At 38.6% G+C, this 115,343-nt stretch carries 128 protein-coding genes, 1 tRNA gene and 1 other RNA gene (1 of these 130 running past the window's edge); 72 read left to right on the top strand and 58 right to left on the bottom strand.

Going from position 1 to position 115,343, the window contains the following annotated elements; genetic code table 11:
- Positions 1-1,108: the 3' portion of a PP2C family protein-serine/threonine phosphatase gene (locus tag HNR43_RS09735; RefSeq protein WP_183243419.1), read on the top strand. The gene continues 29 nt to the left of window position 1, outside the view; 1,108 of the gene's 1,137 nt are visible here — the last part of the coding sequence; its start codon lies off the left edge, out of view; its stop codon occupies positions 1,106-1,108.
- Positions 1,109-1,130: 22 nt separating this feature from the next.
- On the opposite strand, the gene HNR43_RS09730 is transcribed toward HNR43_RS09735, so the two are convergent.
- From HNR43_RS09730 to HNR43_RS09715, 4 genes are read right to left on the bottom strand one after another with little or no spacing between them, the layout of a single operon-like run.
- The gene (locus tag HNR43_RS09730; RefSeq protein WP_183243417.1) at positions 1,131-1,424 is read right to left on the bottom strand and encodes an STAS domain-containing protein; all 294 of its coding nucleotides are present in this window, start codon (positions 1,422-1,424) and stop codon (positions 1,131-1,133) included.
- On the bottom strand, positions 1,421-1,762 hold the full coding sequence (locus HNR43_RS09725) for an ATP-binding protein (protein WP_246346293.1): 342 nt from the start codon (positions 1,760-1,762) through the stop codon (positions 1,421-1,423). The genes HNR43_RS09730 and HNR43_RS09725 overlap by 4 nt, the downstream gene beginning before the upstream one ends.
- 28 nt (positions 1,763-1,790) lie before the next feature.
- Positions 1,791-2,120 carry a hypothetical protein gene (locus HNR43_RS09720; RefSeq protein WP_183243413.1) on the bottom strand — a complete coding sequence of 110 codons (330 nt, stop codon included), beginning with the start codon at positions 2,118-2,120 and terminating at the stop codon, positions 1,791-1,793.
- Between the two features lie 23 nt (positions 2,121-2,143).
- Positions 2,144-3,511, bottom strand: a complete 1,368-nt coding sequence (locus HNR43_RS09715; protein WP_183243411.1) for a globin-coupled sensor protein — start codon at positions 3,509-3,511, stop codon at positions 2,144-2,146.
- 372 nt (positions 3,512-3,883) lie between these two features.
- Here HNR43_RS09715 and HNR43_RS09710 point away from each other — a divergent pair, with 372 nt between their 5' ends.
- The 7 genes from HNR43_RS09710 (at position 3,884) to HNR43_RS09680 (ending at position 11,546) form a co-directional block, all read left to right on the top strand.
- Positions 3,884-4,117 (top strand): CotD family spore coat protein, encoded by a 234-nt coding sequence (locus HNR43_RS09710; protein WP_183243409.1) that lies wholly within the window; start codon positions 3,884-3,886, stop codon positions 4,115-4,117.
- A gap of 124 nt (positions 4,118-4,241) precedes the next feature.
- Complete coding sequence (gene gpsB / locus HNR43_RS09705; RefSeq protein WP_004890279.1) at positions 4,242-4,538, top strand: cell division regulator GpsB; 297 nt, start codon at positions 4,242-4,244, stop codon at positions 4,536-4,538.
- A 67-nt stretch (positions 4,539-4,605) separates the two neighbouring features.
- Positions 4,606-4,998, top strand: an RNA gene (gene rnpB, locus HNR43_RS09700) — RNase P RNA component class B.
- A 59-nt stretch (positions 4,999-5,057) separates the two neighbouring features.
- Positions 5,058-6,791 (top strand): putative bifunctional diguanylate cyclase/phosphodiesterase, encoded by a 1,734-nt coding sequence (locus HNR43_RS09695; protein WP_183243407.1) that lies wholly within the window; start codon positions 5,058-5,060, stop codon positions 6,789-6,791.
- Positions 6,792-6,797: 6 nt separating this feature from the next.
- Positions 6,798-7,949 (top strand): THUMP domain-containing class I SAM-dependent RNA methyltransferase, encoded by a 1,152-nt coding sequence (locus tag HNR43_RS09690; protein WP_183243405.1) that lies wholly within the window; start codon positions 6,798-6,800, stop codon positions 7,947-7,949.
- 99 nt (positions 7,950-8,048) lie between these two features.
- On the top strand, positions 8,049-9,977 hold the full coding sequence (locus tag HNR43_RS09685; RefSeq protein ID WP_183243403.1) for an ATP-dependent DNA helicase: 1,929 nt from the start codon (positions 8,049-8,051) through the stop codon (positions 9,975-9,977).
- Positions 9,978-10,031: 54 nt separating this feature from the next.
- Complete coding sequence (locus HNR43_RS09680) at positions 10,032-11,546, top strand: carboxypeptidase M32 (protein WP_183243401.1); 1,515 nt, start codon at positions 10,032-10,034, stop codon at positions 11,544-11,546.
- Between the two features lie 25 nt (positions 11,547-11,571).
- Here HNR43_RS09680 and HNR43_RS09675 read toward each other — a convergent pair whose 3' ends face one another.
- The 4 genes from HNR43_RS09675 to HNR43_RS09660 form a co-directional block, all read right to left on the bottom strand.
- Positions 11,572-13,221: a b(o/a)3-type cytochrome-c oxidase subunit 1 gene (locus HNR43_RS09675; protein WP_183243399.1), complete on the bottom strand. Its 1,650-nt coding sequence runs from the start codon at positions 13,219-13,221 to the stop codon at positions 11,572-11,574.
- A complete protein-coding gene (locus HNR43_RS09670) occupies positions 13,218-13,691 on the bottom strand; it encodes a cytochrome c oxidase subunit II (RefSeq protein WP_006318623.1) in 474 nt (157 codons plus the stop codon). Before HNR43_RS09670 ends, HNR43_RS09675 begins: the two co-directional genes overlap by 4 nt.
- Before the next feature lie 21 nt (positions 13,692-13,712).
- On the bottom strand, positions 13,713-13,862 hold the full coding sequence (locus HNR43_RS09665) for a cytochrome c oxidase subunit 2A (RefSeq protein WP_009361298.1): 150 nt from the start codon (positions 13,860-13,862) through the stop codon (positions 13,713-13,715).
- A gap of 265 nt (positions 13,863-14,127) precedes the next feature.
- Positions 14,128-14,583, bottom strand: coding sequence for a chemotaxis protein CheX (locus HNR43_RS09660; protein WP_183243397.1), 456 nt, complete (start codon positions 14,581-14,583; stop codon positions 14,128-14,130).
- Between the two features lie 261 nt (positions 14,584-14,844).
- Here HNR43_RS09660 and HNR43_RS09655 point away from each other — a divergent pair, with 261 nt between their 5' ends.
- The 10 genes from HNR43_RS09655 to HNR43_RS09610 all read left to right on the top strand — a co-directional run bounded on the left by HNR43_RS09655 (position 14,845) and on the right by HNR43_RS09610 (position 22,438).
- Entirely contained in the window at positions 14,845-15,909 is a 1,065-nt protein-coding gene (locus HNR43_RS09655; RefSeq protein WP_183243395.1) for a type III polyketide synthase, read from the top strand.
- Complete coding sequence (locus HNR43_RS09650) at positions 15,906-16,412, top strand: isoprenylcysteine carboxyl methyltransferase family protein (RefSeq protein ID WP_246346292.1); 507 nt, start codon at positions 15,906-15,908, stop codon at positions 16,410-16,412. The genes HNR43_RS09655 and HNR43_RS09650 overlap by 4 nt, the downstream gene beginning before the upstream one ends.
- 74 nt (positions 16,413-16,486) lie before the next feature.
- The gene (locus tag HNR43_RS09645; protein WP_183243391.1) at positions 16,487-20,113 is read left to right on the top strand and encodes a dynamin family protein; all 3,627 of its coding nucleotides are present in this window, start codon (positions 16,487-16,489) and stop codon (positions 20,111-20,113) included.
- Positions 20,106-20,378 (top strand): YpbS family protein, encoded by a 273-nt coding sequence (locus HNR43_RS09640; protein WP_183243389.1) that lies wholly within the window; start codon positions 20,106-20,108, stop codon positions 20,376-20,378. Before HNR43_RS09645 ends, HNR43_RS09640 begins: the two co-directional genes overlap by 8 nt.
- A 56-nt stretch (positions 20,379-20,434) precedes the next feature.
- Positions 20,435-20,575, top strand: a complete 141-nt coding sequence (locus tag HNR43_RS09635) for a hypothetical protein (RefSeq protein ID WP_009361292.1) — start codon at positions 20,435-20,437, stop codon at positions 20,573-20,575.
- A gap of 47 nt (positions 20,576-20,622) precedes the next feature.
- Positions 20,623-21,144: a peroxiredoxin family protein gene (locus HNR43_RS09630; RefSeq protein WP_183243387.1), complete on the top strand. Its 522-nt coding sequence runs from the start codon at positions 20,623-20,625 to the stop codon at positions 21,142-21,144.
- An 80-nt stretch (positions 21,145-21,224) separates the two neighbouring features.
- Positions 21,225-21,356, top strand: coding sequence for an FbpB family small basic protein (locus HNR43_RS09625; protein WP_183243385.1), 132 nt, complete (start codon positions 21,225-21,227; stop codon positions 21,354-21,356).
- A gap of 34 nt (positions 21,357-21,390) precedes the next feature.
- Positions 21,391-21,534, top strand: coding sequence for an acid-soluble spore protein N (locus tag HNR43_RS09620; RefSeq protein WP_003396082.1), 144 nt, complete (start codon positions 21,391-21,393; stop codon positions 21,532-21,534).
- 131 nt (positions 21,535-21,665) lie between these two features.
- Positions 21,666-21,893: a small acid-soluble spore protein Tlp gene (gene tlp / locus HNR43_RS09615; protein ID WP_183243383.1), complete on the top strand. Its 228-nt coding sequence runs from the start codon at positions 21,666-21,668 to the stop codon at positions 21,891-21,893.
- Between the two features lie 125 nt (positions 21,894-22,018).
- The gene (locus tag HNR43_RS09610; protein WP_183243381.1) at positions 22,019-22,438 is read left to right on the top strand and encodes an acyl-CoA thioesterase; all 420 of its coding nucleotides are present in this window, start codon (positions 22,019-22,021) and stop codon (positions 22,436-22,438) included.
- Between the two features lie 18 nt (positions 22,439-22,456).
- On the opposite strand, the gene HNR43_RS09605 is transcribed toward HNR43_RS09610, so the two are convergent.
- Positions 22,457-22,744, bottom strand: a complete 288-nt coding sequence (locus HNR43_RS09605) for a HesB/YadR/YfhF family protein (protein ID WP_246346294.1) — start codon at positions 22,742-22,744, stop codon at positions 22,457-22,459.
- Positions 22,745-23,065: 321 nt separating this feature from the next.
- Between HNR43_RS09605 and HNR43_RS09600 the strand changes: the two genes are divergently transcribed.
- From HNR43_RS09600 to HNR43_RS09570, 7 genes are all read left to right on the top strand, one after another.
- Positions 23,066-24,004 carry a magnesium transporter CorA family protein gene (locus HNR43_RS09600; RefSeq protein WP_183243377.1) on the top strand — a complete coding sequence of 313 codons (939 nt, stop codon included), beginning with the start codon at positions 23,066-23,068 and terminating at the stop codon, positions 24,002-24,004.
- A 145-nt stretch (positions 24,005-24,149) separates the two neighbouring features.
- Positions 24,150-25,586 (top strand): NAD(P)/FAD-dependent oxidoreductase, encoded by a 1,437-nt coding sequence (locus tag HNR43_RS09595; RefSeq protein WP_183243375.1) that lies wholly within the window; start codon positions 24,150-24,152, stop codon positions 25,584-25,586.
- A 108-nt stretch (positions 25,587-25,694) separates the two neighbouring features.
- A complete protein-coding gene (bioB, locus tag HNR43_RS09590; RefSeq protein WP_183243441.1) occupies positions 25,695-26,687 on the top strand; it encodes a biotin synthase BioB in 993 nt (330 codons plus the stop codon).
- 81 nt (positions 26,688-26,768) lie between these two features.
- Positions 26,769-26,963, top strand: coding sequence for a hypothetical protein (locus HNR43_RS09585; protein ID WP_183243373.1), 195 nt, complete (start codon positions 26,769-26,771; stop codon positions 26,961-26,963).
- A gap of 232 nt (positions 26,964-27,195) precedes the next feature.
- Positions 27,196-27,369 carry a YozD family protein gene (locus HNR43_RS09580; RefSeq protein WP_183243371.1) on the top strand — a complete coding sequence of 58 codons (174 nt, stop codon included), beginning with the start codon at positions 27,196-27,198 and terminating at the stop codon, positions 27,367-27,369.
- Positions 27,370-27,466: 97 nt separating this feature from the next.
- The gene (locus HNR43_RS09575; RefSeq protein WP_183243369.1) at positions 27,467-28,237 is read left to right on the top strand and encodes a sporulation protein; all 771 of its coding nucleotides are present in this window, start codon (positions 27,467-27,469) and stop codon (positions 28,235-28,237) included.
- 139 nt (positions 28,238-28,376) lie between these two features.
- Complete coding sequence (locus HNR43_RS09570) at positions 28,377-28,700, top strand: hypothetical protein (RefSeq protein ID WP_183243367.1); 324 nt, start codon at positions 28,377-28,379, stop codon at positions 28,698-28,700.
- A 101-nt stretch (positions 28,701-28,801) separates the two neighbouring features.
- Here HNR43_RS09570 and HNR43_RS14290 read toward each other — a convergent pair whose 3' ends face one another.
- Entirely contained in the window at positions 28,802-28,927 is a 126-nt protein-coding gene (locus tag HNR43_RS14290) for a hypothetical protein (RefSeq protein WP_281380392.1), read from the bottom strand.
- An 81-nt stretch (positions 28,928-29,008) separates the two neighbouring features.
- On the opposite strand from HNR43_RS14290, the gene HNR43_RS09565 reads away from it, so the two are divergent.
- From HNR43_RS09565 to HNR43_RS09555, 3 genes are all read left to right on the top strand, one after another.
- The gene (locus HNR43_RS09565) at positions 29,009-29,371 is read left to right on the top strand and encodes a hypothetical protein (RefSeq protein WP_183243366.1); all 363 of its coding nucleotides are present in this window, start codon (positions 29,009-29,011) and stop codon (positions 29,369-29,371) included.
- A 107-nt stretch (positions 29,372-29,478) separates the two neighbouring features.
- On the top strand, positions 29,479-30,183 hold the full coding sequence (gene deoD / locus HNR43_RS09560; RefSeq protein ID WP_183243364.1) for a purine-nucleoside phosphorylase: 705 nt from the start codon (positions 29,479-29,481) through the stop codon (positions 30,181-30,183).
- A 61-nt stretch (positions 30,184-30,244) separates the two neighbouring features.
- Entirely contained in the window at positions 30,245-31,048 is an 804-nt protein-coding gene (locus HNR43_RS09555) for a M15 family metallopeptidase (RefSeq protein WP_183243362.1), read from the top strand.
- Between the two features lie 2 nt (positions 31,049-31,050).
- On the opposite strand, the gene HNR43_RS09550 is transcribed toward HNR43_RS09555, so the two are convergent.
- The gene (locus tag HNR43_RS09550; RefSeq protein ID WP_343055750.1) at positions 31,051-31,329 is read right to left on the bottom strand and encodes a hypothetical protein; all 279 of its coding nucleotides are present in this window, start codon (positions 31,327-31,329) and stop codon (positions 31,051-31,053) included.
- 230 nt (positions 31,330-31,559) lie between these two features.
- Positions 31,560-32,870, bottom strand: a complete 1,311-nt coding sequence (locus HNR43_RS09545; RefSeq protein WP_183243358.1) for a Na+/H+ antiporter family protein — start codon at positions 32,868-32,870, stop codon at positions 31,560-31,562.
- A gap of 226 nt (positions 32,871-33,096) precedes the next feature.
- Here HNR43_RS09545 and HNR43_RS09540 point away from each other — a divergent pair, with 226 nt between their 5' ends.
- From HNR43_RS09540 to HNR43_RS09525, 4 genes are all read left to right on the top strand, one after another.
- Positions 33,097-33,975 (top strand): cation diffusion facilitator family transporter, encoded by an 879-nt coding sequence (locus HNR43_RS09540; RefSeq protein ID WP_183243356.1) that lies wholly within the window; start codon positions 33,097-33,099, stop codon positions 33,973-33,975.
- 21 nt (positions 33,976-33,996) lie between these two features.
- Positions 33,997-34,896: an EamA family transporter RarD gene (gene rarD / locus HNR43_RS09535; RefSeq protein WP_183243354.1), complete on the top strand. Its 900-nt coding sequence runs from the start codon at positions 33,997-33,999 to the stop codon at positions 34,894-34,896.
- Between the two features lie 105 nt (positions 34,897-35,001).
- Positions 35,002-35,106 (top strand): YjcZ family sporulation protein, encoded by a 105-nt coding sequence (locus HNR43_RS09530; RefSeq protein WP_021094060.1) that lies wholly within the window; start codon positions 35,002-35,004, stop codon positions 35,104-35,106.
- 30 nt (positions 35,107-35,136) lie between these two features.
- Positions 35,137-35,250, top strand: coding sequence for a YjcZ family sporulation protein (locus tag HNR43_RS09525; protein WP_006318569.1), 114 nt, complete (start codon positions 35,137-35,139; stop codon positions 35,248-35,250).
- Positions 35,251-35,276: 26 nt separating this feature from the next.
- On the opposite strand, the gene HNR43_RS09520 is transcribed toward HNR43_RS09525, so the two are convergent.
- The gene (locus tag HNR43_RS09520; RefSeq protein ID WP_183243352.1) at positions 35,277-36,617 is read right to left on the bottom strand and encodes an MATE family efflux transporter; all 1,341 of its coding nucleotides are present in this window, start codon (positions 36,615-36,617) and stop codon (positions 35,277-35,279) included.
- Between the two features lie 157 nt (positions 36,618-36,774).
- On the opposite strand from HNR43_RS09520, the gene HNR43_RS09515 reads away from it, so the two are divergent.
- On the top strand, positions 36,775-38,190 hold the full coding sequence (locus tag HNR43_RS09515) for an alanine/glycine:cation symporter family protein (RefSeq protein WP_055441304.1): 1,416 nt from the start codon (positions 36,775-36,777) through the stop codon (positions 38,188-38,190).
- A 24-nt stretch (positions 38,191-38,214) separates the two neighbouring features.
- On the opposite strand, the gene HNR43_RS09510 is transcribed toward HNR43_RS09515, so the two are convergent.
- Positions 38,215-39,468: a two-component system sensor histidine kinase NtrB gene (locus tag HNR43_RS09510; RefSeq protein WP_183243350.1), complete on the bottom strand. Its 1,254-nt coding sequence runs from the start codon at positions 39,466-39,468 to the stop codon at positions 38,215-38,217.
- A gap of 170 nt (positions 39,469-39,638) precedes the next feature.
- Here HNR43_RS09510 and HNR43_RS09505 point away from each other — a divergent pair, with 170 nt between their 5' ends.
- The 20 genes from HNR43_RS09505 to HNR43_RS09410 all read left to right on the top strand — a co-directional run bounded on the left by HNR43_RS09505 (position 39,639) and on the right by HNR43_RS09410 (position 57,135).
- On the top strand, positions 39,639-39,845 hold the full coding sequence (locus HNR43_RS09505) for a YuzF family protein (protein ID WP_055441306.1): 207 nt from the start codon (positions 39,639-39,641) through the stop codon (positions 39,843-39,845).
- A gap of 14 nt (positions 39,846-39,859) precedes the next feature.
- On the top strand, positions 39,860-40,756 hold the full coding sequence (locus tag HNR43_RS09500) for a manganese catalase family protein (RefSeq protein ID WP_183243348.1): 897 nt from the start codon (positions 39,860-39,862) through the stop codon (positions 40,754-40,756).
- Between the two features lie 167 nt (positions 40,757-40,923).
- Positions 40,924-42,132 carry a threonine ammonia-lyase gene (ilvA, locus tag HNR43_RS09495; RefSeq protein ID WP_183243346.1) on the top strand — a complete coding sequence of 403 codons (1,209 nt, stop codon included), beginning with the start codon at positions 40,924-40,926 and terminating at the stop codon, positions 42,130-42,132.
- 114 nt (positions 42,133-42,246) lie between these two features.
- Positions 42,247-42,450 (top strand): hypothetical protein, encoded by a 204-nt coding sequence (locus tag HNR43_RS09490; RefSeq protein WP_183243344.1) that lies wholly within the window; start codon positions 42,247-42,249, stop codon positions 42,448-42,450.
- 15 nt (positions 42,451-42,465) lie between these two features.
- Complete coding sequence (locus tag HNR43_RS09485) at positions 42,466-42,675, top strand: DUF6501 family protein (RefSeq protein WP_032101776.1); 210 nt, start codon at positions 42,466-42,468, stop codon at positions 42,673-42,675.
- A gap of 103 nt (positions 42,676-42,778) precedes the next feature.
- Complete coding sequence (locus HNR43_RS09480; protein ID WP_183243342.1) at positions 42,779-43,444, top strand: nitrous oxide reductase accessory protein NosL; 666 nt, start codon at positions 42,779-42,781, stop codon at positions 43,442-43,444.
- Positions 43,445-43,555: 111 nt separating this feature from the next.
- Positions 43,556-43,951, top strand: a complete 396-nt coding sequence (locus HNR43_RS09475) for a GntR family transcriptional regulator (protein ID WP_183243340.1) — start codon at positions 43,556-43,558, stop codon at positions 43,949-43,951.
- Positions 43,938-44,837, top strand: a complete 900-nt coding sequence (locus HNR43_RS09470) for an ABC transporter ATP-binding protein (RefSeq protein WP_183243338.1) — start codon at positions 43,938-43,940, stop codon at positions 44,835-44,837. Before HNR43_RS09475 ends, HNR43_RS09470 begins: the two co-directional genes overlap by 14 nt.
- Positions 44,812-46,719 (top strand): DUF6449 domain-containing protein, encoded by a 1,908-nt coding sequence (locus HNR43_RS09465; protein ID WP_183243336.1) that lies wholly within the window; start codon positions 44,812-44,814, stop codon positions 46,717-46,719. Before HNR43_RS09470 ends, HNR43_RS09465 begins: the two co-directional genes overlap by 26 nt.
- 99 nt (positions 46,720-46,818) lie before the next feature.
- The gene (locus HNR43_RS09460) at positions 46,819-49,284 is read left to right on the top strand and encodes a U32 family peptidase (RefSeq protein WP_183243334.1); all 2,466 of its coding nucleotides are present in this window, start codon (positions 46,819-46,821) and stop codon (positions 49,282-49,284) included.
- 83 nt (positions 49,285-49,367) lie between these two features.
- Positions 49,368-49,928 carry a thioredoxin family protein gene (locus tag HNR43_RS09455; RefSeq protein WP_183243332.1) on the top strand — a complete coding sequence of 187 codons (561 nt, stop codon included), beginning with the start codon at positions 49,368-49,370 and terminating at the stop codon, positions 49,926-49,928.
- A gap of 189 nt (positions 49,929-50,117) precedes the next feature.
- Positions 50,118-50,318 (top strand): cold-shock protein, encoded by a 201-nt coding sequence (locus HNR43_RS09450; protein ID WP_003398700.1) that lies wholly within the window; start codon positions 50,118-50,120, stop codon positions 50,316-50,318.
- Positions 50,319-50,589: 271 nt separating this feature from the next.
- Entirely contained in the window at positions 50,590-51,951 is a 1,362-nt protein-coding gene (gene glnA / locus HNR43_RS09445) for a type I glutamate--ammonia ligase (protein ID WP_183243330.1), read from the top strand.
- Positions 51,952-52,052: 101 nt separating this feature from the next.
- The gene (locus tag HNR43_RS09440; protein WP_183243328.1) at positions 52,053-52,844 is read left to right on the top strand and encodes a GDSL-type esterase/lipase family protein; all 792 of its coding nucleotides are present in this window, start codon (positions 52,053-52,055) and stop codon (positions 52,842-52,844) included.
- Positions 52,844-53,755 (top strand): ABC transporter ATP-binding protein, encoded by a 912-nt coding sequence (locus HNR43_RS09435; protein ID WP_183243326.1) that lies wholly within the window; start codon positions 52,844-52,846, stop codon positions 53,753-53,755. Before HNR43_RS09440 ends, HNR43_RS09435 begins: the two co-directional genes overlap by 1 nt.
- Positions 53,748-54,728: an ABC transporter permease gene (locus HNR43_RS09430; RefSeq protein ID WP_183243324.1), complete on the top strand. Its 981-nt coding sequence runs from the start codon at positions 53,748-53,750 to the stop codon at positions 54,726-54,728. Before HNR43_RS09435 ends, HNR43_RS09430 begins: the two co-directional genes overlap by 8 nt.
- The gene (locus HNR43_RS09425) at positions 54,728-55,360 is read left to right on the top strand and encodes an NUDIX hydrolase (RefSeq protein ID WP_183243322.1); all 633 of its coding nucleotides are present in this window, start codon (positions 54,728-54,730) and stop codon (positions 55,358-55,360) included. Before HNR43_RS09430 ends, HNR43_RS09425 begins: the two co-directional genes overlap by 1 nt.
- Positions 55,361-55,362: 2 nt before the next feature.
- Entirely contained in the window at positions 55,363-56,322 is a 960-nt protein-coding gene (locus tag HNR43_RS09420; RefSeq protein ID WP_183243321.1) for an MBL fold metallo-hydrolase, read from the top strand.
- A 50-nt stretch (positions 56,323-56,372) separates the two neighbouring features.
- Positions 56,373-56,465 (top strand) — tRNA-Ser (locus HNR43_RS09415).
- Positions 56,466-56,538: 73 nt separating this feature from the next.
- Positions 56,539-57,135 carry a ribonuclease H1 domain-containing protein gene (locus tag HNR43_RS09410; protein ID WP_183243318.1) on the top strand — a complete coding sequence of 199 codons (597 nt, stop codon included), beginning with the start codon at positions 56,539-56,541 and terminating at the stop codon, positions 57,133-57,135.
- A gap of 13 nt (positions 57,136-57,148) precedes the next feature.
- Here the strand turns inward: HNR43_RS09410 and HNR43_RS09405 are convergent, their stop codons facing one another.
- On the bottom strand, positions 57,149-58,069 hold the full coding sequence (locus tag HNR43_RS09405) for a CobW family GTP-binding protein (RefSeq protein WP_183243316.1): 921 nt from the start codon (positions 58,067-58,069) through the stop codon (positions 57,149-57,151).
- 447 nt (positions 58,070-58,516) lie between these two features.
- Here HNR43_RS09405 and HNR43_RS09400 point away from each other — a divergent pair, with 447 nt between their 5' ends.
- The 4 genes from HNR43_RS09400 to arsC all read left to right on the top strand — a co-directional run bounded on the left by HNR43_RS09400 (position 58,517) and on the right by arsC (position 60,950).
- Positions 58,517-58,660, top strand: coding sequence for a YrzI family small protein (locus HNR43_RS09400; protein ID WP_425486533.1), 144 nt, complete (start codon positions 58,517-58,519; stop codon positions 58,658-58,660).
- A 209-nt stretch (positions 58,661-58,869) separates the two neighbouring features.
- Complete coding sequence (locus HNR43_RS09395; RefSeq protein WP_183243314.1) at positions 58,870-59,202, top strand: ArsR/SmtB family transcription factor; 333 nt, start codon at positions 58,870-58,872, stop codon at positions 59,200-59,202.
- A gap of 17 nt (positions 59,203-59,219) precedes the next feature.
- A complete protein-coding gene (locus HNR43_RS09390) occupies positions 59,220-60,518 on the top strand; it encodes an arsenic transporter (RefSeq protein WP_221248251.1) in 1,299 nt (432 codons plus the stop codon).
- A gap of 15 nt (positions 60,519-60,533) precedes the next feature.
- On the top strand, positions 60,534-60,950 hold the full coding sequence (gene arsC, locus HNR43_RS09385; RefSeq protein WP_183243313.1) for an arsenate reductase (thioredoxin): 417 nt from the start codon (positions 60,534-60,536) through the stop codon (positions 60,948-60,950).
- 72 nt (positions 60,951-61,022) lie between these two features.
- Here arsC and HNR43_RS09380 read toward each other — a convergent pair whose 3' ends face one another.
- Positions 61,023-61,904 (bottom strand): LysR family transcriptional regulator, encoded by an 882-nt coding sequence (locus tag HNR43_RS09380; RefSeq protein ID WP_183243311.1) that lies wholly within the window; start codon positions 61,902-61,904, stop codon positions 61,023-61,025.
- A 122-nt stretch (positions 61,905-62,026) separates the two neighbouring features.
- On the opposite strand from HNR43_RS09380, the gene HNR43_RS09375 reads away from it, so the two are divergent.
- The 5 genes from HNR43_RS09375 to HNR43_RS09355 all read left to right on the top strand — a co-directional run bounded on the left by HNR43_RS09375 (position 62,027) and on the right by HNR43_RS09355 (position 66,980).
- Positions 62,027-62,959 (top strand): DMT family transporter, encoded by a 933-nt coding sequence (locus HNR43_RS09375; RefSeq protein WP_183243308.1) that lies wholly within the window; start codon positions 62,027-62,029, stop codon positions 62,957-62,959.
- Positions 62,960-62,999: 40 nt separating this feature from the next.
- Positions 63,000-63,893, top strand: a complete 894-nt coding sequence (locus HNR43_RS09370; protein WP_183243306.1) for a DMT family transporter — start codon at positions 63,000-63,002, stop codon at positions 63,891-63,893.
- An 88-nt stretch (positions 63,894-63,981) separates the two neighbouring features.
- Positions 63,982-64,839 (top strand): SDR family oxidoreductase, encoded by an 858-nt coding sequence (locus tag HNR43_RS09365; protein WP_183243304.1) that lies wholly within the window; start codon positions 63,982-63,984, stop codon positions 64,837-64,839.
- Positions 64,840-64,949: 110 nt separating this feature from the next.
- Positions 64,950-66,044, top strand: a complete 1,095-nt coding sequence (locus HNR43_RS09360; RefSeq protein ID WP_183243302.1) for an SDR family oxidoreductase — start codon at positions 64,950-64,952, stop codon at positions 66,042-66,044.
- 60 nt (positions 66,045-66,104) lie between these two features.
- On the top strand, positions 66,105-66,980 hold the full coding sequence (locus tag HNR43_RS09355) for a GNAT family N-acetyltransferase (protein ID WP_183243300.1): 876 nt from the start codon (positions 66,105-66,107) through the stop codon (positions 66,978-66,980).
- Between the two features lie 50 nt (positions 66,981-67,030).
- Here the strand turns inward: HNR43_RS09355 and HNR43_RS09350 are convergent, their stop codons facing one another.
- A complete protein-coding gene (locus HNR43_RS09350) occupies positions 67,031-69,112 on the bottom strand; it encodes a DNA topoisomerase III (protein ID WP_183243298.1) in 2,082 nt (693 codons plus the stop codon).
- 136 nt (positions 69,113-69,248) lie between these two features.
- On the opposite strand from HNR43_RS09350, the gene HNR43_RS09345 reads away from it, so the two are divergent.
- Entirely contained in the window at positions 69,249-69,662 is a 414-nt protein-coding gene (locus HNR43_RS09345; RefSeq protein ID WP_246346290.1) for a ferritin-like domain-containing protein, read from the top strand.
- Positions 69,663-69,889: 227 nt separating this feature from the next.
- Here HNR43_RS09345 and HNR43_RS09340 read toward each other — a convergent pair whose 3' ends face one another.
- The 8 genes from HNR43_RS09340 to HNR43_RS09305 all read right to left on the bottom strand — a co-directional run bounded on the left by HNR43_RS09340 (position 69,890) and on the right by HNR43_RS09305 (position 77,629).
- Positions 69,890-70,084, bottom strand: a complete 195-nt coding sequence (locus HNR43_RS09340) for a hypothetical protein (protein ID WP_183243296.1) — start codon at positions 70,082-70,084, stop codon at positions 69,890-69,892.
- Positions 70,085-70,294: 210 nt separating this feature from the next.
- Complete coding sequence (locus tag HNR43_RS09335; protein ID WP_183243294.1) at positions 70,295-71,728, bottom strand: alanine/glycine:cation symporter family protein; 1,434 nt, start codon at positions 71,726-71,728, stop codon at positions 70,295-70,297.
- A gap of 302 nt (positions 71,729-72,030) precedes the next feature.
- Positions 72,031-73,935, bottom strand: coding sequence for a vWA domain-containing protein (locus HNR43_RS09330; RefSeq protein ID WP_183243293.1), 1,905 nt, complete (start codon positions 73,933-73,935; stop codon positions 72,031-72,033).
- 10 nt (positions 73,936-73,945) lie between these two features.
- The gene (locus tag HNR43_RS09325; protein WP_425486535.1) at positions 73,946-74,767 is read right to left on the bottom strand and encodes an AAA family ATPase; all 822 of its coding nucleotides are present in this window, start codon (positions 74,765-74,767) and stop codon (positions 73,946-73,948) included.
- Between the two features lie 195 nt (positions 74,768-74,962).
- Entirely contained in the window at positions 74,963-75,226 is a 264-nt protein-coding gene (locus HNR43_RS09320) for a metal-sensitive transcriptional regulator (protein ID WP_043966402.1), read from the bottom strand.
- 61 nt (positions 75,227-75,287) lie between these two features.
- Positions 75,288-75,662: a replication termination protein gene (locus tag HNR43_RS09315; protein ID WP_003397201.1), complete on the bottom strand. Its 375-nt coding sequence runs from the start codon at positions 75,660-75,662 to the stop codon at positions 75,288-75,290.
- A 155-nt stretch (positions 75,663-75,817) separates the two neighbouring features.
- Entirely contained in the window at positions 75,818-76,717 is a 900-nt protein-coding gene (purU, locus tag HNR43_RS09310) for a formyltetrahydrofolate deformylase (RefSeq protein ID WP_183243289.1), read from the bottom strand.
- 93 nt (positions 76,718-76,810) lie between these two features.
- Positions 76,811-77,629, bottom strand: a complete 819-nt coding sequence (locus HNR43_RS09305; RefSeq protein ID WP_183243287.1) for a formate/nitrite transporter family protein — start codon at positions 77,627-77,629, stop codon at positions 76,811-76,813.
- Positions 77,630-77,871: 242 nt separating this feature from the next.
- Between HNR43_RS09305 and speE the strand changes: the two genes are divergently transcribed.
- Together speE and rpmG are read left to right on the top strand one after the other, a co-directional pair.
- On the top strand, positions 77,872-78,720 hold the full coding sequence (gene speE / locus HNR43_RS09300; RefSeq protein WP_183243285.1) for a polyamine aminopropyltransferase: 849 nt from the start codon (positions 77,872-77,874) through the stop codon (positions 78,718-78,720).
- 48 nt (positions 78,721-78,768) lie between these two features.
- Complete coding sequence (gene rpmG, locus HNR43_RS09295) at positions 78,769-78,918, top strand: 50S ribosomal protein L33 (RefSeq protein WP_183243283.1); 150 nt, start codon at positions 78,769-78,771, stop codon at positions 78,916-78,918.
- 162 nt (positions 78,919-79,080) lie between these two features.
- Here the strand turns inward: rpmG and treR are convergent, their stop codons facing one another.
- The 7 genes from treR to HNR43_RS09260 form a co-directional block, all read right to left on the bottom strand.
- Complete coding sequence (treR, locus tag HNR43_RS09290) at positions 79,081-79,803, bottom strand: trehalose operon repressor (protein ID WP_183243281.1); 723 nt, start codon at positions 79,801-79,803, stop codon at positions 79,081-79,083.
- A 27-nt stretch (positions 79,804-79,830) separates the two neighbouring features.
- On the bottom strand, positions 79,831-81,495 hold the full coding sequence (gene treC, locus HNR43_RS09285) for an alpha,alpha-phosphotrehalase (protein ID WP_183243279.1): 1,665 nt from the start codon (positions 81,493-81,495) through the stop codon (positions 79,831-79,833).
- Position 81,496: 1 nt separating this feature from the next.
- Positions 81,497-82,900: a PTS system trehalose-specific EIIBC component gene (gene treP, locus HNR43_RS09280; protein ID WP_183243277.1), complete on the bottom strand. Its 1,404-nt coding sequence runs from the start codon at positions 82,898-82,900 to the stop codon at positions 81,497-81,499.
- Positions 82,901-83,056: 156 nt separating this feature from the next.
- Entirely contained in the window at positions 83,057-83,443 is a 387-nt protein-coding gene (locus tag HNR43_RS09275) for a PilZ domain-containing protein (protein ID WP_246346289.1), read from the bottom strand.
- A gap of 68 nt (positions 83,444-83,511) precedes the next feature.
- Positions 83,512-85,908 carry a DNA topoisomerase IV subunit A gene (gene parC / locus HNR43_RS09270; protein WP_183243273.1) on the bottom strand — a complete coding sequence of 799 codons (2,397 nt, stop codon included), beginning with the start codon at positions 85,906-85,908 and terminating at the stop codon, positions 83,512-83,514.
- 4 nt (positions 85,909-85,912) lie between these two features.
- Positions 85,913-87,886 carry a DNA topoisomerase IV subunit B gene (gene parE, locus HNR43_RS09265; protein WP_183243271.1) on the bottom strand — a complete coding sequence of 658 codons (1,974 nt, stop codon included), beginning with the start codon at positions 87,884-87,886 and terminating at the stop codon, positions 85,913-85,915.
- A 122-nt stretch (positions 87,887-88,008) separates the two neighbouring features.
- Positions 88,009-88,413 carry a CoA-binding protein gene (locus HNR43_RS09260; protein WP_183243269.1) on the bottom strand — a complete coding sequence of 135 codons (405 nt, stop codon included), beginning with the start codon at positions 88,411-88,413 and terminating at the stop codon, positions 88,009-88,011.
- 137 nt (positions 88,414-88,550) lie between these two features.
- On the opposite strand from HNR43_RS09260, the gene plsY reads away from it, so the two are divergent.
- Together plsY and HNR43_RS09250 are read left to right on the top strand one after the other, a co-directional pair.
- A complete protein-coding gene (gene plsY / locus HNR43_RS09255) occupies positions 88,551-89,132 on the top strand; it encodes a glycerol-3-phosphate 1-O-acyltransferase PlsY (protein ID WP_183243267.1) in 582 nt (193 codons plus the stop codon).
- Complete coding sequence (locus tag HNR43_RS09250) at positions 89,132-90,496, top strand: RsmF rRNA methyltransferase first C-terminal domain-containing protein (protein ID WP_183243265.1); 1,365 nt, start codon at positions 89,132-89,134, stop codon at positions 90,494-90,496. Before plsY ends, HNR43_RS09250 begins: the two co-directional genes overlap by 1 nt.
- A 30-nt stretch (positions 90,497-90,526) precedes the next feature.
- On the opposite strand, the gene HNR43_RS09245 is transcribed toward HNR43_RS09250, so the two are convergent.
- From HNR43_RS09245 to HNR43_RS09145, 21 genes are all read right to left on the bottom strand, one after another.
- A complete protein-coding gene (locus HNR43_RS09245; RefSeq protein ID WP_183243263.1) occupies positions 90,527-91,087 on the bottom strand; it encodes a DUF2140 family protein in 561 nt (186 codons plus the stop codon).
- Positions 91,088-91,090: 3 nt separating this feature from the next.
- On the bottom strand, positions 91,091-91,840 hold the full coding sequence (locus HNR43_RS09240) for an SGNH/GDSL hydrolase family protein (RefSeq protein ID WP_183243261.1): 750 nt from the start codon (positions 91,838-91,840) through the stop codon (positions 91,091-91,093).
- Positions 91,841-91,905: 65 nt separating this feature from the next.
- Positions 91,906-92,478 carry an SCO family protein gene (locus HNR43_RS09235; protein ID WP_183243259.1) on the bottom strand — a complete coding sequence of 191 codons (573 nt, stop codon included), beginning with the start codon at positions 92,476-92,478 and terminating at the stop codon, positions 91,906-91,908.
- Between the two features lie 13 nt (positions 92,479-92,491).
- Entirely contained in the window at positions 92,492-93,334 is an 843-nt protein-coding gene (locus HNR43_RS09230) for a DegV family protein (RefSeq protein ID WP_183243257.1), read from the bottom strand.
- A 142-nt stretch (positions 93,335-93,476) separates the two neighbouring features.
- Entirely contained in the window at positions 93,477-93,728 is a 252-nt protein-coding gene (locus HNR43_RS09225) for a YpmP family protein (protein ID WP_055441550.1), read from the bottom strand.
- A 97-nt stretch (positions 93,729-93,825) separates the two neighbouring features.
- Positions 93,826-95,094 (bottom strand): threonine ammonia-lyase IlvA, encoded by a 1,269-nt coding sequence (gene ilvA / locus HNR43_RS09220; RefSeq protein ID WP_183243255.1) that lies wholly within the window; start codon positions 95,092-95,094, stop codon positions 93,826-93,828.
- Between the two features lie 118 nt (positions 95,095-95,212).
- The gene (locus HNR43_RS09215; RefSeq protein WP_425486534.1) at positions 95,213-95,755 is read right to left on the bottom strand and encodes a dihydrofolate reductase; all 543 of its coding nucleotides are present in this window, start codon (positions 95,753-95,755) and stop codon (positions 95,213-95,215) included.
- A complete protein-coding gene (thyA, locus tag HNR43_RS09210; protein WP_183243251.1) occupies positions 95,715-96,509 on the bottom strand; it encodes a thymidylate synthase in 795 nt (264 codons plus the stop codon). Before thyA ends, HNR43_RS09215 begins: the two co-directional genes overlap by 41 nt.
- A gap of 93 nt (positions 96,510-96,602) precedes the next feature.
- Positions 96,603-97,595: a hydrogenase expression/formation protein HypE gene (gene hypE, locus HNR43_RS09205; RefSeq protein ID WP_183243249.1), complete on the bottom strand. Its 993-nt coding sequence runs from the start codon at positions 97,593-97,595 to the stop codon at positions 96,603-96,605.
- 3 nt (positions 97,596-97,598) lie between these two features.
- Positions 97,599-98,708 carry a hydrogenase formation protein HypD gene (gene hypD, locus HNR43_RS09200; RefSeq protein ID WP_183243247.1) on the bottom strand — a complete coding sequence of 370 codons (1,110 nt, stop codon included), beginning with the start codon at positions 98,706-98,708 and terminating at the stop codon, positions 97,599-97,601.
- Positions 98,689-98,916 carry a HypC/HybG/HupF family hydrogenase formation chaperone gene (locus tag HNR43_RS09195; RefSeq protein WP_183243245.1) on the bottom strand — a complete coding sequence of 76 codons (228 nt, stop codon included), beginning with the start codon at positions 98,914-98,916 and terminating at the stop codon, positions 98,689-98,691. The genes hypD and HNR43_RS09195 overlap by 20 nt, the downstream gene beginning before the upstream one ends.
- Entirely contained in the window at positions 98,907-101,186 is a 2,280-nt protein-coding gene (hypF, locus tag HNR43_RS09190; RefSeq protein ID WP_183243243.1) for a carbamoyltransferase HypF, read from the bottom strand. The genes HNR43_RS09195 and hypF overlap by 10 nt, the downstream gene beginning before the upstream one ends.
- A complete protein-coding gene (hypB, locus tag HNR43_RS09185) occupies positions 101,159-101,830 on the bottom strand; it encodes a hydrogenase nickel incorporation protein HypB (protein ID WP_183243241.1) in 672 nt (223 codons plus the stop codon). Before hypB ends, hypF begins: the two co-directional genes overlap by 28 nt.
- Before the next feature lie 4 nt (positions 101,831-101,834).
- Positions 101,835-102,185, bottom strand: a complete 351-nt coding sequence (locus tag HNR43_RS09180) for a hydrogenase maturation nickel metallochaperone HypA/HybF (protein ID WP_183243239.1) — start codon at positions 102,183-102,185, stop codon at positions 101,835-101,837.
- Positions 102,178-102,597 (bottom strand): Rieske (2Fe-2S) protein, encoded by a 420-nt coding sequence (locus tag HNR43_RS09175; protein ID WP_183243237.1) that lies wholly within the window; start codon positions 102,595-102,597, stop codon positions 102,178-102,180. The genes HNR43_RS09180 and HNR43_RS09175 overlap by 8 nt, the downstream gene beginning before the upstream one ends.
- On the bottom strand, positions 102,594-103,070 hold the full coding sequence (locus tag HNR43_RS09170; RefSeq protein ID WP_183243235.1) for a HyaD/HybD family hydrogenase maturation endopeptidase: 477 nt from the start codon (positions 103,068-103,070) through the stop codon (positions 102,594-102,596). The genes HNR43_RS09175 and HNR43_RS09170 overlap by 4 nt, the downstream gene beginning before the upstream one ends.
- Positions 103,060-103,836, bottom strand: a complete 777-nt coding sequence (cybH, locus tag HNR43_RS09165) for a Ni/Fe-hydrogenase, b-type cytochrome subunit (protein WP_183243233.1) — start codon at positions 103,834-103,836, stop codon at positions 103,060-103,062. Before cybH ends, HNR43_RS09170 begins: the two co-directional genes overlap by 11 nt.
- Positions 103,837-103,847: 11 nt before the next feature.
- Positions 103,848-105,569, bottom strand: a complete 1,722-nt coding sequence (locus tag HNR43_RS09160; RefSeq protein ID WP_183243231.1) for a nickel-dependent hydrogenase large subunit — start codon at positions 105,567-105,569, stop codon at positions 103,848-103,850.
- Positions 105,570-105,571: 2 nt separating this feature from the next.
- A complete protein-coding gene (locus tag HNR43_RS09155) occupies positions 105,572-106,642 on the bottom strand; it encodes a hydrogenase small subunit (protein ID WP_183243229.1) in 1,071 nt (356 codons plus the stop codon).
- A gap of 166 nt (positions 106,643-106,808) precedes the next feature.
- Complete coding sequence (gene tatC, locus HNR43_RS09150) at positions 106,809-107,528, bottom strand: twin-arginine translocase subunit TatC (protein WP_183243433.1); 720 nt, start codon at positions 107,526-107,528, stop codon at positions 106,809-106,811.
- 107 nt (positions 107,529-107,635) lie between these two features.
- The gene (locus HNR43_RS09145; RefSeq protein WP_012575061.1) at positions 107,636-107,818 is read right to left on the bottom strand and encodes a twin-arginine translocase TatA/TatE family subunit; all 183 of its coding nucleotides are present in this window, start codon (positions 107,816-107,818) and stop codon (positions 107,636-107,638) included.
- A gap of 93 nt (positions 107,819-107,911) precedes the next feature.
- On the opposite strand from HNR43_RS09145, the gene HNR43_RS09140 reads away from it, so the two are divergent.
- Entirely contained in the window at positions 107,912-108,277 is a 366-nt protein-coding gene (locus tag HNR43_RS09140) for a GIY-YIG nuclease family protein (protein ID WP_183243227.1), read from the top strand.
- A gap of 21 nt (positions 108,278-108,298) precedes the next feature.
- Here HNR43_RS09140 and HNR43_RS09135 read toward each other — a convergent pair whose 3' ends face one another.
- The 4 genes from HNR43_RS09135 to HNR43_RS09120 all read right to left on the bottom strand — a co-directional run bounded on the left by HNR43_RS09135 (position 108,299) and on the right by HNR43_RS09120 (position 111,134).
- The gene (locus HNR43_RS09135) at positions 108,299-109,519 is read right to left on the bottom strand and encodes a dicarboxylate/amino acid:cation symporter (RefSeq protein ID WP_183243225.1); all 1,221 of its coding nucleotides are present in this window, start codon (positions 109,517-109,519) and stop codon (positions 108,299-108,301) included.
- A gap of 196 nt (positions 109,520-109,715) precedes the next feature.
- Positions 109,716-109,847: a YuzL family protein gene (locus HNR43_RS09130; protein ID WP_183243223.1), complete on the bottom strand. Its 132-nt coding sequence runs from the start codon at positions 109,845-109,847 to the stop codon at positions 109,716-109,718.
- 35 nt (positions 109,848-109,882) lie between these two features.
- A complete protein-coding gene (locus HNR43_RS09125; protein WP_183243221.1) occupies positions 109,883-110,659 on the bottom strand; it encodes a class I SAM-dependent methyltransferase in 777 nt (258 codons plus the stop codon).
- 40 nt (positions 110,660-110,699) lie between these two features.
- Positions 110,700-111,134 (bottom strand): BrxA/BrxB family bacilliredoxin, encoded by a 435-nt coding sequence (locus HNR43_RS09120; protein ID WP_183243219.1) that lies wholly within the window; start codon positions 111,132-111,134, stop codon positions 110,700-110,702.
- 141 nt (positions 111,135-111,275) lie between these two features.
- On the opposite strand from HNR43_RS09120, the gene metA reads away from it, so the two are divergent.
- The 3 genes from metA to HNR43_RS09105 all read left to right on the top strand — a co-directional run bounded on the left by metA (position 111,276) and on the right by HNR43_RS09105 (position 114,338).
- Positions 111,276-112,184 (top strand): homoserine O-acetyltransferase MetA, encoded by a 909-nt coding sequence (gene metA / locus HNR43_RS09115; protein ID WP_183243217.1) that lies wholly within the window; start codon positions 111,276-111,278, stop codon positions 112,182-112,184.
- A 92-nt stretch (positions 112,185-112,276) separates the two neighbouring features.
- Positions 112,277-113,782: an MDR family MFS transporter gene (locus HNR43_RS09110; RefSeq protein WP_183243215.1), complete on the top strand. Its 1,506-nt coding sequence runs from the start codon at positions 112,277-112,279 to the stop codon at positions 113,780-113,782.
- A gap of 1 nt (position 113,783) precedes the next feature.
- Positions 113,784-114,338: a helix-turn-helix transcriptional regulator gene (locus tag HNR43_RS09105; RefSeq protein WP_183243213.1), complete on the top strand. Its 555-nt coding sequence runs from the start codon at positions 113,784-113,786 to the stop codon at positions 114,336-114,338.
- 13 nt (positions 114,339-114,351) lie between these two features.
- Here the strand turns inward: HNR43_RS09105 and HNR43_RS09100 are convergent, their stop codons facing one another.
- On the bottom strand, positions 114,352-115,026 hold the full coding sequence (locus tag HNR43_RS09100; protein ID WP_183243211.1) for a class I SAM-dependent methyltransferase: 675 nt from the start codon (positions 115,024-115,026) through the stop codon (positions 114,352-114,354).
- Between the two features lie 64 nt (positions 115,027-115,090).
- Between HNR43_RS09100 and HNR43_RS14285 the strand changes: the two genes are divergently transcribed.
- The gene (locus HNR43_RS14285; RefSeq protein WP_281380391.1) at positions 115,091-115,225 is read left to right on the top strand and encodes a hypothetical protein; all 135 of its coding nucleotides are present in this window, start codon (positions 115,091-115,093) and stop codon (positions 115,223-115,225) included.
- Positions 115,226-115,343 lie beyond the last annotated feature (118 nt).

The raw sequence follows: 115,343 nt of genomic DNA, 5'->3' as shown, positions 1-115,343 counted from the left end.
GCCGACATTGGAAATGATGGAAGCGATGCTCGAACATATTCAAGGCATCTCCATTCATCCGTTTGAAGATGCGGACGAGGCATATGCATATATTTTATCCCAACATGTCGATGTCATTTTAATGGACATTTGTATGCCGAAAACAGACGGTATTGAATGGTGTCGGCGATTGAAACAACATGAGCAATTGCATCATATCCCTGTATTAATGGTTACAGGTTACGATGATGAACAAAAATTAGAGGAAGCGTTTGCAGCAGGGGCATTTGATTACATTCGCAAGCCGTTTACAATGGTCGAACTCGTTTCGCGTGTTCAATTGGCGTATCGCCAAAAAGAAACGATGGATCAACTGAAACGAACGAATGAAGCATATGTAGAAAGTTATCGGCATATGTGGACGATGCAAAAAAAGATGAATGAAGACTTACAATTAGCCCGACTCGTTCAAGAAGGTTTACTTCCTGAACCGCTGAATAATGAACATATTCATTTTGTCGGGACGTATATTCCTTCTTCACAACTGTCTGGTGATTTATATTTTTGGCAACAAGTTCGTCCACATATGTATGCTTTTATTGTGATTGATGTCATGGGGCACGGTGTTGCATCTGCACTTGTTGCGATGTCGATTCGTTCTTTGTTACATGGATTAATGACGAAAGTGACAGACCCCCTTCTTGTTGTGCATGAATTAAATCGACATGCTTTTCAATTGTTTGGAAAGGAAACGAAATATTACTTTACCGCTTTTTACGGAACAATTGATGTAAAAAAGAAAGTCATGGAGTATGTAAACGCAGGCCATCCGCCAGCCATATCGATGAATAATCGAAAAGCGATGCTTCTTAAAGAAGGGGGCATTCCAATTGGCATTGTATCCAATGCTCCATATAAAAAAGGGACGATTTCGTTTCAACATGACACCTATCTTATGATTTACACAGACGGATTGATCGAAGTGTTAGGTGAAGAATGTGCCAGACAACTTGCTGACATGATGCAAACGGCTCATACGTTTGATGAGATGGTAAAGAACATAAATGAAAAAACGCAATATGATAAAGGAAATGACGATATTACATTCGTTTCTATTCATGTAAAATAGCAAAAAGGGGTCGAGAGCCCTTTTATTTAATGTCTACAAATTGATCAAGTTGACAGATAGATAATATATGTTTAATAGGTGCTGAAACGCCTGTCATTTCAATACGCATTCGATCTTTTAATGGATACAGCCAGCTAATCAGCAATCGAACACCAGAGCTATCAATAAATCGAACAGCAGATAAATCAATTTGTAAATGAGATGTTTCCCACGGCTGTGATTGAATCGTTTCTTCCATGACGCGTGATGTTTCAAAGTTAATATCTTGCTGAAAAGAGACAACGATTTTATCATCATATGTAACAATGTTGATCATATTTCTCCCCCTTTATTCCGTGCGACAACGACAATGGCACGTTTTCCTTTTTCGTCAAATGAAAAATGGGAAGCAAGCTGTTGAACAAGGAAAAGTCCCCGTCCTCCTGGACGAGTGAAATCAGGAGGAGGAGCGCTGAGTTTTTCTTCCCATTGAAAGCCGTCTCCTTCATCAATCACTTCAATGACGATCGCTTCATCTGACCAGCTGATGTGTACAGTAGCATATTTTTTTGTAGAATGTCGAATGACATTGGAAACGAGCTCCCATAATATTAATTGAATTGTATATTTTTGTATTTCGTCTAGTTGCATATGATCGTTTATTTGCTCGAGCATCGCTGAAATCATTGTGCTATAATTTGTTTCATTTAGCTGAGCTTGAATCATTGTTTTTTAATTGAATCAAAAGTTGTTTTATATAAGGATGTTTATAATCACCTTGATGCTCGAGACGATACAATTGACTCCATAAAGAGTTATATGTTGAACGAAATGAGAGCGGGATGCTCTCTCCGAACGAACGTTGCAAATGCATGAGACGAAACTTCGCATAGTTGCGTGATGGTACATTATTCGGGAGAATTCCCATATCGATGCGAATGAGCTGCTCGTTTATTTCGTGAAGCAACGTTTCCGCCATTTCGTCGATATGAGCAAACGTCCGTTGCTCGTATTTCAGCCGTGGGTGCTTCATCGTCATCTTCCTCCGTTTAACAATTACGAATTGAACTTTTCGGTCAATTCTTGATTTAAATCGTTTAACTGTTCGGCCATTTCAGCAATTTGTGAGGCAGCGGATGAAATTTCATCAAACATTTGATGAAACTGTTTAATGAGTGAAGTAAATTGATCGATTTTTTTACTAGTTGATTTCACATCAGTAACAGACTGATCAAAAATATGAATAATACTTTCATTTGCTTGTCGGAATGCTCGCGTTTCCTCAACGATTTGTTGAAACGCCTGTTCAAATTTGCGAATCGTTTGTTGAACAATGTCAATGTGATTTTGAATGTAGTCAAGCGATTGTTCCGTCTGCGTTGCAAGTTTTCGCACTTCATTTGCGACGACTGCAAACCCTTTTCCATGTTCACCCGCACGTGCAGCTTCAATGTTCGCATTCAACGATAAAATATTTGTTTGATTTGAAATGTTGCGAATCGCATTGACGATTTCTCCGATTTTTCGCGAGCTATCGGTCAGTTCGTTCGTAAGCGATTTTGTTCCTTCAATTAATGTAGCAACACTGTCTAGTTTGGTTAACGTTTGTTTTACATCTTCTTTTCCTTTTTCAACTCGTTCGCTCATTTGAACAGATTGACGTTGAATACTTGTCACTTCATTCAACATGCTTTGGACATTTTTTTGTACTTCAAAAATAGAAGCAGTTGTTTCTTCCGCACTTGAAGCAAGTGTTGTAGACGATTCTGTTAAACGATGTTGCAACTCTGCAATTTCATTTAACTTCATCATAGACGATGTATACGATTCAATATACGTTTCAATCGCAATTTGCATATCGAATGAACAAAGTTTGGCAAACGATTGGTAAATGTTTGTTGCTTCTGTCGGAGGTAGCTCCTCCATTAATATGCGAAGCACTTCATTTTGAATGATTGTGTAAGCCCCCAAGTACCACTCCGGAAACAAACCGATCCGGTTATGAACGTTGCCGATCACTTTTCGCCGAATAATATATTGTTCACCAATTTCTCCAGAGACCATATCCATTAGATAAGCGCGCAACGTTTGTTTTAAGCGATCAATCGTGGAATGATTGTCAATAATGCGTCTCAAATGTGGCATTTGCCCAACTTGATCGTAAAACGCATTGACAATTCGTTCGACATGCTTAGCAAAGAGTGGACGAATTGAAACAAGTTGTTGCACATCTTTCTCTGTTAATCCAACGAAAGAAACTTGTTGCTTTCGATCGCTTGAAAGGAGTTGTCGATAATACGTTGTAACGTGTGAAGATGTAGAAGGACGAAGATTCATATCTTCATTTTCTTTTTGATGTTTTTTACGGAACAGCTGAATGGCTCCTTGTTCATTGAAAAGAGCGTGAAATGGACATTTTGACATCGTTTTCCCTCCAGTTTTTATAAAAAATCCCCTAAAATATTATATCATGTACTGTAAAAATAAGAAGGAAAATTTTTATGTTATTTCCGAGGGAAGCGCAAAAAATGACAAAGTTTTCCCTACTTGTCGAATGAAAAAGAATAAAGTAGAATGTTTACTTGTGAACAATAAGAACCGCGGAGAGAGAAGCAATGAGTAAAAAAATTTTATATTTATTTTTTGTTTTAATAGGAGCTACAGTTGTCATTTTCGCGAATATGAAACATAACATTTATACGTTCATGTAAAATAGGTGTTTCCATTAGTACATGTATACCCCTTTGCACATACGCTAGAAATGTAACAAACTTTAATGCGAAAGGGGTATGAAATATGCGTTGTCGTCCAAATATGATGGCGCCAATCGTTCATCCAACAAAATGTTGTACGCAACATCAAATGCAAAAAACGATTGTGCCACACATTCATCCGTCACATACGACGTATGTGAATCATCATGTGTTCCAACATCAACATTATTTTCCACATACGCAATCTGTTGTAAACGATGTATCACATCAACATGTTGTTTGTCCAGGACCTGGTCCGTTTCCACGACCATTTTAACCGAAGGCGATTCGCCTTCGGTTTTTTGTCGAAAAAAAGACGAAGTTTGTGAAAATGAAAAATTGACAAAGACTGCTTTTTTTGAAAGAATAGGTGTAGACATGGATAATTGAGGTGAGCAAACGTGCTTTCAGATCGCATCAACTTAACAGCAAAAGACATTCTCGAAAAAGAGTTTAAAATAAGCATGCGCGGATATAATCAAGATGAAGTTGATCGCTTTCTTGATTTAGTCATTAAAGACTATGAAACATTTCATCAAATGATTGAACAATTACAACAAGAAAATGCAAAATTGAAAAGCCAATTGCAGGAGGCACAAAAACGTCAGCCATCTCAAACGGGAACGACGAACTTTGATATCTTACAACGTCTTTCCAATTTAGAAAAACATGTTTTTGGAAACAAACTTTACGAATAAATGTTCCAACCTTTTCTATTGATTTGGCTTATCGTTTCGGATATACTAACATATGCTTACATGAATCATGTTCGGGTAATCGCTGCGATGTGTATGCATCGTAGAGGAAAGTCCATGCTCGCACGGTGCTGAGATGCCCGTAGTGTTCGTGCCTAGCGAATGCATAAGCTAGGGCAGTCTGGCGATAAGCTGGGCTGACGGCAGGGAAAGAGCCTACGTCCTTCAATGGATATGGCTCGACTACCTTTAAAGTGCCACAGTGACGTAGTCTTGCTGGAAACGGCAAGAGTGGAACGCGGTAAACCCCACGAGCGAGAAACCCAAATGATGGTAGGGGCACCTTCTCGAAGGAAATGAACGGAGAGAAGGACAGGCGTACAGCCTGTAGATAGATGATTACCGCCGAAGTACGAGGCGCAAGCCGTTTGCAGTACGACGGAACAGAACATGGCTTACAGAACATGGTTCATGGCAACACTCTCCTGCATAACGTCAGGGGAGTTTTTGTTTTTTGGGAATATGAGGGGAGAGTTTGTTGTGGACAAAAAGTTAGCATCTTTGTTTGGTTTAGATACATTTTTATCTGTGTCCCATGCCATTATTCAAGAAGCGGACGAAGGAATTATTGTGACGGATAGTGAAGGACATATTTTATTAGCTAACCCAGCTTTTGAAACGGTAACGGGTTATACGCAAGAAGAAGTGCTCGGAAAAAAACCAAATATTCTTCGCTCTGGTTTACATGATCGAACATTTTATGAGAATATGTGGGAAACGATACGCGATCACGGCGTTTGGAAGGGAGAAATTTGGAACAAACGAAAAAATGGCGAGTTGTTCGTCGAATGGTTAACGATCAAAGCCGTTTATGATGTCGCAGGAAACCCGACGCATTATGTAGCGATCTTTTCAGATGTGACACAACATAAGCGAACGATGGAGCAACTTGCGCGATTATCGAACTATGATTTGTTGACCAATGTTCCAAATCGACAATTATTTACGAAACGTCTTCAACATTTACTTGAAATGGCACGTCGCTACAATCAGCAATTAGCGATTTTGTTTCTTGACTTAGATCGCTTTAAATATATTAACGATGAGCTTGGACATTACAATGGAGATGTATTGTTAAAAAAGGTAGCCAATCGTTTAAAAAAGCTATTGCGCACGAAAGATACGTTAGCTCGTATTGGTGGAGATGAATTTGTTGTCATTTTACCTAAACTAAAAGATGTTCAAGAAGCTGTTAGCATAGCAGAACAAATGATTGAATCACTACAAGCTCCTTTTATATTAAATGGAAAAGATGTATATATGTCAGCAAGCATCGGCATAAGCATGTATCCAAACGACGGAGATGATGGGGAAACACTATTACGTCGAGCCGATCGCGCCATGCAAAAAGCGAAAGAAAGCGGAAGAAATCGCTTTGAATTATATACAACTAAGTTGGACTACCAAAGCGAAGTGGTCATGTTAGAAAATTATTTGCGAAAAGCACTTGAACGAAATGAATTATTCATTTGCTATCAGCCGATTGTCAATATGAAAACGAAGAAAATTGAGGCACTTGAAGCATTAATGCGTTGGAAACAGCCAAATATCGGGTTCGTTTCCCCTGCGCAATTTATTCCGCTTGCAGAAGAAACTGGATTGATTGTTCCGATAACAAAATGGCTATTCGAACAAGCATGTATACATATGAAGGCGATTCATCAATTCGCTCCGCATATAAAAATCGGAATAAACATTTCCGCTGTTCATTTTCAACAAGATGATTTTGTTGAACAGTTGTCAACAATTGTCAAAAAAAACGATGTACATCCGCGCTTTTTTAAATTAGAACTAACGGAAAGTACGATTATGCCAAATGCAGAGGAATCTGTTCAAAAACTTGTACAGTTAAAACAGTGTGGTTTTAAACTAGCTATTGATGACTTTGGGACAGGTTTTTCTTCATTAAGTTATTTACATCGTTTTCCAATTGATATTTTAAAAATCGATCAATCGTTTATTCGTCGCCTATCTTTATATAGCGATGATGCGACGATCGTCTCAACAATTATTATGATGGCGCATCATTTGCATTTATCTGTCGTGGCCGAAGGGGTCGAAACAGAGCAGCAATATGAATTTTTAAATAAACAGCAATGTGATATGGTGCAAGGATATTACATTGCTAAGCCGATGCCAATAGATGAGGTGCAGCACTTTATTCAAGAATGGGATGAATATATCAATGAAAGGTGAATGAATATGGGGCAAATAACATTAATTGCTACTGCAGCAATGGGGCTCGAGTCCATTGTTGCAGATGAAGTTCGGGCGCTCGGGTATGACTGTCAAGTGGACAATGGGAGGGTGATGTTTGTTGCAGATGAGCGAGCGATTTGTCGCACGAATTTATGGCTTCGCACAGCCGATCGGGTGAAAGTGAAGGTGGGGGAATTTCGTGCAACGACGTTTGATGAGTTATTTGAACAAACAAAAGCGCTACCGTGGGCACAGTTTTTACCTATGGACGCCCATTTTCCTGTTGTTGGGAAGTCGGTTAAATCAAAATTGTTTAGTGTATCCGATTGTCAAGCGATCGTAAAAAAAGCGATTGTTGAAAATTTAAAACAACATTATGGCGTTTCATGGTTCGAGGAGACAGGCGCACAATTCCGTATTGAAGTTGCTTTACATAAAGATATCGCCACATTAACAATCGATACGAGTGGTGCGGGGTTGCACAAAAGGGGATATCGCACCAAACAAGGAGAAGCACCATTAAAAGAAACGTTAGCGGCAGCGCTTGTTCAGTTAACGAATTGGAATCCGGATCGTCCATTTGTTGATCCATTTTGTGGATCTGGAACGATTGCGATTGAAGCAGCACTGATTGGTCAAAATATTGCACCAGGATTTAACCGCGATTTTGTATCTGAACGATGGAGTTGGATTCCATCTCGATTTTGGGACGAAGCGAGGGAAGAGGCGGAAGATTTGGCGCGCTATGATCAACCGCTACATATTGTCGGCTTTGATATTGATCATCGCATGGTAGACATCGCGAAAACAAACGCACAAGAAGCAGGATTAGCCGACTTAATTACGTTTAAACAAATGCAGGTGAAAGATTTTCGAACGAAAGATGAGTACGGCGTCATCGTCGGCAATCCTCCCTATAGTGAGCGATTAGGGGAAAAAGAAGAAGTAGAACAGTTATATCGGGAAATGGGAAAAACATTTGCTGCACTCGATACGTGGTCGATTTATATATTAACATCTCACCGCAACTTTGAGCAGTTGTATGGGAAGCAAGCAACAAAACGTCGAAAACTATTCAATGGTTTCATTGAAACGCAATATTATCAATTTTGGGGACCTCGTCCACCCCGTTCATATGAAAAGCTGTCTCATTGACAGCTTCTTTTTCTTTTCAACTTCATTGACTTCTTTCTTTTTTTGGTCGATAATTAATGTTTGTGTACTTCGTTAAAATTAATGGAGGGGCTAAAAAATATGAGCAAATATCCGTTTGTATTAAGTAAAAATGAAAATTTTTTTGATAAATTAAATGAATGGATTGGGGACGTGTTTTACGATATTTTACCTGAAGCAGGGTTTGAATTGCGTGATGAGCAAATTTTTATGGCATTTCAGCTTGAGCGAGCATTTAAAGAGAAAAAAGTGATGTTTGCAGAAGCTGGGGTAGGAACGGGAAAAACGATTGTATATTTACTTTATGCTATTTGTTATGCACGATATATCGGAAAACCTGCCATTATTGCTTGCGCAGATGAAACGCTAATTGAACAACTTGTGAAAAAAGAAGGAGATATTGCTAAAATTTCACGAGTTTTAAACATAAACATTGATGTCCGCTTAGCGAAGTCACCAGACCAATATTTATGTTTAAACAAATTGGACGATATATTAATGACCGAAGAGGAAGAATTGTACGAGCAAATTTTTGACGAATTGCCGCCATTTGTCCATGATCATGCTCCGCTCCAAACGTTTTACCATTACGGCGATCGAAAAGATTATGCTCATTTAAGCGACGAGCAATGGTCAAAAATTGCTTGGGATCCGTTTCAAGACTGTTTATCATGTGAAAAGCGTCATCGTTGTGGTCAAACGTTATCGCGCGATTATTATCGCAAAGCAACGGATTTGATTATTTGTTCTCACGATTTTTATATGGAACATATTTGGACGTATGAAGCACGAAAACGTGAAGGACAGTTACCACTTTTACCAGAAGCGAGTTGTGTCATTTTTGATGAAGGACATTTATTAGAGTTTGCTGCCCAAAAAGCGTTAACATATCGTATGAAAGAAACGACATTAGAAACGTTGCTTTCTCGGTTATTAGAAAATGATATTCGCGAACAATTAGCTTATTTAATCGAGGATACATTAGAACTCAGTGCACGATTTTTTGATGAATTGATGAATCATGCTAAAGCGGTACCGGGATCTAATCGTCAAGAAATAACATTTACTGCGTCCCTTTTACAACTGGCAAAAACGCTACGAACAAAAGTAGAACAAATTGGAGACGAACTCGTATTTGAGAGTGAAACGTATACGATTGACCATTATCAATTGAAAGTTGTTGATGAATATTTAGACCAAATTCATCATTCGTTATATTTATTCATTCATAATCGTGATGCCATTACATGGCTTGAGTCGTCACTCGATGGAAACACGCTTGTCATTATGCCAAGAACGGTACAAGAAGTGTTGCGCGAAAAAGTGTTTTCTAAACATATTCCATTTATTTTTTCATCTGCCACATTATCGAATGAAAAATCATTTGATTATATGGCAAAAAGTCTTGGCATCGACGAATATTTATCATTTCATGTTGATTCTCCATTTGATTATGACGAACAAATGACGATTTATATGCCGATATTTGAGAATAACGAACGCATATTTGAAGAGAAATATGCGTACGCCATCGAAAAAATACGTGAAACAAATGGGCGTGCACTTGTATTGTTCCCGACACGTGAACAATTAAATGAATTTAAAGCCCGTGCTCAGCAAGAAGACGGATTGACCTTTTTATTTGAAGGGGATCAAGAAATTAGCGAACTCGTTTCTCGTTTTCAAAATGAAGAGGAAACGGTTTTATGTGCCCAACATTTATGGGAAGGATTAGACATTCCAGGTCCGTCACTAAGCAACGTCATCATTTGGGCACTCCCTTATCCACCGAATGATCCCGTTTTTCAGGCAAAGCGAAAACAAACGGACAATCCGTTTTGGGAAGTGGACGTTCCGTATATGGTTTTACGATTGCGACAGGGGGTAGGGCGCCTCATTCGTCAACGAGACGATCGAGGAATCGTATGTATTTTTGTGACAGACGATGAGCCAATGCAAGTAATTGAAACGATTAAACGTGTATTACCGACAGATGTACAGCAAAAATAAAGGAATATTTGTAAATATTGTAGAATAACGATACAAAGGAATGGAGGGAAGAAGATGAAGAAAAATATTCAGGCTGTTGAAAAGCAATTTTTGCAGTACGTCAAAAAAATGATGGCGTACAAAGAAGCTATTTCGCTTATGTATTGGGATTTGCGTACAGGTGCTCCCAAAAAAGGGGTTGATCAACGCTCAGAAGTGATCGGAATGTTATCACAAGATGTATTCCATATGTCGACCTCAGAGCAAATGGCCGCATATATTGCGGAACTTTCAGCGAAGTCCGTACAGGAACAATTGTCACCGGTCACCCGTTATACGTTAGTAGAATGTCAGAAAGAGTACGAACGAAATAAAAAAATTCCTGCTGATGAGTATAAACAATATGTTATTTTACAGTCCAAAGCGGAAAGTGTATGGGAAGAAGCGAAAGCGAAATCTGACTTTTCCCTTTTTGAACCGTACTTAGAGCAGCTTGTCGATTTTACAAAACGTTTTATCACATACTGGGGGACAAATGGACACCCATATAATACGTTATTAGATTTGTACGAACCAGGTGTGACTGTTGATTTGCTAGACAGCGTGTTTTCAAAATTACGCGATCATATTGTTCCGCTCGTTCAACAAATTAGCGAGTCGCGACATAAGCCGGAGACAAGCTTTTTATTCCAGCCGTTTCCGAAAGAAAAGCAACGAGCATTTAGTTTAGCGCTTTTAAAAGAATTAGGTTACGATTTTGATGCAGGGCGGCTCGATGAAACCACACATCCTTTTGCGATAACGTTAAATGAAGGAGATGTCCGAATTACAACGAAATATGACGAAAACGATTTTCGGACGGCTATATTTGGTACGATTCACGAATGTGGTCACGCTCTTTATGAACAGAACATATCTAAAGAATGGGCAGGTACACCGCTTTACGATGGTACGTCAATGGGCATTCATGAATCCCAATCGCTATTTTATGAAAATTTTATTGCACGTCATTATTCGTTTTGGAAGCGACATTATAGCTTATTGCAACAATATGCTCCGCATTTTGCTGATGTTTCATTGGATGATTTTTATCGTGCAATTAACGAGTCAAAACCGTCTCTTATTCGCATTGAAGCGGATGAATTGACGTATCCATTACATATTATTATTCGATATGAAATGGAAAAAGCATTGTTTGATGGCGCGGTTGAAGTGAGAGATTTGCCACACATTTGGAATGAAAAATACGAGGCGTATTTAGGCATTCGTCCAGAGCGTGATGCAGAAGGAATTCTTCAAGATGTACATTGGGCCGGGGGAAGTTTTGGCTATTTTCCATCGTATGCCCTTGGATATATGTATGCAGCACAGTTTAAACACGCGATGGAGAAAGAGTTTACAAACTTTGGTGAGTTGATCGAAAACGGAGAGTTCGTGCGTATTCGTGAATGGCTGACAACGCATATTCACCAATTTGGGAAAACGAAAAAACCGCTTGACATTTTACATGAAGTAACTGGAGAAGGGTTAAATCCAGCTTACTTGATTTGCTATTTGGAAGAAAAATATAAACATATTTATCGACTATAAAAAAACCGGGCATTTGCCCGGTTTTTTACCAAAGTTTAAATCCTTTTGAGCCAGGAGGTGCATTTTGGATCATATCGATAAATGGAACAGTATATGCGATCAAAATGAGTACAACAGCAATACCGATCCATAATTTCCAGTTTTCAAATACGAGCGGCGTACGCTCAGCCTGTTCAGCAACTTCTGCGACAGGGAACTCTGTCTCACCTTTTGGAGCGAAAAATGCTAAGTTTGTAACGATAATGAGTACAAGAATAATACCGATGAACAAAATTGTTCCCCCAACTGCTTGAGCGATTTGATAAGGAATCCACTCTAGCGCTTGTGGTGCATCTCCGTATGTTGAAAACGCTGAACGACGTGGAGCGCCGAGCAACCCAGCAAAGTGCATTGCGCTAGACATAAAAATCATACCAATCGACCAAACGATCGTTTGAATAATTGCTAAACGGTTCATCGCCTTTGTCATCACACGTCCCGTTAAATGTGGGATGAGCCAATAAGCTGCGCCAAAGAATGTTAATACAACAGTTGTTGCTAATGTTAAATGGAAGTGACCCGTTACCCAAATCGTATTATGAACAACTTGGTTTAATTGGTGTGATGCGTTGACAAGACCACCGGCACCAGCAGGGATAAAGAACAACATACCGATAAACGGTGCAAAGAAACGAGCATCACCCCAAGGGAGTTTACGTAACCATCCGAATAATCCTGTTGCTCCTTTAGAACGACCGTACATCTCGAACGTTGCAAACATCGAGAACGCTGTCATTAGTGATGGAATAACAACCATAAACGTTAAGACAACTTGTAAGTACTTCCAAGCTGGATCAATTCCAGGTTCCACAAGTTGATGGTGGAAACCGACAGGAATTGAGAAAATTAAGAATAAAATGAACGACATGCGTGCAAGGGAATCAGAAAACATTTTTCCGCCAATAATTTTCGGAATAATTGCATACCAGATCATATATGCCGGTAATAACCAGAAATATACGAGCGGGTGACCGAAATACCAGAATAATGTTCGGCTTACAAGTACGTTAATACGATCAACGTAACCTAATGACCAAGGAATAAGTTGGAATAATACAGTTGCAGCTACACCAAGCGAGCAAACGAGCCATAACACCATGTTAACAACAGACATGAACGTAAGTAACGGACTTACTTGACCAGGATGAGCTTTTTTCCATTTCGCATAGTGAGCAAACATCGCAAATCCGCTTACCCAGCTCCCGACAACAACAAGTGTTAGTCCAATATAAAAACCTGCATGAGCTTGTAGTGGTGCATAAAATGTATATAGAACAGAAGCTTCACCAATTAAAATGTAAAAGGCAGTAATTGCTGTGCCGATTGTCATGAGCCAAAAACCGACCCATCCCCAAAATCGTACGCGATCAGAAAGCGTTCCGGCCGTACGACTGACAGCTGCAAATTGGAAACCAATGATAAAGAATGTAGTTAAAACAAGTCCGAGTAATACACCGTGAGTTGTTAAAATCGTATAATAGCTAATACCTGCTGGCAATTCAAATTTTCCTGAGCGCACAAGCACTTGTAATAGACCGGCAAGTCCTCCTAACGCAAGTGCAACGAAAGCGACATAAATATGGGCCATTGCTAATTTGCCATCACGTGCATCTACTTTCCAAGTTTCGTTCATCATTGTTCAACCACCTTCACTTTCGCCGTCATTAAGTGGTGACCGGCACCGCAATATTCGTTACATAAAATGACATACTCACCGACTTTATCGAATGTTTGTGTGTAACTACTTACATAACCAGGTTCAACCATCATATTTACGTTTGTTCCCGCCATTTCAAATCCGTGAATGACGTCTTTTGTTGCTACGTTAATCGTTACTTTTGCTCCTTTTGGGATTTCTACTTGATTCGGTGTATACGCAAATGCAGAAGCAACGATATTTAGTTGATATTCGTTATCTCCCGTTTTTACAAGTCCTGGTTTATCAAAAGGTGGTGTTTGATCGACTTTTTCTGGATCGATCGTTGTTAAACAGCTTGGTGGCTGTGTTCCTTGTGCGAATGCACCAACCCCTAAGACAGCTAAAAATACGAATAATGAACCGATGCCGAAAAACAGCCAAATTTTTTCATATTTATGCATGTGCATAACGCCTCGTCTCCCTTCTCTCTATAAACGATTCAAAAACAAGAAATATACGCTTACCCACGTGAAAATGAGGAAAAATCCCAAAAACAAAACAGAAGCGAGCGTTCCTTTTAATGCAGGTTCTTTCTCTACTTTTGTTTTTGGTGTGTTTGTGTTTAATTGAGTTTTCATTTGCGCTCCTCCTTTCCTTAATAAACCTTAATTAGAAATGTATACACTTACATCATACAAAACAATTTGCGAAATGAAACGTTTTCCTAGTACATTTCACAAATTGTTCATTCGTTACTTTACCATCATCATAACCGTAAAAATAAGGAGTAGCTGTGACTTTTGTCACATGAATTTTGTGAGGTTGTGAAAAAAATGTGAAATATTTAGAAAAAGATGGTTAGAAAATAAAAAGAAGCTCACAAACGCAAGCTTCTCTTCGTCCTCATTCGTTATCAATTGTTAGAATAAGCTGTAATTCCCCCTTGCTTTCAAAGTGAATGGGCACACGAAATGCTTTATCAAAACCATAAATTTTTGTTTGACCAACGAGAACAGTAGGAGGAGTAATATCGATTGTAATTCCGTTTTGAGATACGATCGTCGCTAAGTTTCCTGCAATCATATTACCAAGTTCACCAGTAAACGATTCGAGCATTTCGCCCTCTAAAGGCATACCGAACATCGTTTCTCCGATACTTCCAAACATCGTTTCATGCCCTTCAATCATAAGACGTCCGCGTAAGTCTCCGGTCATTCCAATCAATACACTAATGGACGTTTGGGTGAAAGGTTGTGTAAATAATGAAGGTTTGTCAATTGTCATCGTTAGTGGGATGACAGAACGAATCGACTCGATCGTTCCATTTAAAATCGTTGTAATTTTTTCACCTAAAGCCATAAAACGACCCCCTTTTTTTCTTCATCATAACAAATTTTTCACTTCAATTACATCACTTTTCGACGAATCCAGACAAAGAAAAAACAAAAAACATAGTGACGAAACAATAAATTGCGTTATAATGAAAGTGCACAACAACATACCTCCTTTCAAAACGTCGAAAGCTTTCCTCCTAATTCACGTGAGGAAAGCTTTTTTACTTAATATGTATAAAATTTCTTTATCAGAAAAATATTATCAATAATGAAAGGAGGGAAATGTATGCCGAGCATCGTTGCAGTGGAATTAGCTGAACTTCCTTATCGCGTTTCGCAAAAAGAAGTGATGAATGCCATAAAGCGTATGTTTCAACATCGTTACGAACATATTGACCGTCTATTATGCATTTTTGAACACGACCATATTCAGTCAAGAACGTTTGTACAACCACTAGATTGGTATATGACAGAGCATTCATTTGCTGAAAAAAACGGGCTGTATATTGAACATGCCGTTCGATATGGGAAAGAGGCAATCGAACGTTGTTTGCAGAGCGCCAATATATATTTTGAAGACATTGAAGCCATCTTTTATATTTCAACGACTGGGATTGCTACACCGAGCATTGAGGCGAGAATAATGAACGAACTTCCTTTTTCGATACATACGAAACGCATCCCTATATGGGGGCTCGGATGTGCAGGGGGAGCAGCCGGCATTGCTCGCGCGGTAGATTACTGTCGAGCATATCCAAAAGCGAAAGTACTTGTCCTTGCGGTAGAATTTTGCAGTCTCACTTTTCAACTTGAGGATGTGTCAAAAAGCAATTTTATTGGTACATCACTATTTGCTGATGGAGTAGGTTGTGTGTGTATTGTAGGAGATGATGTGCAGTTGCAAAGTATAGCTCCGCAAGTGGTCGATATGCAATCGATATTTATGCGTAACATGGAAGATATCATGGGGTGGGATATAAGAGATAAAGGGTTTTACGTTGTGTTCTCTAGGCATATTCCGACTATTATTCGTCAGTCGATCGGTGAAATCACGGAATTTTTTTTACGGAAAAACGGGCTTGATGTTTCGCAAATTGAACATTTTGTTGTACATCCAGGTGGTAAAAAAGTGCTTGATGCCTATCAAGATGGTTTACATATAGATGAAAATACGTTAACTCACGCAATTCATGTTTTACGAGAGTACGGAAACATGTCTTCAGTAACTGTGCTTGCTGTTTTACGACGTTTTTTACAACAATCTATCACTCAACAACATGGCTTAATGATGGCGATGGGGCCTGGATTTAGCTGTGAGCTTCTATTGTTAAAATGGGGAGAAAAATCATGAAATGGAACGTGTTTTTCTTTTTAATTGTTCAACGATTTGTTGAGTTGTACTGGGCAAAAAGAAATGAACGATGGATGAAGAAGAGAGGAGCAAAAGAATTCGGACAACATCATTATAAATATATCGTTTGTATGCATAGTTTATTTTTTGTTTCGCTTTTGATGGAAGGGAGGAAGAAACGCGAACCGACTTTATGGTCATTTTTGTTTAACATATTTATCATTTTACAACTGTTTCGCTTTTGGATCATCGCTTCACTAGGACGGTGTTGGAATACGAAAATTATTGTATTGCCAAATACAGAACGGATACAGAAAGGGCCGTATCGATGGTTTCGACATCCCAATTATTTTGTTGTTGTCCTTGAATTTATTATTATTCCCCTTATGTTTCAAGCATATTGGACGGCTTTCATATTTACAGTATGGAACGCGTACCTTTTATCGATCCGTATTCGTGTGGAGGAACAGGCGCTACGTTTATTAAAATCCCCTCATAAGTAGGGGAATTTTTATGTATTTTTTTTGTGAACTACAGTAAAATGAAGGTAGATTTTTTAAAAGGGGTATGGGGAAAAATGCAAAAAACACAAACAGAACCGTTGCAACAATGGATATACCGCTTAATTGCACTTCATGATCAATTTGTTGAGATAGGCGACACAGTGCAAGCTAAAAAAACAAAACAATTGATTAAAAAAGCGTATGATGGAGAGTTTACGATTGCTTTTTGTGGTCATTTTTCTGCTGGAAAGTCCAGTTTAATTAACGAATTGATTGGGGCTCCGCTTTTACCATCTAGTCCAATTCCAACGAGTGCAAATCTTGTCAAAGTAAAAGCGGGGAAACCGTATGCGCGCGTATATTATAAAGCTAGTGAGCCGATTCAATATGTTGCTCCTTACGATTACGAAGAAGTAAAAACGTTTTGTCGAGACGGTGATACTATCGATATGATTGAAATTAGCGATGAAACAGATGCGATTCCGAGTGGAATTGTACTGATGGATACACCGGGTATTGATTCGACAGATGATGCTCATCGCTTGGCGACAGAGTCTGCTCTTCATTTAGCGGATGTTGTATTTTATGTGATGGATTACAACCATGTCCAAGCGGAAATGAACTTCGAGTTTACAAAGCGATTGTCGCAGTATGGAAAAACGATATATTTAGTTGTGAATCAAATCGATAAACATCGCGAAGAAGAGCTTCCGTTTTCACTATTTGCTCGCTCGGTGGAAGAGGCGTTTCACCAATGGGGAGTTGCATTTGAACGCATTTTTTATACGTCGTTAAAGCAAAAGAACCATGTATATAACGAGTTTGAAGCATTAAAACAACTATTACAGTCGCTTTTTGGCGAAAAAAATAAGCGACTTCAACAAAGTATACATGTTGCGGTCGAGCAAATGATTGATAACCATATGCAAGTAGTGATTGCGCAACAGGAAGAAGAAGAGCAAAACATTCGTCAATTGCTTTCGTTTAATAATGAACAGGAACTTTTGAAAAAGATCGAAGAAATAGAGCAAACGATTAATGACATAAAGAAAACATGGTCAACCGCTAAGCAACAGGTTGAACAGCAGCTAGCAACAACATTAGATAACGCCTACATGATGCCTTATGAAACGAGGGAATATGCGCGTGCCTATTTAGAAGCATGTCAATCGGACTTTAAAGTCGGCTTTTTATTTACAAAGAAAAAAACCGAGGAAGAACGAGAAAAAAGATTGAGTGCTTTTTATAAAGATTTACATAAAAAAATTGAAAGTCAGTTGGAATGGCACATTCGTGACTTGTTGAAACGGTTTTACGAGCAATATGATATCCGTGATCATGAATTGTTACATCATATTCAACAATTAACAGTTCCTTTTTCTGAACAATGGCTTGCTGAACGGAAACCGAATCAACCGCTTGTCACGGGAGATTATGTTTTAACGTATACGAACGATCTAGCAACCGAAATCAAACGCTCATATCGCGACATAGCCCTTCAACTAGTCGAGCAAATGATTGAAAAAGGAAAAGCACAACAACAATTAGCGATGTATGAGCAACAATTTGCACAGCTCACCGAGGAACATTCGCGTTGGGAACGATTAAAACAACTTGCGCGTCAACGTGAACATGTGCGTCAACAGTTGCGAAAAACTGTCGAAACGGCAAAGCCACTAAGCGATGAAGCCGTTTATCCGTTTATTCATGAGACGTTTATGATGCGATCGAACAAACGAAAGACAGAAGAAGTTTCCCGTGCGAACGAAAAGATACAAGAAGAACAGCCAATTCCACCAGCACAAACGACGAGCGAGACGGTTGAACAAATGATTGAAAAATTGCGTACGGTTAGCCAAATGATTGCTTCGATTGAAGGATTGAAACAATTAGCGAAAGAAATGGGAGAAAAGGTTCGCCAGCTTCAACAACGGACGTTTACGATTGCCCTATTCGGAGCTTTTAGTGCTGGAAAATCTTCGTTTGCAAATGCGTTAATCGGCGAACACGTCTTACCTGTTTCGCCACATCCAACAACGGCGACAATTAATAAAATTGTTCCACCAACAGATGAGCATCCACATGGAACCGTTGTCGTACAAGTAAAGACGGAGCAACAGCTTTTAAACGATTTACAACACTCCTTGCGTTTTTTCGGTGTACAAGTTCATTCATTGCAAGAGGCGATCGAAGAAAGCGAAAAGGCGATTCGAAATCACCATGTTGAAGCAAAAGAACGGGTACATTGGGCATTTTTACAAGCCGTTGTGCGTGGGTATGAACAAATGAAAGAACAGCTTGGACACTTACTTACGATTTCACTGGAGCAATTTGACGAATATGTAGCGAATGAAACGAAATCGTGTTTTGTTGAATGGATTGAGTTATATTATGATTGCCCATTAACTCGTGAAAACATCATTCTTGTCGATACACCAGGGGCAGATTCTGTCAACGCTCGTCATACAGGAGTCGCATTTAACTACATTAAAAATGCTGATGCGATTTTCTTTGTCACATATTATAACCATGCGTTTTCAAAAGCGGATCGCGAATTTTTAATTCAGCTTGGTCGGGTAAAAGATACGTTTAGTTTAGATAAAATGTTTTTTATTATTAATGCAGCTGATTTAGCGCATACAACAGAGGAATTACAAGCCGTTGTTCACTATATAAAAGATCAGCTTTTACAATTTGGCATTCGTCATCCTCGTCTTTTTCCATTATCGAGTAAATGGGCGCTTGCCGAAAAGAACGGGGAAACATTTAAACATGACGTATTATCAAATTCAGGAATGAGCACGTTTGAGCAAGCCTTTTATCCATTTATTCATCGAGAGATCGGTTCGTTAGCGATAGCTTCCGCCCGTTTACAAATGAAACAAGCGCACAAACGGTTAGCAGAATATATTGCAGAAGCAAAACAAAGCGATGATATAAAACGCAAGAAGCTACAAACATTACAACAAGAGAAACGACAGCTTGAGCGGATCATCGAACAATACGAAACAAATCATGACATTCATGCAATCGAACAAGAATTGAATGAGTTAGTTTATTACATTCAACAACGCGTTTTTTTCCGTTTGTCAGATTGGTTTAAAGAGTCGTTTAATCCGTCCGTTCTTCATGATCGACAAGCAAATATAAAAAAAGTGTTACAATTATGTTTAGACGAATTGTTGTATTCCATTGGATTCGATTTGGCGCAAGAAATGCGAGCGACTAGCTTGCGCATGGAAGCGTTTATAAGCAAACGTTATGATCTTCATTTTATGGCGTTAGAGAAACAGTGGAAGGAAGTTCATGATCTCATTGTAACAAAAGTCGATCTTCCTGTTTTTCCAACATTGGAATTTCCACTTGCTTTTGAACAACTAGAGCGCAGTATATTTAAACCAGCGCTATCGTTGTACAAAAATGCGAAATCATTTTTTGAAAAAGATGAAAAGCGGTTGATGAAAGAACAATTAGAACGACAACTACACGAGCCGGTTGTAGCGTATATAAATGAACAAAAACAACGCTTGCTTGCGCATTATACAAAACAATGGAGTACCGTTATTGAGCGGCTTCATTGTCATATGTGTGAACAGATGAATGAACATTTTGCAGGTTTACTTTCGGCATTAACCGCTCAAGCATCAATAGATGAATTGCAACGCATTTACGATATGATTGGAGGAATGAATGATGAGTGAAGTTCATCAAGCAATTACAGCGCATTCACAAAAACAACACGCACTCGTTCGAGCATTTGTCGAGCTAGATGCGAAACGGGAGATGTATATTGAAGAAGCAGTTGCTTTATGTCAACGAGGAGAGTCATTTTCTGTACACAAGATTAACGAAGTGACAAAACAAATAAATGAACTAGCGAAAAATGGGATTGTACCACAACGAAAATATGTGACGGTTGACATGGTAAAGGAATATGTCCAAAAATTAAATAATCAATCATCGTAGTGTAAAACGTCCCATTCGTGCATACTATTTGTGTACGAAAAGGAGGGTATGAAACAATGGGACGAACAAAATTAGGAAACGCAAATGCACAACGAAACAATAACGCCAAGCAAAAAAATGACTTCAATAACGAATTTGCTTCATATGCTGAAGTGGAAGTAAAAAAAATGAGCAATGAACACAAAAATATTCGATAAGGCGCGCACGCGCCTTTTCTTATGAGATGACAAATAGAAGGGTAGGTATGTTGATGAAAAAGTGGTTTGCCATCATTGTTTTATTTAGTTTTTTTGCATATATGCTTTGGGAACATATGACGGAAAGACAAACAATAGCAACCGGTATTCATGTAGGAATGAAGGCTCCTGATTTTTCCCTACAAACAACTGACGGGAAAACGGTTCAACTTTCACAACTGCGCGGGAAAGCGGTTATTGTGAATTTTTGGGCGACGTGGTGTCCGCCGTGTCGCGCAGAAATGCCAGATATGCAAACATTTTATGAACAGTATCATAGACAAATAGAAATTGTAGCTGTAAATGTAATGGTGAGAGATTCACAAGAAAAGGTACGTGAGTTTATTAAAGATTACCATTTAACATTTCCAGTTGTATTAGATGTTGATGGCGATGTGATGAAACAATATGACATTCAACCAATCCCCACATCGTTTATTATTGACCACCAAGGAATTATTCGCGAAAAACAAATTGGCCCCATGTCATACGAACAAATGGTGCGATACGCAGAAAAATGGGGGAAATAGCCGAGTAGTCGGCTATTTTTTGTATATTTTTCATTATGTTTGGAAAAGATAGAAAAAAACAAAAAGTAGGTGAATACGTGATGAGGAAAATAAGAAAACGAACATTTGCAGAGCTAGTGATGGAAAATAAGCGACAGCTACTGAACGATGTCCGTGCGTTAGAAAAATTAGAAGAAAAAATGGAAACACGCTGGCTTCATAAAGCAGAGTAATGTGGTCATACTACAAGGGAGAGGGGGATGAAAAATGGGTAATCCAAAAAGTAATCAACAGCCATTTGTGCCGCAACATATTGGAACGAAGCCGAGAGCAGCCGGCGGCAATAAAGGAAAGCAAATGCAAGATCAATCTGGTCAACATCCACAAGTGATTCAAACGAAAGGGGAATAATAAGGGCGAATGTTCGCCCTTATTATAGTTTACATAATTTTTTTATGATAAACAAAATAATATGTATAACGTCAAAAAAAACGTACACGATAAAGGGTGTACATTTTTATTTTGATAAGGAGGATGATAAAATGAAGCCTAATCATGATGACCGTCGCGATAATGTAGAAAAGTTACAGGACATGGTACAAAACACGCTCGAAAATATTGAAAAGGCGGAAGAAACGATGGCATTCGCTATTCCAGAGGAACGCGAAAAAATTAGAGAGAAAAATCACCGTCGCGAAGAAGCAATTGAAGCGATGCGTGCGGAAATTAAGGATGAGGCAAAAGCGCGAGAAAACGGATATGAATTGTAAAAGCCGCATATGTGCGGCTTTTTGTATGTCTTCTTTTGTTTCGTTATAAGTGTGGATTTTCTGCTTTCCTCATGTTTATGGTAAAATGGTGATAAAGTATCGTCATTTTGGAGAGTGAGAAAAATATGATCATTTCACAAAAAGAGATTGAAGTTCGTTATGCTGAAACAGATCAAATGGGCATTGTCTATCACGCAAATTACTTAATTTGGCTAGAGATAGGACGAGCTCATTTTATTCAACAGCTTGGTTTTCAATATGCTGACATGGAGAGACGAGGAATTGTGTCACCAGTTATAGATTTACAAATTTCCTATAAAAAACCGTTGCGATACGGAGAAACAGCCACAATTAAAACATGGGTGGAATCATACGATGGTATTCGAGTTGTTTATGGGTATGAAGTGTTAACTCCAACGAATGAAATAGCAGCAACAGCAACTTCGAAACATGTTTGTGTAACGAAAGAGACGTTTCAACCTGTTTTGATTAGAAAATATTTTCCTGATTGGCACGAAGCGTATGAACGCGCAAAAAAGAGATAAAAGCGGGAAATTCCGCTTTTATCTATACATAAATATCGGTTCGTTTTGTTTTTCATCAAACTCAACATGTAAATCGTGACCATCAAAATACCACGTATCGTTCTGTTCGATAAAAAAGATAATTCCATCTTTCTCTAACATTATGGCTGCATCGATTGGCGCTTCCTTATTCACTCCTAGAGAAAAGCCTTTTTGTACATTGCTACATCCACCATATCGAGCGAAAAAACGAACATAGTCCCCACGCTGTAATTGGAGTTCTTCTTTATACCACTGAAATGCTTGATCACATATGTATATGTTCATCATATTCACCATCCTTTACAAAAGATTATAAAAGAATACGAAATCTTTTTCTATTTTACGCACTCATTTTGAGAAAAAATAAAAAAGGAACTATACAAATCGTGGCAAAACATGTATCATTAATCCGTGATGATTGTCAAAAAGAAAGGAGTGACAGTTCCGTTATGAGCAGGGCAAACACGAATGAACCAGAACCAGCAATAATAGGGGAAGTAGCTTCGTTTTTTGACGCTGGAACGTACTGCTCACAAACGAAACAGGCGCTCCAACGACAAAAAAGTGGCGCTTACCTCTTGTAGAGAAGATAGGGGGAGTTACGCCATGATGAACATTTATTTATCTAACGATCAAGGAAAATTAGAGGAAATTCAAGAGCTAAAAAACGGTTGTTGGGTAAACCTCGTTTCTCCAACAGAAAGTGAAATTCGCTACATTGCAGAGCATCTTAATATTCCGATTGACTCGATTAAAGATGCACTCGATGATGAAGAGCGGTCACGTATTGAAAAAGAAGACAACCACGTGCTCATCATCGTTGATATTCCGATTATTACGTACGATGAAGGAAACATTCCAACATATGAAACCATTCCAATTGGAATGATTATTACAAACACCTGTTTCATTACTGTTTGTCTTCAAGAAAATCCAATTTTTGAGGAGTTTACAAAAAATAAGGTGAAACATTTTTATACGTATATGAAAACGCGTTTTGCGTTACAAATGTTATATATGATTTCTACGTATTACTTAAGATATTTAAAGCAAATTAATCGAAAAACAAGCGAAATTGAAAAACAGCTACATCAATCGATGCAAAATAAAGAGTTGTTTTCTTTACTCAGTTTAGAAAAGAGTCTCGTTTATTTTACGACATCATTAAAAGCAAATAATATCGTGATGGAACGTTTACTTCGTTTAAATTATTTGCGGATGTATGAAGACGATCAAGAATTATTAGAAGATGTCATTATTGAAAATAAGCAAGCTATTGAGATGACAGAAGTATATAGTAGCATTTTAAGTGGGATGATGGATGCATTCGCTTCCGTCATTTCGAATAATTTGAACATCGTCATGAAATTTTTAGCTGCGATTACAATTGTCATCTCCTTTCCAACGATGGTGACAAGCTTTTATGGAATGAATGTTCCGATTCCATATCAAGATAAGCCGTATGCGTATTTAGTTGCTTTAGGTATTTCTTTCGTTCTTTCGAGTATTACAGCGTTTATTTTCTGGAAGAAACGTTATTTTTAAAAGGACGGTATGTACCGTTCTTTTTTTGTGTCCTAAATAAAAACGAACATTAAATAAAAAAAAATAAAAAAAGATCGTTTTTATTGACTGATTTTGTGCTATTTAGTATATTAACATTCGGGAAATAGAAGGTGAGGGATGAATAATGAGCAATCGTTACGATGTGATTGTTGTTGGAGCAGGTCCAACGGGAATTTTTACTTGTTATGAATTGACATTAAAACTACCAGGGGCACGTGTGTTACTGGTTGATAAAGGGCACGATATTTATAAACGAAATTGCCCAATCTTGCAGAAGAAAATTGAAAAATGTCCGCCACCGGTTGGAAAAAAAGATTACGCAGGTTGTTTACCTGCTTGTTCAATTACAAATGGATTTGGGGGAGCAGGGGCTTATTCAGATGGTAAGTTTAACATTACGAGTGAGTTCGGTGGATGGATGACCGATTATTTACCTGATTCGACGGTGTTACAACTCATTCGTTACGTGGACGAAATCAACTTGAAGCATGGTGCTACACATACATTGACGGATCCGCTTACAGATGAAGTGAGAGAAATTGAGAAGCGTGCTTATGCAGCTGGATTGAAATTGTTACGCGCACAAGTTCGCCATCTTGGTACAGAACAAAACTTAGAGATTTTAAAGAGCATATACGAATATTTGCGTACACACATTGATATGATGTTTAAAGAAGAAGTGAGCGATATTTTGACGGAAAAAATAGATGGTACAAGTCGTGTGAAAGGAATTCAATTAAAAAATGGGGATATGATTTATGCTGATCGTGTCGTCATCGCTCCAGGACGTGACGGGTCAGCTTGGTTAACGAATATATTGAAGCGACGTGGATTGAAAATGATCAATAATCAAGTCGATATCGGCGTTCGTGTCGAAACGTCTAACGTTGTTATGGAGGAAATTAATACACATTTGTACGAAGGAAAGTTCATTTTTAATACATCCGTCGGCACACAAGTTCGGACGTTTTGCAGTAACCCTTCTGGTCATGTCGTTGTTGAAAACCATTCTGGCATTATGCTTGCTAATGGTCATGCGTATAAAGATCCGAAATTAGGAAGCAACAATACAAATTTTGCTCTCCTAGTTTCCCATAAATTTTCGGATCCGTTTGACCAGCCGAACGAATATGCACATCAAATTTCCCGTTTGGCAAATGCGCTATCTAACGGGGGAATTATTGTTCAAAAATACGGTGATATTTTAAAAGGTAGACGTTCAACAGAAAAACGGATTAAAGAAGGATTTATCGAACCGACGTTAAAGGAAGCCGTTCCTGGAGATTTAGGACTCGTTCTCCCGTACAACACGATGAAAAGTTTAATCGAAATGACAGAAGCGCTAAACGTTGTTACCCCAGGCATCGCTTCAGAACATACACTTTTTTATGGTGTAGAAGCGAAGTTTTATTCTGCCCGTCCCAAGTTGAATGAACGTTTTGAAACAGAAATTTCAGGGCTGTACGTTGGGGGGGATGGTGCAGGAATTACACGCGGTCTGGCTCAAGCAGGGGCATGCGGGGTATGGATTGCGCGACATATTGTAGAGACGTATAGCTAGCGAGAATGACTCGCTAGCTATCCTTTTTGTTAACTTATATAAAAATAATGTTGACATATATCCGTTGATCGAATACGATTATTGGTAATTAGAAGTAAAAGGGGGAGAATCATGGATTGGTTATCGTTAGCAGATCGTGTGTTAGACGGGGGAGAAATTACAGACAATGAGGCGCTTGCTATATTAAATTGCCCCGATGATGAGCTATTACTATTACTCCAAGGCGCTTACCGCATTCGCAAAACGTATTACGGAAATAAAGTGAAATTAAATATGATTATGAATGCAAAGTCAGGATTGTGCCCAGAAAATTGCGGATATTGTTCCCAATCTTCTATATCAACTGCTTCAGTTCCGACATATAAAATGGTAAATAAAGATACCATTTTACAAGGAGCCAAGCGAGCGTATGAGTCAAAAATAGGAACATACTGCATTGTCGCAAGTGGCAGGGGGCCAAGCGATAAAGAAATTGATATTGTTGTATCTGCAGTGAAAGAAATTAAAGAAATGTACGGTTTAAAAGTATGTGCCTGTCTGGGAATATTAAAACCGGAACAGGCGTTGCGTTTAAAGGAGGCGGGTGTCGATCGCTACAATCATAACATTAACACATCTAGAGAACATCATCCTCACATTACGACTTCCCATACATACGATGATCGGGTACGTACGGTAGAAACGGTCAAGGAAGCAGGGATGTCCCCGTGTTCTGGTGTGATTATCGGTATGAAAGAAACAAAACAAGATGTGGTTGCAATGGCGAGAAGTTTAAAAGCGTTAGACGCGGATTCGATCCCTGTAAATTTTCTTCATGCGATTGATGGAACGCCATTAGAGGGGACAAAAGAATTGCATCCGCGCTACTGTTTAAAAGTGCTGGCATTATTTCGATACACTAACCCTACGAAAGAAATTCGTATTTCTGGAGGCAGGGAAGTAAACTTACGTAGCTTACAACCGCTTGGTTTGTATGCTGCGAACTCCATTTTTGTTGGAGATTACTTAACGACTGCGGGACAAGAAAAACATGCTGATTTTCAAATGATTGAAGATTTAGGATTTGATATTGACTTTGCTCCAGCATCTTATGTGAGATAAAAAAGCCGACGTTGTGTCGGCTTTTTTATCTATACATATACTATTACTAATTACGATGCTTAACATTGGAGTGAAGTTCATGTGATATCACGAAAATTTGAAAATGAGCGATTGCGACGAAGACAAGAAGAAAAAGAGATTATTGACGGTTTATTAGATATTTACAACGACTATAAATGGCTGCATGAATGGTTTGGTGACGAACAGTATGAACAGATGATGAAGCAAGTCGTTGAACAACTAAAAAAATTTACTCGACGGAAACGACGCGAATAACGCTATATACATTGCCATAACAAATATATGAAATATGGTATGCAAAAAAAGAATATGATGCAGAATAATGTATTCGTGATCGTTTCCATCCATTGATCCATTCGTTCGTCCATAAGCTTGTCCTCCGCTCTTTTTTACTTTCAACGTATGTGCGCACAACGGCAAATATACATAAAAACGGATGACATAAATGAATGATTTTTTCATAACATAATACAAAGGGGGCGATGTTGTGAAAGAAATTGAAGTCGTTATTGATACGGAAGAAATTGCGGAGTTCTTTTACAATGAACTTGTTCGGCGAGGCTTTGTCCCAACAGAGCGTGAAATCGAAGAAATAGCAGATATTATGTTTGATTATTTGATTGAAAAATGTATTATTGATGAAGAAATAATTGACGAATAAAACGGCGGTTGTTCCGTCGTTTTTTATTTGAAAGTTGAAACGTTTTTCTTTCTTATTCGTAAAACATATAGAATGAAAAATAATGGGGGGTTGTTTTATGGGACTATTTAATAAAGTTTTAGCAAGTATTGGTATCGGGGCAGCGAAGGTAGATACGAAGTTACACGAATCGCAATTATCACTCGGTGAAAGCATTACAGGAGTTGTAGAGATGACAGGCGGAAATATAGATCAACAGATTGATGATATATATTTATCTCTTTGTGCTACATATACAAAAGAAGTAGATGATCGAAAAGTAACGAAGCATGCAATCATTGAAAAGTGGAAAATTGCTCAATCCTTTGTTATTCACGCTGGTGAAAAGAAACAATTTCCGTTTTCTTTTTCTCTTCCGATTGATACGCCAATTACAGTCGGAAGAACGAGGGTGTGGCTACACACAGGACTTGACATAAAAAATGCGATCGATCCAACAGATGAAGATTATATTCGCGTTCAACCAACTAGAGTCATGAATGCAGTATTTCAAGTGATGGAAAACTTAGGATTCCGTTTAAAAGAAGCCGAGTGCAAAGAGGCCGCTTATCATGTTCGTAAACGACTTCCATTTGTTCAAGAGTTTGAATTTGTACCGGTTAGTGGTGAATTTCGTGGAAAGCTTGATGAAGTGGAAATCATCTTTTTCCCACATGCACTAGGTGAATGTGAATTGCTTATGCAAGTCGATCGACGGGCGCGTGGGTTAACTGGATTATTTGCAGAGGCACTTGATTTAGATGAAACATTTATCCGCGTCACCATTCATGAGCAGCATATTCAAACATTACAAACAGATCTTGCTGCCTTGATTCGACGATATGCTTAAAAGATTGGGAGCTCCCAATCTTTCTTTTTTGCGTAGAAATGTCGGAAGATTATATATATTCGACAAAAATAGTAAAAAAATGCAAAAGGAATCGACAAAACGAATCACTAATATGTTACGTAATGAAGAAAGGGAGTGGATGTTAGTGATTCGAATGTTTATGGGGAAAATATTAAAACCCACACAATGTTATGACGTAACGTTATTTCAAACTCCGCAATTTGGTCAAACAAAAGGATATCGACAAGTGTATCGACTGACGGTGGATGGGGAAGATCATGATGATGTATTGGCTGAAGTTTATCGCATGTTTAACGTTCCTGATTTAGTACCGAAAGATTATGAGGCGCGTTATGTTGGGACAGGTGACATTTTACTCATTGATGAAGGAAAGTACGGTCAATTTTTTTATCGTTTAAGTCCGGATGGATGGGAACGCATTCATCGCATGCATGTACGTTAAAAAATGTCTTTAAATGTTCACAAAATTGTGCTATATTGTATATAGACAATTAGCACAAGGTTAGAGTATGATAAAAAATTCCCCTTGTGCATGCAAGGGGATTATCTTTTTCGTCTATCAGCATTGTACTCTTTATCGTGTGCTTCAGCTTCAGCGATCAACGTTTCTTTTGGAACATGATTGTTTTTCTTCGGGCTATTGATGCGGTTGCGATGTTTTTTTCCCAATCGTAATCCTCCTTTACATGTAGTGACATCCATTAATATCGACAGGCTCATAAAAAATATACACATGGGGTGGGAAAAGCGATGTTTGCGTTCATCATTTCTTCGATTGTCGGCATTATTGCGATTTTTTGTTCATTGTTTATTAAGTTCGAATTAGAGCGATTTATTGGAAGAAGAAAGAAAATTTTTTTACTCCATTTTGCAAACATTAGCATCACTAACGTTGTAATTGCAAGCGCTTACTATGTATTTAGTGGGATGTTCGAAACGAATGCACATCCATTTTACCTCATTTATTTAGCGTCTTTGGAAGCAATGTTACCGATTTATGTTGTTTGTTATTTAATATATGAGCATTACGAACAAGCGAAGAAAAAATATGTCGTAAGCGAAGATAAAAAAGTTTTATATGTAAAACCAAAGTATTTTCGAAAAATATCGTAACGAGGGGACGCCCCTCTTTTTTTTATACATGAAAAACAATGCTTTAGCGAAACATAGGAGTGTGGTATAGTATATATGCAACGATAAAGCTTAAAGGAGGATGCTTAATGAGCGTTCATATTGGAGCGAAAGAACATGAAGTTGCGGATAAAATTTTACTTCCAGGGGATCCGCTTCGCGCAAAGTATATTGCCGAGACGTTTTTAGAAGGAGCTACTTGCTATAATCAAGTTCGTGGTATGTTAGGATTTACAGGTACATATAAAGGACATCGCATTTCTGTTCAAGGAACCGGTATGGGTGTGCCATCCATCTCTATTTACGTTACAGAATTGATGCAAAGTTATAACGTTCAAACGTTAATTCGCGTTGGAACGTGTGGTGCCATTCAGAAAGATGTAAAAGTCCGCGACGTCATTTTAGCGATGGCATCTTCAACCGACTCACAAATGAATCGTATGACGTTTGGAGGGATTGATTACGCCCCAACAGCTAACTTCGACTTGCTGAAAACAGCATATGAAATTGGAAAAGAAAAAGGGTTGCAACTAAAAATTGGAAGTGTATTTACAGCTGACATGTTTTATAATGAAAATGCACAATTTGAAAAACTGGCACGTTACGGTGTACTTGCTGTAGAGATGGAAACAACAGCGCTTTACACATTAGCCGCAAAATTTGGCAGAAAAGCGTTATCTGTCCTAACAGTAAGTGATCATATTTTAACAGGGGAAGAAACAACAGCTGAAGAGCGTCAAACGACATTTAATGAAATGATCGAAGTAGCACTTGAAACAGCGATTCGTCAATAACAAAGAAGGCTCCTGCGGATCATTCCTCGCGGAGCTTTCTTCTATTTGTGAGGGAGAAAAAATGAAAAAATGGTTATGTTGTTTTGTCATTATAATTGGCGGCTGTCAATCATTTGGATCACTTGAGCAAGAACCAAAACCGTCTAAACCTCCTGTACAAGTTGAAGAGCCATCTTCTGAAACACCGGTACCATCTTCTGAAACGAAGGAACAAGAAGAACTTGTACTTGAAGAACGATTTTGGAATCAAATTGAAGTGCAAAATGGGGTAAACGTCATTATGAATCCAGATAATGTGCTAGCTTTAGTAAATAAAGAACAGCAATTACCAGCTGACTACAAGCCAACTGACTTAGTCATTCCAAATGTTCCGTTTACGTTTAAAGAAACGAATATCGAAAAACGTCATATGCGCTCGGAAGCTGCAAAGGCATTGGAAGCGCTGTTTACAGCAGCGAAACAACAACAGATCGAGTTATATGCTGTGTCAGGATATCGTTCATATGAACGGCAACAACAACTATTTGCATCTGAAGTTCAACGATTAGGGGAAGAAAAAGCTGTTGTTGCTGTTGCGATGCCCGGAAAAAGTGAACATCAGACAGGACTGGCGATCGATATTACTAGTCCGAGTGTTCAATATACTATTACCCCCACATTTGGTGACACACGGGAGGGGAAATGGGTAGCTCAACATGCACATGAATTTGGTTTTATTATTCGCTATCCGAAAGGAAAGGAACATATTACGAAATATCAATACGAACCTTGGCATTTGCGTTATGTTGGTAAAAAAGCGGCCAAAGTCATTTATGAGAAACAAATTACGTTGGAAGAATATTTTCAAATCGTAAAGAAAATATAAGCTTACACACATTTAAATACGCGATATTTTTCAAATACAAGATCCAGCTTTTTAGAGATGTATATATATAATTCCGATCGATACACGGCGATTAGCGCTTGACGGAAATGCATTTGTTTAACAAATAAATCAATTTGCTGTTTGGCGTATTTCATTGCTTGATGTTGTGAAATCATTTGTTTTTTTATAATTTTTAATTCGATTTCTTTCAATAATGATACTGAAAAGCGAAGGATTGCTGCCTCTGTTTGATCAATAAATTGCGAAATCATCGTGTTCATTCCTCCTTCGTGCATATTTACAATTTTGAAATATACTTTACAATACATTAACATATTTGATTTAAAAAAAAATGTCGGAATGTGCGATGAAGTTTCGACAAAAAAAGGGACTGACTCAAAAGGTCTCCTTCACCCAAGGGGGATACGATATATAGTTTCATAAAGGTTTTCAGTGTCTATATATGGTTATAACAAAGGGTGCCCCGTTACTTTTGGGACACCCTCTCTTTTTATAGCACTATCGCTGCGATCCATGCGAAAATAATGACAGGAATGTTGTAATGAATAAATGTTGGGACACATGTATCCCAAATGTGATGATGTTGACCGTCAACGTTCAAACCTGATGTTGGACCAAGCGTGCTATCAGAGGCAGGTGATCCAGCATCACCAAGTGCACCAGCAGCACCAATAATCGCAATTGTTGCCATCGGACTAAGCCCAAGCTTCATACAAAGCGGAACGAAAATTGTTGCGATAATCGGAACAGTAGAAAACGAAGATCCAATTCCCATCGTGATCAGTAGTCCGACAATTAACATAAGCAATGCGCCAAGCGTTGCGTTATGGCCAATAAGTGAAGCGGCTTGTTCAACGAGTTTCTCAATGTGGCCAGTGTGTTTCAATACATTGGCGAATCCTGAGGCGCTTAACATCACAAATCCAATGAACGCCATCATACGCATACCTTCTGTTAATAAACGGTCGCTCTCTGCTAAACGAATGCACCCGCTTAAGTAAATGACGACAATTCCTGCAAATGCTCCAAAAATCATGGAATCGAGAGCAAGTTGTACGGTTAAAGCGGTGACGACAGCAATGATCGCAAACCACACTCCGCGTTGTTGAAACGATTCATTTTTTTCACTTTCTAGTTTTACTTGTTTATATGTGCGCGGTTTTCGATATGTGAAAAAAGCAAGAAGTAAACCGACGATCATTCCGAGTGAAGGTAAAAACATCGCTTTTGGAATATCTGATTTTGCAACGGCTAATCCACCTTGAGCCATATTTGATTGAACAATATCATGAAAAATGGCTCCAAATCCGGTAGGTAACCACATATACGGAGTAATTAAACCAAATGTAATAATTGATGCGACTAATCGGCGATCCACTTGCAATTCATTTAAGACGTGCAAAAGTGGCGGAATCAAAATAGGGATAAACGCAATATGGATTGGGATTAAGTTTTGTGACAAACAAGACATCAATAAAACGACAAGAAGAACAAGAGCTTTGGAATATTGTGTCCTTTTTTCTTCCCCTTGTTTTCCAACGATTTTTATAATGATATGAACAATGGCGTTCGGTAATCCTGTTTTCGAAATAGCAATAGCAAACCCACCTAACAAAGCATAACTTAAAGCGACTTCTGCGCTATTCCCTAATCCTTCTGAAAACACTTCAACTGTTTTAGAAAGGCTAAGATTTCCGATCCATCCTCCTACTAATGATGCGATTAGTAATGAAAATACAACGTTCATTCGTATTAAACTAAGAATGAGCATGACGAGTACTGAGACGACAACAGCATTCATGATGTGACCTCCATAAAATACTTTAGTTTGATAAATTGGTAGAGTGATGAAACACTAAACAATCTATCACATTTACCAATCAGCCGTCAACAATAAATTTGGTTAAACGCAATGTTATTGCATGTTCCCTAATGTTCTTCAATGAACCAATTTTGTTGCTATAGACTCACACAACATACGCCTGATACAATGTTAAAGCAAAAATGTTCAAGAAGTTGGTGAATATATGATGCAAATGAAACCAGAATTAGGGGCATGGGTAAGTATTGGCTCTTACATTGTTTTATCTTTAGCGAAGTTGTACGTCGGATATGTGTCAAACTCTGAAGCATTAAAAGCAGATGGATGGAATAACTTTACTGATATTCTTGGTTCGATTGCTATTTTAATTGGGTTGCTCATTGCGAAAAAACCGCGCGATGACAACCATCCGTACGGTCATTCACGCGCAGAACATATTTCGTCTTTAATTGCAGCATTTATTATGATGTCTATCGGTGTTGATGTGTTAATAAATGCAGCGCAAACATTGAAAGATAGAGAGTATGTTCAACCAGATTGGACAGCAGTATGGACAGCAGGTGCTTCCGCTATATTTATGTTTTTCGTATATATGTTTAATAAACGTTTAGCAATGGTGACAAATAGTCAGGCACTTGCTGCTGCAGCTAAAGATCATTTATCTGACGTGCTTGTTAGTGTAGGAACCGTCGTCGGTGTGGTTGGCGCTCAGTTACATATGCATTGGCTTGATCCCGTTACTGCCTTGGTTATTGGGGTTATGATTTGCAAGACAGCATGGGATATTTTTAGAGAAGCCTCCCATACGTTGACGGACGGTTTTGATGATGAAATGTTAAAGCGATATAAACAGGAAATTGAGCGTATTGACGGTGTGAAAAAAGTGGTTGATATTAAGGGAAGAATGTATGGCAATGAAGTAGTCATAGATGTTACCATTTGTGTTGCCCCGTATTTAAGTGTTGTAACAAGTCATGACATTTCCGATCAAGTGGAGCGTTTGCTTGAACAAAAATATGGTGTTGTTTATGCCCATGTGCATATCGAGCCATATGAACAAGACCATGTTTTTCGCGGGGAGTGAGATGAAGAAGGGAGTTACAAAATGGAAAATAAAAAACTTGGCATGATTTATGCGTTGCTTGCTTATGTGTTGTGGGGGATATTGCCTTTATATTGGAAATTACTGCAACAGATCGGGGCAGAGGAGATTTTATCTTATCGCATTATTGCTTCCTTTTTGTTTATGATTGCGTTGTTACTTATTCAAAAAAGCTGGCCTACATTTTTGCATACATGTCGATTGTTATGGCAAGAAAAAAAACAGGCATTGGCTTTAATTATTGCATCATTTCTCATTAGTACGAATTGGTTTATTTACATATGGGCTGTCAATCATGATCATATGGTTGAAGCCAGTTTAGGATATTATATGAATCCATTGTTAAACGTATTATTAGGTGTCGTTGTATTAAAAGAACGTCTCTATAAATGGCAAGTCGTATCGTTTATTTTAGCAGCTCTTGGGGTTGTGGTTATGACGATTGAATATGGGAAAATTCCATGGGTTGCACTTTCACTTGCATGTAGCTTTTCGTTGTATAGTCTTGTGAAAAAGATTATTTCTGTTCATGCAACTATTGGCTTAACTGTTGAGACGATGCTTGCCACCCCTTTGGCGTTCATGTTTATTATTCATTCGTTTGGGCAGTCGCACGATGTATCTTTTTCATTTGCAACGATGCTATTACTTATGGGAGCTGGACCAGCCACCGCATTACCTCTTCTATATTTTGCTAAAGGAGCGCAACATATTTCACTGACTCTTTTAGGATTTTTACAATATATCTCGCCAACATTAAGTTTACTGCTTGGAGTGTTTTTATTTCATGAGCCGTTTACAAATGCTCATATATATGCATTTAGCTGCATTTGGACTGCGTTGATTTTATTTTCAATTTCTAGTACGTGGGAAAAACGAAGAGAAAAGTCATTAAACATGTAGCGCCTGTCTTGTGAACAGGCGTTTTTTTCACCCATTTTTCTAAAAACTATAACGTTTTACTCAGCGATTGAATAGGTTGTTAGTACAAGAAGGAGGTGTCAAAAGATGAGTGGAGGACATCATCATGGCGGTGGCTTTGCGTTAATTGTTGTATTGTTTATTTTGTTAATCATTGTTGGTAGTGCTTATATTGGTGGCTGGGGATATTAATCAAACAATGAACAAAGGGGGAAATACGTTATGTACGGATATGGCTATGGATATGGTTACGGTTATCCAGGATACGGAAAAACATTCGTGCTCATCGTCGTGCTCTTTATCTTGCTTATTATCGTTGGTGCAGCTTGGTGCTAAAAGCAAGAGGGGTTTCCCTCTTGCTTTTATACATGTTTCCATTTTTGTCGCAAACGTATAAATAACAAAATGGCACCAGAAGCTAGACCTACAATCAAACCTAGCCAATATCCGAACGGTCCAGCGGTTGTATAACGTGCTAGTGTATATCCAACAGGCAAACCGACTAACCAATACGATATGAGTGCGATAAAAAATGGAAAGCGAACGTCTTTATATCCGCGTAGTGCTCCCTGAATAGGAGCGGCAACGGCATCAGAAAATTGGAAAAATAAAACATATAACAAAAATTGCTTCGTCCATTGCAACACATGTTTATCATTCGTATATAGGGAAGCGATCGTTTCACGAAATAACAATAGAGCGATAGAGGCAACAATAGCCATCGTAACGGCGAAAGCAATGCCAATCATGCAATAACGTTTTGCATGCCCCAAGCGATTGGCTCCCACTTCAAAGCCGACAATAATCGTTAAAGTGAGAGAAATGCTCAATGGAATCATGTATAAAAGTGAAGCAAAATTCATCGCTGCTTGATGGGCAGCGATTGCCGTTGTTCCGAATTCACTCATTAACAAGGTGACAGCTGAAAAAATGCTTGTCTCAAAAAAAATTGACAGTCCAATGGGTGTGCCGATCGACACCAATTGTTTCCAAGTAGAAAACGAAATGGGACTGAGTTTTTTTAGTATATTGTATGTGGAAAAAGGTTTACGAAAGCGAATGAGCAAAAATGCACATAACAATAAGCACCAATACGTTATGCTTGTAGCGTATCCTGCCCCTACTCCACCGAATGCAGGTACACCCCATCGTCCGAAAATAAATATATTATTCAATAAAATGTTTAATGGCAACGAGCATAGCGTTAACGTCATTGTAACTTTTGTTTGACCGAGAGCATCCATAAAGGATCGGAGAACGTAATAAATAAAAATTGGAACAATGCCAATACATAGTGCTTGTAAATATTGATAGGCAACGGTTTGCACATTGCTCTCAATATACATGTTTTCCAATAAAACAGGAACAAGAAAATAAATAATCGCCAACACAAAGCAGGCAAAGACGATCGCTACGTATACTGCCTGCTCAACTACTTTAGAAATATGTTTGTGTTCTTTCGCGCCAAACGATTGAGAAACGATTGGGGTTAGACCCGTTAAGATCCCCCCAATTCCCGTAAATATAGCAACCCAAATGTTTGAGCCAATGGCTACACCTGCTAAATCAACAGCACTATATTTCCCAGTCATCGTCACATCAAAAAAGTTCATCATATATAAGCTTATTTGTGTGAAAAAAATCGGAAATAGTATATGTAAAAATTGTTTTATTTTCTCTTTTAACGTATATGTTTCTTTCATGGGTTCCTCCAAATGCATGCAAAAAATGTGGACAAACGATATTATAACACACCATTTTTATATATTCATAGATAACCCTCTTGCTTTTCATGTTAAGTTTTGTTACATTAAAAAAGTCGTTTTTTTATTTATTAGAACATCAGGTGAGGTGACGAATATGGAATTATTACAAACGGCTGTATCATTTTTAAACAACATATTATGGTCGTACGTTCTTATCGCTCTTTTAATTATCTTCGGTTTGTACTTTACATTCCGTACAAAATTTGTTCAATTTCGTTATTTCGGTGAAATGTTCCGTGTCATTACAGAAGGACCGGAAAAAACAGGTGGGATTTCTTCGTTACAAGCGTTTTTTATGAGTACAGCGTCTCGCGTTGGAACAGGTAACTTAGCCGGTGTAGCGTTAGCCATTTCTGTGGGCGGACCTGGTGCGGTATTTTGGATGTGGTTAATCGCTTTAATTGGCGGTGCATCAAGTTTTGTAGAGAGCACGCTTGCCCAAATTTATAAGGTTAAAGATGGAAAAAGTTATCGCGGTGGTCCGGCATATTACATTGAGCAAGGGTTGAAAAAACGTTGGTTAGGTGTATTATTTGCCATCTTAATTACGTTTTCATTTGGTCTTGTATTTAACTCTGTCCAGGCAAATACAATTACATTCGCATTTGAACATGCTTTTCAAATGGATCGGACAGTGATTGGTGTTGTACTTACAATTTTGACCGCATTTATTATTTTTGGTGGTGTGCATCGCGTGGCGAAAGCATCATCGATTATTGTTCCAGTGATGGCTGGTTTATACTTATTAATTGCGTTTTATGTTGTACTTACAAATATCACCGAATTACCAGCGGTCTTTGCTTTAATTTTTAAAAACGCATTTGGTATCGAACAGGCAGTTGGTGGCGGATTCGGTGCAGCAATCATGATGGGAATTAAACGTGGATTATTCTCGAATGAGGCAGGAATGGGTAGTGCGCCAAACGCTGCAGCGACAGCAGAAGTTTCTCATCCTGTAAAACAAGGGTTAATTCAAACGTTAGGTGTATTTGTTGATACATTAGTTGTGTGTAGTGCCACGGCGTTTATGATTTTATTATCAGGCGATTACATGAAAGAAGGGCTCGATGGAATTACTTTAACGCAAACAGCGTTAAGCACACATATTGGTGAGTGGGCAAAAGGGTTTGTTGCAGTAAGTGTATTTTTATTCGCATACAGCTCAATTATCGGAAACTACTATTATGGTGAAACAAATATTGAATTTATTCGTTCAAGCAAAATGTCGTTATTGATGTATCGTCTTGCTGTATTAGGAATGGTCGTTTGGGGTTCTGTATCGAGCATTCAAATCGTGTGGGACTTAGCTGATTTATTTATGGCATTTATGGTGATTGTGAATTTAATTTCGATTTTCTTGCTCGGCCGAGTTGCCTTTGCTGCATTACAAGACTATATGTTGCAACGAAAACAAGGAAAGAATCCTGTATTTTACGCGCGGAATATCGGTGTAGATCATGAAGTAGAATGTTGGAAAGAAGAACAGATGAATTGGAAAAAAGAAGCGTAAAAATGAGGCTGCATGATTGCAGCCTCATTTTTTTGAATAAGCTGGTAGCTCAATAATAAAACATGAGCCGTGACCAAGTTCACTTTGCACACGCATCGATCCTTTATGAAGTTCAACAATTTTTCGCGACAAAGATAAACCAAGACCTGTTCCGGTAGTCTTTGTCGAAAAAAACGGATCAAAAACATGATGAATAATGGTCGGAGGAATTCCGGGTCCATTATCACGCACATAAATCTGAACAAGGTTATTGTGTAGTTTCGTTTCAATATTTACGCGTAATGATTTTTCTGTTTTTGCTTCAATTGCATTGCGAACTAAGTTAATGAACACTTGCAACAGTTGATTTTTATCAATGTAAACAACATAATGTTTTAATTTTTTATCTAAACAATATGAAAGTTCTACATTATGGAGAAGCGCTTCACTTCTAAGTAACAGATTTAAATCATTTTGAATGAATTCATTCATTTCAATCCATTCTGCTTTCACTTCACTTGGTTTTGCAATGTTTAAAAAGTCCGTAATAATATCATTTGCTCGATCGAGTTCAGGGATTAAAAGTTGATCAATAAGACTAACAATATGTTCAGGCAATTGTTCTTTTAAAAACTGCAAATATCCTCGCACAGTTGTTAGTGGATTTCGAATTTCGTGAGCAATTCCTGCAGCAATTCGACCAGCAATCGCGAGCTTCTCTGCTTCTTTCATTTGATTCAGTGATTGAAACATACTAATGACACGTTTAATCGTCCCATCTTCATTATATAAAATGCGCGTATTAATGATGCCGTAATATCGATCAAGCACTTCACAATTGTAAAGAGGTTGTTTTGTCCGCAACGTTTTTAACGTCATAATTTGTTCGTCTGGAATGTTTAGTAATTCCCGAATATGTTTGCCTATAATCTCGTCCCGATTGACGCCAACATCGTTCGCCGCTTGCAAGTTACATAACGTAATGATTCCTTCAGCATCAACAAAAACGATATGGTGAGAAACAAGATCAAAAATAGGGGCTAAAAATTGTTCTACCTGTTCAAACGGACAATCTTTTTGTAAATCAATATCCCATTTTAGGATCGGAGTTTGAATGTTGTCCTTTTCTATTGTTTCAATCGCTGGAGAAAGTACATTTCTTTCCTTTTTTATTACTTTTCCAAGCGGATAATCAACGTATGAAAACGGGAAATGAACGTGTTCCACAAAACGTTTATACAATGTTAGTTCTTCCTCAAGTTCATTTATTTTTTGTTTTAGTTGTTCGCGACTTTCCATAATTCTAACCCCTCATTTTCACTATTCCTATGTTGAAGTTTAACGCAAAATAAATAAGTCGGCTAGTATGTAAAAAAAATTTTTATAAAACTATGTTCTAAATGAAAAATGTGATAAACCGAAATATAAATGAATAAGATGAGAAAGAAAAATAAGAAAGGGGAGAGAGAATGACACCTCAGTTTATGGCTTTCATTGACCCTTACGTTTATCAAACGTTACAAGCGATTAGAGGAAAAGAAGTAGTGATTGAAACTGTGCGAGGAAATGTACACGGTACAATCCAAGACGTGAAACCTGATCATATTGTGTTAAGAAGTAACGACACCCTCTTTTTTGTGCGTATACAACAAATTGTGTGGATCATGCCGAAATAAAAGGGGGAGGCTAGATGTTCACAAGAATAAACAAATTACAAATTGAACTGCCGAAGTCTACGTATGCGGATGCAAAGGCAGCAGCAGCGGTCCAAGAGTTGCTCGGTGGAAAATTCGGAGAAATGTCAACGTTAAACAATTATTTATTTCAGTCATTTAACTTTCGTGAAAAGAAAAAACTGAAACCCTTTTACGATCTAGTTGCGAGTATTACAGCAGAAGAATTAGGTCATGTAGAACTTGTGACAGCGGCCATTAATTTATGTTTAACCGGCACGACATATGAAGGAGCGCCCGATGTCACACCAATGCAAAATGGAGCAGACCAACGAAATACGTATCATTTTATCGCTACGGCGCAAACAGCGTTACCTGGAGATTCAATGGGAAGGTCATGGTCAGGGGATTACGTTTTCAATAGCGGGAACTTAGTTTTAGACTTGCTACACAACTTTTTCTTAGAGTGTGGTGCACGTACACATAAAATGCGTGTGTATGAGATGACGGACCATCCTGTTGCGCGAGAAATGATCGGTTATTTACTTGTGCGAGGAGGAGTTCACGTTATCGCATATGCCAAAGCTCTTCAAATTGTTACAGGGGTTGATGTTACAAAAATGCTACCAATCCCTAATTTGAGTAACGATAAATTTGACGCAGCAAAGAAGTATGAAGCACAAGGTTGGCATAGAAGATTGTATACGTTTAGCGAACATGATTATCAAGATGTAAAGCAAATTTGGAAAGGAACACATCCGTTTGATGGAGGACAACTTGAAGTTATTCAAGGAACACCGACTGGGGGACCGATTCCAGACTTAGAAGCAGTGGAGGAAACATTTGCTCCAGGTATTTCATACGAAGATTTCCTCGAAATAGCTAAACGTCTCCAACGATCCGCTGGATTGTAACAAGCTGTGCCGAGCGCATAGCTTTTTCTTTCGTCATTTTTAATTAATTAAACTATGTTCTAAATAATCAATTTTAAAAAAGAAAAAATAAGAAAAAATCAACAATTGATTGCTTAGTTAAAAATGACATATAATAAAAAAGAAGACACAAAGGAGGATGAAAACTATTGATCTCGCTACAACATATTGAAGAAGCTCAACAACGAATGAAAACCGTTGTTCATAGAACTCCTCTCGAATTTTCTCAAACATTTAGCCGTTTATCAAATAATCGAGTATACATGAAATTAGAAAATTTACAGAAAACAGGTTCATTTAAAGTACGAGGATCATATAACAAAATCATGTCATTAAGTGATGAAGAAAAAAGCCGAGGAGTTATTGCAGCTTCGGCAGGAAATCATGCTCAAGGAGTTGCTTACTCAAGCAGCATGATTGGTATCCCATGCACAATTGTCATGCCTAAGGGGGCACCATTAAGTAAAATTCAAGCAACACAAAGTTACGGTGCAAACGTCATTCTACACGGAGACGTATTTGATGAATCGCTGGAATATGCTCGAAAGTTACAACTAGAAACAGGAGCAACGTTTGTTCACCCTTTTGACGATCCAGCTGTTATCGCTGGGCAAGGTACGATCGGACTAGAGTTATTTGAACAGCTAGATGATATTGATGCAGTCATTTGTCCAGTTGGAGGAGGCGGTTTGCTCGCTGGTATAGCAATTGCGATGAAACAGAAAAAACCATCTGTCCGTGTATACGGCGTTGAATCTACTGCTTGCGCGAGCACGACAGCAGCGAAACAACATAATCAGCCGGTTGTGATTAATCCATTGAATACAATTGCGGATGGCATCGCTGTTAAACGAATTGGGGATTTAACTTTTTCATACATACAAAAATATGTCGACGATATTGTTTGTGTGGAAGAAACCGATATTTCACGAACGATGTTATATTTACTCGAACGAAATAAATTACTTGTTGAAGGTTCAGCGGCTTGCTCACTAGCGGCTTTATTGTACAAAAAAATTCCACTTGAAGGAAAAAATATCGTCGCCATTTTAAGTGGTGGGAATGTCGATGTCACACTTATTTCACGTATCATCGAACGAGGACTCGTTGAGTCAGGACGCTTTGTTACATTTGCGACAGTTATTTCTGATAAACCAGGACAACTCAATAAGTTGTTGCGCATTATCGCCGACTTAGAAGCCAATGTCATGTCTATTGATCATCAACGAATGGGCACAAACGTTCTTCCAGGACAAGCGGAAGTTCGATTCTCCCTTGAAACAAAAAATAGGGAGCATATTGATCAAATTCAACATGTTTTAATCGAATCTGGCTACACCATTCGCCGTCTTGACTGAAAATGTGGATGTTCTATCTTTTTTCTCTCCACGCAAAACAATGCTTTCAAACTAACGTATTTTCTACTATTATTAAATTAAATAAACGCTTGATTTGAAGGTGGGGAGAATAAAATGAAGCAAATGGAATTTTTTATCGTTCCGCATCCGAGAGGAACCGTGCGAGTAGATGTGTACAAAAAGAACGGATCATACGAAGCGCACGCTAAGTTTAAAGATGTGGCCACAGCACAAGCGAGCGGAAACGATAAACATTTAGCAGTATTGCAAGCGCTACATGAACTTGCTAAATTTTTAAATAAATATAAAGGTTCTTGAAGGAGGAAATCGCTGATGATTCATTTGAACTGGCATGAGCGTCCAACGATTAAAATAGTTGTATGTAACCATACGAATGCAGAAAAGTACATTGTACATAACGTATTGACACCAGGCAAAGAGTATGAAGTAAAAAATGAAACAGATGATTTTTATTTTATTATCGATAACCGTGGCAAAGTCGGTGGATATTATAAGCATTATTTTACAGAAAAAGCGGTGTAATGCCGCTTTTTTTTCATTTTTTACACAGCCTTCTCAAATAAATTTCACAATTATGTACTATACTAGCTTACGGATTGAATGAAAATGAGGGGGATCGTTAGTAATGAAAAAATGGATCGTACTGTTAATCGGTGCACTTTTCTTCGCTCTAGCAGGATGTAACAATCAGGCGGAGGAAAAGAAAGAAGAAACAAAACAAGCAGAGGAAAAGCAAACAGAACAAAACAAGGAACAGTCAAATGAAGAAGACGTATTTACGAAAGCAGCAATGGCTGAGCCAGATGAAAACACTATGTGCGTATTTTGTAATATGAAAGTGTATCCAAAAGAACACGAGCTTGGAAAATTTACTACCAAATCTGCAACTGAAAACGGTGACGTATTGTTTTTTGATGACATCGGATGTTTATTTAACTATGAACGCGATCACGGTGAAGCTACTAAAAAATATGTACGTGATTACAATACATTAGAATGGATTGAATTACAAAACGCGACAGTAGTGAAAGCAGATATTAAAACACCGATGAACTACGGATATGCGTTTTTTGCAAAGAGAGAAGATGCTGATAAATTTATAAGTGAACAATCGAATGCAATGATTGTATCATGGGAAGATGTTGACAAAGTCGCTCACGAGCGTTATATGAAAAAGAAACAAATGATGCAAAATAAAAACGACGGACAAAGTCACGGCCATGGCGACAATATGCAACAAGATGGTCATCAAGATGGAAATATGAACAACGATGGACATAGCCATAATTAAAAGCTGCCTTTTGGGCGGCTTTTTAATTTTTAAAAAAATATTTACAACAACTGTACTATTTAATATAATACAGTTATTACAGTTAGTACGGAAAAGGAAAGGGGGGGCGATATGTTCGATCTTGATTTACGAAGTCGAAAACCGATTTATGAACAACTGATTGAAAAAACGAAAGAAATGATTATTCACGATGTGCTGAAACCTGATGAACAGCTACCATCTGTTCGCTTGCTAGCGAAACAATTAACCATTAATCCAAATACGATTCAAAAAGCATATCGAGAGTTAGAAAGGGAAGGGTATATTTACTCTATTCCGGGTAAAGGAAGTTTCGTCGCCAACAAAAAAGAGGCGATTTACGATGAAAAAGTCAAACAACTAGAGGAAAATATACTTAAACTATGTCAGGAAGCATTTTATATCGGGTTAAAAAAGGAGCAAATCTTTTCGATTGTTGAACGCGCCGAACGTGCGATACGAGGAGGAGAGGAAATTGATTCAAATTAATCATGTAAGCAAGCGATTTGGAGAATTAGAGGCGATTAAAGATGTGACATTTTCCGTCCCAAAAGGGTCGATTTATGGATTACTTGGATCAAATGGTGCTGGAAAAACAACACTGATGAAAATGATTGCGGGTATTTATAAACAAAACAAAGGAACGATTACTATTGATGGTGAGCCAATTTTCGAAAACATCAAGCAAAAAGAACGAATCATTTTTTTACCTGATGCGCTTTATTTCTTCCCACATACAACAATTCGACAAATGGCGGACTTTTATCGTCATATATATCCAAAATGGAACGAAGAACGTTTTTACAAAATGCAAGAGCTATTTCCAATTAACATGAATCAAAAAATACATCGGATGTCCAAAGGGATGCAACGCCAAGTCGCATTTTGGTTAACATTTTCTGCAATGCCTGATGTGCTTATTTTAGATGAGCCTCTTGATGGGCTAGATGCTGTGATGAGACAAAAAGTGAAAAACATTTTATTTCAGGACGTAGCGGAAAGGGAAATGACCGTTGTTATTTCCTCGCACAACTTATTTGAAGTAGAAGATTTATGTGATCGTATCGGTATACTACATCACGGTTCGCTCATCATTGAAAAAGAGATAGATAATTTAAAAACCAATATTCATAAAGTTCAAGTGGCATTTCATGGGCAAGCTCCCTCTTCTTTCTTTCAACAGATGGATGTTATTTATAAAGAATATCGTGGTAGCGTTTTGCTTTGTATCGTACGTGGAAAAGAAGAAGAAATTATTGCTCATATTCAAAAACATGATCCAATTTTATTTGATTTATTACCACTAACGTTAGAAGAAATATTTATTTACGAAATGGGGGGGAAAGGATATGCCATTGAAAACATTCTTATTTAATCGTGGAATATTTACTCAAATTATTCGTAACGTTGGATGGGTCTCACTTATATATTTCATCGGTTTATTTTTTGCTTTGCCTATCCATATGTTTATGATGAGCGAAAACAAAGACTGGCTTATGCATCATCAAACAGGCCGTATATTTGATATCGGGAGTCCAATTCAGTTTTCCCTTATGTTCACACTCCCTATTTTGCTCGCTATTTTTTTATTTCGTTATATGCAAGTAAAGCTATCGGCTGACTACATGCATAGTCTACCAATTAAACGAGAAGGGTTGTTTCTTCAACACATTATCGTTGGGATGATCGTGCTTATCGTGCCCATTACACTCATTGCAGGATGTTTAATAGTAATGAAACCGTTTCTCCCAATTTCTTTATATTCATTGAAACATGTAGCTATTTGGTTTGTTAGTACCGTTACGATGAATTTATTATTATTTTCTGGAGCTGTGTTTGTTGGGATGCTCACTGGCATGTCCATTTTACAAGGCATGTTTGCTTACGTTCTCTTTTTCTTCCCTGCTGGAATATTTATTTTACTCATATTTAATTTGAAATATTTTTTGTACGGCTTTGCATACGAATATTATTTATCTTCCAGCTTAAATGAAATGATTCCTTTTATTCAAGCACTAAATTGGGAAACAGAACGAATCCAACCGCTCGAAATATTGATATATACCGTGCTCACTTTTATGTTTTATGGACTTAGTATATGGTTGTACAAAAAAAGACATGTTGAAATGGCAACGGATGCAATTGTCTTTCGTCCACTCCGACCAGTATTTACATACGGTTTCACGTTTTGTGTTATGCTTGTCGGCGGAGCATATTTTGGACAGATGCAACAAAAGATGAGATGGGTGATTTTTGGATACGTATTTTCATCATTAGTTGGTTACATCATCGCTCACATGATTTTAGCGAAAACGTGGCGTGTATTTAGTCGTTGGAGAGCATACGTGGGGTATGTCGTATTTATGAGTATCGTTGGCTTATTATTTGCATTTGATCTATTTGGATATAAGACGTACCAACCGTCATTAAACGAAATTGAACGAGCATATTTCGGTGACCATATATACTTTTTTGAAAGCGATGAAATAGATAGGGAAAATGCCTTTTACTATGAAAAGGAAAATATAAAGAATATTTATTTATTTCATCAACACCTTATTGAACATCAAACATATCCAGTCAACGAGAGACGGAACGTTGTGATTGGTTATGACTTAAAAAATGGCGATCGGATTGTTCGAGAATATACAGTTTCATTAAATATATACAATCAATTTTATGCGCCTATTTTTAATTCAATCGAGTTCAAAAAAAATCATTATCCGATTTTACGTAAGACGAATTTTGAAGACACTTTACAAATTAAAATTGGTTCGGAAGATAAATTTGTTCGATTGCAAGATCGAGCTGATATCGAGTCGTTTTTAACTGTCTTGCGGCAACAACTTTTAAATGAAACGTTTAATGGAGAAGCAGGATATCAAAGTTGGGGAACGATTAACATAGCATATGAAAAGTACCACGAGGATAGCATTGAATGGAAAAAATCGTACCATCTCATCGAGCAATGGCTGCAACAGCGAGGACTATTGCAAAAAGCGAGAGTAACAGCTGATGATGTCGTTGAAGTGAAAATTATTCAAAACACAAAAAAAATCCCACTGTTTGAATGGACACCAGAAATGCTTGAACATGAAAAAGCAAAAATGATCGTTCGTGATAAGAGGAAAGTCGAACAATGTTTACAAATGGCTGGTATTGGGGAAGAAAATTATATCGTAGGCATTTACTATAAAAATGGTCGCATTGACATCCAGTCATTTTCAAAACATCTTGTACCTTCATTCATTAATTAAAAGACCTGCGTGTTCAGGTCTTTTTCTTTGTTGGCAAAAGCCACTTATATTCGGTAATATATTGTTGTTCATGATAAAAAATAGAGAGGTTGACTAGCTGTGAGAAAAATTGAACTGTTAGCGCCAGCGGGAGATTGGGATTGTCTTCGTGCTGCTGTTGCCAATGGAGCAGACGCCGTTTATTTTGGTGTCGATAAATATAATGCGCGTGTACGGGCAAAAAATTTTCGCATGGAAGAATTAAAGGATATCATGGGTTATTTGCATAAATACAATGTTCGCGGATATGTCACTTTTAATATTTTAGTTTTTGAAAATGAGCTAAAAGAAGCAAAACAGCTCGTTGAAGCATGTATAGATGCAGGGGTAGATGCACTGATCGTACAAGATTTAGGACTTGTTCAACTCATTCGTGATATGTCACCTGATTTTCCAATTCACGGATCAACGCAAATGACTGTTACATCGCCGGAAGCGGTCGAGTTTTTGAAGCCTTATAACTTGGAAGTGGTGGTGCTCGGTCGTGAAAATAATTTAACACACATCCAAAAAATTGCTGAGAAAACAAATGTGCCGTTAGAAGTTTTTGTTCACGGAGCGCTTTGTGTATCATATTCTGGACAATGTTTAACATCGGAAATGTGGGGTGGGCGTTCTGCTAATCGTGGCGAGTGCGCCCAAGCTTGTCGTCTTCCATACGATTTAATTGTTGATGGCGAACAAAAAGAAATGGGAAACGTAGCTTATTTACTTTCACCAAAAGATTTAGCTGCTCTTGATCTCGTCCCGGAGCTCATTGAGGCAGGAGTAAGCACATTTAAAATCGAAGGACGATTAAAATCCCCAGAATATGTAGCGAATGTTGTCAGCAAATACCGAAAAGCGATTGATGAATATTTAGCAGGCCGCCATTATACTCCTTCACCAGAGGAAATACGTGAACTTCAACAAAGTTTTAGTCGTGGATTTACACATGGCTTTTTAAAAGGAACGAACAACAAACAGCTTGTTGACGGAACATTCCCGAAAAGCCGTGGCGTATTTCTTGGGACGGTCAAAAAAGTATTAAAAGACGGGGTTTTATGTGAACTGCAAGCCCCGTTAAAACGTGGGGATGGCATCGTCTTTGATGCAGGCCGCCCAGAAGAAAAAGAAGAAGGCGGTCGCGTGTATGACTTACGAAAACACGGAAAAAAAGTCAAGGGGGAAGTCGAAAAAGGGCTTGTTGAAATCATCCCTGGTCGACATGACGTTAATTTAACACGCGTACGTGTCGGAGATCGCATTTGGAAAACAAGTGACCAAGAGCTTGATCGTCGTTTGCGTAAAACATTTGAAACCGAGCGACCATATCAGTTGTTTCCGCTAACTGTGCGTGTGTACGGTGAAGCAGGAAAACCGCTCATTTCAACATGGCGCGATGAAACGACAGGCAATGAAGTAATCGTTCAATCTGATCAGTTGTTAGATGTTGCTCAAAAGCGACCACTAACATTAGACTTTATAAAAGAGCAATTTGGAAGATTAGGGGGAACAATTTTTGAACTAAAAGATGTTCACATGCATATTACAGGTAATGTGATTCTTCCTGTTAAAGAATTAAACCGAATGAGAAGACAAGCTGTTGAACAACTCATTCAACAACGGCAACGTCCACGGGTATATATGAAACGAGCAGTTGATTTGGCATCTCCTTATCGACAAAAACAACGAGCAGAGAATCCTTCTTTAATGGCGCTTTGCCGTACGCTTGAACAAGTTGAAGCGGCATGTGATACGGATGTAGAAATGGTGTATGCGGATTTCGAATTTACAACCGATTATCCGAAAGCTGTACAGATGGCACGAGCTGCAAATAAGCCAATTGCTTTAGCCACTCCGCGCATTCATATGCCTGGAGAAAATGGAATTTTGAGAGGAATTTTAAAAGCCGAGCCAGATGCCATTTTAGTGCGTAGTTTAGGAGCGGTACAATATTATACGAGTCAATTAGTTGAGCAAACGTTAATTGGTGATTTTTCACTTAATGTTTCAAACCATCTGGCTACGCAATTGTTTTTATCGCAAGGGCTTGATCGTATTACCCCTTCATACGATTTAAACATCCAACAAATGATGGATTTACTTGAAGCGGCACCAACCGAACATATTGAAATTGTTATTCATCAACACTTGCCGATGTTCCATACTGAACATTGTGTATATTGTACATTTTTAAGTGAAGGAACCGATTTTACAAACTGTGGACGACCATGTGAAAAACATCGTGTCTCCTTGCGAGATCGTATCGGTATGCTTCATCCTGTTCGTGTCGATATCGGCTGCCGCAATACGGTGTACAATGCGATCGAGCAATCTGGTGCCGAATACATTCCGAACTTTTTATCGCTCGGTGTTCGTTCATATCGTATTGAATTTTTGGAAGAGTCGCCGAAAAAAGTAGAAGAAGTCGTCAGTTTATATCGTGAAGCGCTTGAGGGCAAACGAAGCGGTACAAGCGTATGGCGTACACTAAAAGCCATTAATCAACTTGGTGTCACACGCGGACAGCTAATCAAAAAATAAGCGGGCTTAAGTCTCGCTTATTTTTTGATATGTGTACATTTTGCTATAATAGTAAATGAATGAAAAGAGAAAGGGTGATTTCTATGCCAGCTGTTGAATCAAATATGTTTCCGTTAGGGGAAAAAGCGCCATCGTTTGAGCTTGTTAACGTCATCAACGGACAAACCGTTCGTCTGGAAGATGTCAAATCGGATATTGCGACGGTAATTATGTTTATTTGCAACCATTGCCCATTTGTAAAACATGTTCAAGAAGAACTTGTTCGTTTAGCTAATGATTATCAACCAAAAGGAGTTTCGTTTATTGCGATCAATTCAAACGATATTGAAAAATACCCAGATGATTCCCCTGAAAAAATGAAAGAGGTAGCTGAACAGTTTGGATATCCGTTTCCGTATTTATTTGACGAGACACAAGAAGTAGCGAAAGCATATCAAGCTGCATGTACACCGGATTTCTACATATTTAATGGTGAACTACAATGTGTTTACCGTGGTCAACTCGATGATTCCCGACCAGGTAACGGAATCCCGGTTACAGGTTCTTCGATTCGATCAGCTTTAGACGCATTGCTATTAGGTAAACCTGTTCCGAAAGAACAAAAGCCAAGCATCGGTTGCAGTATCAAATGGAAAGAAAAATAAAAAAACATTTGACTTTTTGTTTTTAAGCCTATATACTTAAGAAGTACCATTTCGTTCGTTATATCAATGATCGTTATAAGTTGCACCTTTGTCGGGTTCATCTTATAAGGACTTGACAGAAGTGTAGCTTTTGTTTTATGAGTAATGAAACGGTGGTCAATTTTTAAAATTGTTTTGGAGGAATTTCACATGAACACAGGTAAAGTAAAATGGTTTAACGCAGAAAAAGGTTTTGGATTCATTGAGACGGACGGAGGTACAGACGTATTCGTTCACTTCACAGCGATCCAAGGTACTGGATTCAAAACGTTGGAAGAAGGCGAAAAAGTAACATTTGACATCGTGAATGGTAACCGTGGGCCGCAAGCGGCAAACGTCCAAAAAGCATAAATAGTCAAACGTACGGGATCTCGCTTTTCGTGAGATCCCGTTTTTATATGCAACAAAACAAATTCTCACTGGCACAGCTTCGGAGCTGTAAGGACGGAAGAGAGGTAGGGTTTCCGTCGTTTTTGTTTGTTCGGACACGCTCATAGAGAGCGTGTTCTTTTTTTAATAAAAATACAGAAAATTTGATAAAAAACTATTGAAAAAAGAAGAATGATTACATATAATAAACTCATGTTATAAAATTATACATAAGAATGTGAGGTAATGTGACATGAGTGAATTGCTTGTTTCTGAACAAACAAACACTTCCGTACTTGAACAGATTAAAGAAATCATAAAACAAAAACATGTCGAATTGTTACATTTGCAATTTGTTGATATTGAAGGAGTTTTAAAACACGTCACAGTTACAACGGAACAACTCGATGATGTAGTAGAAGGGAAAATTATGTTTGATGGATCTTCAATTAAAGGTTTTTCACCAATCAATCGCTCAGATTTATATTTACTTCCCGATTTACAAACATTTGCGGTATTACCATGGACTGTAGAAGACGGATATGCAGAAGCTCGTTTTCTTTGTTCGGTTGTCAATCCTGATGGAACATTATTTGAGGGTGATCCACGTAACGTATTGAAAAAAACAGTGGAACGCGCAAAACAAAAAGGATACACGATCTCCGTTGGTCCTGAGTTAGAATTTTTCCTATTCAAAACTGACGAACACGGGAATCCAACAACAACACCACAAGATAGCGGTGGCTATTTTGAACCATCTCCAAAAGATCTTGGAGAACGCGTTCGCTTAGATATTTATCGTGCATTAAAAGCGATGGGATTTACAATTGAGGCCTCACACCATGAAGTTGCTGAAGGACAACATGAAATTAACTTCAAATATGCCGATGCGTTAGGTGCTGCTGACAATGCTACAACATACAAATGGGTCGTAAAAACGATTGCTAAAAAATACGGATTGCACGCTACGTTTATGCCAAAACCGATTTTCGGTATTAACGGTTCAGGTATGCACGTAAACATTTCGCTATTTAAAGATGGAGAAAATGCGTTTTTTGATCCAGCGGATGACAATCAATTATCTGAAACGGCATACCAATTCATTGCTGGTTTATTACACAATGTAAAAAATTTCACGGCCATTACAAACCCACTTGTAAACTCATATAAACGTCTTGTCCCAGGATATGAAGCACCGTGTTATATTGCTTGGTCGGCATCAAACCGCTCCGCACTCATTCGCATTCCGGCTAAGCGTGGATTAGCAACACGCGTTGAGCTTCGTTGTCCAGATCCATCTGCCAATCCTTATTTAGCGTTTGCAGTCATCGCTGAGGCAGGACTTGATGGGGTAGAAAAACAGCTCACTTGTCCAGCACCAATTGATGAAGACATTTTTCATATGACTGCTGAACGCCGTGCGGAGCTTGGTATCGAAAACCTTCCAGGTAGCTTAGGAAAAGCGATTGAAGAACTAGAAAATGGAACAATTGGCCGTCATACATTAGGAGATCACGTATTTAACGAATACGTAGCAATGAAAAAGAACGAATGGGATAGTTATCGAACAGCTGTTCATGCTTGGGAGATTGAACATTATCAAGCAAAATTTTAAAAGCGAGCGATTGTGCTCGCTTTTTTGCATGTTTTCATTATGTGTTTGAACAACAAATGGTTTATGATGGTACATAGAAAAAATAACGAAAGGGTGATATTGTGTCTAAACGAATAATTACGATGATCGTATTGATTTGTACCGCAACAACACTACTATGGACTGTCGGTTTAATCATCACCATTCAAGACCAATTTTTTTACGAAGCTTCCTCGATTAAACGACCAAAACCAACAACTTCAAACATACAGAAAAATAATGAACTTTCGATTGTCGCTCTTGGCGACTCATTAACACGTGGAACAGGAGATGAAACGGGGAAAGGGTATGTTGGATATGTTGTAGATGAACTAAAAAAACGGACAAATCAACACATTCAATTCACAAATTTAGCAATTAAAGGGCAACGATCTGCGCAATTGATTAGCCAACTGAAACAAAAAGAAGTGCAACGTCAATTAAAAGAAGCTGACATTATTTTAATGACGATCGGAGGAAACGACTTATTTCGCGGTGGTGAAGCATTGAGAGACTTATCCACTACGCAATTAGAAAAAGAAAAAGAGAAATTTGTTCAGCAGCTACGTACGATTTTTCAGCTTGTTCGCACAGTAAACAACGATGCACCCGTATTTTATATTGCTTTATATAATCCGTTCAATGATTTAGATAATGGGAAAGAAACATCTGCCGTTGTACGTAGTTGGAATTATGCAGCATCTGAAGTAGCAGCCGACTATAAATCAATCATTTGCGTTCCAACGTATGATTTGTTCGAACTGCAAGTAAACGACTATTTATATACAGATAAATTTCATCCTAATAAAGAAGGATATAAGCGAATTGGTGAACGTGTTGCTTCACTCATTACGTTAACGAAAGGAGAAAAGTAATGGAAGAGACATTAGTTGTGCAAAATGTGCGAAAAACCATTGGAAAAAAGGAAATTATTAAAGGGCTTTCGTTTTCGTTAAAAAAGGGCGAAGTGTTTGGTTTCTTAGGCCCAAATGGTGCCGGGAAAACAACGACAATTCGCATGCTTGTCGGATTAATCCGACCGACATCTGGAACGATTTCAATTTGCGGCTATGATTTACAAAAACAATTTACAAAAGCGATCCAACATATAGGGTGTATCGTTGAAAACCCTGAACTTTATCCGTATTTAAGCGGTTGGGAAAACCTTGAGCATTTTGCGCGCATGGTTCCAGGAGTAACCATGCATCGTATTCAAGAAGTGGTTGAACTCGTCGGTTTGCAAAATCGAATTCATGATCTTGTTCGTACGTATTCGCTCGGCATGCGTCAACGCCTCGGTATTGCGCAAGCACTCCTTGGAAAACCAACGGTACTTATTTTAGATGAGCCAACAAATGGTTTAGATCCTGTCGGTATTCGTGAAATGAGACAGTTTATTCGCTCACTTGCTGAACAAGAGCAATTAAGCGTTCTTGTTTCATCGCATTTATTGAGCGAAATACAACTCATGTGCGATCGTGTTGCCATTATGTCCAAAGGAGAGATTATTCGCATTGATACGGTCGAACATTTATTACAAGAACAGGCACGGACATATTGGAACGTTGTCCCGATCAATACAGCTAAAGAAATACTAACAAATGAGACGACTGTCATCGGTGAAAAGGATGGGGCGATCGTTACGATTTATGAATCAAACGAAACGATTGCGCGTTGCAATGCTCGTTTAATTGAAGCAGGGATATATGTCAGTGGAATTGAACGAAAGCTTCCAACACTAGAAGACTTATTTATTGAATTAACGGGAGGGGAAACGATTGATTAATCTTGTATACAATGAAATGTTAAAAATTGTTCGTAAAAAACGACTGTTTATTATCGCAGCGATCGTTGCTGTTCTTGTTAGCTTATTTACATACGCGCAATTTAAACAAATCGAAACGATTCGAGAACGGATCGGAACGACAGATTGGCGTACACAGCTACAACAACAAATCATCGACACACAGAACCGCTTAAACTCAACAGGAATTTCCGAGGAATGGAAAAAGTTTCTTAAAATCCGTTTACAGCAACAACAATATTATTTAGACAACGATATTAATCCAATGGCACCGGGTGCTCCAACATTTATGCGCATGTTTATCGAAAACTCCATTGAGTTATTTTTACCTCTTCTCGTTATGGTCATTGCAGCTGATCTCGTTTCGTCAGAAGCAAGCGGCGGAACAATCAAGCTGCTGTTGACACGTCCTGTGAAACGATGGAAAGTTTTAATGAGCAAATATATAGCGATGATTTTATCTACGTCGTTTATCGTATTTTCTGTCGCTCTATTATCATACGCTATCTCTGGCATTGTATTTGGATATGGTGGATGGAATTTGCCGCTTTTAACAGGATTTTCGATCCAAGGTGAAGAATTAAATACGGCAGCTGCTCATCTTATCCCTCAATGGAAATACTTACTTATTGAATTTGGACTTGCTTTTTTTGTTTCGCTCGTTGTTGGGACACTAACATTTATGCTATCCGTGTTACTACGTAGCACAGCTGCCGTGATGGGAATTATGCTTGCCGCTCTGATTTCAGGAGCCATCTTATCAAATATGGTATCATCGTGGGAGTCGGCAAAATATTTGTTTATGGTGAATTTACGACTCACAAGTTATATTAGCGGCATGGCGCCACCGATTGATGGGATGACACTTTCTTTTTCAATGACTGTACTCGCCATTTGGGCGCTTGGTGCACTAATCGTTTCGTTTTACGTATTTACGAAAAGGGATGTTTACTAATGGAAAAAATGATTTATACGGTAATGGATGCATTACGACAACGAACACCAATGATTATGGATTTCGACAAATTCACTACATATGCTGTTCTTCTTCCACTCATCCGTCAATACGATGACGTGTTTGTCTTATTTGAAGTACGTTCATTTCAATTACGTCGACAGCCCGGTGAAATTTGCTTCCCAGGTGGAAAAATGGATTCGTGTGATCAAAGTCCACAAGAAGCAGCCATTCGGGAAACATGTGAAGAGTTGGGAATCGAAAAAGAACATATTACACATGTCGTTCCACTTGATTATGTGCTTTCACCATTTGGGATGGTCATTTATCCGTTTGTTGCATTTGTGAATAACGCACACATGCAAATAAATGAAAAAGAAGTAGGAGACGTGTTTACTGTGCCACTGTCTTTCTTTTTAGAAACGAAACCAAAAATATATCGTGTTCCATTTGAGCCAAAACCAGAGAACGATTTTCCGTTTGACGATATCCCAGGGGGAAGGGAGTATAATTGGCGTCCACGGCACTTGGAGGAACATTTTTATTACTATAAAGACAAAGTGATCTGGGGATTAACAGCAAAAATCATATATCATTTCACTCAACTCATCCAAAAAGAGAAAGGAGAATAGTCATGTCGCAACCTGTTGATTTAGGATTTGGCATTTCACTCATTGATTTATATGATTTACAAACAGCTCAGCGAACAGGTGCATACGTTTTTCGGGAAGAAGAGGTGACGATTATTGAAACGAGCGCAAGTCCATCTATTCCTTATTTACTTAAAGGGCTAGAAGCGCTATCGATTGATGTAAACGACGTAAAAAACATTATCGTCACACATATTCACCTAGACCATGCCGGCGGAGCAGGCATGTTATTGCAACATTGTCCAAATGCTCGCGTATTTGTTCATCCAAAAGGGATGCGCCATTTGGTCGATCCATCTCGTCTCATTGAAGGGGCAAAAGCCGTTTATGGTGAATCGTTTGATGCTTTATTTGCCCCGATTGTTCCCATTCCTGAAGAGCGATTAATTGTAAAAGAAGATGGGGAAACGTTACAAATCGGAAAAAATCGTACATTAACGTTTCTTCATACACCAGGACATGCGAATCACCATTTCTCTATTTATGATCAAAAAAGTAACGGTATTTTTACAGGTGATACGGCCGGTGTCTTTTATCCTCAATTGCTTTCGTATGGTGTAGAGTTATACCTGCCGTCTACATCGCCAAATCAATTTGATCCCGAGGCGATGCGCGCATCGATTGAAAGATTTATGAAGTTGCGTCCAGAGCGTATATATTTTGGACATTTTGGTATGTCAACTCATGTGCAGGGGGTCTGGGAGCAACTTCTTCACTGGTTACCAATCTTTGTTCAAACGGGTCATGAGATCGTAAATGAACAAAAAGATCAATCCTTTACCGAAAAAACAGAAGCTGTTTTCAAACGTTTATTTAATATCATTCAAACATTTTTACGTAAACAGCAAGTACCAGATGATGCAGATGTATATAAACTACTTCAACTTGATTTACAAGTATGTGCAATGGGTCTTGTCGATTATGCGGAAAACAAAAAAAGATAATTGACGAAAAATCGTGTTTTCGCTATAATTTCTTTGGCACCCCGATATACGGAGGAGTACCCAAGTCCGGCTGAAGGGGTCGGTCTCGAAAACCGATAGGGGTGTCAAAGCCCGCGGGGGTTCGAATCCCCCCTCCTCCGCCATATCTCCTCTTTCATTCCTTCTTTGTTTATCTTCAACTTTGTTTTTTATTCCGATTTGCGAGGATGTGACATATTGAAAAAATATTATGTTGTTTGGCAAGGAGCGAAAACAGGTATTTTTTCTTCTTGGGACGAGTGTAAACAGTACGTCATTGGTATTCCTGGAGCAAAGTATCGCTCATTTCCATCGAAAGAAGAAGCAGAACAGGCATTTGCGTCTGGTCCGTTTGTAAACCGAACGAAAAAAAATAAAGTAGTGGCAACGAACTATGTAGAAGAAAGTATTTGCGTAGATGCAGCATGTAGCGGAAATCCAGGATGGATGGAATATCGAGGGGTATATACGAAAACAGGGAAAGAGTTGTTTCATGTTGGACCGATGATCGGAACAAACAACATTGGGGAGTTTTTAGCCATTGTCCACGCATTAGCATGGTTACAAAAACAAAACAAAAATTTGCCAATTTATTCTGATTCGGCAACAGCTATAAAATGGGTAAAAGGAAAAAAAGCGAATACAACGCTCGTTCGCAACGCTGAAACAGAACGTGTCTGGCAACTTGTTGAACGTGCTGAAGCGTGGTTGCGCACGCATCATTATACAAATGAAATTATGAAATGGGAAACCGAGCAATGGGGAGAAATTAAAGCAGACTTTGGACGAAAGTAAAAGGAGAGGGATATTAACCTTCTCCTTTTTGCATGTCCTCGAGTTGTTGTTTTAGTTTTTGTTTATCCAATTGTTCACCGATCATGACAAAATGTAACGGGACATTCATTTCCTCTTTCATATAAAGCGGTGTACCGTATGCATACTGAAAGGAGTAAACTCCACTTGTATGAGTAAAGCGTAAAAATCCTTTCATGCGGTAAATGGTATCGGGAAGTTGTCTTACCCATTGTTCGAACACATCTAAATCAATTGGGCTTGTAAATGTATGTACGTATGTTTGAATGCGTAGTCTTTCGATATTCATTCGCTCATGCTCGTTTCTCATCCGCTTCGATAACAAATGAATATCTTCCATTCGCACGTTAGAAAACGTTGTGAAAATTGTGCGCGCTTCGCTGTTGATCGTTTGTAACTCAAACGATAATTTCGCTTGTTCATCCGGACGTAATATATCTGTCTTATTGACAATTAATACATCCGCGTGACGAACTTGTTCTTTTAACAACATTTGTAGGGGAATGGAGAGTTGTTGACGATTCATCCAACGTGTTGCGTCGATTGTCGTAATAATACCTCCCATTTGAATGCGATGAGCAAACAATGGCGACATACACGCATCGAGCACTTCAATAGGATGTGCTACCCCTGTCGTTTCAATATAAATGACATCTAGCTCATGTTTTTGAAGAAGGGAATAAAGCTCTACTTCAAATTGATCTTGAATGGTGCAACATACACAGCCGCTTAATAATTCGCTTAACACAGCATCTTCTGAAACAGCATGTGAATCAATGGACACTTGGCCAATTTCATTCATCACCACAGCCACTTTCCGTCCATGTTCTTTTTCATGTTGCAGTAGCCGCTTTAATAATGTCGTTTTACCACTCCCAAGAAATCCAGATAAGATGTATATGTCTGTATGTTTCATAAAGCTCTCCTTTCTACATGTTCTTTTTTGATCATAGTCAAAAGTAATACATAGCACAAGAAAAATATATTGTGCATCGATGGGCAATTTGCTTAAAAGAGAAAAAATGATGCGTCTGTCCTTGCATACCTTTTGTTTTCTTTCATATACATATCTTTGTAATCTTTTTGGAAAAATTTTTATCATCTATTTACAAACTTATCTTATCATGTATATAATTTACTACGTAAATTTATTTTGGAAGGGAGGAAAAAACATGACAACAATGACAGGTGTACATTGCACAGTTGAACAAAAAAAGATTGATCCGCCCTTCCGATGTGAAGATCATTGATCTTTTCATAGGCGCTCACATGTCGCAAGGAAGGTATTGTTCCTTGCGGCTTTTATTTTCAGTCCGCAAAGGGATCTTCTCTTGCGGATTTTTTATTGAAAGGGGGTGAACAAATGATGAAATTTCATTTATTTTTTTTAACGATTTCTATTCAACGACGAATATGGACAGCTGAAGAAATAGAGCGAGAACAGCTTATTCGACAAGTTGAAGAAGAGATGATGGACAGAAAATGTTCAATGTACCGATTGTTTTAATTTTTAATCAAGACAAATACATGATGAAAGGAGAATGAAAAATGAAACAACAACAAACGAAAACAAATATAACATGGACGGTAGATGACGATTAGTTTTTCGCAACAAGAGTTGATCAATGAATCAGCTCTTGTTTCTTTACAAAATCTTTACTTGTTTTATATAAGTATATAATTATATAATGATAAACGGATAAGGGAGGGAGGTATATGTATCACATCGAAGAAACTGCAACGATTCTAAAACTATTAGGAGATAAAACAAGATTAACCATTACGGCTATATTAAATGAAACAGATTGTTGCGTATGCGAGCTTGTCGACATATTACAAATGAGTCAACCTGCCATTAGCCAGCATTTACGAAAACTAAAAGATAACGGTTTAGTGAAAGAAACAAAAAAAGCACAATGGGTGTTTTATTCACTAAACAAACAACATGTGTGTTACCCACTTATTCAAAGCATTTTAGATCATGTGTCGAACAAGGGAGAAGAAATTGATCGACTCGAGCAAAAAGGGAAACGCATTCTTTGCGAATAAACGAGAGGAGTGGTTTTTTGCTTTCTGTGTTTCTTGCATCGTCGATTTTTCTCGTAACACTTGTATTTGTCATTTGGCAACCGCGCAATTTATCGATCGGTTGGTCAGCATGTGGTGGTGCAGCATTAGCATTGCTCGTTGGGGTCGTTGATTTCCAAGATGTCATCGATGTAACGAACATCGTCTGGAATGCAACACTTGCTTTTATCGCAATTATCATCATTTCTTTAATTTTAGATGAAATTGGCTTTTTTGAATGGGCAGCGTTACATATGGCACTTATTTCTAAAGGTCATGGGGTGCGGATGTTTATATTTGTTTCGATTCTCGGAGCGCTCGTATCGGCCTTTTTCGCTAACGATGGAGCAGCACTTATTTTAACACCAATCGTATTAGCTATGGTGCGCGCATTACAATTTGATGAGCGAAACGTACTGCCATTTATTTTAGCGAGTGGATTTATCGCTGATACGACGTCGCTACCGCTCGTCGTCAGCAATCTTGTCAATATTGTATCTGCGGACTTTTTCCGTATTAGTTTTAGTGAGTATGCATCTCGGATGATCATTCCAAACTTTTTCTCACTCGCAGCGAGCATCGGAGTGCTGTATTTATACTTTCGAAAAGATATTCCAAAACGATATAATTTATCGCACGTTAAACAACCATATGAAGCCATTAAAGATACGCGGATGTTTCGGTTATCGTGGATCGTTCTTGCTGTCTTGCTTATCGGTTATTTTGTCTGTGAATTCGTAAACATCCCTGTATCGTTTATTGCTGGTGCTGTGGCGTTATTGTTTTTATGGATGGGAAAACGTAGTCCCGCTGTACATGTGAAACAAGTAGTAAAAGGGGCGCCATGGGCTGTTGTGTTTTTCTCTATCGGAATGTACGTTGTTGTGTATGGATTGCGTAATGTAGGGTTGACAACTGTTTTGGCTGACTTAGTTGAAATGGCAGCGAATGAAGGACTGTTTGTTGCAACAATTGCCATGGGTTTTATCTCAGCTATTTTATCATCCGTCATGAACAACCTGCCAACCGTCATGATTGATGCGCTAGCCATCGCTGATACAAATACGACGGGAATCATTCGAGAAGCGCTTATTTATGCCAATGTGATCGGTTCCGACTTAGGACCAAAAATTACGCCGATCGGTTCACTTGCTACTCTTCTTTGGTTGCACGTACTTTCAACAAAAGGAGTAAAAATTACGTGGAGAACTTATTTTAAAAACGGCTTTATTTTAACTATCCCTACATTATTTATTACTCTCGTAGGGTTATATATATGGTTACTTATTATTCATTAGAAGGAGTCGATTGCAATGAAAAAAATCATTTATTTCTTATGTACAGGAAATTCTTGCCGTAGCCAAATGGCCGAAGGCTGGGCTAAAAAATATCTTGGAGACAAATGGGAAGTATATAGCGCTGGTATTGAAGCGCACGGTTTAAACCCCAACGCCGTAAAAGTGATGAAAGAAGTAGGAATCGATATTTCAAACCAAACATCCGATGTCATCAATCCGGAAATTTTAAACAAAGCCGATTTAGTCGTTACATTATGCGGACATGCAGCTGATCATTGTCCGGTCACACCACCGCATGTCAAACGCGTTCATTGGGGATTTGACGATCCAGCGAAAGCAGAAGGAACGGAAGAAGAAAAGTGGACTGTTTTCCAACGCGTTCGTGATGAAATTGGCATGCAAATTAAACGATTTGCGGAAACAGGAGAGTAAAACGATATATTTCCCATAATTTAATTATGTAAACTTAAAGAGCCAAACGAGAAGATCCCCGTTTGGCTCTCCTTAAATTTCTTTCACTAAAAGACTTGTCAATTGCTTCATTGATTGTGACAACCATTTTTTACGATGGTATATAAGTTGAAGGGAGAGGCGCATATCCGCCTCTGGAAGAAAAATACGAACTAAACTCCCTTTTGCTAGTTCTGTCTCTACCGCCATGAGCGGCAAAAAAGCGATACCAAGTCCATAAGCGACACAGCGTTTAATTGCTTCAATGCTACCTAATTCAATCGTGTATTCAAAACGAATACTATGATTACGATACAAATTTCCAATGACTTCTCGATAACTACATCCTTGTTCGGTCACAATAAGCTTTTCATCACTTAACATACGTATATCCACTTTATCTAATTGGGCTAAATGATGATCCGGTTTAGCAACAAGAACTAGCGGCTCTTGTTTAATCACGGTAACATTTAGATCTGGATCTTCTCGTTTTTCATCTAGAATAATAGCTAAATCATATTTCCCTTCCTTTACTCCTTTGACAAGTCGATTACAAATATTTTGTTGCAACAGCAAATTTACTCTCGGATACCTTTGCTTAAATGCTTGTAAATAAGGTGGAAGATAAAACCCAGCGACTGACTCAATCGTACCGATCGATAAACTCCCAGCGAGGTCTGCTTGCTCGGAAAGACTTTGCTTTGCTTCATCAATCAAACTAACAATTTTATTTGCATATTCAAGCAGTTCGATTCCGGCAGATGTCAGTTTAATTTTCCCGCCCCAACGTTCAAACAAAATAACACCAAATTCCTCTTCTAGTTTTTTTATTTGTGTTGTCACACTCGATTGGGCGTACCCCAACATCTCACCAGCCTTCGTAAAGCTATTCCATTTCGCCACTTCACGAAATGTATGCAAATAATCAAGATTCATACTTCCAGCTCCCCATCAAAAATATTGATGAACAATATCAATTATTATCAATAACACCTATGACCAAATACTTGTAAAATTGATTATAACAGAAATTTAACAATGAGTCAGGAGGATGTTTCATGCCAACAAGAAATATGAAAACGTACATTCTTTTGTTTTTAACCGCTACCATCTGGGGCGGGGCCTTTGTTGCTGGAAAAATTGCAACAACGACTTTACATCCTGTGTCAGTTGCTTTTTTTCGCTTTTTTGGCGCTAGTTTGATTTTATTTCCGTTATTACATTGGAAAGAGCCGAATAGATCAACGCCATCCAAAAAAGACTGGGGGGTGTTAGCACTTCTTGGTTTAACAGGAGTGTTTTTGTACAATATTTTCTTTTTTATGGCTACGAAATACGCACCAATCGTCAAAAGCTCACTAGTCATTGCAGTTAACGCACCGCTCATTACGCTGATGTCGGCATTGTTTTTAAAAGAAAGATTGAACATGAGAAGCATATTTGGTATGTTTCTTGCTGTATTTGGGGCGGTATATATCATTACAAACGGTCATCCGTCTGTACTTATCGAAATGGGTGTCGCACCAATCGATCTCGTGTTAGTAGGAGCATGTCTCAGCTGGAGTACATACTCTGTCATTGGAAAAATTGCGATGAAAAAATTTAGTCCTCTTGCAGCGACAACATATGCAACAGGTTTTGGGACAGTATTTCTAGCGCCGTTTGCGCTATATTACACTTCCCTTGCATCCATTGAAGCGAGCGGATGGGATGTTTGGTTGAGCGTTCTATACGTTGCTATTGTTGTTTCGGCAATCAGCTTTGTTTGGTGGTATAATGGCATCCAAAAAGTAGGTGCTTCAACTGCTTCCGTTTTCATTAATGTCATGCCTATTTCTGCTACCGTAATGGGAACAATGTTTTTTAATGAACATTTAACGTTCACTCATATTATTGGAGCAGCGTTTGTCTTTAGTGGTATTTTACTTAATATTTACAGCAAACAAGAGAACATGGTGTTTTCTCTCACTAAAAAAAGAGCAAACATATGACTTTTTTGCAAAAAATAATCATACTTGAGGTACAAGAAACATGTGGAAAGGCTATGGGCTCGTATTGTTATCGGCAACCGGATTTGCGTTTATCCCGATCTTTGCATTACATGCATACAATAGCGGCGTCAACGTCACGACCTTGTTGTTTTTACGTTTTGCCTTGGCTGCTCTGTTCTTTTTTATGTATGCATGGTTCAAAAAGAAAAACGAGAAAGTATCGTGGTCCCAGTTATTTTATCTATTCTTACTTGGCGGCATTTTCTATATGCTACAATCTTCGCTTTATTTTCATGCCGTAAAGTACATTCCGTCATCGCTCGCTGCTTTATTGTTGTATTTAAACCCTATATTCGTCGCTGTTTTTTCGTTTTTTATCAATAAAGAAAAGTTGACGAGACAAACCGTCATAGCGATCTTGATTTCTTTTTCGGGGATGTTGCTCGTTCTAGGAGCACCAGAAGGAAAAATTCATCCACTTGGTATTGCGTTAGCTATTGGAGCAGCGGTAATTTACTCGATTTACATTATTGTCGGAAATAAAGTGATAGCACACGTTCCACCGATTACAGCAAGCGCCTACATCGCACTTTTTGCAGCTCTGTCTTTTTTTGTCTGGGGAATCAGTACAGAAACGCTACATTTCCAATTTGATGCGAAAGGATGGATTCCGGTGATCGGAACATCGTTCGTTTCGAGCGTTTTAGCAATGCTGGCGTTTTTTGCAGGAATGAATATCATTGGCCCGACAAAAGCAGCAATTTTAAGTATGATAGAACCGATCGTGACGTTCCTTCTATCAATGGTATTTTTACATGAAAGCGTATCGTCTATCCAAATGATTGGGGGACTGATTGTGTTGAGTGGAGCTATGCTTGTTGTCACAACAAAGGAACTTAAACCAAAGAAAAAATCGACCTCCATCAGTGCGTGATGGGGGCGATTTTGTAAAATAGCAGGAATATTACCTACCATTATCTAATTCTAATAAATATGTCTTTATAGTAGCGAGGAGGATTGTCGTGAATCAAAATGTAAACTCCCCGTCAGTGGCGCTAGTGACAGGGGCCTCCAGTGGGTTTGGGCTACTCGTAAGCGTTGCACTTGCGCGTGAAGGATATCGGGTCGTTGCTTCGATGCGAAACAGGCAAAACAAAGAAATGCTTGCAACCGTGGCGTGTGAAGCCGGCGTGTACGATCAGATAGAAGTCGTATCTCTCGATGTCACCGATTTTGCCGCGGTGGAATCGATCGTGAACAATGTAACTAATCGCTATGGACGGATCGATGTATTAGTTAACAACGCCGGGTTTGCTGTTGGCGGTTTTGTGGAGGAACTTGAACTTGAAGACTGGGAGCGTCAGTTTGCGACGAACTTTTTCGGATTAGTTGCCGTTACAAAATCGGTTTTGCCAGTTATGCGAACGCAACGTAGTGGTAAGATTATCAACATTAGTAGCATTAGCGGACGAATCGGTTCTCCGGCGATGGGTTCATATGTCGCTTCGAAATTTGCTGTCGAAGGATTTAGCGAATCGCTTCGTTTAGAGATGTTGCCGTATGGGGTATATGTCGTGTTAATTGAGCCCGGGTCATTCAAAACAAACATTTGGTCGAAAGGGCTTCAAGAGATGTCCGTCCGTTCAGGTTCGCCATATGAAAAAGAAATGAAAACCATTGTGCAATACGTGAATCGAGTAGCCAAAACAGCTCCACCTCCTGACGAAGTCATTAGGCAAATAATCAAAGTCGTCCAATCGCCGACTCCTCATTTGCGTTACCCCGTAGGGAGAGGAGTCGCATTGACGCTAATGCTGAAAAACTTGTTGCCATGGAAGTGGTGGGAATGGATTGTCATGAAATCTCTTAAACAAAAATAAGTACCACATATGCAGCTACAGACAACATATATTTTGAAGTAGGAGTTTTGAAAATTTTATAAAATCATTGACAAAGTGTTTTAGACCAGAATGAAACAGGGGGGAAAGAGGTGGGGAATGTTTATTTTTTTACCGGATTTCCGGGATTTATTTCGTCGATGTTGCTTGAGGAGTTAATTGCGAAATGGGCTCCAGAAAAAGTATATACATTGGTGCTTCCTCCTATGAAAGAGAAAGCGATAGCAGAAAAAGAAAAAATTTGTTCTTCCACTCATTTTCCACAGGCAAAATGGGAAATCATCGAAGGGGATATTACTAAGTCAAACCTTGCACTCTCAGAAAAACAGCTTCACATGCTGGCACAGTCAGTCACCCACGTATTCCATCTTGCAGCTATTTACGACTTGGCTGTCCCTAAACACATTGCCCGAATGGTCAACGTAGAGGGAACAAAACAAGTGAATGAATGGGTTTCCTTACTTCCGCATTTGCAGCGCTATGTATATTTTAGCACTGCATACGTATCAGGAACGCGACAAGGAGTGATTTTCGAGCATGAACTTGATAAAGGACAGTCATTTAAGAACCATTACGAAGAAACGAAATTTCTTGCAGAATTAGCTGTACGTGAAGTAGCACACAACGTGCCAACGACGATTATTCGTCCTGGCATTGTGGTTGGTCATTCAAAAACAGGAGAAACGATGAAATTTGATGGTTTGTATTTTATGCTCAACATGTTTGAGCGTCTAAAGTTCCTTCCTGTCATTCCGTATCTCGGCAAAGGGGAGGCGCAAGGAAATTTTGTTCCGGTTGACTACATTATCGAGGCGACGCTCTATTTGGCACATACGGACGAAGCGATTGGCAAAACGTATCATTTAACCGATCCCAACCCGTACAAAATGAGAGACATTTATCGGATGATGATGACCGAATATCTCGGGAAAGAACCGAAAGGAATACTGCCGCTGAGTCTTGTCAAATGGGCGATGTCATTTTCCTTCCTTCGTAAATGGTTGCGCGTAGAAAAAGAGGCGCTCGAATATTTCGAATGTGCGTCCATATATGATGCAACAAATACACGCAACACTTTAGCAAAGATAGGGATTACTTGCCCTGATTTCCGCGATGTCATTCCTGTGATGGCGCGTTATTATCGAAAACATCGACACAACTCAACCAAACAGCTGACGATTCACTAGACATTTAACAGAAAAAAGAAGCTTCGTCCAAAGAAAACATTACGGCATAATGGAGGGAATATGCTACAAATAAAACGGCTATCGGAATGTACGTTAGAAGAAGCGGTACGTGCTTGGAACGATGGATTTGAAGGGTATTATTTTCCGATTCAACTGACGATAGAAAGCTTTTTGCATCGAGTAGTAGGAGAAGGGCTTTCTCCTTCGTTATCCATTATTGCTTTTTATCATGACGAGCCAGTTGGGATTGTGCTAAACGGCGTTCGTGAATGGAAAGGAACTTCAATGGCTTGGAACGGTGGCACAGGAGTAGCACCTGCGTTTCGAAAAACAGGGGTTGGAAAGGCGTTAATGGAAGCGACACTTGACGTTTACCAAGAAGCAGGCATTGGGCTTGCAACATTGGAAGCGATTAGCGAAAACGAGCGAGCTATTGGACTATATAAAAAGTTCGGATATGAAATCGTAGATGAACTCGAATATTTGCAATTTCAAAAAGCGATGCCACGTTTACTAGAGGACGAACCATTTCAAGTGGAAATCACTATTCCACAACAAATAAGCCATCTTTCGTTTTATAAAGGGCTACATCCGTGGCAAACGCAATGGCAAAGCGCCAAAAATGGCGAAGCGCTTCTTGTAAAAGACGAACGGGGATGCGACATCGGTTACGCATATTATCGCCGTGTTTTTGACGCAACAGGCAAGCATGAAAAAACGATTTTATTTCAATGCGAAACTCACCCCGAAAGAAACGATACAGAACATATCCTTCGATTTTTACTTACAAACGTGTTCGGCACTTGTTCAGACGAGGTCGTGAAAGTAGCAGCAAACATACCGGTTACTTATTCGTTGACCACCTACTCACTTTTAAAAGAAATCGGCTTTCAAACAACCGTCAAACAAGTGTGGATGCAGAAGCAGATGAGATAAAAAAGCTGTTGGGCTTGTTCCAACAGCTTTAGCTTTCGATCCCTTGAGCTTTACTCTTTTTTCTCCAACACCTGTTTTAACAAATCGCCTAAACTTGTGCCAAACGAATCATTCTCGGCACTATATTTTTTCAATAACGCCCGTTCCTTATGTCCTAGTTTTGTTTTTTTCTGCTCTTCAGCTTTTTCAATGACATTGCAAGGGCGGCATTGGAAGTAGACACCTGCTTTTCCTTCATGAATTTCCATTCGTTTTTTGCATTGTGGGCAGCGTCGGTTCGAAAGTTTTGGATCTTTTCGTTTTCGAAATCGGCATGCCATATTCGAGCATACAAGCATACGTCCTTCTTTTGTCGCCCGTTCTTTTAAAAACGACCCGCATTCTGGACACATTGAACCAGTTAAATTATGGGCACGGTACGTTCGATCGCTTTGTTTTATTTCCGTCACTAACCGCTCCGTTTGCTTGCGGATGTTTTGCAGGAACGTTTTCGGATCACCGTTTCCGCGGGCGATTGCTTCTAATTCTTTTTCCCACTTTGCGGTCAACTGTGGCGATTTTAATTCCTCGTTTACAAGTTCAATTAATTGTTTTCCTTTCGGTGTCGGGTAAAACCGCCCGTTTTTCCGCTCGACCGTTTCTGTTTCGATCAGGCGTTCAATAATGTCGGCGCGGGTCGCTGGCGTACCTAGTCCGTATTTTTCCATTTGTGACAACAAATCCGCTTCGGAATAGCGAAGAGGAGGTTCTGTCAGCATTTCTTTTTTCTCTAACCGAACGGACACCGGTTGTCCTTTTGTAAACGTAGGGAAAGCTACTTTTTCCTCTTGTTTTTCTAAAACGCGACGAAATCCTACGTTTACTACTTGTGTTTCACGCGCGATAAACGCTTCGCCAGCGATATCAAAAACAACATGAACCGTTTCGTATTCACAAGCTGGATAAAAAAGTGCTAAAAAGCGACGAGCAATTAAATCATATAGTTTTCGTTCATCAGCAGAAAGCTTGCCGATATCTAGTCGCTCTTCCGTCGGGATAATCGCATGGTGATCGGTTACTTTTTCATTATCAAATACCCGTCGAGCTATCACTTTTCCCTTATGTTTTAAAAGCGGAGCAATTTCGTCTCCATACCCAGATTTCATTGCCTCTAGTCGATCAAACATCGTGTTTTCCGTATCGGTCGTTAAGTAGCGCGAATCGGTGCGCGGATACGTGACGAGTTTATGCTGTTCATATAACCGCTGTAACACACTTGACGTTTTTTTCGCAGAAAAGCCAAATCGTTTGTTTGCGTCCCGTTGTAATTCAGTTAAGTCGTAAGGGAGCGGCTGTGACTCTTTTTTTGCTTTTCGTTCAATAGAAATAACGGTTGCTTGCTTGTTTTTTAGTTTTTCATATAGCTGTTCCGCCAGCTCTTTCGAAAAAATCCGCTTTTCCCCGTTTCGCTCTAAAGTAGCAACAACAGCACCAATGTTCGCATGAATTGTCCAATATGGTACCGGTTGAAACGACTGAATTTCTTTTTCTCGCTCAATCATCATTGCAAGCGTCGGTGTTTGGACACGACCTGCAGAAAGGGGTTCATTGTATTTGGTCGTTAGTGCTCTCGTCACGTTTAATCCAATCAACCAATCTGCTTCTGCCCGGCAAACAGCTGATTCATATAAACGATCAAACTGTTTTCCTGGTTTTAAATGTTGAAACCCGTCGCGAATCGCATGGTCGGTTTGCGACGAAATCCAAAGGCGAAGGAGCGGTTTTTTCCAACCGATTTTTTGCAAAATCCACCGTGCGACAAGTTCGCCTTCCCGTCCGGCGTCGGTGGCAATGATGCAGTTTTTAATGTCTGGGCGTTTTGCAAGTGTCTCAATGCCCCGAAATTGATGGCTCGTTTGTCGAATGATGTTGAGGCCCATTTTTTCTGGGATAATCGGTAAATCTTCTAGTCGCCACGTTTTATATGTTGGATTATAATGCTCGGGCATTTTTAATTCGATTAAATGCCCAAGCGCCCATGTGACAATATATTTCGGTCCTTCCAAGTAATGTTTATGTTGTTCCCGACAGCCAAGCACGCGAGCAATTTCTCTTGCCACGCTCGGCTTTTCGGCAAGAACAAGTGATTTCATCCTATTTTCCTCCTAAGCATAAGACTACTTGTTCAGTATAGCGAAAAGGGGAGAGGTTTGGAAATAAGAAAAGAACATGCACCCATCCATTAATGGCTCATACGATAGAGTGAGGAAAAACAGGGGGGCTTTCATCATGGATGAACAAAGCAATATAAGGTTTATGAAGGACCTTGAAAAAGCCATTAATGGGGAGTATAGTGCGATTCATTGTTATGCAACATTAGCTAATTTGGCAACAGAGGAAAGTATCCGAAAACAAATTCTTGAAATTCGGCAAGATGAAATTAAACATTTCCAACAGTTCGAGTATATTTATATGAGTTTGACCGGAAGACGACCTCAACCGAAAATGATTGAAAGATGCCCAAATGATTATAAAAATGGACTAGAATTAGCATTACAAGATGAACAAAAAACCGTCGATTTTTATTTAGAAATTGCGGACTATACAACGAACCCGTATATAAAAGAAGTATTTCGGCGCGCGGCGGCTGATGAACAAAATCACGCTGTTTGGTTTGTATACTATTTTTCCAAAGCTGAATAACAAGAGGGCAGAATAAAACCTGCCTTCTTTCATATTCATTTTTTAGTTTACATAACATAAATTATAGGAAGTTAAATGAATTATATCTCATATAATAAGTAAACTTTTGTTTTTGAGACGAAAGAAAAAATTATAAGCCACAGCTACTCATGGATATGTTAGTAACTAGCTGCGGCTTATGATGAAACAAACACTATAAATCATAAATCCGTCCTTTCTTATGTCGTTTATGCGATATCTTCATTATAGTAGCGAACACCTTTGTATTGAATACGGATCGGGATTTGTTTTTCTCGTTCATACTGACGACATAATTTTTTCGCTTTTATGCACGCATCCATCATACCATCTGCAATAATGGCTTCTTCCCATATAACTGGTTGTTGATGGTGTGTACTAAAAGTGAAAATGTACTGTTTCATATAAATCCTCCTTTCTTTTTTCTTTTGTATATCTTCGTATATCTTCAAATATTCATTCCGATTATTATTATAATGTAAACCTGTATTACAAAAAAGATTGAAACTGTTACAACATTGTAAACTTTTACAATGGATTGTGTAAATAAAAAACAAGCCTAAGGAAACCTTAGACTTGTCCTATTTAATTTGAGTTCTAATTTGAGTTCAAACTTATTTCCCCACAGCTTTTTTCACTTGTGCTTCTTGACGAGTTGGCCAACATTCAACACCTTTTAACCCCTCAATATCGTCAGCATAAAATACAGGATCTTCTCCGCGTTTACGTTTCGCCATATAGTCATCAAGTGCTTTAAATGCAATACGACCAAGTAAACCAATCGCTACTAAGTTTGTTAACGCCATAAGCGCCATCGCTAAGTCAGCTAAATCCCAAACAATTTGTAAGCTAGCAAGCGCTCCGAAAATAACCATCCCAATAGCTAGCACACGGTAAACGAATAATGCTGTTTTTCCTTTGCTAATAAACTCAATGTTTGCTTCACCATAGTAATAACTTCCGATGATCGAGCTGAAAGCAAACATGAAAATAGCTGCCGATAAGAAGATACCTGCCCAAGAACCGAAGTGTTCAGAGAGCGCTGCTTGTGTTAATTCAATTCCAACAAGTTCACCTGTTTTATACGTATCTGATAATAAAATGATAAATGCTGTAGCACTACATACAAGTAACGTATCGAAAAACACCCCTAACGCTTGAATAAAGCCTTGTTTCACAGGGTGTGATACAGTTGCGGTCGCGGCTGCATTTGGTGCACTACCCATACCAGCTTCATTGGAGAACAATCCACGTTTTACTCCCATCATAATTGCGGCACCCATACCACCACCAACAACTTGTTCTAAGCCGAAAGCACTTTTGAAAATTAAAGCAATAACCGCTGGAATTTCAGTAATGTTTGTTACCATCACATACAACGCTAATCCGATGTAGAAAAACGCCATGATCGGAACGATAATTTCAGAGAAACGAGCAATGCGTGTAACTCCTCCGAAAATAATTACTGCTGTTAATGCCGCTAAAAGGAAAGCGGTTACATATGGATTCAAGCTAAATGAATTTTTAAATGCTGTGGCAATCGTATTACTTTGTACAGCGTTAAATGTTAGTCCAAAGCTAGCGATAATTGTAAAAGCGAAAATCGTGCTCATCCAACGCGCGCCCAATTGTTTTTCCATATAGTATCCTGGACCGCCTTTAAAACCAACATCGCTTTTTACTTTAAAAATTTGTGCTAATGTGCTTTCAACAAACGCACTCGCTCCACCTAAAATCGCAACAAGCCACATCCAAAATACAGCTCCTGGGCCACCAATTGCTAGAGCCATGGCAACCCCAGCAACGTTACCTGTTCCGATACGTGTAGCAGCACCGATAAAAAACGCTTGAAGTGAAGAAATCTCAGTATCCCCTTTTCCTTCAGGAGATTTTTCTTTTAAAACGCGGAACATTTCTCCAATCAAACGAATTTGTGCAAATTTTGTCCCGATTGTGAAATATAAACCGAGACCAAGTAACAAGCCGATAATAACATAAGACCAAAGAATGTTGTTTAGAAATCCGACTACTTGATTAATGAGCTCCATACACTTCCTCCTTAAAAATGAATAATTAAGATAATTAGTAAGATTATTAATCTTGTAATAGTATTATCTGAAAATTAAAATTATGCGTCAATAGTAAAAAATAGAAAAACGAATACATTTTACAGCGTTAAAGGAACAAAATTGAAAATAAATTATTTTTATATATTATTTCAAAACAATCTTAATAACAAGTTTTTTATTTTCTCACATACTATTCAAATACAATCTTTTTTTAAAAAAATTTTTTGTTAACTAAAAAATTTTTTAAATTAACATAAAAACACCCGTCATCCTGGGTGTTTTTACAATTTGTATAACAATAATTTTTTTAGTAAAGGGGCTAAAAATGTCGGTAACTGTTCTACATTTGGAACAATTACATGATAATGTCCATATATATTTTCAATCGTTTTTTGTTGACTTTCGGTAATTATCCCCTCTGCTAAAAACACATTTACTACCTCAATTCCTAATTTTCTCGCTTCTATAACCGCTTCGTGCGTATCTACAATCCCGTTCTGATCATATCCGAAAGCAGCTGGTTCTCCATCAGAAAAAACAAGCAAAAATTTTTGTTTTTCATTTCTTTTCTGTAACTCTTCTGTCATTAATCGAATAGCTAAACCATCACGGTTATCTTCTTGAGGCTCTAGTTGCATAATTTTTGCTCCATGATCTTTTCTTAGAGAATCATCAAAATCAATAACGATTTGAAAATAGTTAGGTTGATAAGATGCTGTGGCTTCGTTCGTATCCTCCCAAAAACCAACGATTTTATGTGGAACTCGCAACGCTTTAAGGGATTCATGAAATAAAACAATTCCTCTTTTTGTTTCTTCCATTTTGTCATACATTGAGGCAGAACAATCGACAAGCAAAACAAAAACAGCATCTAACAACGGAGATGTTTCGTGTTTTTTATAAAATAAACGCGGATGTTCCTCCGTAAAAAAGCGTAGTAGCTTTTTATTTAAACGTCCTGCATGTAAATCTGTACGGGGGTGTATTTTTTTATGTTCAAGCACTTTTTCAATGGATCGTGTCAATTTTTTTTGATACGGTGCAATTGCTTCTCGGTCACATTCATACTGTTTCATTTGCTCGATTGTCGGTGGCAAGGCATCCACAAATATCGGCCTAACGTAACGATTTTCTTTGCCATATTCGTGCTCCGAACGCCCAAAAAGTCCTTGGCGCTGCTCTTGTTGTTCTAGATGTGTATAATCGTTACGCGTCGTTTTTTGTGACGAACCATGTACAATTCCAAGTGCTTGATCTCCCGCTTCTCCTTGCCGAACCCCTTCCCCGAGTAAGTCAGTCTGTGAACCTTGTTCGAGATCAAACTGTAAAAAACTATCCGTCATATCGCTCGTTTCACGATGCCATGTATACATCGTCTCTTGAAAAATATTTTCATCTTCCGACTTTTTATCAAGTACGTCATAATTTTTCAATGGATCTTTGCGACGAATATCCTCCAGATCTTCTTGTTGGTCAACGTAAATATACTCCGGGAGATGAAAATATGTGTTTAACATATCAGCATCTAACAATTCATCTAACACATCTATCATGGTAAGTACAATACGTGCAATATGCGCGGTCGATTTTGCATCATATACATTTCGTATTTCACGCTCAACAAATGGAAGAGCTAAGCGTAAACGTTCAGGAAGAAAAATATCGTGTACGGGTTGCTCCGCTGTTAGTAGTAAATATAAATAATTAAACAGCGCATCTGTATAAACACTTTTTGTCATATTTACATTCCATTGTGTTTCGAAATAATGTCGATATACATGTTTCCGAATAGCAAACGCTTTTTTTGTACCAGGACGTACATACCGACATATATCTTCCAATCGTATATCTTCAAGTAATACGAACAACTGTTTAGCAAAGCTCGGAATAGAATATGCTTTTATTTGATGAAGAAAAAGAAGAATATCTTTGTCATTTGTATTATAAAAGTTTCCAATCGTTCGCAAAAACAAATCACTTTTTAATCCGTATACGTACTGCTCTTTTGGGCGGTTATCCCAAAAATGACTAACAATCACTTTTTTATGCTGTCGATCAAGATACGACTGGTATCCAAACTCGAGTTCCATTTGTTCATCTTTTGTTAATGTTTTCACTAAATCAGATAGCTCCATAAACAAAAAAGAATCGATTTTTTTATCATTAAACATAATAAAACGATTCATGTAGCCACCCTCATTCATCAAACAACGTTTCGGCTAAGTTGCGCACCGCAGCTTTTTCCCGGTCGTCTTCTAATTTCTCGACAATGGCTCGTTCAATGGCACGTCGTGGTGGAATGTACACCGCTAAATCGCAAGCATCGATTAACGCTCGAATGGAAGCTGCTTCTTCTGATACAAATCCTTGCTGCACTTGAACAATTAAATCCGCTGACAGTGTAACAAAACGATTTAATAATGTTTCATTTGTTAACTTCGTTTGCTGTTGTAAAATACGTTTTAATGTCTCCCCTTGAACATATGGTACATCAATGATAACAAAGCGATTTTTTAATGCTTCATTTAGAGGAACTGTTCCCACATATCCTTCATTAATTGCCGCAATGACACCAAAAGTTGATTTTGCTTTGACGACTTCAGCAGTAAACGGATTTGTAATCATTTTTCGATAATCGAGCACCCCATTTAAAATCGGTAACGTCTCTGGTTTAGCCATATTAATTTCATCGATATACAACAGATGTCCTTTTGTCATCGCTTGAATAACAGGCCCTGGGATAAATTCAATCGTCGCTTGTCCATGTGTTTGTTGAATGGTCTTAAAGCCAAGCATCGCCTCAGCATCTAAATCAATCGAACAATTGATGCTATGCATCGGCTGTCCAAAGAAAAGCGATAACGTTTCGGCTAATTTTGTTTTCCCTGATCCTGTTGGCCCCTTTAACAACACATTTTTTCCTAACGCTAAGGCGATGATTGCGTCATATATAATAGACTCATGAGCGGGGGTGTATGCAATATGTTCAACTTGTTCATTTATTTCATTTTTAAACATCTCTCTTCTTTTTTTAACGATCTCTTCAATTGTTTCAGGAAGCGTGAGTGATTGTGTATAAATCATGATGTCATTCCTTTCTATGTTTTGTACGTACGTATTGTACAAAAAATAAACGAATTTGTACAAATGAAAGATATGTTTAACATAATTATATTATGTTAACAATCAAATGAAAAAGGGAGCCACTCGGCATTATCGACTTTTGACGAGTAGCTCAACTGCCTCCTGAATGAGTTTTTCGCTTTCTAGTGATCCTGTTTCTACATCTTTGCGAATGCAACGCTCTAAATTAGCACTTACAACAACCGCGATGGCGCGATCAACAGCACTACGAATAGCTGACAACTGAGCAACTACTTCTTTACAATCCTTTTGTTCATCCATCATTTTAAGCACACCACGAACTTGTCCTTCAATCCGTTTTAAACGGTTCTTTACTTGATTATCATATGTCATATTCATCAAACTCCTTTTCATATACCCTTATCAGTATATTAAATGAAACATGATTGTTTTGTCAACTAAAATTATCTTTAATCGCTTTACGAATAAGCGCTTCACAACGATCTAGTTCTGTTTTTAATTGTCTCTTATACAGTTGGGCTTTTTTATATCCTTCCTCGGTGAAACGATAATAAACGACCTCTTGATATTTCATTCCTTCTTTTTTCTTTTTTACTTGTTCTAAAATTCCATCTTCGATTAAATCATGTAGCGCTTTGTATACCTCCGAATGATTTGGACGATATCCAAATGGCTGAAACTCTTCACGAAGCACATCTAACAGTTTTAATCCATACAATCGTTCTTGTTCAGTTAAAGTAATTAAATATAACTTTAAAAATGCACGTTGTTTTAATAAAAATCCGCTTGGTTTTCTTTTCTCACTCATCCTTTCTCCTCCTTTCACATGACACATTCTTTACTAAAAAGAAAAATCCTTCTCTATTTCCATTATAATTGAACATTTTTATTTTTATTCAGTTTTTATTTAGAACATAGTTTTATTATGTAAATTCTAAAAAAAAAGAAGGGATTCCCCCTCCTTCATTTGAACACAATCGTTTTATTTTCATGAATAATTACACGATCTTCTAAGTGCCACTTTAGTGCACGAACAAGAACAGTTTTTTCAATCATACGTCCAATTCGTTTTAAGTCTTCTACATGATGTTTATGATCGACTCGCTCGACGTCTTGTTCAATAATTGGTCCTTCGTCTAAATCATCTGTTACATAATGAGAAGTAGCACCGATCAACTTCACCCCACGCCGATAAGCTTGTTCATATGGTCGAGCACCAATAAACGCTGGTAAAAACGAATGATGAATATTAATGATTCGCGCTGGAAACGTCGCAACAAAACGAGGTGACAAAATTTGCATATAACGGGCAAGCACAATCACATCAATATCGTATTCCTTTAACAACTGTATTTGTTTTTCTTCCGCTTCCTGTTTTGTTTCTTTTGTCACAGGTATGTAATAGTACGGAATTCCAAACGACTCCACTATTTCTCTCATGTGCTCATGATTGCTGATAACTAGTGCGAAATCTGCAAGTAACTCTCCCGCTTGCCACTCCCATAATAATTCTAATAAACAATGTTCTTCCTTTGAAACAAATATGGCCACTTTTTTCATATGCGTATGTAAACTCAATCGCCATTTCATTTCAAACTGTTGCGCTATTGTTGCAAATTCTCCTTCTATCGCTTCTTTTCTTTTCGATATATTTGGGGCGTCGAACTCGATTCGTAAAAAAAATGTACCACCTTCAGGATCTGTCGAATATTGACTCGACTCCACAATATTGGCCCCTTGTTCATACAGAAAAGTGGTAACGGCTGCCACAATCCCTGGTTGATCTGGACATGAAATAAGTAACCTTGCCCGATCTTCATATTTGTCCATAAACTTTTGGACATGTTTTTGTTGAAAATACATTGTAACTCCCCCCGTAAACAGAAAAATGAGATAAAATAATAGCATTTATTATAACAAATAAAAAAATAGTCGAGAACATATCCCGACTATTTTTTACTTATTCAATATTTTTCTTACTCCAAACGCCCCTTTCCACGCAGGAGTAAACTGTTTATTAGATGAAAGATATGTGTATAACGCGCCCATAAATAATGAGCCACCAACGATATTCCCAAGCGTTACAGGTACGATGTTATGGATCATTCCTGCCACATGAATCGTATCTGGGTGTTGAACAGCCAAAGCAAGTGAAAAAATAACAAAGTTTGCAATAGAGTGTTCATATCCAGAAGCAAAAAAGACAAAAACAATTAAAATCATCGCAAATATTTTTGCGATATCTTCTTTCATTTGCATCGGAATAAAAATAGCTAAACAAACAAGCCAGTTACACAAAATCCCTTTGACAAACAGTTGTGTCGTTGTTGCATGCATTTTTTTCAATGCAATCGCAAATAGTAAATGATCCGTCGGAATATCGTGAAAAATACCCGACTGTGCGATTAAAAAGGCAAAGAAAATCGCACCAAGCAAGTTCCCACCATAACACATTATCCAGTTGAGAAGCGTATCTCCGATCGTTGTTTCTTTTTGAAGCGTACTCACAGTAAAATACATTGTATTCCCTGTAAATAACTCTGCCCCTCCGTACATAATAAGAACAAGGGCAATACCGAAAAAGATGCCACTTACTAAATATGTTGCTGGTGAATGTGTCTCGTAAAAATATTGACCCAAACGAACACAAAGAATAAGAGCAAACCCGATATATACACCTGCTAAAGCAGCACGAATCACGTATTGAAGCGGTGATTTTTGCAAAATGGATCGCTTCTTTAATGCGAGCTCTTTACATGTCTGTAAAGCTTCCATTGTTTTCTCACTTCTCTTTCTTTTTTTGTGATGTTTTTCACACTTATCCTACTCCTCTTTTTTCTGTTTTTCAATGCATTTGTGTAAATGTTAAAAGAACTGTCAACACTTTATTTTTGTAAACGTTTGCGAATAAAATGGCTATTGCAATTTTTTTACCTGCTGTTCTCATCCTTTGCAAACTCATGCACAAATGTATTAATATAAAAAAGGTGCAAAATACATTGTTAGAGGAGGAAGCTATGAACTATATAAAAGAGCAAAATGGACAGCTATGGTTAACAGAAGATGAGCGTGAAAATTTAAAAATTAGTTATCGTATTAAAGAGATCATTTACTCAGAACGTTCACCATTTCAACATGTGATGATTTTAGACTCATATGACTTCGGAAGAATGCTTGTGCTTGATGGAGTTGTACAAACGACTTCTATTGATGGACATATTTACAATGAGATGATTACACATGTTCCTCTTTCTCTTCATCCGTCGCCAAAAAAAGTTTTAATTATTGGTGGGGGCGATTGTGGTGCAGCTCGTGAAGTGGCGAAATATGAAGAGGTAGAAGAAATACATCTCGTCGAAATCGATGAACTTGTTGTTCAAGCTTGTAAAGAACATTTACCTGAAGTATCGGGAAATCTTTCAGATCCACGTGTGCAGTATGTATATAAAGATGGTGTTCAATTCGTTAAAGATCACGTGAATACGTACGATGTCATTATCATTGACTCATCTGATCCCATTGGCCCTGCCCAAGTATTGTTTGAGTACGATTTTTATAAAAGTGTGCATGAAGCACTCAAGGAAGATGGAATGATGGTTTGTCAAAGTCAATCGCCAATTTTCCATATGGACGTATTAAAACAAACATATGCAAATATTCGTCATTTATTCCCACACGTTCACGTATATACGGCTACTGTTCCAACTTATCCTGGTGGGCTATGGAGCTTTACTCTTGGCGCAAAACAAGCTGTTTCATTTGAGCGCCTTACCACATTCGCAAAACAAACGAAATACGCAAATGCTGATGTATTAAACCAATGCTTTTGTCTTCCACAATTTATGAAAGAACATCTTCAATCGTAGTCGGAATGATTCTGACTACGATTGTTGACGAATAAGAAGAGTGCCCATATGCGTGTGAAAGTTGTTTTACAATGCATAGAAACTGGCAATTGTAACTACATAACAACTAAAAATAAACGCAACAAGCCAGAGCGGATAAAATTAAAAAAATATTGTCCCCGTCTCAAGCGCCGTACATTACATCGTGAAACAAAATAATGGGGCTGACTCAAAAGCCCCATTTTTGATTAAATTTCACCGAGGTATGTGAAATAGACCACCTCTGAAACCCTTGGTTTTACTAGGTTTTAGTGGTGGTCTATTTTTCCATATTGTCCTATACAGGAGCATTACCGCTCTTTTGAGCCCACACCATTATTTTCAATGCAAATGAATGCGCCGCGCAAAATCAACGAATCGAAATTTATCAAGACGATGACGGGACTCTGTATATTGAAACAAACTCGCATCGTCTAAATAAACGTAATTTCGTACAACGACAACGTGTGTATATTGTTTTAAGTTTAAATACATACGATCTTCTTCTGTGCATTCTTCCACAAAAAATTCTTTTTTCGCAAAGCTAATTTTTAATTGCAATTCCTTCTCCAAATATTCATAAATGGACCGCGCACATATATCTTTAGACAAAAACGGAACAAATTTTTTATTAAAAAAGTCTTTATCTAAAATAATGCGTTCACCTTCAATTTCTCGCACGCGCACAACTTTCCAAATATCTTCTCGTGCTGTGACATGAAGATGTTTTTTTAACACTTCATCAGGCTTGACCATTTCAAGCTGCTCAACAATTGTCCGCGATGGCTTTCCAAGCTTTTGTGCCAATTCCTTAAAACTAATCAACCCCGAAATCGGGAAATCAAATTTACGTACATCTAATACAATGGAACCTTTTCCTTTAATTTTTTGAATATATCCATGCTCTGAAAGTAAATTGAGCGCCTTTCGAATCGTTTCTCGCGATGTTTCATATTGTTCAACAAGTTGATTTTCAGAAGGAATTTTCATCCCTGGTTTAAAAATTCCTTTTTCAATTTTTGATAATAAGTCATTGTAAATCGATAAATATTTATTTTCGCTCATTGTTTATCACCGAAAAATATTTTACCATTATTTTTTCAAGTAATAAACAATGGATTCATATGGACGTAACGTCATTTGCTTAAATTCATTTGGTGAATCATCGTAGTTTGATAATAAAACTTGACTTGTATATTCACTTATATCTATATGTTTTGGCCATTCAAAAACCGTTTCTTGTCCGTAAAAATTATTAATCACAACAAGTTTTTCATCGTTTCCGTTGCGAATATATGCAAAAATGGACGGATGATCTCCTAAAATAAGTTCGTAGTCTCCTGTTGTAATGATGTCGTATTGTTTACGCAATTGAATGAGTTTTTGGTAATGATAAAAAATAGATGTTGGATCTTGCAATGCTTGTTGAACATTAATTTCTCTATAGTTATTCGCGACAGAAATCCAAGGCGTCCCTGTTGTAAAGCCTGCATGCTGCTCATCGCTCCATTGCATCGGTGTTCGAGAGTTGTCACGAGATTTTCGCTGTAAAATATGCAATACCTCTTGTTCACTTTTTCCTTGCTCTTTTAATATTCGGTACATATTTAATGATTCGACATCCCGATAGTCATCAATTCGTACAAATTTTGGATCGGTCATTCCGATTTCTTCACCTTGATAAATATAAGGAGTTCCTTGCATCATATGAATCGTTGTTGCTAACATTTTTGCAGATTCTTTATGATACCGTACATCATCACCATAACGAGAGACGATGCGTGGCTGGTCATGATTGCACCAAAATAAAGCGTTCCATCCACCGCCTTTATGCATATTCACTTGCCATTCTGATAAAATCTTTTTTAATTGTAGAAAGTCAAAATCAGCAACTGCCCACTTTTCCCCATTTGGATAATCGACTTTTAAATGATGAAAATTAAACGTCATATTCAGTTCATGACGATCAGGATTTGTATATAAAATACAATGATCAATTGTCGTTGATGACATCTCCCCTACTGTCATCATATCGTACTTCGAAAACACTTCTCGATTCATTTCTTGCAAAAATTCATGAATGCGTGGACCATCTGTATAATATTTTCTACCGTCACCCGGAGGAGTTGAACCATCATCGTCTAAAAATCGTTGATCTTTCGAAATTAAATTAATAACATCTAAACGGAAGCCGTCTACTCCTTTTTGTAACCAAAAATGCATCATATCGTATACACGCTTGCGTACTTCTTCGTTTTCCCAATTCAAATCAGCTTGTGTAACATCGAACAAGTGTAAATAGTACTGCCCTGTTTGTTCATCATATTCCCAAGCAGAGCCTCCAAATTTCGATTGCCAATTGTTCGGCTCATCTCTCCAAATGTAAAAATGACGATACGGGTTATCTTTCGATGAACGCGCTTGTTTGAACCATTCATGATCTGTTGATGTATGATTTACAACGATATCCATTACAATTTTTATGTTGCGCTTATGCGCTTCTTCAATAAGTTTTTCAAAGTCTTCCATTGTACCGTATGGCTCGTAAATTCGATAATAGTCGCTTATATCATATCCATTATCACGCTGCGGAGATTCGTAGATCGGGGTGAGCCAGATGGCATCAACCCCGAGAGTTTGTAAATAATCGAGTTTTTCTATAACTCCTTGCAAGTCACCAATTCCGTCACCGTTTGTATCTTTAAAACTCTTTGGATAAATTTGATACACGACCGCTGTTTTCCACCATGGATGCATATTACTTACCGCCTTTCGTTTTTGCCAAGATGTATGTCAATGTAAACGGAACGATAAGCACAATGGCCATACCGATGAAAAACGGTACCCACTTGTCAGGGAAGATCGATAAAAAGCCAGGAAGTCCACCAACACCAATAGAAGATGCCCGTACTTTATTGATCGTAATAAAAATCCCTGCCGTTGCCGAACCAATTAAAGCTGAAATAAATGGATAGCGGAATCGTAAGTTTACACCAAACATCGCTGGTTCTGTAATACCTAAATAAGCAGATACAGCCGATGTAAAAGATAAGCCTTTTAATTTTTCATCTTTTGTAGCGAACATCATCGCAAGTGCTGCGGAACCTTGGGCGATATTCGATAACGCAAGCATTGGCCATAAAAATGTTCCACCTGTACTACCGATCAGTTGTAAGTCTACCGCTAAAAACGTATGGTGCATTCCTGTAACAACGAGAACAGCGTATAATCCTCCGTATACAAGTCCACCTAATGCAGCAAAACGATCAAATAGCGAGACAAGACCATCTGTTAAAGCGTTCGCAATGCCGAATGTCACAGGGCCAATAGCGATGAAAGAAATAAATCCTGTCAAAAGCAAGGCAATTGGAGCAACAAGCAACAACTGAAACGCCTCTGGAATACGTTTTTTCAAAAATATTTCTAATTTCGCTAACACATATGATGAAATTAAAATCGGTAACACTTGACCTTGATAACCGATTTTTTGAATATCAAATCCAAATAAATTCCAATACGGCACTGTTCCTTCTTGCACGGCGGAAGCGTATGCCCATGCATTTAATAATGATGGATGAACAAGCATAAGGCCAAGAACAATTCCAAGCAACTCGCTTCCACCAAATTTTTTTACTGCTGACCAACCAATTAATCCCGGTAAAAAGACGAACGCTGTATTAGCAATTAAGTTAATCATATCAGCAAAATCGCGCCATTGTTCATGAACATCAACAATCGATTTTTCTTCATAAAAAATTCCTGAACCTGTTAAAATGTTGTTAATCCCCATCAGTAAGCCGGCTGTGACGATGGCAGGTAAAATGGGAATAAAAATATCAGCTAACGTTTTAATGGCACGTTGTAACGGATTTAACTTTTTTTCCGCGGCATCTTTAATTTCTTGCTTCGTTGCTCGACCAATACCAGTCGTTTCAATCATTTCGTTGTATACTTTATCAACTAATCCTTGCCCGATCACGACCTGGAACTGACCGTTTACTGAAAATGAACCTTTAACAATATCAATGCTTTCTAGCGCTTCTTTATCCACTTTCCCTTCATCTTTTAACGCAAAACGAAGACGTGTGACACAATGTGTAGCTGCGATAATATTCTCTTTCCCACCAACTGCTTGAACAATTTGTTCCACAGATTGTCGCATCATTTATTCCTCCTCAGTTAAAGCGTTTACAACACACAAACTTGTATATACAAGTTTGTGTGTTGTCTTTATTCTAACTTGTATATACAAGTTAGTCAAGCGCTTTCAAATAATTTTCAAAGAAAAAAGATGCCCGGGTGGACATCTTTTTCACATTTAATTACTTTCCTTTTTTCGTGCATACATCGCCGCATGTCTCTTGATTTCACCAATTAATGACATTTCTTCTTGCTTTGAAATCTCTAATGAAAGACCATATTGAAACTCATTTGCGTATGCTTTTTTCCAAATTACAATGCCTCGAACGGCTATTGGTTGATCAACAATCGTAAACTGTAACTCCACTTCGAGTTCACCTTTTGCAGAGTCAATCGGTAAATTTAAATTTGTCTCCAGTCGAACGCCGCGTGGACTAATATCGTGAATTTCAGCTACTCCTTTATCTGTTTCGACTTCTCGTTCACCAATGCGTGTAATACGAAACGTACATGGAAGTGGTTGACCAAACTGATATCGAAAAGGCTCTTGACGTTTAAATCTCATCATAAATCCCCCACACACAAACTATACCTTTTTCAATATAATTGAAATCATAAATGAATGCAAGGGAATTATGACCATTTCACCCATGTATCCGTAACATTACCAACTTCATCATAGTCAAGCACATATGTCACATTGCCATATCGATCGCTTAATCGTAGTTCGTCAACGTTGACTTCTTCAATTATCCCTTTCTCTGTTTTTAAAACAACATGTCCATGTGAGAGGAAATGACAGTTTACTACTCGATGTGGATTCGTCTTCACTTCTTTAACGAGAAGTTGTCCTCGTTTCGCACGAGTAGACGGTTCGACCTCTGTTCGAGCGATTTTTTTCATTGCTCCGCGTTTTGTTACAAGTATTATGTTTTCGTCTGTTGCCTGTTGACCAGAAACGACCCAATCCCCATCTTTGAGATGGATTCCTTTTACCCCTGCCGCCCGAACACCAACTTCTCCAATTTCCTCTTCTTGAAATAACAAACCATATCCGTATTGCGTCATGAGAAATACATGTCCAAATCCATCTGTTCGATACACATGTACAACTTCATCATCTTCTTTTAATCGCATAGCAACAAGCGGCTTAGAATAACGTTGCGCTTTATAATGAACGAGATGTGTTTTTTTCACCAATCCTTGTTTTGTAATAAATAATAGATAACCGTTTTCAAAATCCGTGATTGGGATGGCACTAGTCAGTTGTTCGTCCCGATCAAGCGGGATTATATTAGAGATGTGCTGACCGAGATCTTTCCAACGAATTTCAGGAAGTTCATAAACAGGGCAATATAAGTAATTTCCTTTGTTTGTAAATAACAACAACGTATGTGTGGTATTCATCTCAAACATCCCTAGTAACCTGTCTCCCTCTTTCAGTCCAATATCTTGTCCGTTAGAAGCGCTATAAGAACGAATGCTCGTTCGTTTGATATATCCATCTTTTGTAACCGTGACGATCACATCTTCCTCTGGAATCACGACGTTCATTTCGATTTTAATGTCTTCTATTTCTTCTTCAATGGTTGTTCTTCGTTCATCGGCATACGTTTTTTTCATTTTTCTCAATTCCGATTTAATGACAGATAATAGCTTTTTTTCACTTTCTAAAATAGATGTTAATTGCTCAATTTTATCACGGAGTGCATTTGCTTCTTCACGCAAATCATCAATATCTGTATTCGTCAAGCGATATAATTGCAATGTAACAATGGCTTCTGCTTGAGATTCTGTAAACCCATATCGATTCATCAAATTCGTTTTGGCGTCTTTTTTATCTTGTGAAGCTCGAATCGTTGCGATGATTTCATCCAAAATGGATACAGCTTTCATTAATCCTTCTACAATATGAGCACGCTCTTTTGCTTTTCGTAATTCATAACGCGAACGATTAGCAACCACTTCTTTTTGATGTTCAATATATGCATCTAACATTTGCAGCAAATTTAGTAGTTTTGGACGACGCTCATGAATAGCAACCATATTAAAATTGTACGTGATTTGCAAATCTGTGTTTTTATATAAATAGTTTAAAATGCCCTCTGCATTCCCGTCTTTTCTCACTTCAATGACAATGCGTAATCCTGTACGATCTGTTTCGTCACGCACATCAACAATTCCGTCCAATTTTTTTTCTAGACGCAATTCATCAATTTTTTTAACTAAATTCGCTTTATTCACTTCATAAGGAATTTCTGTAATAACAATCGCTTGTTTACCACCTTTTCCTTGCTCAATCGTGGCTTTACCACGAATAATGATTTTTCCTCTTCCTGTTTTGTAAGCTGTTTTAATGCCTTCTTTTCCTTGAATAATACCGCCAGTTGGAAAATCCGGTCCTTTTAGTACAGTCATTAAATCATCAACCGTACAAGTCGGATGATCGATACGCATAATGACGGCATCGATCACTTCTCCTAAATGATGGGGTGGAATTTCTGTGGCATAACCTGCTGAAATACCTGTTGAACCATTGACAAGCAAATTGGGAAACATCGCTGGTAATACAACAGGTTCTTTACTCGTATCATCGAAGTTCGGCACAAACTCTACCGTCTCTTTCTCAATATCGCGTAACAATTCCGATGCAATGGCAGATAATCTTGCTTCTGTGTAACGCATCGCTGCAGGCGGATCTCCATCAATACTTCCATTATTTCCATGCATTTCAATAAGTACATTTCTTACCTTCCATTCCTGACTCATGCGCACCATCGCTTCATATACAGAAGAATCACCATGTGGGTGAAAATTACCGATGACGTTTCCGACTGTTTTAGCCGATTTACGAAACGGCTTATCCGATGTGTTTCCGTCTACGTACATCGCATATAAAATGCGGCGTTGCACCGGCTTTAATCCATCACGCACATCAGGTAGAGCACGTTCTTGAATAATATATTTACTATATCGACCAAATCGGTCTCCTAATACATCTTCAAACGGTAAATCTAATACTCGTTCCACGTCCTTATTCCCCCTCGGCTGTCATCACATGATCGTTTTCTAAAATATTCATATCTTCTTCCAAACCAAACTGCACATTCGACTCAATCCATTTTCTTCTCGGCTCCACTTTATCACCCATTAATGTCGTTACACGACGTTCAGCACGTGCTGCATCATCAATACGAACACGAATAAGTGTTCGTGTTTCAGGATTCATTGTCGTCTCCCATAATTGATCTGCATTCATTTCACCAAGTCCTTTATATCGCTGAATCGTATATCCTTTTCCGATCCTTTTCAAAATGGATTGTAGTTGTTCATCTGTCCACGCATATTCAACCACTTCTTTTTTGCCATTTTTTTTGCTTACTTTATAAAGTGGTGGAAGGGCAATAAACACTTTACCAGCTTCGATGAGTGGTCGCATGTAACGGTAAAAAAAAGTTAACAACAACACTTGAATGTGTGCCCCGTCCGTATCTGCGTCAGTCATAATGATGACTTTATCATAGTGAATATCATCGAGCGAAAAATCAGCCCCTACACCACCGCCAATGGCATGAATAATTGTGTTAATTTCTTCATTTTTAAAAATATCAGCTAGTTTCGCCTTTTCTGTGTTAATGACTTTGCCGCGAAGAGGCAAGACGGCTTGAAAACGACGATCACGACCTTGTTTAGCTGAGCCACCCGCCGAGTCTCCCTCGACTAAATACAATTCATTTTTTTGTGGATTTCGTGTTTGGGCAGGGGTTAATTTTCCACTTAATACATGTTCTTTTCCTTTGCGCTTTTTTCCAGATCGTGCTTCTTCCCGTGCTTTTCGTGCAGCCTCACGCGCTTGAAACGCACGAATCGCCTTTTTAATTAACATCGTTGCAACATCTGGATTTTCATTTAAAAAGTACGTCAGTTTTTCACTAACGACCGCTTCAACAGCCGAACGAGCCTCAGGTGTTCCTAATTTGCCTTTCGTTTGCCCTTCAAATTGCAAAAGTGCTTCTGGAATGCGAACAGAGATGATAGCAGATAATCCTTCGCGGATGTCTGTTCCTTCTAAGTTTTTATCCCTTTCTTTCAATAAACCTACTTTTCGTGCATATTCATTAAACACGCGAGTCATCGCTGTTTTTGCCCCAATTTCATGCGTCCCTCCATCTTTCGTTCGGACATGATTTACAAATGAAAGCATGTTTTCTGCATATCCGTCATGAAATTGGAAGGCAAACTCGACTTCAATATCACTTTGCTCACCGGTAAAAAATACAACAGGGTGCAGGACGTCTTTTTCCTCGTTTAAATATTGTACAAACGCCTCAATTCCACTTTCGTAACAAAACGTATCGCGCAAGCCTGTTCGTTCATCGTATAATTCAATTTTTAAGCCTTTTAATAAAAATGCAGATTCTCTCAATCGTTCGCTAATCGTTTCATAATGAAACGTCGTCGTACTAAAAATCGTTGGATCTGGTTTAAATCGAACTGTTGTTCCTGTATGTTTTGTTACCCCAATCTTCTCGAGTGTAGTCACAGGCTTTCCGCCGTTTTCAAACCGTTGATAATATATAAATCCATCGCGTTGAATGGTCACTTCTAACCACTCAGACAAAGCATTAACAACCGAAGCCCCAACACCATGCAAACCACCACTCGTTTTATATCCACCTTGACCAAATTTTCCCCCAGCATGTAACACTGTCAAAATAACCTCTGGAGTCGGCTTCCCTAACTTATGCATACCTGTAGGCATCCCACGCCCTTCATCTTGCACGCTAATACTTTGGTCATTATGTATCGTTACAATAATACGCTTCCCGTATCCAGCAAGCGCCTCATCAACTGCATTATCTACAATTTCATATACAAGATGATGCAAACCACGACTATCTGTACTTCCAATATACATCCCCGGCCGTTTACGAACCGCCTCTAACCCTTCTAACACTTGAATAGCGTCTTCGTTATATGTAAGAAGCTGCTTATCTGTCACAATCATTCCCCTTTCATAACAAGAACATTTGTTTCTATTTTTTCGACTTTCTCTATTTTAACATACATTCGTAAAACGTCCAACGTCATGAAGAAAAAGAACGACCATTACAAAAAGAATGGTCGTTTTTACCGTGTGAGCGCATGTTCTACTTTGATGCAGCGATCCATCACAACGGTATAACCCTTTTCAGTTAAATCACGGTACACCTCTTCATCATATACACCTAATTGCGTCCAAAACACGTCTGCATCTATCTGAACAAATTGCTCAGCGATTTCACGTAAATGTTCGGAGCGACGAAACACATTTACAATATCTACATGTCCTTCGATATCTGTTAACGTAGCAACAGCCGGAATACCTTCCCATTCTTTAATAAGCGGGTTAACTGGAATGATTTCATATCCTGCTTCTTTCATCGCTTTTGCAACCATATAAGACGTACGCTCCGGACGATCTGACAATCCTACCACAGCAATTCGCTTTGCCTTATTTAAAATTTGTTTGATTTGTTCACGACTTGGATTCATGTCATCTACCTCCCTATGATAAACTAGTATTTCTTCATATAAAAAAATAATCCTGCCTTCATTTTTTAAAAAAGCATGTTACAATAAAAGCATGACCTCTGTATGGGGCAATATTAACGAGGTAAAGGGTGCATAGGATGTCTATTTTGCTTATGATCATCGGTTATTTACTCGGTTCAATTCCGTTCGCGTTGATCGTTGGAAAAGTAGGGTACGGAGTGGACATACGTGAACATGGGAGCGGCAATTTAGGTGGAACAAATACGTTTCGCGTACTCGGTGTAAAAGCGGGATTAATTGTTACGATTGCGGATATTTTAAAAGGGACATTAGCCGCAAGTTTGCCTGTATTGTTTTCTGTAGATATTCACCCGCTTATTACAGGTATGTGTGCTGTGTTTGGTCATACATATCCGGTGTTTGCACAATTTCGCGGTGGAAAAGCGGTTGCTACATCTGGTGGAGTATTGTTATTTTATTCACCCGTTCTCTTTATGACGATGTTAGCTGTCTTTTTTCTCATTCTATATATATCAAAATACGTCTCGCTTTCGTCCATGTTAACAGGCGTGTATGCGACCGCTTATGCATTTGTATGGACCGATGATGTTCCTTTGCGCATTGTCGTCATATTATTAACACTTTTTGTATTTTATCGTCACCGAGCGAATATTAAGCGTATTTTAAACAAAACAGAACCGAAAGTGAAGTGGTTATAGTGGCTACATGTCATTTACCAAAAGAATTTGTAACCAAAATGAATGCTTTGCTTCAAGATGAAGCGGAGCGTTTTTTTGCGACATACAATGAAGGAAAAGTCAATGGTTTGCGGGTCAATTCATTGAAAGTATCACCATCGACATTTTTAAACATGAGCCCATGGGAACTTGAGCCGATCCCCTTTTGTCCTACAGGATTTTATTATTACAACGCTCAGCCTGGGAAACATCCGTACCATGCTGCTGGATTGTACTACATTCAAGAACCAAGTGCCATGTTCGTAGCTGAAGTGCTCTCACCATCTCCAGGAGAGCGAGTGCTCGATTTATGTGCAGCACCAGGAGGAAAAACAACACAGTTAGCTGCCTTAATGAATAACGAAGGATTTTTACTAGCAAACGAAATCCATCCAAAACGCGTCAAAGCTTTATCTGAAAATATTGAGCGACTCGGAATTACAAATGCTGTTGTGACAAATGAAACTCCTGAAAAATTATCGGAAACATTTGAAGGATTTTTCGATAAAATTTTAGTGGATGCCCCATGTTCGGGAGAAGGCATGTTTCGAAAAGATGGGGAAGCGATCGAATTTTGGAGTTTAGAACACGTTCAAAAATGTGCACAAACACAACGACACATTTTATCATGTGCTTATCAGATGTTAAATGAAGGAGGCACGCTCGTTTATTCGACGTGCACATTCTCCCCAGAAGAAAATGAGCAAATCATCGACTGGTTTTTAGCGACTTACAACGACATGGAACTCGTTCCAATCGAAAAAGAACACGGGATTCAACCAGGTGTTGTCAATTGGACGAACACATATAACGAACAAATCGCACATACTGCAAGGCTTTGGCCTCATCATCTCCAAGGAGAAGGACATTTCGTTGCCAAAATGCGCAAACGAGGAAAAGCAAAACGATGGAATGGAAAAGTAGCCACTTCTAACGTATCTAAAGCAATACGGCGTGATTATGAAACGTTTATAAACAATATAATCCAAACGACAATAGATGGGACGCTTTACGCATTTGGGACGCATATATTTGCTCTTCCTTATTTATGCCCACGTTTAGACGGCTTAAAAGTCGTTCGCCCTGGTCTTCATATCGGAGAATGGAAAAAAAATCGTTTTGAACCAAACCACGCATTAGCAATGGCATTAACAAAACAGCAAGTACAAACATATCTGTCTCTCACGTTTGAAGAAAGTCTCCGATATATGAAAGGAGAAACATTACAGACGAATAACGATCGGGGGTGGATATTAGTCACTATTGATGGATATCCACTTGGTTGGGGCAAAGAAGTCAAAGGAGTTGTAAAAAACTTTTATCCTAAAGGATTACGAATCAAATAGGATGTCCCTCAGTAATGAGAGACATCCTTATTATTTTGTTATAGTGACTGTAAAGGTGATATCATTTTTATTTAAATCGAACGTTTTCGCCTTTAACACGAATCCTTCTTTTATGCGAATGTTACTCACAACAATATAAATGCGCTCTTTTTTCGCATCCACTTTCACCCAATTTGGTAGAGAAGCATGCTTTTCTATATACGCCAATACATATGGAACAGGCAAACGAAGCTGTCCGAACGTCATTATTGGATGATCTAGTATAATGTTCCCACTTTCATCAACATTTAGATCAAATGCCATGGTCAAATCGACTGACTTTCCGAATATCGGAATGGTGCTTGTTACGTACAGACGATCAGCTAATTGAACATCATAAGACAATTCGCCTTCTTTTTTATGCTTCTGAATATAATCTCTAATTAACGTATTCATGTGTTGTTTAGACGTTTGAACGGTAAATGTTGGACCTTCTCCGTTTATGTTTGAAATATTTGGGGAAGAAGATGGTTGAAACATATAAAAAAATAATAACGCCACCACTAAACTATTTATTCCTAATAATCCAAAAAACAATACTTTCCACTTCACTATTTATTCTCCTATCCATTCATGTTGTTGTAAGTATTCATATATACGTTTTGCAATTAGTTCATAGCCACGGGTGTTCGGATGAAATTGATCGTCATACAATATATCGTCACGCTCTTCAAACAAATCGACAATAGGTACAAAGAGCGCATCATCATAACGGGAGAGCACTTCTTCACTCCCCTCGTTCCACATCTGTATAATCTCATCCATTTCTGGTATATTTGGAAAAGCTGCGGAAAACGGGTTGTATAACCCGACGAGTACAATATAAGCATCTGGATTGATATAGCGAAGCAGTTGCAATTGCTCATCAAGTCGAGAAGCAAACGCCTGTTGTTCTTTAACAAACAACTCATATGTTAAAGATAAAAAATGCGAACGAACAACTTTCATGACATCGTTTCCACCGATTGTGATCAAAATAAGATCTGCTTTTCGAATGACCGATTCATTTTTCATAATAATATCTGTTAGTTGTTCACTACGTAACCCTCTCTTACCAAAATTTCGAACAAACACTTCACTTACATCTTCACGTTGTTCTAAATATTGCTTGACTAATGTGACATAGCCACCTTCACCATCCCCTATCCCTTCCGTTAACGAATCGCCTAACGCTACAACATGTAAATCACGTGGCTTTATTTGCTCCTGTTCATTTTTTTTCATGGTCGTTGGGACAGTAGTTGTGGGGGTAGAGGAACACCCGATTAAACATACACAAAGAAATAAAAGAAGTAGTTTGTTCATATGGAATCTCCTCTCTATAAAAGAAAAGACAAAAATGACACGGTCATCATTTTTGTCTATACATGTTATTCTTGTAACATGTCGATATGTTTTAAAATTTCTTCGTAAGGCACATCGTTTAGGCCACTATAATACTTCACGATCGTCCCATTTTGATCAACCAAATAAAAATCTGTACCGTGAATGACTTGATCCCCTTCTTGTGGCTTTTTTACAACTGCTTTAAAGTTTTTCTGAGCAAAACGTTCAATGTCTTGTTGAGTGTAACCTGTAAGCAAGTGCCAATTTTCTAAATCTCCTTGAAACTTTTCAACATACGCTTTTAACGCATCTGGTGTATCGTTTTCAGGATCTACACTAAATGAAACAAAATGAACATCTAATCCTTTTTCCTTGGCCATTTTTTGTAATTTCGCCATATTTGCTGTCATTGGTGGGCACACATCAGCGCATCGTGTGAAAATAAAATCAGCTACCCACACTTTTCCTTTTAAATCAGCTAGCCCAAACTTTTGGCCATGTTGATCAGTAAATGTAAAATCTTCAATTGGCCAATTTTTTGCATCGGGAATCGATTGTTGGCAAGCAACAAGCAAGAATAAGAGCGCAACGAACAGCCATAAACGTATACGTTTCACTTTTTATGTCCCCCTATTCCGTATAGTACATAAACCCTATTGCACCTGAACCTGTATGTGTTGAAATGATTGGAGTTGTATACACGATGTCCGTCTGTGTCCATCCTGTTGCTTCCGCAATCGACTGTTTTAATCGTTCGCTTAAATCAAGGGCGTCCGCATGAGCAATGCCTACTGCTCGAATCGTTTTTCCTTTCGTATGTTCAACAAATTGATTTGTTAAATATTTTACAATTTGGGATTGACTGCGAACTTTCGTTACAGGCGTATATACCCCATCTTCTAATGAAGCGATCGGTTTAATGTTCAGTAGCGAACCAATCATCGCTTTTCCTCTCCCAATGCGTCCACCTTTGACGAGATTTTCAAGTGTATCAACAACGACAAATAAATGTGTATTCGCTCGGATCGTATCGAGACGTGAAACAATTTCTTCTACTGTTTTTCCCTCTGCTGCCATTTTTGCTGCTTCTAATACTTGAAAGCTGAGTGCAAGAGAAATAAAACGTGAATCGACGACCGTGACATTTGCTTTTGTCATAGCGGCAGCACTTTCTGCAGAGCGGACCGTTCCGCTCATTCCCCCTGTCATATGAATCGAAATGACGTCGTACCCCGCTTCTCCAAGTTCATCATATACTTGCAAAAACTGCCCTGCAGATGGCTGGGAGCTTTTTGGAAGTTCGTTCGCTTGTTTCATTTTTTCAATAAATTGTTGTGGGGTTAAGTCAATACCATCTAAATATGTTTGCCCATCAATCGAGATAGACAACGGAACAACACGAATGTCCCACGCTTCAATTGTTTCTTTTGGCAAATCAACTGTAGAATCTGTTACAATTTTCACTTTGCTCATTTTTTTCACTTCCTGTATTTCATTCTAAAATTTTCGTACGGTGAAATTATATAATAAAATCGTCCTGTATGTCGTCGTTTTCATAAAATTTTTTGTAAAAAAAGAGCTGATTTGCACATTAGCAAAACAGCTCCTTCGTCATTTATGCATTGTTTTTTAAAATTTCAGATTTAAATATTTGTTCATATACCGGCCACTTCAACACACGTTTTAAATAATCTTTAAATGAATACACCTTCTTTGGATTTTTATTAGCATACACTTGTGCAATAAACGTTTGCAACCGCACTTTGACAATAAATTGATAAAGGTTATCGTCCTCCAATACCGGAATTTCGATAATTTTCACTTTTTGCCCATCTACGTTTTTAAACTCTAGGCTTTTGAATAACAAAATATCAATCCTCTTTTTTGACCGATTTATTTATATTATACACGATTTTTGTGTTGAAGTATGTCACATTTCGTCATCGATTTATAAAAAATTTTTGTCAAATGAGTAAATGGAATAAACTACTATCTTTATTCACTTCCATAAATGGAAAACCTTTTTTCTTCATTCGTTCAACAAGTGGACCATAATCTTCGCGACATTTCAATTCGATACCAACGAGTGCCGGACCACTATCTTTATTATTTTTTTTCGTATATTCAAACAATGTAATGTCATCTGTCGGTCCTAGCACTTCATCAAGAAATTCACGTAAAGCTCCTGCACGTTGTGGAAAATTCACGATAAAATAATGTTGAAGACCTTCATAAATCATCGATCGCTCTTTAATTTCTTGCATGCGTCCAATGTCATTGTTCCCTCCGCTAATAATACAAACAACGGTCTTGCCACGAATATGCTCTTTATACAAATCAAGCGCAGCAACAGGCAACGCTCCAGCAGGCTCCACTACAATAGCATTTTCATTGTAAAGCTGCAAAATCGTTGTACACACTTTCCCTTCAGGAACGACCACAATATCGTCCACGATGTCTTTTGCTAGTGCAAATGTTTTTTCACCCACACGCTTTACCGCTGCACCGTCTACAAATGGGTCAATTTCATTTAAAGTAATGACTTCCTTTGCTTCAAACGATTTTTTCATAGAAGGAGCCCCTTCAGGTTCGATACCAATCAATTTCGTCGTTGGTGAAATGCTTTTTATATACGTACCAACACCAGAAATAAGCCCTCCTCCACCAATGCTTGCGAACACATAGTCTATCGATTCCTCACAGTCATTTAAAATTTCAACTCCGACCGTTCCTTGTCCAGCAATGACAGCTTCATCATCGAATGGATGGATAAATGTTCGTTGCTCTTTTTTGGCACAAACAAGCGCTTGTTCATAAGAATCATCAAATGTATCGCCAACTAAAATGATATCAACAAATTCCCGACCAAAAAATTGTACTTGTGATACTTTTTGTCGTGGAGTAGTAGATGGCATATAAATTTTACCATGCACACCGAGTGCTCGACACGAATAAGCGACACCTTGCGCATGATTGCCTGCACTTGCGCAAACAATTCCGTTTTTCTTTTCTTCTTCGCATAAACTTTTCATTCGATAATATGCACCGCGAATTTTAAACGATCGAACGACTTGTAAATCTTCCCTTTTAAAGTATACGTGGCAATCATAACGTTCTGAAAGCAATTCATTTTTTTGCAAGGGGGTATGATACACAACATCTTTTAACGTTTGATAAGCAATTAAAATATCTTCTACATATACGCCATGTTTTCGTTTTACTTGTTGTTCCATCTTCTCGTTTCCTTTCCATTTGTAATTGTTAAAATTATGTTATTCTAAAATATATCATATTTTCGGATAAAGAAAAGTAAATTTTCTAAAAATTAATCAAAAAGATGAAGCTCGCCGACTAGCGAGCTCGTTCATATATGCAAAATGTATGCGGGTAACGATTTTTTTCATCTTGCACACCAGGTTGAGCGGTACGAAGCGCCCATTGTTTTTCATCGATTGGCGGAAAAAATGTATCGCCTGTAAACGTTGCGTCGATATGTGTGACATACAGTCGATCCGCTAGCGGTATGGCTTGTTCAAATACTTGTGCCCCTCCAATAATGAATACATGACCATATTGTTGTTCGATTTTTCGAATGTTATCTATCGAATGAATGACTTGAACATTCGAATTCGTTGAAAACGTTTTGTCTCTTGTCAGTATGATATTGATTCTCCCTGGGAGTGGACGACCAATCGATGCAAACGTTTTTCGTCCCATAACAATCGGATGTCCCATAGTTACACGTTTAAAATAAGTCAAATCTGCTGGTAAGTGCCAAGGTAACGTATTGTTATAACCAATAACTCGATTTCGATCCATAGCCACAATAATAGAAATCAATCGACTCACTTCCTTATACTGACACGTCCGCTTTAATGTGCGGATGCGGATCATAATCAACAATTTCAAAATCTTCAAAGCGATACTCAAAAATAGAAGCTGGTTTGCGTTTAATGACTAATTTCGGAAGTGGGCGCGGCTCCCGCGTTAATTGCAACTTCGCTTGTTCGATATGATTCATATATAAATGAACGTCACCGCCAGTAAAAATAAGTTCTTTCGGTTGTAGATCGCATTGTTGAGCAACCATATGTGTAAGTAACGCGTAGCTTGCGATATTGAAAGGGAGACCTAAAAACGTATCGACAGATCGCTGCTGCCACATGCACGATAATGTCCCATTCTCCACGTAAAACTGAAAAGCATAATGACAAGGTGGCAATTTCATATGATCTAATTCTGCAACGTTCCACGCGCTCACTAAAAGACGGCGGGAGTTCGGATTTGTTTTTATTTGTTCAATCACTTCACTTATTTGATCAATTGTTCGTCCGTCTGCTCCTCTCCACGAACGCCATTGTGCTCCATACACAGGTCCTAAATCTCCGTTCTCATCTGCCCATTCGTCCCAAATCGTTACACCATTTTCTTTTAAATAGCGAATATTCGTATCTCCGGTTAAAAACCAAAGTAATTCATGAATGATGGAACGAATATGTAACTTTTTTGTTGTAAGCAAAGGAAAGCCTTCTCGTAAATCAAAACGTAACTGACGTCCAAATACAGAAAGCGTCCCCGTTCCTGTACGATCATCTTTATACACACCGTTTTGTAAAATATCTTCAAGTAATTGTAAATATTGCTTCATGATGCCCTCACCCTTTTTTATTTACTGTCATTTATTATGACATAAAGCAGAAAAGTAGGAAAGACAAAAAAACCGTAGGATTTGCCCTACGGTTTAACAAATACGAGGTAACATAAGCCCCGTCAATCGATATAACCGTCGTGTTGTACCAAGCGGTGTTCGCAATAACAACTGCCCTTTGTTTGTTGCTCGAACTGTTCCGATTACAGCCGCGTCTTTTCCTTCTGGTTGGGAACGAAGTACATCAAGAATGGCCTGTTCATCTTCTTTTGGTACGATCATAACTACTTTTCCTTCGTTGGCCAAGTAGAGCGGGTCGAAACCGAGTAATTCACATGCACCTTCTACTTCTTTTTTTATAGGGATACGATCTTCTTCCAACTCAATCGTTACACCAAAATCTTCACAAATTTCTACAAGGGTTGTTGCTAATCCACCACGAGTTGGATCGCGCATCAGTCGAATGTGCTCGCTTGCTTTCAGCGCTTTGGAGATAAGGGGATACAATGTTGTACAATCGCTCTCAACTGTTGATACAAGCCCTAATTCCCCACGAGCAACTAATATAGCTACCCCGTGATCACCAACTGAACCGCTCACAATGACCGAGTCTCCTTCACAAATTTTGCGATCAAGCGGACGTGAAACGACACCGATCCCTGTTGTATTAATATATAATCCGTCTGCACTGCCTCGTTCAACAACTTTTGTATCTCCCGCCACAATCGTCACATTCGCTTCTTTCGCTTCTTCTGCCATTGATTGAACGATCGTTTTTAAATCTTGAATAGGAAAACCCTCTTCAATAATAAAGCCACACGTCAAAACTTTCGGAACCGCCCCGACAACCGCTAAGTCATTTATTGTTCCTGCTACCGCTAATTTCCCTATATTTCCCCCGGGGAAGAAAAGCGGTTTAACGACAAAACTGTCTGTTGTCACAGCGAGCTCATGTGCCCCTAACGTCAATGTAGCAGAGTCGAATTGGGCATAATGATCGTTGCGAAACATAGAAACAAACACATCTGTAATTAGTTTGTGGGCTAATTCTCCTCCATCTCCGTGAGCGAGCGTAATTCGCTCCATTCATTATTCCTCCCTCATATATTGATAATACGCCGCGCAGCTACCTTCTGAAGACACCATACATGGACCAATCGGGTTCAGCGGTGTACACGCTTTTCCGAACAATGCACATTGCGGTGGATCAATGAGCCCTCGAATGACTTCGCCGCAACGACACTTTGTTCGACGTGGTTCACGCGTTGAAACAGAAAACTTCATTTTAGCGTTAAATTGATCATACTCCTTTTTAAAATCCATTCCGCTTTGAGAAATAACACCAATGCCGCGCCATGCCTCATCGCATAATGTGAAATAATGGTTCATCCAATATTTCGCTTGTTTGTTTCCTTGTTCAGTGACGACACTTTTGTAATCGTTTAATACAATAGCGTGCTGTTTGAGTGCCAACATTAATAAATGACGAATCGCACTTAACATATGTAACGCTTCAAATCCACTAATTACTGCAGGCATATCGTATTCGGTTGCTAAAAACTCAAAATGTTTTCTTCCCATCACCATAGATACATGTCCCGGAAGTAAAAAGCCGTCTAATAACACTTCTCTATCGTGAAGCAATTGTCGCAAAATCGGTTCAACGAGCTTTGTCGACATCCACATCGAAAAATTGTGTACTTGTTTTTCTTCAGCTTCTTTTACTGCCGCAGCTAAAATCGGGATGGTTGTTTCAAACCCTATGCCTAAAAAAATAACTTCTTGATCCGGATATTGTTCAGCGATACGAACTGCATCAACAGGAGAATAGACGACTCGCACATCTTTTCCTTCCGTTTTTGCTTGCATCAACGTTCCGTAAGATCCAGGAACCCGCATCATATCACCGAATGTACAAATGATTCGATCCACACCATCCGTCAAAGAAATCATGGCGTCAATCGTTACTTGATCGGTGACACAAACAGGACAGCCCGGACCAGAAATAAGGCGAACATATCCTTCAAGCGCTTTTTTTATCCCCGTACGAGCAAGTGCCATTGTATGTGAACCACATACTTCCATAAACGAAGGCACTCGTCCAAACGTTTGTTGGAACTGACTCGCTAACATCCGTACTTCTTGTAGCAACGTTCGACTGAGCGCGAAGTGAGTTGGGTTATCCATCACGTCTAGCATCGACTAGCTTCCTCCATTCTTCTAAACTTTCTTTTGCATATTGTTCATCAACAATGGACATGGCCTGCCCCGCATGTACAATGACATAATCACCAATTTTCACTTCGGGAACAAAAATAATCCCGACGTTCATTTGTGATCCCATCACATCCACCAATGCAGAAAAACCGTCAATATGTAACACTTTTGCTGGTACTCCTACACACATGCACGTTCCCTCCTATGTGCTGCAATCATTAACTGTCCGAGTGCTAGCCCCCCATCATTGCAAGGTACTTTTTGATGCGTATAAACACATAACCCGAGTTTGTTCAGCTCTTGTCGAAGACGTTTTGTGATATAGCGGTTATGCATGCTCCCGCCAGATAACACAATGTTGCGTTCGTATGTCGGATATTGTTGTAAAGCTAAGCGAATCATTTCAACAGATGCTTGAACGACCGTTTCATGGAAGCGACCAGCAATGGTATTCGTTTGCTCATGGGCTTCAACATCTTTAATTATGGCTCGCCACATCTCCGCCAAATCAATCTCCCATTCATTTATTTTTTTTACATGAAACGGATAAGTTTCGTATATTTTTGTGTCATCGATTAATTCAGAAAGTCGAATCGCTGCTTCCCCATCATATGTACTATGTGTACAAACGTGTAAAAAAGCGCTAACCGCATCAAATAGTCTCCCGCATGTGCCTGCTAAAGGGGAATGTAAACCTTTTTTAACCATTTGTCTTAATACACGCACGTCGTTTGCTTGTTCTATAAATCGTTTCTCCGCCAACACATACCCTTCTTCACCGAAATAATAACCAAGCATGCCGACTGTTGTACGCCAAGGCTCTTTTATGCAACGTTCTCCACCTGGAAGGGGAGTATATGTTAAATGTCCGAGTCTTTTATACTGTGTAGCATCTCCATATAGTAACTCAAAGCCCCATATATGTCCGTCCTCCCCATATCCTGTTCCATCTAAAATAAGACCAAAACAAGGGGAGTGGATATGATTTTCCTCCATGCATGAAACCATGTGCGCGTGATGGTGTTGGACAGCTACAACGTCAACATTCCACTGTTTTGCGATATTCCACGTTTCATAATTTGGATGTAAATCAACAGCAACTACTTTCGGTGTCACTCCCATCCATGTTCGTAAATGTTCGTATTCCCGTTGAAAATGTTCAACCACTTCTACATGCTCTAAGTCACCGATATGAGGACCTAAAAAGATTTGATGATGTCTTCCAAACGCGAATACGTTTTTTTGTTGTCCACCAAGTGCTACAATTTCATGTACATTGTGTTTCGTCCACAACGGATCTGGTACGAAACCACGCGCTCGCCGAATAAAATGAATCGTACCATTTTCCACTTGCACAACTGAATCATCAATTGGATGGACAATCGGACGGTTATGTATAAGAAAATAATCAGCAATGCCTTGTAAATCACGCAAAACTTGTTCATCTTCATATATAATCGGTACTCCCGAGCGATTCGCACTTGTCATCACAACAACAGGTAATTGTTCATCAAGCAATAAATGATGAAGCGGAGTGTACGGTAACATCACTCCAACCGTTTGTAACCCAGGAGCGACCGATGGAGCAATCATTGTGTTTTTTTTCTGTTTTATCACAACAATCGGAGCTTCGGGTGAAGTTAATAATTGTTTTTCTTCTTTCGTTACATCACATAGTTGTTCTACTATGTCAGGCGAAGCAGCCATAACAGCTAACGGTCGATTCGGTCGTCGTTTTCGTATGCGTAACTGTTGAACAGCCTGTTCGTTAGTCGCATCACAAGCTAAGTGATACCCACCTAATCCTTTCACCGCAACAATCGCCCCAGCACGAATATATTGCTTCGCTTGTTCAATGGCATCTCCTTGCATGATTTGACCATCTGGCTTCAATAATGCAACAGATGGACCGCATGTCGGACAAGCAATAGGTTGAGCGTGATGACGACGGTTCATCGGATCTTTGTACTCTTGTTCACATCGCTCACACATTTGAAACGAACGCATCGATGTAAACGGACGATCGTACGGTAATTGTTCAATAATCGTATACCGAGGGCCACATTGCGTACAATTGATAAACGGATAACGATAGCGATGATCATTCGGATCATTCATTTCTCTTAAACAATCATCACAAACAGCTGTATCAATCGGGATGACAAGCGAAGAACTTCCTTTTCGTTCGCTCGGAATAATAGAAAAATCTTCAAACGCACGCCATTGTGCTAAAGTGACAACCATCTCATCAATGCGAGATAATCGCGGTGCCTGGATAGGTAAGGTGTGAATAAACTGATCGACTGCATCTTCATCACCCTCAACATGAATAAAAACCCCGTCCATATTGTTTTGTACAGTTCCTTTTACTTGATATCGTTGGGCAAGCGCGAAAATAAAAGGACGGAAGCCAACTCCTTGCACTCGTCCTTTTACTGTGATATTGACTGCTTTTTGCATCGGGCAACTCCTTCTCGAATCCAATGTAACCATTCATCCATACCTTCACCGGTTTTAGCAGATAAAGGTAGTAACTTAGACTGTGGATGAATATACGATAAATCTTTTTTCGCTTGCTCGACATCAAAATCAAGATATGGTAGTAAATCTATTTTATTCAACAAAACAAGCTCTGTTCGCATAAACATCGTCGGGTATTTCGGAATTTTATCATTTCCTTCTGGTACGCTTAATACGGCTACTTTATGTTGTTGTCCTAAATCATAACCGGATGGACAAACAAGATTTCCCACGTTTTCAATAAACAAAATATCTAGATGTTGAAAATCAAATTGCGGTAACACAGCCGCAATCATGCGGGCATCTAAATGACATCCTCCATGTGTATTAATTTGCACCGCTTGCGCACCAAGGGCACGAATGCGCTCTGCGTCTTTTTCCGTTGCTAAATCTCCTTCGATGACACCAATGCGAAATTCATTTGCTAATGCTTCGATCGTTTTTTCCAAAATGGTCGTCTTTCCTGCCCCGGGTGAGCTCATTATATTAATAACAAGCGTATTCGTTTCCTCAAACAATTGACGGTTAAACGCAGCTGCCCGATTATTGTTTGTTAATACATCAACTTCTAATGCAATTTTCATATTATTAACCCCCTTCATATGCCAAAATACGAAATGTTTCTCCAGCTACCATTCTTCCAGTTGGAAGCAAACATGTTGGACACTGAGCAATTTTTGCAACTGGTTCATACTGTTGTCCGCAAATGGTACAAATGGCTTTTGCTTTTTCCACATGAATGATTAATTCCGCATCCGTCGTTAAGCAATTATCTTCTTGGATTTTATACACATCAAAAGCAAACTGTAAGGCATCTGGAAGCGCATTGCTTAACGTACCAACAACCAACTCTACTTTTTTTACATATTTAATATTTTTCATTCGAGCATCTTGCTCAATTAGCTGAACGATTTCTCCCATCAACGCCATCTCATGCATACGAATCCCTTTCTATTTGCACATACCATATATTCTCTTCTTTTTTCGTTGGAAGAAGTGGCATATGCAATGTGCCATGTTGTGACAATACGTGCCATTCACGATCACAGTATAAACAAATAAAACGATGATCTTGCTGAATGTAATGAGGCATCACGTGACAATGTGAACAAATGGCTTTTCTTACATGTAATGTCCCATCATGTTTATAAACAACTATCGGGATGCGACCAATCGTTTTGAGTTCGACATCACATACATCATCGCACGGGCCAATCGTATGCCACGTGCGATGATCGGAAAATAAATTCTTCACTTTTTCCACCTCTTCCTCTAATAATGGGGCGGAAACTTCTTTCATCGTTTCAATGAAACTATTACGCATCATCTTTAAAAATTGCAGGCGATTCATGACGTATGACACCACTTCTCTACTTGATGAACGACTTGCTCGACGACACAAGGAAGTTGCGCTTGGACAATCGGTGATAGTTCTAATCCTAAAGATAAAGAAGCTGGTTGTATTCCGAATAAAACCATTTGCTTTGGGCATGTTTGACGTAATTTCGCCGCTGACAATACTTCCTGAAAACCAAGTTGATGAATAGACATTTTAATTCCAAAATAAGCTGGAATTTCATCGTCTACTAATGTAATTATTGTTCCCGCTTCTTTTCCTGCATTGACAGCATCGACTATCGCTAAATAATCCGTTTCTTCGATCGTTTCAAGTAGGCGCATTCCATCGGTTGATCCTTCAATTACTTCCACATTATCGTATTTCGCCAATTTTTCTTCTAATAAAGGCAAAACATGAATGCCTACTCCTTCATCGGAATAAAGTAAATTTCCAATTCCAAGAATGGTTATTTTTTTATTTCTCATTCGGTTCACCTAATACTTCTTTTTTTCGTTCTATTTTATAACCAGTAAAAATCGAAGACATCGTTCCATTTCGTTGTAAATAGTCTTCGCGAAACGCCATATATACGTGTACGACAGTAAAAATTATAAATCCCCACGCGACGAGATGATGCCAAGAACGAACAGAATAGCTATCGCCACCGAATAAATGCGCCACCCATATAAACATTTTTCCATAAATCGACTCCGGTTGTGGCTCAAATAACAAATAATAACCCGTAAGCATCATAATGATCGAACCAAGACCAATAAAAATCCAATAACTTAATTGAGCAAGTGGATTATGTCCAATGTAATGTTTTTTATTGTTTTTCATAAATAAGTAATATTTGATTGTTTCAAATGCTTCTTTCCAAAAAGAAAGGCGAAACGGATTCGATGTCGCGTGTTCATTTCCTTTGTATACCCAATACCAACGCACAGCTAAGTTGATGGTAAAAAGAAAAGCAACAAAAAAATGAATATAACGCGCCCATCCCATCAAAAAGGAATAATATGCCTCTTCTTGAATAGATGCGGACACAAACGGGCGACCAATGAACACGCCCGTAATCATTAACACTAGAATAGAAAAAGCATTAATCCAATGAAAAATACGAACAGGTAATTCCCATACGTACACTTTCACCATATGATCGTTTAGTTCAATTTGTTTTGCTTTTCGGGATCGCTTCCAAATGACTTGCGTCTGTTTTCGCTCGATTTTTGGATTTGTTGGGACTGACATACACTCCCCTCCTACCCAATACGAATATGAGTCATCTGTTTTGATTCAAGATCTGTTAAATGAACCGCACATGCTAAACATGGATCAAACGAATGAACAATGCGCAAAATTTCCAATGGCTTTTCTTTGTCAAGTAACGGTGTTCCTTTTAAAGATGCTTCATATGCACCAATTTGCCCTTTATGGTCACGCGGTGAAGCGTTCCATGTTGTTGGAACGACCGCTTGATAGTTTTTCGTTTTCCCATTTTCAATTTCAATCCAATGACCTAGCGCCCCGCGTGGCGCTTCCATCCATCCGACTCCTTTTGCTTGTTTTGGCCACGTACTTGGCTCCCATTTTGTTCGATCAAATGTAATTTGGTTCCCATTGCGAATATTTGCAAGTAACGCATCCATATCGTCACGCATCCATTTCGCAACGAGGATAGACTCAAGTCCACGTGCTACCGTACGCCCGAGTGCTGAACGCATCGCTTCAAGTGGCCAATTTAATTTTTTTAACGTGTCGTCTATTAATCCAACAAACTCATCTTTCTTTAATGCATAACCAACAAGCATACGTGCAAGTGGCCCTGTCTCCATTGGATGTTCTTTCCATCTTGGGGATTTTAACCAACTATATTTTTCATCTGTATTTAATGTTTTAAACGGTGGCTTTGGTCCTGTATAACGAAGCGATGTTTCACCCTCCCATGGATGCTTACCAACGCCCCCTTCTTTTCCATCATACGTATACCATGAGTGATCGATAAACTCTTTTACTTGTTCTGGATCTTTTGGATCAACATCAAGTACTTCATTTAAATTTCCATTTAAAATGGCACCACGTGGAAAACGATATAAATGCACATCACGAATATCACCTGTTGAAAAATCACCATAACATAAATAGTTATTTAACCCCCCACCATACGTCCAATCCTTATAAAATGAGCCAATCGCCAATAGGTCCGGGATGTAAACGTTATTTACAAATTCTACAGCTTGGTCGATAATTTGCGAGACATGCATCAAACGCTCTGCATGAACGGCGTTATCGCTATTAATATCAATTGGCGTAGCCATTCCGCCAACAACATAGTGAGGGTGTGGGTTTTTCCCTCCGAAAATCGTATGAATTTTCACAATTTCTTTTTGCCAATCAAGCGCTTCTAAATAGTGAGCAACAGCAAGTAAATTTACTTCAGGTGGTAATTTATATGCCTTATGCCCCCAATATCCGTTGGCAAAAATACCAAGCTGACCACTATCAACAACTTTTTGCACTTTCGCTTGGATGTCTTTAAAATAACCTGGAGACGATTTCGGCCAACTCGAAAGCGACTGAGCGATACGGCTCGTTTCGTTTGGATCTGCTTTCAAGGCGCTTAGTACATCAACCCAGTCAAATGCATGCAAATGATAAAAGTGAACGACATGGTCATGTAAAAAGACCGCTGCGTTCATAATGTCGCGAATGAGATGTGCGTTTTTTGGAATTTTAATATCGAGCGCATCTTCAACGGAACGGATAGAGGCTAAGGCATGAGTTGTTGTACAAACGCCACAAATACGCTGCACGTATGCCCAAACATCTCGTGGATCGCGATCACGCACAATTAGCTCAATGCCACGGACTGCTGTTCCGGAACTAAATGCCTCTTGAATGACACCACTTTCATCAACGTCTACTTCTATACGTAAATGTCCTTCGATTCGCGTTACTGGATCGACAACAATACGTTCTGCCATCTTTATTCACCTCGATCATGATGTTCATCTTTTTTCTTCATTGCCGTGACCATAGCATGGGCAGCAACACCTGCAGCGGTCACACCAACTGCAATCGCTCCAACCGTTTCTGGATTAATCGTCGTTTGAGATGCAGGAATTTTAGCACGACGAACAAAGAAAGGACCGTTATCCCAAAAACCTTTTTCAGAGCAACCAATACATGGGTTCCCAGATTGAATTGGGTAGCTAACTCCTCCGTTCCAGCGCATTTCTGCACAAGAGTTATAGGTTGTTGGTCCTTTACACCCTACCTTATACAAGCAATATCCTTGTCGTGCCCCCTCATCATCAAACGATTCAGCAAATAGCCCGGCATCAAAATATGCCCGACGATTACATTTATCGTGAATACGATGACGATAAAATGCTTTTGGTCTGCCAAGATGGTCAAGCTCTGGCAGTTTTCCAAACGTGATGATATGTGCAATTACACCTGTCATGACTTCTGCAATTGGTGGACATCCTGGGACTAATATAACTGGTTTATCTTTCACGAAATGCGTAATCGGTTTTGCTTTTGTTGGGTTCGGATATGCGGCAGGAATTCCCCCCCACGATGAACAGCTTCCATATGCGATAATCGCTTTTGCTCCTTTAGCAGCGCGAAGGAACGTTTCTTTTGCCGATACACCACCAACCGTTAAAAATGCATCATCTGTCGGCAAACTTCCTTCCACCGCAAGTATGTATTCTCCAGGATAATGTTCCAAAACATGTTCAAGGGCGGCTTCAATTTGATGACCCGAAGCGGCGGAAAGTGCTTCTGAATATTCGAGAGAAATCATGTTCAAAAGCACACTTTCTACTTTTGGATGCGTAGAACGAATAAATGATTCAGAGCAACCCGTACAGTCTTGGAACTGTAGCCAAATCACAGGAACTCGTTGATTTTTTTCCATCGCCGCAACCACTTGATCTGTTTGCGAAAAGTCTAGCCCCATAGTTGCCGCAAGCGCTGTACACATTTTTAAAAAATCGCGTCTCGTAAAGCCGCGATCAAGCACTTCTTCTAAAATAGTTTTTCTTTTCACATAACTCCTCCCCTTTACTTGATAACGTTTACAATTGATTATATATCATTATTTCCCTTTATGTTATTTTTAAGGGATAATTGTCACAAAATGTTCTTAAATATATTAACAACATGAAAATAGTTTTTATTATAATAAGTAGAAAAATAGAAAAAGAAAAAGCGCCTTATTCTGAAGACGCTTCTTGTTTCGACTGTTTTTCTTTTCGTTTATACACAAATTTTGAGATCGATATACTTACTTCATATAACAACAGCAATGGAATGGTTACTAAAAAGTCAGAAATAAAATCCGGTGGCGTAATGGTTACCGCGATAATGACTAATATAAAATACGCATACTTTCTCACTTTTTGTAGCGCGTATGGATTAATTAAACCAATACTTGTCAAAAACATAACGATGATCGGTAATTCAAACAATATAGCAAACGGAATCGTCATGTTTAAAATAAATCGAAAATACTTTTCTGTCGTAAACATTGTTGCAAACAAATCTTCTCCGAGACTCATTAAAAAATGGAATACCATCGGCAATACAACAAAGTAGCCAAAACATAAACCGAGTACAAATAACAAAAACGTCGCTGGAATATACGATAATGTTACTTTTCGCTCTCTCGGAGTAAGAGCAGGTTTAACAAACATCCATACTTGCCAAACAAATATAGGAATCGTCATTGTAATGGCAAACACGCCAGCTAACATCACATATACCCATAAAATATCGGTCGGACCTAAAATCGTTAGCTTGACATCTAAGTCAGCAATAAGCCAACGATATAAATCTTGGACAAAAATGAATCCTACAATAAAAAATAAAATTAGTGCTCCAACAACAATAAAAATGCGTTTGCGTAATTCTTCTAAATGTTCAACTAACGTCATCTCTTGATCTTCATATCGTTTCTTTTCTTCCACGAGCGTAAACACCAGCCTTCTTCCACGTTAAAAACGGCAACACATCGTTGCCGCCTTATCATTGACTTATTTCTTTATTTTTTATTTTCATCAAGCTCTTCTAACACTTCATCGCGCAGTCCTTTTGTTGATTTTTTAAACTCACGTAATGTTTCACCAAAAGCTCGTCCGATTTCAGGTAATTTTTTCGGCCCAAAAATGACAAGAGCGATGACAAGAATTAAAATTAAGCCAGGTACCCCAATATTTGAAAGCATAACGTCATCTCCTTTTTTCATACATACGCTTCTTTTTTATTGTATTGCTAATATCTTCATTTTTCAATGATAAATTTTTGAGGGGTGTGGGAAATGTCCGACAATCAACATACAGTGTACGCTATTTTCTTTACATTACATAGCCATACAACTGTACAAGTAGGAAAATTAGGCACGTTTGTATTTCCAAGCGGAAATTATATTTATGTAGGGAGCGCAAAAAGAAACATACAATCACGTATTCAACGTCATCTCCAAGTAGAAAAACGCAAGCATTGGCATATCGATTACATTCGTCCATACAGTGAAATTACACACATCCAAACATATTCCTCTGAACTTAGCGAATGTGAACGTGCAGAGCAACTTTTTCACCAATACCGTGGACAATGGATCGTAAAAAAATTTGGTTCATCTGACTGTCGCTGTTTTTCCCATCTTATTTATTATAAAGAATAAACGAGGGATATGTTCCCTCGTTTAGCTCGCCTTTTCATATTTTTCTTCTGATTTCGCAACAATCACCGCGCATGCAGCATCGCCTGTAATATTCACGACTGTTCTCGTCATATCAAGCAAACGGTCAACTCCTAGAATAAGAGCGATACCTTCAACAGGTAGACCAACGGACGTTAATACCATAGAAAGCATAATTAAACCAACACCCGGAACACCTGCTGTACCAATACTCGCGAGTGTTGCCGTTAAAATGACTGTCAAAAGATCATTAAATGTCAAATCGACACCATACACTTGCGCGATAAACATCGTTGCAACACCTTGCATAATGGCTGTTCCATCCATATTAATTGTTGCTCCAAGTGGTTGCACAAAACCGCTAATGCTTTTTGGAACGTTTAAATTTTTTTGTGCTGTTTCCATAGATACTGGCAATGTAGCATTACTGCTCGATGTACTAAATGCAACAGCCATCGCTGGAGAAAACCCTTTAATAAACGTGATAGGGTTCATTTTTCCAAGTGTCCATACAGCTGTACCATATACAACAAAGAAATGAATAAATAATGCTAACAATACAGCAAACATATATTTCCCCATCGCTGCGATTGCGTCGAATCCTTGTCCTCCAATGGCGATCGCAATTAATGCAAACGCACCGTATGGAGCAAACTTCATTACCCATTCTACTAAGTACATAAGAATATCATTGACTTGCTCTATGATTCCCCGTACTTGTTTTACTCGATCACCCAAACGAGCAATGGCCATCCCCACAAGCACTGCAAACACAATAACTTGAAGCATATTTCCTTCTACCATTGCTTGAAATGGGTTTGTTGGAATAATATTTAGTAATGTATCTACAACTGGTGGAGCTTCCTTCTTTTCAAACGTTGCCCCTTCTAAATTAAAATTACCTTCTCCTGGACGAATCACAGATCCTAAGGTCAGAGCAATGACAAGAGCGAGAGAAGTAGTAATTAAGAAGAATGCGATTGTTTTCATACCAATACGACCAAGTTTTTTCGGATCACCGACTCCAGCTGTCCCTAAAATGAGCGATACAAGTACAATCGGAACAACAAGCAATTTGATCAAGTTAATAAATATTGTACCAAGCGGATTGAGCACGTACGTTTTTGCGAGGTCAAACCATTCTGTTGGAAGGGCTAAGTTGAAAATAAGACCTACGATAATTCCTGCAAACATTCCGAGTAAAATTTTCTTTGTCATCGACATATCCACACCTCCATCAAGTTCTGCATCTTTTGCTGTAAAACGTATTCAACTTTGTACGGAAAAGAGAGTTAAAGGAGAGGACCGTTTCAATTGTAAATGTTTTTTTTGAAATTGTAAAGAAAAAATGAATATAATTGTTAGAAAAGTAGTTGAATTTCTTTTTTTACAAAAAAAACTACCACTATCACGTGGTAGTTTACATCCGCTTTGTTTTTTTACGACTTGAATCTACTTCAATGCCACTTGGTTCCTTTTCAGTTGTTCCTTGTCCTTTTATTTCCGGTGAACTCAACCCCGTTTTCGAAGCATCTTTTTTTCGTTTACCCACTTTATTCACCTCCCTGTTTTTTTATTTTGTGCCATTTACGAAAGTTCAATCGTCCCAAAATGAAATTTTGCTGTTTTTCTTCGATAAACCGAAAAACCGAATTGTTGAAATCTCGAACTTTGCCAATGGTCTTTTAATACGATTCGTTGACGTGCCACTCGCCTTGCTTGTTCGATCACTTCTGCGGTTAGCTCCGTATATAATGCTACTTGTTTTAATCCTCTTATCCCATCTGCTTCCTCAATGGTCACTTCAAACATTGGATCAAAATAAACGACGTCATATGACTGATCATCACATTGCGCTAAAAATGAGCGAAAATCGGCATGGTGCACATGAATGCGTCGCATCGCTTCATTAAGTTCAACCACATCGCTATCCCAATGGCGTAAACCTTGTTTTGTTAAGTAAGCAATATACGCATTTCCCTCAATTCCCACTACTTTCCCATCCTCACCGACAACTAAGCTAGCGATAATGCTATCTGCTGCCAACCCAAGCGTACAATCTAAAAACGTCATCCCTTTTTGTAACTTCGTCGCTTGTAAAAACGGATCGCTCTCTCCTTTTAAAATACGCTTTGCACGAAAAGAAGCAGAATTAGGATGAAAAAATAACGGTTCGTGTCCTTGTGGGAAATGAACTTCTAATCTTTCTTTCCCAACGACAAGAACAGCTTGAGCCGTATGTTGTTGAATAGCTGTAATGGAACGTTTTCGACGCGGAATATATGAAGTTTGTAAGTCTAACGCAATTTGTTTCGCTTTCTCAATCATTTGTTCATTCGTTCTACCAGCAGTTGTCACAATCATACGTTCACCCCAAAAGAAAAAGGATGTCTGTAGGACACCCTTAGCAATGTTTTTCAAAAGCTTGCATAATATTTTGCATAATATTTTCAAGCGAATTCGCTTCGATATCGTGGCGTGGAATAAAATGAACAACTTCTTTTCCTTTCAATAACGCCATCGATGGAGAAGAAGGTTCAATACCGACAAAATATTCACGCATTTTTGCTGTCGCTTCCCGATCTTGTCCCGCAAAAACAGTAATGAGATGATCCGGTTTTTTTTCGCTCATTTGTACCGCCTGAATAGCTGCTGGACGTGCAAGCCCTGCTGCACAACCACAAACAGAATTAACGACAACAAAAGTCGTTCCCTCTACTTGTTCCATAAACTGTTCCACTTCTTCACTCGTACGCAATTCTTTAAATCCACCGTTGACTAATTCATCGCGCATTGGTTGTACTACTTGACGCATATATTCTTCATATGACATAAACATACGTACATCCCTCCAAATCATTATTGCTTTTACAAGAATACAACAATGTAAATAGAAAAATCAATAAAATAAAAAACATTGAACAATTTTCTAAAAATTTTTATAATGAATGTATTTACATGATGTAGGAGGTTGAGAACATTGCCAATTAATATTCCACGTGATCTCCCAGCAAAAGAAATACTAGAACAAGAAAATATTTTCGTCATGGATGAAGATCGCGCCTATTCTCAAGATATTCGACCATTAAACATTATCATTTTAAACTTAATGCCACAAAAAGAAAAAGCAGAAACACAGTTGTTGCGTTTACTTGGGAATTCACCGCTACAAGTGAATGTAACCTTCTTACGACCAGAAACACATGAGGCAAAAACAACATCAAAATATCATCTTGATCAATTTTACACGACATTCCAACACGTTCAACATCGAAAATACGACGGCATGATTATTACCGGGGCACCCGTTGAACATTTACCGTTTGAACAAGTTGATTACTGGGATGAGTTAACTGAAATTATGGAATGGACAAAGAAAAATGTCACATCCACGTTACATATTTGTTGGGGTGCACAAGCAGGGATGTACTATCATTATGGGATTCCAAAATACGACTTGCCACAAAAATGTTTCGGTGTATTTGAGCATATGTTAGAACAAAAGCACGTTAAACTCATCCGTGGATTTGATGATATTCACAAAATTCCACACTCGCGCCATACAGATGTAAAACGTGAGCATATCGAAGCTGTTTCAGAGCTGACGATTTTATCTTCGTCCGAAGAAGCAGGCGTCTGCCTTGTCATTTCAAACGATGGAAAGCAGGTATTTTTAACAGGGCATCCAGAGTATGATGCCACGACATTAAAGGAAGAATACGAACGTGATGTAGCCAAAGGCTTAGACATTCAAATTCCAAAATATTATTTTCCACATGACGATCCAAATGAGCAACCACGTAACATATGGCGATCGCACGCTAACTTGTTGTTCGTCAATTGGCTCAATTACTACGTTTATCAAGAAACGCCATACGTATGGGAATAATTCCTCGCCGCACAGCGAGGATTTTTATTGCTATATTACTCAAATTTGAATATAATAACTTGTATATTCTTCATACAGAAAGGAGTAATAAAATGGAAAGTGAACAACGACATTTATCGTTTATTATTGCCGGGCTGCTATTGGCCATTTTAATGGCAGCGATGGATAATACGATTGTTGCAACTGCAATTGGGACGATCGTTGCTGATTTGGGCGGGGTAGATCAATTTGTTTGGGTTACATCCGCCTACATGGTTACTGTCATGGCTGGTATGCCTATTTTCGGAAAGTTATCCGATATGTATGGTCGAAAACGTTTCTTTTTATTCGGGTTAATCGTCTTTTTAATCGGTTCTGCGCTCTGTGGTTTAGCACAAAGCATTGTACAACTTAGCATTTTCCGCGCGATTCAAGGAATTGGTGGCGGGGCATTAATGCCCATTGCATTTACAATCGTATTTGACGTGTTTCCGCCAGAAAAACGAGGGAAAATGACTGGATTGCTCGGCGCGGTCTTTGGGATGTCAAGCGTGCTTGGTCCGTTGCTCGGTGCTTATATTACCGATTACTTAAGCTGGCATTGGGTATTTTACGTTAATGTCCCAATCGGTTTATTGTCTATTTTTTTCATTGTTCGTTATTACAAAGAAACAACGCCACATACAGAACAATCAATCGATTGGCTTGGTGCACTCACCCTCGTCGTCACAGTCGTTAGCCTAATGTTTGCTCTTGAATTAGGTGGAAAAAAATATGATTGGGATTCATTCACCATCATATCGTTATTTATGATTAGTGCGATTTTCTTACTCGCATTTTTGTATGTAGAAACAAAAGCAAAGGAGCCAATTATTTCATTTTCACTATTTAAACGACGAACATTTGCTATTGCACAGTTGCTTGCTTTTTTATACGGTGCTACATTTGTCATTTTAACGGTTTTTATCCCGGTGTTTGTACAAGCGGTTTATGGCGGTACAGCGAAAAATGCCGGACTCATCTTAATGCCAATGATGCTTGGGTCTGTCGCAGGCAGTTCATTTGCTGGTGTTTCACAAACAAAAACATCGTATCGAAATATTATGTTTATTTCTGTAATCGCCTATTTTACGGGTATGCTCTTACTTAGTCTTATGACAACAGACACATCGCGCATATGGTTAACTGTGTATATGGCAGTCGCTGGATTCGGAGTAGGATTTTCATTTTCTTTGTTACCGACTGCATCGATGCACAATTTAGAGCCACGTTTTCGTGGAACAGCAAATTCAACCAATTCGTTTTTTCGCTCGCTTGGCATGACACTCGGTATCACCATTTTCGGCACTATTCAAACAAATGCATTAACTAACAACTTAAAAGAAACTTTCGGTTCGATGCCATCAACACATGCGTTCGATCCACGTGCACTATTTGAAGCGGGAGCACGCGCACAAATTCCGACGCCTATTTTACAAAAAATTGTCGATGCACTAGCATCATCCATTACGTATGCATTTACGCTCGCATTAATACCGATTGCCCTTTCTTTTCTATTCATTTTCTTTATGGGGAATGAAAAACTCGAAGTACAAAAACGTATAGAAGCAGGGAAATAAAATGAGCGTGAAACTCGTCATTCTCGGTTTGTTGATGGAGGGAGAAAAACATCCGTATGAAATTCAGCAAATTGTCAATGAACGTCATATGAAACATTACATTAAACTGGCAGCCGGCTCTCTTTATTACGCTTTCGAGCAACTCGAAAAACAAGGATATGTAGAAGTAGTCGATGTTGTACGTGATTCGAATCGTCCAGATAAAACAATTTACCGCATTACTGAAAAAGGAAAACAACATTTCGAACAATTATTGTTAGAACAATTGCAAAAACATGAACATATTCACCGCTCTATTTATGCAGGACTATCTTTTGCTGCATATGCTGATGAGGAAAAAGTAAGTGCGGTATTAAAACAACGATTACACGAAACAAAACAACAACTTGAAAAGTTAAAATTGATCTTTGAACAAAAGCGACCAAATGAATACGTGACAAAATTGTACGTGTTAAAAGGAGTCATCATGCATTTAGAAACAGAAATAGAATGGCTCGAACAACTGATCAATATCGCTAACAATAAAAAACTAAAAGAAAAAGGGGGAAGCTTATGACAATAAGCCTCCCTCACTTTTTTTGCAACATAAACAACCATAGAAACGAAACGGCCTGTTTTAATTCTGTTGATAGTTGTTGTATGAAAGCTTCATCAACTCCACGTTTATATACACCTTCTTGGTCGACAATCGTGAAGCCATTTTCCTTTGCTAACTGTTCAAACTCCCAAGGCATCATCGTATTGCAAATAACTGCCTCGCCATATAAACGACGATAACTATTTACTCGTGGAGCAGCTGTCGGTCCAAGAATACCGACACATACATATGCGTTCGTTTTTAACACACGACGAACTTCTTCAAGAGCTGCAAGCGGCTGTTCTGTCCATTCTAAACAGTTAATGATCATCGCACCTACAAACGTCTCATCTGGGAAAGGCAAATTCATAATATCGGCTTGTTGAAAATGAAGATGTTCGTGAGGTCTTTGTTTTTTCGCCAACTCAATCATTTCACTGGATAAATCTAATCCAATGACACGATATCCTTGCTCACATAACTTATATGATCCGTATCCATCGCCACACCCAATATCCACAACATATCCATCCCTCTGCATATATGTTGTCACAAACGGTATAATCGTCTTTCGACTTCCTCTCTCCCACATCTCTTCACTACTTTGATGCCACCACTCCGCTCGTTCATCCCATTGTTTTTCCGCCTCTTTATGCCATGTGTGCATAACTCCACCCCTTTTTGAAAAACTAAACATGTTAAGTCTATTGTAGCAGAAAGGAGTAAAAAACATGACAAAAAAAGTGAATAAAGGAAGTAAAAATCAAAACGCACCGACACAGCACGGACAACTACATGATGGTGTAGGAGACAACAGTAAAGGGCGCGAACAAAATAAAAACCAAAACGATAAAACAGATCATTAAAAAAGTCGGGCTGATCGCCCGACTCAGCTTGTCGACAAAGTCGACAAGCTGTTTTAATATATAGGTATAAGGGTATAGGAGGGGAGAAATCGGATGCTTCAACGTCATCAAGAAGATC

The organism is Anoxybacillus mongoliensis (assembly GCF_014201515.1).
In the GTDB taxonomy this organism is placed as follows: Bacteria; Bacillota; Bacilli; order Bacillales; family Anoxybacillaceae; genus Anoxybacillus; species Anoxybacillus mongoliensis.
The sequence above is the reverse complement of the archived record's forward strand: the minus strand, read 5'-3'. Positions and strand labels throughout refer to the sequence as shown.

Bases quoted from the DNA above. Each gene is read 5' to 3' on its own strand.
- HNR43_RS09545 (WP_183243358.1), bottom strand. From the start codon at position 32,870: ATGAATGCTGTTGTCGTCTCAGTACTCGTCATGCTCATTCTTAGTTTA.
- HNR43_RS09180 (WP_183243239.1), bottom strand. From the start codon at position 102,185: ATGCATGAGATGGCGTTGATGGGAGAAATCGTTCAGCTAATTGAGCAA.
- HNR43_RS09575 (WP_183243369.1), top strand. From the start codon at position 27,467: ATGGGACTATTTAATAAAGTTTTAGCAAGTATTGGTATCGGGGCAGCG.
- treR (WP_183243281.1), bottom strand. From the start codon at position 79,803: ATGAGCGAAAATAAATATTTATCGATTTACAATGACTTATTATCAAAA.
- deoD (WP_183243364.1), top strand. From the start codon at position 29,479: ATGAGCGTTCATATTGGAGCGAAAGAACATGAAGTTGCGGATAAAATT.
- hypE (WP_183243249.1), bottom strand. From the start codon at position 97,595: ATGGAGCGAATTACGCTCGCTCACGGAGATGGAGGAGAATTAGCCCAC.
- HNR43_RS09680 (WP_183243401.1), top strand. From the start codon at position 10,032: ATGAAGAAAAATATTCAGGCTGTTGAAAAGCAATTTTTGCAGTACGTC.
- HNR43_RS09435 (WP_183243326.1), top strand. From the start codon at position 52,844: ATGGAAGAGACATTAGTTGTGCAAAATGTGCGAAAAACCATTGGAAAA.
- HNR43_RS09490 (WP_183243344.1), top strand. From the start codon at position 42,247: ATGAAGCAAATGGAATTTTTTATCGTTCCGCATCCGAGAGGAACCGTG.
- HNR43_RS09520 (WP_183243352.1), bottom strand. From the start codon at position 36,617: ATGAAAGAAACATATACGTTAAAAGAGAAAATAAAACAATTTTTACAT.
- plsY (WP_183243267.1), top strand. From the start codon at position 88,551: ATGTCTATTTTGCTTATGATCATCGGTTATTTACTCGGTTCAATTCCG.
- HNR43_RS09685 (WP_183243403.1), top strand. From the start codon at position 8,049: ATGAGCAAATATCCGTTTGTATTAAGTAAAAATGAAAATTTTTTTGAT.
- HNR43_RS09125 (WP_183243221.1), bottom strand. From the start codon at position 110,659: ATGATTGTGACAACTGCTGGTAGAACGAATGAACAAATGATTGAGAAA.
- speE (WP_183243285.1), top strand. From the start codon at position 77,872: ATGAACTATATAAAAGAGCAAAATGGACAGCTATGGTTAACAGAAGAT.
- HNR43_RS09230 (WP_183243257.1), bottom strand. From the start codon at position 93,334: ATGAGCAAAGTGAAAATTGTAACAGATTCTACAGTTGATTTGCCAAAA.
- HNR43_RS09550 (WP_343055750.1), bottom strand. From the start codon at position 31,329: ATGAACACGATGATTTCGCAATTTATTGATCAAACAGAGGCAGCAATC.
- HNR43_RS09665 (WP_009361298.1), bottom strand. From the start codon at position 13,862: ATGAAAACTCAATTAAACACAAACACACCAAAAACAAAAGTAGAGAAA.
- HNR43_RS09565 (WP_183243366.1), top strand. From the start codon at position 29,009: ATGTTTGCGTTCATCATTTCTTCGATTGTCGGCATTATTGCGATTTTT.
- HNR43_RS09670 (WP_006318623.1), bottom strand. From the start codon at position 13,691: ATGCACATGCATAAATATGAAAAAATTTGGCTGTTTTTCGGCATCGGT.
- HNR43_RS09335 (WP_183243294.1), bottom strand. From the start codon at position 71,728: ATGGAGCTCATTAATCAAGTAGTCGGATTTCTAAACAACATTCTTTGG.
- HNR43_RS09120 (WP_183243219.1), bottom strand. From the start codon at position 111,134: ATGTTTATGTCATATGAAGAATATATGCGTCAAGTAGTACAACCAATG.
- HNR43_RS09425 (WP_183243322.1), top strand. From the start codon at position 54,728: ATGGAAAAAATGATTTATACGGTAATGGATGCATTACGACAACGAACA.
- HNR43_RS09455 (WP_183243332.1), top strand. From the start codon at position 49,368: ATGCCAGCTGTTGAATCAAATATGTTTCCGTTAGGGGAAAAAGCGCCA.
- HNR43_RS09510 (WP_183243350.1), bottom strand. From the start codon at position 39,468: ATGGAAAGTCGCGAACAACTAAAACAAAAAATAAATGAACTTGAGGAA.
- HNR43_RS09240 (WP_183243261.1), bottom strand. From the start codon at position 91,840: ATGAACAAACTACTTCTTTTATTTCTTTGTGTATGTTTAATCGGGTGT.
- HNR43_RS09325 (WP_425486535.1), bottom strand. From the start codon at position 74,767: ATGTTTAAAAATGAAATAAATGAACAAGTTGAACATATTGCATACACC.
- HNR43_RS09170 (WP_183243235.1), bottom strand. From the start codon at position 103,070: ATGAGAAATAAAAAAATAACCATTCTTGGAATTGGAAATTTACTTTAT.
- HNR43_RS09320 (WP_043966402.1), bottom strand. From the start codon at position 75,226: ATGACATATGATAATCAAGTAAAGAACCGTTTAAAACGGATTGAAGGA.
- HNR43_RS09640 (WP_183243389.1), top strand. From the start codon at position 20,106: ATGAGTGAAGTTCATCAAGCAATTACAGCGCATTCACAAAAACAACAC.
- HNR43_RS09570 (WP_183243367.1), top strand. From the start codon at position 28,377: ATGTTAGTGATTCGAATGTTTATGGGGAAAATATTAAAACCCACACAA.
- HNR43_RS09625 (WP_183243385.1), top strand. From the start codon at position 21,225: ATGAGGAAAATAAGAAAACGAACATTTGCAGAGCTAGTGATGGAAAAT.
- HNR43_RS09725 (WP_246346293.1), bottom strand. From the start codon at position 1,762: ATGCTCGAGCAAATAAACGATCATATGCAACTAGACGAAATACAAAAA.
- HNR43_RS09475 (WP_183243340.1), top strand. From the start codon at position 43,556: ATGTTCGATCTTGATTTACGAAGTCGAAAACCGATTTATGAACAACTG.
- HNR43_RS09485 (WP_032101776.1), top strand. From the start codon at position 42,466: ATGATTCATTTGAACTGGCATGAGCGTCCAACGATTAAAATAGTTGTA.
- glnA (WP_183243330.1), top strand. From the start codon at position 50,590: ATGAGTGAATTGCTTGTTTCTGAACAAACAAACACTTCCGTACTTGAA.
- HNR43_RS09260 (WP_183243269.1), bottom strand. From the start codon at position 88,413: ATGAATCCAAGTCGTGAACAAATCAAACAAATTTTAAATAAGGCAAAG.
- rarD (WP_183243354.1), top strand. From the start codon at position 33,997: ATGGAAAATAAAAAACTTGGCATGATTTATGCGTTGCTTGCTTATGTG.
- HNR43_RS09540 (WP_183243356.1), top strand. From the start codon at position 33,097: ATGATGCAAATGAAACCAGAATTAGGGGCATGGGTAAGTATTGGCTCT.
- HNR43_RS09195 (WP_183243245.1), bottom strand. From the start codon at position 98,916: ATGTGTGTAGGAGTACCAGCAAAAGTGTTACATATTGACGGTTTTTCT.
- HNR43_RS09605 (WP_246346294.1), bottom strand. From the start codon at position 22,744: ATGAACATATACATATGTGATCAAGCATTTCAGTGGTATAAAGAAGAA.
- HNR43_RS09675 (WP_183243399.1), bottom strand. From the start codon at position 13,221: ATGATGAACGAAACTTGGAAAGTAGATGCACGTGATGGCAAATTAGCA.
- HNR43_RS09355 (WP_183243300.1), top strand. From the start codon at position 66,105: ATGCTACAAATAAAACGGCTATCGGAATGTACGTTAGAAGAAGCGGTA.
- HNR43_RS09515 (WP_055441304.1), top strand. From the start codon at position 36,775: ATGGAATTATTACAAACGGCTGTATCATTTTTAAACAACATATTATGG.
- HNR43_RS09140 (WP_183243227.1), top strand. From the start codon at position 107,912: ATGTCCGACAATCAACATACAGTGTACGCTATTTTCTTTACATTACAT.
- HNR43_RS09275 (WP_246346289.1), bottom strand. From the start codon at position 83,443: ATGAGATTTAAACGTCAAGAGCCTTTTCGATATCAGTTTGGTCAACCA.
- treP (WP_183243277.1), bottom strand. From the start codon at position 82,900: ATGCGACAATCTGTGGAACAAATTGTTCAAGCAGTTGGTGGGAAAGAG.
- HNR43_RS09345 (WP_246346290.1), top strand. From the start codon at position 69,249: ATGGATGAACAAAGCAATATAAGGTTTATGAAGGACCTTGAAAAAGCC.
- HNR43_RS09380 (WP_183243311.1), bottom strand. From the start codon at position 61,904: ATGAATCTTGATTATTTGCATACATTTCGTGAAGTGGCGAAATGGAAT.
- HNR43_RS09715 (WP_183243411.1), bottom strand. From the start codon at position 3,511: ATGTCAAAATGTCCATTTCACGCTCTTTTCAATGAACAAGGAGCCATT.
- arsC (WP_183243313.1), top strand. From the start codon at position 60,534: ATGAAAAAAATCATTTATTTCTTATGTACAGGAAATTCTTGCCGTAGC.
- HNR43_RS09105 (WP_183243213.1), top strand. From the start codon at position 113,784: ATGAGCGTGAAACTCGTCATTCTCGGTTTGTTGATGGAGGGAGAAAAA.
- cybH (WP_183243233.1), bottom strand. From the start codon at position 103,836: ATGTCAGTCCCAACAAATCCAAAAATCGAGCGAAAACAGACGCAAGTC.
- HNR43_RS09660 (WP_183243397.1), bottom strand. From the start codon at position 14,583: ATGGCTTTAGGTGAAAAAATTACAACGATTTTAAATGGAACGATCGAG.
- HNR43_RS09420 (WP_183243321.1), top strand. From the start codon at position 55,363: ATGTCGCAACCTGTTGATTTAGGATTTGGCATTTCACTCATTGATTTA.
- HNR43_RS09530 (WP_021094060.1), top strand. From the start codon at position 35,002: ATGAGTGGAGGACATCATCATGGCGGTGGCTTTGCGTTAATTGTTGTA.
- HNR43_RS09600 (WP_183243377.1), top strand. From the start codon at position 23,066: ATGATGAACATTTATTTATCTAACGATCAAGGAAAATTAGAGGAAATT.
- HNR43_RS09340 (WP_183243296.1), bottom strand. From the start codon at position 70,084: ATGAAACAGTACATTTTCACTTTTAGTACACACCATCAACAACCAGTT.
- HNR43_RS09620 (WP_003396082.1), top strand. From the start codon at position 21,391: ATGGGTAATCCAAAAAGTAATCAACAGCCATTTGTGCCGCAACATATT.
- HNR43_RS09400 (WP_425486533.1), top strand. From the start codon at position 58,517: ATGATGAAATTTCATTTATTTTTTTTAACGATTTCTATTCAACGACGA.
- HNR43_RS09730 (WP_183243417.1), bottom strand. From the start codon at position 1,424: ATGATCAACATTGTTACATATGATGATAAAATCGTTGTCTCTTTTCAG.
- HNR43_RS09710 (WP_183243409.1), top strand. From the start codon at position 3,884: ATGCGTTGTCGTCCAAATATGATGGCGCCAATCGTTCATCCAACAAAA.
- HNR43_RS09465 (WP_183243336.1), top strand. From the start codon at position 44,812: ATGCCATTGAAAACATTCTTATTTAATCGTGGAATATTTACTCAAATT.
- HNR43_RS09315 (WP_003397201.1), bottom strand. From the start codon at position 75,662: ATGAGTGAGAAAAGAAAACCAAGCGGATTTTTATTAAAACAACGTGCA.
- HNR43_RS09720 (WP_183243413.1), bottom strand. From the start codon at position 2,120: ATGAAGCACCCACGGCTGAAATACGAGCAACGGACGTTTGCTCATATC.
- HNR43_RS09695 (WP_183243407.1), top strand. From the start codon at position 5,058: ATGAGGGGAGAGTTTGTTGTGGACAAAAAGTTAGCATCTTTGTTTGGT.
- thyA (WP_183243251.1), bottom strand. From the start codon at position 96,509: ATGAAGCAATATTTACAATTACTTGAAGATATTTTACAAAACGGTGTG.
- HNR43_RS09505 (WP_055441306.1), top strand. From the start codon at position 39,639: ATGACACCTCAGTTTATGGCTTTCATTGACCCTTACGTTTATCAAACG.
- HNR43_RS09525 (WP_006318569.1), top strand. From the start codon at position 35,137: ATGTACGGATATGGCTATGGATATGGTTACGGTTATCCAGGATACGGA.
- HNR43_RS09405 (WP_183243316.1), bottom strand. From the start codon at position 58,069: ATGAAACATACAGACATATACATCTTATCTGGATTTCTTGGGAGTGGT.
- HNR43_RS09655 (WP_183243395.1), top strand. From the start codon at position 14,845: ATGCCGAGCATCGTTGCAGTGGAATTAGCTGAACTTCCTTATCGCGTT.
- HNR43_RS09630 (WP_183243387.1), top strand. From the start codon at position 20,623: ATGTTGATGAAAAAGTGGTTTGCCATCATTGTTTTATTTAGTTTTTTT.
- HNR43_RS09305 (WP_183243287.1), bottom strand. From the start codon at position 77,629: ATGGAAGCTTTACAGACATGTAAAGAGCTCGCATTAAAGAAGCGATCC.
- HNR43_RS09395 (WP_183243314.1), top strand. From the start codon at position 58,870: ATGTATCACATCGAAGAAACTGCAACGATTCTAAAACTATTAGGAGAT.
- HNR43_RS09100 (WP_183243211.1), bottom strand. From the start codon at position 115,026: ATGCACACATGGCATAAAGAGGCGGAAAAACAATGGGATGAACGAGCG.
- hypF (WP_183243243.1), bottom strand. From the start codon at position 101,186: ATGCAAAAAGCAGTCAATATCACAGTAAAAGGACGAGTGCAAGGAGTT.
- HNR43_RS09135 (WP_183243225.1), bottom strand. From the start codon at position 109,519: ATGTCGATGACAAAGAAAATTTTACTCGGAATGTTTGCAGGAATTATC.
- HNR43_RS09610 (WP_183243381.1), top strand. From the start codon at position 22,019: ATGATCATTTCACAAAAAGAGATTGAAGTTCGTTATGCTGAAACAGAT.
- hypD (WP_183243247.1), bottom strand. From the start codon at position 98,708: ATGCTAGACGTGATGGATAACCCAACTCACTTCGCGCTCAGTCGAACG.
- HNR43_RS09175 (WP_183243237.1), bottom strand. From the start codon at position 102,597: ATGAATCGCCTGCAATTTTTAAAGATGATGCGTAATAGTTTCATTGAA.
- purU (WP_183243289.1), bottom strand. From the start codon at position 76,717: ATGTATTTTCAACAAAAACATGTCCAAAAGTTTATGGACAAATATGAA.
- tlp (WP_183243383.1), top strand. From the start codon at position 21,666: ATGAAGCCTAATCATGATGACCGTCGCGATAATGTAGAAAAGTTACAG.
- HNR43_RS14285 (WP_281380391.1), top strand. From the start codon at position 115,091: ATGACAAAAAAAGTGAATAAAGGAAGTAAAAATCAAAACGCACCGACA.
- rpmG (WP_183243283.1), top strand. From the start codon at position 78,769: ATGCGTGTGAAAGTTGTTTTACAATGCATAGAAACTGGCAATTGTAAC.
- HNR43_RS09500 (WP_183243348.1), top strand. From the start codon at position 39,860: ATGTTCACAAGAATAAACAAATTACAAATTGAACTGCCGAAGTCTACG.
- HNR43_RS09690 (WP_183243405.1), top strand. From the start codon at position 6,798: ATGGGGCAAATAACATTAATTGCTACTGCAGCAATGGGGCTCGAGTCC.
- HNR43_RS09450 (WP_003398700.1), top strand. From the start codon at position 50,118: ATGAACACAGGTAAAGTAAAATGGTTTAACGCAGAAAAAGGTTTTGGA.
- HNR43_RS09375 (WP_183243308.1), top strand. From the start codon at position 62,027: ATGCCAACAAGAAATATGAAAACGTACATTCTTTTGTTTTTAACCGCT.
- HNR43_RS09160 (WP_183243231.1), bottom strand. From the start codon at position 105,569: ATGGCAGAACGTATTGTTGTCGATCCAGTAACGCGAATCGAAGGACAT.
- parE (WP_183243271.1), bottom strand. From the start codon at position 87,886: ATGATTGTGACAGATAAGCAGCTTCTTACATATAACGAAGACGCTATT.
- ilvA (WP_183243255.1), bottom strand. From the start codon at position 95,094: ATGGAACAACAAGTAAAACGAAAACATGGCGTATATGTAGAAGATATT.
- HNR43_RS09635 (WP_009361292.1), top strand. From the start codon at position 20,435: ATGGGACGAACAAAATTAGGAAACGCAAATGCACAACGAAACAATAAC.
- tatC (WP_183243433.1), bottom strand. From the start codon at position 107,528: ATGACGTTAGTTGAACATTTAGAAGAATTACGCAAACGCATTTTTATT.
- HNR43_RS09145 (WP_012575061.1), bottom strand. From the start codon at position 107,818: ATGCTTTCAAATATTGGGGTACCTGGCTTAATTTTAATTCTTGTCATC.
- HNR43_RS09370 (WP_183243306.1), top strand. From the start codon at position 63,000: ATGTGGAAAGGCTATGGGCTCGTATTGTTATCGGCAACCGGATTTGCG.
- HNR43_RS09330 (WP_183243293.1), bottom strand. From the start codon at position 73,935: ATGAATCGTTTTATTATGTTTAATGATAAAAAAATCGATTCTTTTTTG.
- HNR43_RS09110 (WP_183243215.1), top strand. From the start codon at position 112,277: ATGGAAAGTGAACAACGACATTTATCGTTTATTATTGCCGGGCTGCTA.
- HNR43_RS09215 (WP_425486534.1), bottom strand. From the start codon at position 95,755: ATGATCCGCATCCGCACATTAAAGCGGACGTGTCAGTATAAGGAAGTG.
- HNR43_RS09350 (WP_183243298.1), bottom strand. From the start codon at position 69,112: ATGAAATCACTTGTTCTTGCCGAAAAGCCGAGCGTGGCAAGAGAAATT.
- HNR43_RS09555 (WP_183243362.1), top strand. From the start codon at position 30,245: ATGAAAAAATGGTTATGTTGTTTTGTCATTATAATTGGCGGCTGTCAA.
- HNR43_RS09480 (WP_183243342.1), top strand. From the start codon at position 42,779: ATGAAAAAATGGATCGTACTGTTAATCGGTGCACTTTTCTTCGCTCTA.
- HNR43_RS09645 (WP_183243391.1), top strand. From the start codon at position 16,487: ATGCAAAAAACACAAACAGAACCGTTGCAACAATGGATATACCGCTTA.
- treC (WP_183243279.1), bottom strand. From the start codon at position 81,495: ATGCATCCATGGTGGAAAACAGCGGTCGTGTATCAAATTTATCCAAAG.
- hypB (WP_183243241.1), bottom strand. From the start codon at position 101,830: ATGAAAATTGCATTAGAAGTTGATGTATTAACAAACAATAATCGGGCA.
- HNR43_RS09595 (WP_183243375.1), top strand. From the start codon at position 24,150: ATGAGCAATCGTTACGATGTGATTGTTGTTGGAGCAGGTCCAACGGGA.
- HNR43_RS09650 (WP_246346292.1), top strand. From the start codon at position 15,906: ATGAAATGGAACGTGTTTTTCTTTTTAATTGTTCAACGATTTGTTGAG.